Origin of the sequence: Paenibacillus vini, assembly GCF_018403325.1 — a bacterium.
Lineage (GTDB): Bacteria > Bacillota > Bacilli > Paenibacillales > Paenibacillaceae > Fontibacillus > Fontibacillus vini.
The window spans coordinates 57672-173014 of record NZ_BOSL01000003.1 but is presented as its reverse complement, the minus strand read 5'-3'; the positions used below and the strand labels follow the sequence as shown (position 1 = coordinate 173014).

Sequence of the window (115343 nt, the reverse complement as noted above, 5' to 3'; positions counted from 1 at the left end):
GGAAAGCCCCGTTCTCCAAAACCGGCTTGGTGACGACTTCACCGAGAAAAGCGAAAGACTTTGCCAGCAGCGACTCATCGCTCTGCACAAATGAATCGTTAATGGTATCCATTCTAAATTGCACGATTTGATAATTTCCACGTTTATACACATCAAAACCGAAGCCTGCGCCATAAAGACGCTCAAGCTGCTCCCGGAACTGAATCGTTTCCGGATAAGAGGCCGTGCCCCTTCTTAGGACAAAAGGGGTTAATGCCGTCGTTGTTACCGTCTTGCTGTCCAGCGGGATGCCCGCATACAGGGAAACGGCAAACGTCTTGAAGCGGGTCGTAGGCAGAACATGGATCCGAATATGACCCGCGCTGCCGCGTTCGAAAATCGTCTTGTTCAAGACCAAAACTCCTTTACGAGAGACTATTGGTGCGCGCTGCGATAACAAAATTCAGTTCCATTCTATACCAATTCAAAGGAAAGAAGCAACCTGGCGGATCAAGCGGCTGCTTCTTTTCCATGCGTAAAATTTACATGCAGAATATGTGTTTTCCTATCGTTTTAACTTGAGGCCGAGTCCAAATCCATTTGGAGGTCGCTGTTTCCGGATTAAAATAATACAGACATCCTCCGGTAGGATCCCATCCGTTTAAAGCCTGCTGTACCGCTTTTCGGGCATTCTCATTCGGTTCCAGCCAGATTTGTCCATCCGCTACCGCAGTAAACGCGCCAGGCTGAAAAATTACGCCGGAAGCCGTGTTCGGAAAACTCGGCGACTTCACCCGATTTAAAATGACGGCAGCTACAGCTACTTGACCTTCAAAGGGTTCGCCCCGGGATTCACCATAAACCGCGTTGGCCATGATTTTCAGATCATTCTCCGAGAGCCCCATACCGTTTGACGGAGACAAATCCGTGTTTTCGGCTTTAGGCTTCTCATTTTCGGTTTGTGCCGTTTCTTTGCCTGCTTGACCATTTGCCTGACCAGCTTGCCCTTGTCCTTGCCCCTGGCCCTGGTTGGCATACTCCATGCCGGGCTTCCAAGCTTTTGTCGCATTATATAGCTTCAACTTTGTTTTGGGACCGGCCAAGCCGTCAACCTTCATTCCGAATTCCGATTGGAACCATTTGAGCGATTCCTTTGTTTTTGGACCGAACTGGCTGTCCAGCTTACCATGATAAAACCCTAGAAACGCCAGGCGCCCCTGCAGCTCATAAACGTCTTTGCCAAACGCACCGTAGTCGATGACCTGTTCGCTAAAAACAGGAACGGCATGCTTGGGCGTCACTTGCTTCAGTTCTACATCGTTTGATTGACGCAGATAGCTGTATCCGTAAAAGATTCCGAACAAAAGCAGCACTAAACCTGCGGCAAACCATATCTTCATATTTTTCATAACGTTTAGCTCTACCTTTCTATTGTGGATTAACATAGTTGGATGACATTATTATGACAAGCCCAGACCCTTCCTATTCACCACACAGAATTGCCGGAATTGGCGAGCTGCTGCAGCCGGTTAAAATCCATGCAAAAAACCCCGCCGTTATAACGGCGGGGCTTGATATCCTGACTATTTCATTGTCGATCAGGACGAAATTTTACCGACTTTGTACTGATCCATACTCATCAATACTTCCCTCGGCTTGCTGCCTTCATAAGGCCCTACAATGCCTCTGGCCTCCATAGAATCGATTAAACGGGCCGCTCGGGTATACCCGACGCGCATCCGCCGCTGTAGCAGCGATACGGAAGCCTGTTTAGCCTCCAGCACGATTTGTACGGCTTGGTCGTACAATTCGTCCAGCACTTCCTCCTGTCCGGATGTGTCTTCCTCGATCTCCGGAACAAGGCTTTCATCATATTCGGCCTGTCCTTGTCCGCGTACATAGTTTACAATTGCTTCCACTTCCTGATCACTCATAAATGCACCCTGCACTCGGACCGGTTTGGAAGCGCCCATCGGCATGAACAACATATCGCCCCGTCCGAGCAGCTTCTCCGCGCCGGCCATATCGAGTATGGTACGGGAATCCACCTGTGAGGATACGCCGAAGGCGATCCGTGACGGAATGTTTGCCTTGATAACCCCGGTAATAACGTCGACGGACGGACGCTGGGTCGCGATGATCAGATGGATCCCTGCCGCCCGGGCCATCTGGGCCAGACGTGCGATCGCGTCCTCCACATCGTTTGCTGCGACCATCATCAGGTCGGCAAGCTCGTCCACGATAACGACGATATATGGCAGCACCGCGTCCGGATTCTCTTTCATCATTAAGTTGTAACCCTCAATATTGCGGGCACCGGACTTGGAGAACAGCTCATACCGTTTCTCCATTTCCACGACGATCTTCTTGAGGGCAAGTGAAGCCCGGCGCGGATCGGTCACCACAGGTGTCAGAAGATGCGGAATTCCGTTATATACGTTGAGTTCGACCATTTTGGGATCGACCATCATAAATTTAACTTCATCCGGCTTCGCCTTATACAAAATGCTCGTTATGATCCCGTTGATACATACGGACTTCCCGGAGCCCGTAGCACCTGCTACGAGCAGATGGGGCATTTTCGCCAGATTGCCGACGATCGTTTGTCCGGAAATATCGCGGCCAAATGCGATGGACAGCTTGGATTCCGCATCCACAAAGGTCGGCGTCTCCATCACTTCCCGCATGGTTACCAGCGATACCTCATTGTTCGGCACCTCAATGCCGATCGCCGATTTGCCCGGGATCGGCGCTTCCATCCGGATGTCTTTAGCTGCCAGCGCCAGGGCAATGTCATCGGTAAGGTTGACGATCCGGCTTACTTTGACCCCGATATCGGGCTGGATTTCATAGCGCGTCACTGCTGGTCCTCGTACGACTTCAAGCACGCGCGCACGAACGCCGAAGCTCTCCAGCGTAGCTTCCAGCTTGCGGGCTGTCTGCATATAATCAGCCTGATCGCCGGATTTCGCCCCGCCTCCAGGTTTGGATAACAGCCGGAATGACGGCAGCTTGTACGGCTTGGGAGCCGGTTTGGGCGGAGGGGCAATGATTATATCATCCGCCGCACCTTCTAGACTATCCGCTCCCGCTTCCGGGCCTGTCTCCTGCCCTTCGGCGGACAATAAGCCGTCCGCGGCTACCGGTTCAAGATCACCGGACAGAGCTTCCATCTCCGCAGCCGGATTACCTTCAAACACTGCATCTTGCAGTTCTTCCGATTCGGGTTCATCCAAACCGGGTTGGCCTTCGCGCTGAATATGATCAAAAAAGTCCCGGATAATCGGACCCGTTTCAACAGATGAACGTTCAACGGCCGCTCCTGGAATCGGACGATCATCATCCGCAGATTCATTCCCGGTAAAACCTCGATACTCCAGTTCATTCCAGTTAATATCTTGATTTTCAGCCGAATCCTCGTCCTCAAAAGCGGGATTTTGCTCAGTCTCATGAGCTTCGACCGGTTTCTCCTTGAAACCGAAGAGCTGAAAAAATACCGGCTTCTGTTTCTGCTTGGATGACGGAACCGGAGGCGACAATTCTTCCTCCTCTTCCTCCACTTCTTGCGGGACGGTGATGACTGGTTTCGATGTCTTCTTCGCTTTGTTCGTCACGGGCACAGGACGGAGCATGCGGATTTTTTTGCCGAGAAGCTCTCCGAAACCGCCCATTCTGGAACGAAGCAGCCGGACCATTTCCACATATGATAAACCGGTAACCAGCATAAAGCTGATTGCAAGCATGACGATCATAATCAGTTTTGCCCCTGCCATCCCGAATAGCGAATAGAGCAGCGCAAATTCCAGACCGCCTATGTACCCGCCGCTAATATTCAAGTTCAGCAAACTGAATCCGGAATCCGCCGATGCAGGATGAAACAAGGCCCCTTGAAGATCACGATGAATTTGGCCCATGATATTGCCGAAGGTTAATGAGACGACAGGAGACAATTTTTGCCCCATTGCCGAAATCGTACTCATCAATACAAAAGCGAGGACAGCAAGTAAAAATCCGCTGCGGCGCGTTGTCCACTTCGTTGGCCATTTCCGTCTGATCATCACAGCCAGTCCGACAAAAATGCCGATTAAAGGAATCACGAAATAAAACTTGCCAAGAATGAGCGCCGACATTTTCGAGAGCGTTCTGCCGACGGCTGCCTCCCCGGACAAGGCAATGATGGATAAAGTGATCAGGATGATCCCATAAATTTCATATTTGAGCATACTTCCAAGAGCTGCCTTTTTCTTCTTACGTTTGCGTGCCAAACAGGAACACCCCCCAGATGAATATTATACCATAATCACTGGAGGGTACCATACATATGTTCCCGCTATCTTAACGGAACGGGCAAAAAAGCAATTTGACTTCCCGGAGCGTAAGCCGGGTTTAAATAATCATCTAAACCGCATCGGAGAAGACGAACAATGGTGGCACGGTTTCCCGGCTCCATACGTACCTGCATCAATATTCCGCCAACCTCGATCTCATTGTACATATCGTTAATTTCCGGCTGTTCCCAATAAGCCTCTTCGGGTATGATCGTATAGTGGGTCATTGCGTAATCCCTCCTGCAGGCTGTACATTCCTCCGCGATTCGATCAGGGTATTCAATTTACTCAACCCTTCGCCGATACCGCCAATACCGTCAATCAATCCGTATTTGACCGCATCATTGCCGCCAACAGCCGTACCGATATCCCGATTTAATTCTCCCGTTTTGAACATCAGCTCTTTAAAGGTATCCTCAGGAATCCGTGAATGCGCAGTAACGAAGCGGACGACCCGCTCCTGCATCTTTTCGATGTATTCAAAGGTTTGCGGAACTCCGATGACAAGTCCGGTCATCCGGATCGGGTGAATTGTCATCGTCGCGCTTTCGGCAATAAAGGAAAAGTCCGAGGCTACGGCAATGGGCACACCGATGCTATGCCCTCCTCCAATGACAACCGTAACGGTCGGCTTGGACAATGAAGCTATCATTTCCGCGATGGCGAGGCCCGCTTCCACGTCCCCTCCCACCGTATTCAAAATAATCAGCAGACCTTCAATCCGCGGATTTTGCTCCGCGGCCACGAGTTGGGGAATCAAATGCTCGTATTTCGTCGTTTTATTTTGTGGAGGAAGCACGAGATGTCCTTCGATCTGACCAATGATCGTCAAACAGTACACATTTGATTCGCCAGGGGTAGGCACGGCGGTTTGTCCCAGCTGTTGAATGGCTTCAGTTACCGCCGCGGTCTTTTTTTCCGAATCCGGCTGTACCGGTGGCATTTCCGCCTCCTGGTTCGCCGCTGATCTTCCGGTTTCTTTGTTCATGTCGTCACGCTTCCTTCCAGCCCTCGGGCCTGTTGTCGTCGCTTGCGATCCATACATGAACTAGTATGCCGACCTTCTCCCGGTCTCTATTCCCGCCGAATTACTGTCAGCTTCAAGAGGTTGTTCAAAAAGTCATCATTCCATGACGAAGCAGATCAGGATCAAAATTCGACGTCGAATCTTGAATTCAGCCGGGCCTTCCGTTGCTCACGTACCTTATGTACGCTCCGCTACTCAGTCCCTATCTTCATCCAACCTTCTTGGTCCTGAAAACCCGACTTTTTGAACACGCACTTCAAACCAAAAAGTCCCTTACCATAAGCTTCTGAAACTCAACTCAAAAAGCCTCCTCTCCCGCAAGGAACCGTCCAATATTACCGGCAGGAGAAGAGGCGACTGTGTGCCTAGTTATAAATTTGTCATAGCCGCCAATCAAACTTCCATAATAATTGGAAGAATCATCGGTCTGCGGCGGGTCTGTTCATACAGGAATCGACCCAACGAATCCTTCACGCTTGTTTTGAGCGATGCCCATTCGTTTACGTTCTCGCTCATCAATTTCTCCAGCGTACTGGAGACGATCCGGTTTGCTTCATCAAGCAGACCTTCGGATTCACGAACATAGACAAAACCTCTGGAAATGATGTCCGGTCCCGATACGATCGTGCCATCCTGTTTGCTCAACGTTACGACAACTACGAGAATACCGTCCTGGGACAGCAGCTTGCGGTCGCGAAGAACGATGTTACCAACATCGCCTACGCCGAGGCCGTCGATCAGGACATTACCGGCCGGTACTTTACCGGCTTTGCGGGCAACCCCGCCTTGGATTTCAACGATATCCCCGATATCGACCAGGAAGATGTTCTCCGGTTCGACACCGACCGATTGCCCAAGCAGCGCATGCTTGCGAAGCATCCGGTACTCGCCGTGAATCGGAATGAAATATTTAGGACGCATCAGGTTAAGCATCAGCTTCAGCTCTTCCTGACTGCCATGTCCGGATACGTGTACTCCGGAATTGGAACCGCTGTATATAACTTCCGCTCCCAGGCGGAACAATTCATCAATAGTTCGTCCAACATACTTCTCATTGCCGGGTACCGGGGTAGCCGCAATGATAACCGTATCGCCAGGCAAAATATCCACTTTGCGGTGAGTCGAACGCGCCATACGCGTCAACGCCGACATCGGTTCTCCCTGACTGCCTGTACATAAAATAACGACCCGGTCCGCCGCCATTTTATTCACTTCTTCAGGTTCGATCAAAATGCCGTCCGGAACATTCAAATAACCGAGTTCCGAAGCGATCGATACTACGTTGACCATACTGCGGCCAATAATCGTTACTTTGCGTCCCGTCGAGAATGCAGCGTCGATGACTTGCTGAATCCGATGCACATTCGATGCAAAGGTCGCCACGACGACGCGCTGTTCCGCTTTACGGAAAATATCGTCAAGCACGATCCCTACGTTTTTCTCCGAAGGGGTAAATCCAGGTTTCTCGGCATTTGTACTATCCGACAGCAGGGCAAGTACGCCCTTCTTTCCGATTTCCCCCATTCGATGCAGGTCGGCAAATTGATCATTGACTGGAGTATGATCGAATTTGAAGTCGCCGGTGTGAACGACATTGCCTTCCGGCGTCTCGATGCACACTCCGACGGAATCGGGGATACTGTGGTTCGTTCTAAAGAAAGTGGCTTTCATCGACGATCCCAACTGAATCTCCGAGTCAGCATGGATCAATACCCGCTTCGTATCTCCGAGCAATCCGGCTTCCTTCAATTTGTTCTCGACAAGGCCCAGCGTCAGCTTTGTCCCGTAAACCGGAACATTCAAGTTTCTGAGCACATAAGGCAATCCGCCGATATGGTCTTCATGGCCGTGGGTCAATACGATACCCCTTACCTTGTCACGGTTCTCCGTCAGGTAAGTGATATCGGGAATAACGATGTCGATACCGAGCATGTCCTCTTCCGGAAATTTCAAGCCGGCATCGATAACGACGATGTCATTACCATACTGGACAACATACATGTTCTTCCCGATTTCAGCGACGCCGCCCAGGGCAAAGATCATCAATTTATCAGTATTCATTTTTTTAGACAAGTGAATCTAACCCTCCTATTATTTTGGACGTCATAATTTGTAAATGAAAATGCACCGATCAGTGCTTTTCTTATATTAATTGTTAATTAATAAATCACCGCACCCAGTCACTTGAAACCATTATACATGATTAATTTGGCAAAATACAAGTCAGCCGCCTGCCGCCTTCATAACGTTACCTTGCTCCATCGTAAAAAAACCGATGCCTCTAAGACGGCATCGGTTTATGGAAATGAAACATATTTTTGGCTGTTAGCCAAGAAGAGCGCGGATTCTGACCGCTTCGTCATCGTTTGGCGGAATCAGGGGAAGACGTACGGAACCAACAGATTGTCCCAATTCGTTAAGCGCATATTTTACGGCTACCGGACTTGGACATTCGAATAAGCCTTTGAATACCGGAAGCAACTTCTGATGTAACTTTGCCGCATTCTCTACATTCCCGGCGACAAACGACTCAATCATTTCTTTCATGGCTGGGCCGACAATATGGCCGGCTACGCTAACAACGCCGTAAGCGCCTACGGAAATGGCAGGCAATGCGGATGCGTCGTCACCGGAATAAACCTTGAAGCCTTCCGGGGCTTCTGCGGCAATTCCCGCCACCTGCTCCAACGGAGCGCATTCCTTCGTCGCAATGATATTCGGGATTTGCGCCAGACGAAGCGTTGTTTCTTTGCTAATGCTGATCACGGACCGGCTTGGTACGTTGTAGATCATGACCGGTAGCTTCGTTGAGGTCGCGATCGCCTCAAAATGACGGTACAGCCCTTCCTGATTCGGCTTGTTGTAATAAGGAGCCACAAGCAAGAGTGCATCTACCCCGGTAGCTTCGGCATCTTTCGATAACTGTATCGAATGAGCCGTATTATTACTACCCGTTCCTGCAATAATTTTACAGCGTCCGGCCGCATGTTTGACGGCAAAAGCGAACATTTCCAATTTTTCCTTATCGGATAAAGTGGGAGACTCCCCTGTTGTTCCGCAAATGACAAGACTGTCAGACTTTTGATTATCAATCAAATAATCCATAAGTCGTGCGGTTTGTTCCCAATCGATCTCATTCTTGTTATCGAAGGGAGTTACCATCGCTGTTATCAATCTTCCGAAATCCACGTTGTCTCCTCCTTAATATATATGACTAATTCCCTACGGAGCTTGCTACTTGCCAAGTTCGAATTTGGCATGCAGCGCACGTAGGGCTTGCACCATATCTTCTTTGTTCACTAGAACCCAAATCGTCGTATTGGAATCGGCCGATTGGAGGATCTGGATTTTCTGTTCGGTAAGCGCCTCTACGATCCGGGCCATGATTCCCGGTACACCGTTAATGCCTCCGCCGATGACCGATACCTTGGCGCAGCCGGATAAAATCTGAGGATGAAGTCCCAAATCGTCCAGAACCCGGCGAGCCTTAGCGGCCTCGCTGTCAAAAACGGTATAAACCGCCCCTGACGGGGTAACATTAATAAAATCGACGCTGATCGCATTCTCGGCCATCGCTTTAAACACCTGCAACTGCAGGTTGTCCGAACCGCTGCCGCCGGCTTCAACCTTGATCTGTGTCACGTTAGCCACATAGGCGATTCCGGTCACGAAACGGTCGACAATCCCGATTTGCACGTCTTTAAAACCTTCCGGATTGGCAACCAGGGTACCTTCGCTTTGAGAAAATGTGGAACGAACCCGAACCGGGATGCCGGCTTGCATGGCGATTTCTACGGCGCGGGGATGAATCACCTTCGCCCCCTGGTGGGCCATATTGCATATTTCAGCATAGCTGACATAATCAAGCTGCTTGGCGTCTTCTACAATTCTCGGATCGGCGGTGAGGATTCCGTCCACATCGGTGTAAATGTCCACCATTTCAGCATGCAGCGCCGCACCCAGCGCCGTTGCCGAAGTATCGCTTCCTCCCCGGCCGAGCGTAGTAAAGTCGCCGTTCTGGTTTTGCCCCTGGAAACCGGTAACCACGACCACATCATGGGTCTGCAGTTCTTCCAAGACCCTTGTAGGAACCATATCCAGAATTCTGGCATTGCCGAATTGACTGTCCGTCCGGAAACCAGCTTGTGCTCCGGTTAGCACGACGGAGCTGATGGATTGTTCTTGCAGCAAACTGCAAAGCATGGTTGCCGAAATAATTTCACCGCAGGAAAGCAGTAAATCCTGTTCGCGCGAAGGCAGCGAGCCTCCGCCTGAAGCTATCAAATCCAAAAGAGTATCCGTGGCGTAAGGATCCCCCTTACGGCCCATAGCTGAAACCACAACGATAAGCCGGTAACCGTTATCCAGTTCCCGGCGGATATGCGAGATGACATGTCCTCTGGCTTCCTTTGTCGAGAGTGACGTGCCACCAAACTTCTGCACCAAGATGCGCATGGGTATTCCTCCATTTTAAGTAAGCGGAGTAAAGCAGTTCTTCATTCCGTTGTTCTAATGTGTGTTCATTTGCAGATAATTCGAGACGATCCACAGGTTCAGTTTCAAGGAACCTGAATCGAATCGTCCCCGAATATCTTCTTTCTCGTTTCACGATCCATTTTTCATTTCTTTCAAAGTATATCCGTTATTTCGGAGTTTGTCGATTTGCAAAGTTTGAATGAGTTCAATCAGTCCCGAAATCGTTCAATGATCAGCGGCTGAAGCTGTTTCCCCTCGATTGCCGCATAGCAGGTTTCCGGCACAAGCTCCATTCGCGCTACGAGCGAATTTGGTTTGTTATCCGGGTTATCCTGTCCGAATGGAACGAAATATATATTTTTGGCAACGATCAATTTGGCGATGTTCGCCATATTGAAGCCCAATCCGTCGTTGGTCGAAACCGCAAGCACTACCGGGCGCCCGTTGCGAAGCGTCGCTTTGGCAGCCATCAGGACAGGACTGTCCGTAACCGCATTTGCCAGCTTGCTGGTCGTAGTCCCCGTACAAGGAGCGATGGCCAGCACATCAAGCAATTTGGTAGGTCCGAGCGGCTCCGCGTCGACAATTGAAGAAATGATATCATTCCCTGTTATATCTTTCAATTGCTTTTGCCAATGATCCGATTTACCGAATCGGGTATCCGTGCTCAGTACGGATTGCGAAATGATCGGCACCACTTTGGCGCCGTCATCGACAAATCGTTGGATCTGAGACATAACCTCAGCCAAGGTGCAATGCGATCCCGTCACAGCATAACCTACTGTTTTCCCCTGCCAATTCACTCTTCATCCCCCCGTAAATGAAACTCTTCCATAATCGACTGACTGAGCGTTTTCGCCATGATGATTCCAGCCGTTTTGGGAGCGACGATTCCGGGCAAACCGGGAGCAAGGAGCGCCTTGATTCCGCGCTTCTCGGCAAACCGGAAATCCGTTCCGCCGGGAGCCGAGGCAAGGTCGATAATAACTGCTTGACGGGGCAGTTTCGAGATGATTTGCGCTGTGACTATCATAGTCGGAATTGTGTTAAAAATCAAGTCAATCCCGACTCCGTAAGCGTTCAAATCCGTTGCCGCAAAAGGCTTCCAGCCCATTTGCACCGCCCTGGCCACATCGGCCTCCCTGCGTACTCCCACCTGTACATTCGCTCCCAAACCCTGCAGAGTTCTTGCCAGTGTAAAACCTGTTCGCCCTATTCCTAGAACCATGCAATTGGAGCCGTGGATGGTGATATCCGTGTTCTGGATCGCCATCATTACCGCTCCTTCGGCCGTCGGAATCGAGTTGTAGATCGCTACATCATCTCTTTCCAACAGTTCGATCAAGCGAAAACCGTATTCCGCTCCCATTCGCTTCAAGAAACTTTTGGCTATTCCCGTATAAACCAAAGTACCTTCCTTTATCGCTGAAAACAGTTCCTTCTTCAAGACCAGATTATCTTTGGAGAACGGTGCGGGTATCTCACCCTGATCGGAACATCCTACTACGGGAAGCACGATCACGTCCGCTTCCTGAAGCAGCTCCGGGGTCAGCGTTTCAAGAGTGACGCCGGCAAGCGGGGTGTCCAGGGTTTCAAAGCCAACCACCCGCACCGCAGCGTCCAACTCCACACATTTGTTAATCACTTCCACCTGGCGGGCGTCTCCGCCCAGAAAGACGATGGTTAGGCCAGTTAGCATCAACTTCGGCACTCCTTCCAGGCAATACAATATAGAGCATCTTATGCCGTGGCCTACAAAGTGGTGAAAACCGGGAGACGAATAATACCTTATTCCCGCGAAAAAAAATAAGGACCCCGTCACTGAGTGACGAGGTCCTTAACGGTTTTTGATTCATTTGGTTCCGGTGTGGCCGAATCCGCCGGCGCCGCGGACGGTCTCCGACAATTCGTCAACCCGGGACAAATTCACTTCCGGAACGATCTGGAAGACCATTTGGGCAATCCGCTCATTTCTCTTGATCGTGAACGGCTCCTGTCCGAGATTAATCAGAAGCACTTTAATTTCGCCTCTATAATCGGCATCGATCGTGCCTGGCGTGTTGAGGCAGGTAATGCCATGCTTGAACGCAAGCCCGCTCCGAGGGCGAATCTGAGCCTCCAGACCGCCGGGCATAGCGATGGCTATCCCGGTAGGCACTAGCTGACGCTCTCCCGGGTGCAGCACCAGTTCCTCGGTTACCGCAGCATACAAATCAAACCCTGAAGCCAGCTCCGACATTTTGCGCGGTAACTCAATGTCTTCATTTCCCGCAATTAATTGAATCTGAACATCATACGACAAGTTCATCTCTCCTTATTCCCGACAGCACACGATCCGAAGCACCTACCATAGCAAGCGCATACGGCTGGTTAAACATCGTTTTGAGCACCTCGTTCACATTATCCATAGTCACATCTTCAATGCGGGCAATCATTTCGTCAAGCGTATAATGGCGCCCCAGCATCAATTCATTTTTGCCAAGCCGGTTCATCCGGCTGCCCGTACTTTCCAGGCTAAGAATCAAGCTTCCTTTTAACTGCTCCTTGCCTTTACGGAGTTCACTCTCACTGATGCCCTTGACGGCTACCTCATGCAAGATCTCTTTTGTCAGGTCCAGCACCTCTTTAGTTTGTTTAGGTGCGGTCCCGGCATAAACGGTAAACAAACCGCTATCCGCATGGGAGCTATGGTAGGAATACACCGAATAGGCTAGGCCTCTCTTTTCGCGAATTTCCTGGAACAGTCTGGAGCTCATGCCGCCGCCCAAAGCATTGTTCAGCAGTACCATTGCGTATTGGTTTGGATCCCCGATCGGAAGCCCCGGGAAAGAGAGGCAAATATGGTTTTGTTCCGTCTTTTTGCGATGAAATTTGAGTCCGCCGAGAAAATCGGGAGCACTCAAAATATCGGCTATCCCCCGGTTTGCAAAATCCCCGAAATATTTCTCGAGCAGCTCAAGAATTGAATCATCGATATTACCCGCGACGGCGATTACCGTATTCTCGATCGTATATTTCTCGTTCATGTATTTGCGAAGATCCGCCGGACCCATGGCCTGCAACTTCTCTTCCGTACCAAGTATGGGCAGAGCAAGCGCATGGCTGCCATAAGCCGCTTCCGCGAGCAGGTCATGGACCATGTCGTCAGGGGTGTCCTCATACATTGAGATTTCTTCTACGATTACATTCTTCTCTTTGCGCAATTCTTCTTCATCGAACAAAGAACGGAAAAACATATCCGAGAGCACATCCACCGCGATCGGTAAATGCTCATCCAGTACTTTGGCGTAATAGCATGTATATTCCTTGGACGTAAAGGCGTTCACGTTACCGCCGATGGCATCGAATTCCTCGGCGATATCCTTGGCGCTGAACCGATCCGTACCCTTGAACAACATATGTTCGATAAAATGCGAAATACCGCCCATTTCAGGCGTTTCGTTACGGGAACCCGTCTTTACCCATATGCCGAACGACACCGAGCGGCAGGTCGGTATTTTCTCCATAACCACCCGAAGGCCGTTTTTTAGTTGCGTTTTATTCACGAATGGCCCTCCTAAAAGTTCTGCTTATGTTCTAGCTAGCTTTGACTGAATAAAATGCATAGCAGTAAAACTATCTTCGAAAGGAATCAAATGCAACAATATCCTATCAAAAAAACACCGAATCCTCAACTCCCCGGCAAAACCACCCGGTCACTTGACAGCGTTTCGTCTACAGTTCCTAACTGAAGTCCTTTTTTACGGATGACCTGAATCATCCCCTTAAGCGCATCTCGCGAGGAAGCTGTGGGATGCATAAGGATAAGCGAACCCGGCTCTACTTTGCTTGAGATTCGAGATATAATCGTTTCCGCTGGCGGCTTCCGCCAATCGATCGTATCTACAGTCCACAACACCGTTTTTAAACCTTGTTCGGCGGCCAGACGAACGGTCCGGTCATTAAAGTCTCCGGATGGAGGAGCGAACCAACGGTTGTCTACCCCAAGTTTCTCCTTGAGTACATCCTTCGTTTTAGAAATTTCAAGCCTGGCCCTGCTGTCGTCCAGTTGACTCATGTTAGGATGCGAATAAGCATGATTCTCAAGCTGATGGCCGCGTTTTTGAATCTCCAGCGCAATATCGGCATTCTTTTTCAACCAGCTTCCATCAAAAAAGAAAGTCGCCTTCACTTTGGCCTCATCTAACGTATCAAGCATCGGAACGATATATTCGTTGCCCCAAGCGACGTTGATCATAAAAGCGACCATCGGCTTGTTAGGGTTCCCCCGATAAATCGGGTGAGCTCCCAAATCATCGAGGTTAATCTTAGGCTTGATTTCCTTATACACATATTCAATTTCCGTACCTTCCGGCTTTAATCGCGCCTTTTGGTAAGTGCTCTCAATGTCAACTTCCAGACCGTTGTACCCGGGAATCGCCCGCCAAACCCGATCAACAACTGCATCCACCGGCTCAATCCTCCGCTTGGCTGCCTCTTCCTTGATCTTAGCCAGGAGTTCACCTTCTCCCCGACTGTCCGCGAATCTTCCGAAAGCGTCTTGGCCGCGATCCTGCCGGCCTCCGCCATCTACGAAAGCATGGATTCCGGTAAATTGCCCAAGCACAAAGACCAGAATCATGCAAAAAAATACCAAAGCGACCTTTTTCCGATTCATGACAGACTCATCCCTTCAGAGGGTTTTGTCCTCATCTTATGAGATTAAGCAGGCATTTATGCGGACAAGGGGAACTTCGACTCCCCATTTTAATAGAATCACATAACACACACGCTTCTGTAAGCAAAATACAAAGGAGTCAAAAATAAAAAAGAGCCAGAAATATTTCATTCTGCCTCTTTTTTGCGTTAGACCATGATGCAAGAAATCAGGATGGCGATTTCTCCGTTTCAGCGGTCAATACCGCTTTGCGGGAAAGATTAACCCGACCTTGCTGATCGATTTCAGTTACTTTTACAGTGACGGTATCCCCGATAGCTAACACATCTTCCACTTTAGCCACGCGCTCAGTAGAAATCTGGGAAATGTGTACGAGACCGTCTTTACCCGGCAGAATCTCTACGAAAGCGCCGAATTTCTCGATCCGTTTTACGGTACCCACATAGATTTCTCCAACAACGACTTCCTTCACGATGCCTTCGATAATCGAACGGGCCTTGTTGTTCATTTCTTCATTGGTAGAAGCGATGAATACTCGTCCATCTTGCTCGATATCGATTTTCACGCCGGTTTCTTCAATGATTTTATTGATGATTTTACCGCCGGCACCAATAACGTCGCGGATTTTGTCAGGGTTGATATTCATGATCATAATCTTAGGCGCATAAGGAGACAAATGTTCCTTCGGCTTTTGAATGCGATCCATCATCTTGGACAGGATGAACATGCGGCCTTCCCGAGCTTGAGACAAGGCATCGGTCAGAATCTGGCGGTCAATACCGTCGATTTTGATGTCCATTTGAATGGCAGTAACACCTTCCGATGTACCGGCCACTTTAAAGTCCATATCTCCGAGATGATCTTCCATTCCTTGAATGTCAGTAAGGATGGATACATGCTCGCCGTCCTTGATCAAGCCCATTGCCACACCGGCTACCGGCGCTTTGATCGGAACACCAGCATCCATCATTGCCAGCGTGCTGGCGCAAATGCTGGCTTGCGAAGTCGAACCGTTGGATTCCAACACCTCGGATACGAGACGAATCGTATACGGGAACTCGGATTCCGGAGGAATTACTTTGGACAACGCTCTTTCGCCGAGTGCGCCATGTCCGATTTCACGACGTCCAGGAGCGCGGAGCGGACGAGCTTCCCCTACGCTGAACGGAGGGAAATTATAATGGTGCATGAACCGTTTCGATTCTTCCAAATCGATGCCGTCCAGAATCTGCACATCGCCCAAAGCTCCTAACGTACAAATGCTGAGCGCTTGAGTTTGACCACGGGTAAACAGACCGGATCCATGCGTACGCGGCAACAGGTTAATGTCGCACTCGATCGGACGAATTTCATCCAGCTTCCGTCCGTCAGGACGAACTTTATCATGCGTAATCAGGCGGCGCACTTCTTCTTTGACGATGTCGTGCAGCACTTCCTTCACGTCGCCAAGAAGTTCAGGAGACTCTATGTACTTCTCCACAAAATGGGCTACCGTTTCATCGTTAATTACGTCGATCGCATCCTGGCGCTCATGCTTTTCAACGATTTTAACAGCTTCCACAAGTCGTGCTTCGGCAAACTCGCGAACCTCGCGGTTTACTTCTTCATTGACAGCGTGCAGCTTCACTTCCATCTTCTCTTTACCAGCTACGGCAACCAGTTCTTCAATAGAAGCTACGATGTTCTTGATCTCGTCATGGCCGAACATAATCGCTTCCAGCATAACTTCTTCCGGAACTTCGTTGGCTTCCGCTTCCACCATCATGATCGCGTCTTTAGTACCTGCAACCACGACATAAATGTCGCTGGCTTCCTGCTGGGCGATATTCGGGTTGATAACGAATTGTCCGTCCACACGACCGACAGCTACTCCGCCGATCGGGCCGTTAAAAGGTACGTCGGAAATGCTCAGCGCTGCGGAGGTACCAATCATAGCGGCGATTTCAGGCTCGCAGTCCTGATCCACGCTCATTACGAGATTGACGATTTGTACGTCATTGCGGAATCCTTCCGGGAACAATGGCCGGATCGGACGGTCGGTCAAGCGGCTGGCGAGAATCGCTTTTTCGCTCGGACGTCCTTCTCTTTTAATGAAGCCGCCGGGAATTTTACCTACGGCATACAACTTTTCTTCATAATTGACTGTAAGCGGGAAGAAATCAAGGTCTTTAGGTTCCGCCGAAGCCGTTACTGTACACAATACAGCGGTTTCTCCGTATCGTACCATTACTGCAGCGTTCGCCTGTTTAGCCAAACGTCCGGTTTCCAGTATAAGAGGTCTTCCCCCCAACTGCATTTTTACATGTTTTTCCATGAAATCCCTCCTTGTCACAATTAACAGTTCGGTACAAGTCTCATTATTTCCTGCTTTCATCACATTCATAAACATAGATTATCAAGCGGAAAGGTTTTAGCTAATTCTAAAGACTTGTCCCTCACAAAAATATCCTTCTACACACCAAGAAAACGCCTTGCGGCGTTCGTGAAAGTCCAGCCGTCCTGTGAATCGTGTATGTGTTCACCTTTATCGGCTGAAGCAAAAACAATTAGCTGGAAACATACCGTTAATTCAGCGCGTATCTTCAAATTCCCCCGATTAACTGGAAAACCTCCCGCTAATTACCTGCTTTATACGAATATCCGGAGTCTTTGGCGGAATTAGATGGAGGTTTTCCAGCTAACATTAGTAAGAAGCTTAATTCAAGGGACTGATCATCTAAGCTAACAAAAGCCCCGGCAGGAGCTTCCAAGATGATTTTACGACGCTGCAAAAACGTATTCATTTCCAGCTTTTTAAAAAGCAACCCAGCGGCACGCCGTCCGCTTTATCGGCGGAACCAGCGGCAACCGGGCTGCTTTGGTCAAACAAAAGCAAATTAACGACGCAATCCGAGCTTCTCAATCAAAGCGGAGTAACGTTTAACGTCTTTGTTCTTCAAGTAAGCCAACAGCTTGCGGCGTTGACCAACCATTTTCAGAAGACCGCGACGGGAATGATGGTCCTTCTTGTGCGTACGCAAGTGGTCCGTCAAATTCACGATGTTCTCCGTAAGGATAGCAATTTGCACCTCTGGGGATCCTGTGTCGGATTCATGAGTCTTGTGCTCTTCAATCAGTTGTTGTTTGCGCTCTTGAGTTAATGCCATCCTGTTCACCTCCTTATAATCAAATCGCCGTTAGCCTAGTAACCGGACGGTGAGACCGGTAACCAAGCCAAGGTTACCCGTGTCTATGCGGAAGTCCCGCATGAACAACGTAGATTAGTATAGCACAGATCAGTTATAAAAGTAAATGCCGCAAAGACAAGCCTAATCTGAGGAACTCAGTAATTGCTTCGCGGTTTCGGCATCCCTCGTAATTTGCGCAATTAATTCATCGATTCCGTTGAATTTACGCTCCTCACGAATAAAATCGATCACTTCCACCAGCAATGACTCCCCATAAAGCTGACCGTTAAAGTCGAATAAATGGACTTCGAGGGAAGGTCGGGAGACGTTGTCATGAAAAGTCGGCTTGACGCCAACATTCATGACGCCTGAGAGAGCAGTGCCGCCATAGTTTGCTCTAACGGCGTAAACCCCCTTGGCCGGCAGCACAAAGTGCTCATCCAGCTGCAGGTTTGCCGTCGGAAAACCCAGCTTCCGGCCGCGCTTCTCTCCGTGCATAACCGTTCCCTTCATCGCATAAGGACGACCCAACCAGCGTTCAACGAGCCGGACATTGCCTTCCTGCAAAGCTTTGCGGATGTCCGAGCTGCTGACCTTTTCACCTTCAATCAGGAACGGCGGTACGATGTTTAATTCCAGCGAATCTTCGCTCAGTTCTCTGAGCATGCTTGCATGCCCTTCCCCGCGGTACCCGAACCGGAAATCGAAGCCGACTACAGCGGTCTGGATCTGCAGCGGCAGGAGCATTCCGCAAACAAAATTGAGCGGGCTGACCCGCGAAAAGGCATCGTTGAACTCCACAACATATAAGTAATCCACGCCCATACCGCGAAGAATTCGTTCCTTCTCTTCCGGCGGGGTCAGGTAACCTTCATAGTCGCCCTTTTTCATGACTTCCTTCGGATGCGGATGAAAGGACATGACCGCAGACGGAAGACCGGCCTCCGCCGCAAGCCGAATCGCTGTTTCGATAACGCTGGCATGGCCCAAATGAAGTCCGTCGAACTGGCCGATCGCCAGTATTTGAGGTCTAGCCGTGTCGGCTATAGTCTCGGCTGTCAAAGGATAAGTTAAGTGTATCGTTTCCAAAATCGTCTCACCTGCAATTTACGCGGATTCGCTAGATTTAGATCATTATAAAATTATTGTCCGGGAAGAAAAACCTTTACCGGTGTCACGGCGCCGGTGGTCTCATCGGCACGATATATGCCTAAAAACTGCTGTTCAGGACTATATAACCGGATAGTATCGCCAGGAGTTGCTGACGGATGAACTACGGAATGGGACAAGCGCTGGCCTTGCAACGCGGCCTTTACCTTCTCCTCTTGCACCGTATGCGCGGGCAAATGATTCACCGCTTCATCTACCGGAATCAGTCCTGAAGCCAAAGTTCCATTCCCCACTTGCTCGGACAATTGCTCCAGGGTCAGACAACGGTCTTCCCGGATACCGGCCGACATGGTCCGTTTCAATTGTTCCATGACTGCGGGAACGCCCAAGGCTTTGCCAATATCAACGCATAATGTACGGATATAAGTTCCTTTGGAGCACAAGGTACGAAAAGAAATTCTAGGGTGTACTGGATCGGGTATAAACGAGAGCAGCTCCAACTCGTGAATCGTTACTTCACGAGGCTGGCGCTCCACGGTCTTACCTTCACGGGCCAGTTCGTATAAGCGCTTGCCGTCCTGTTTCAGGGCTGAGTACATCGGTGGAATTTGCGAGATAGTTCCTACAAACTTCGCTAACACTTCCCGAACCTCGGCTTCAGTTACGGAGACCTGCTCCATTCGCTCCAGAACGTTTCCCGTCATGTCTTCCGTATCCGTAGCCAGACCAAGAATTAGCGTAGCTTCATATTCCTTGGGCAGCTCCTGCAAATACTCGACCATACGGGTCGCCCGCCCCAGACACAGAGGAAGAACGCCGGTTACCGCAGGATCCAGAGTCCCGGTGTGCCCGATCCGTTTCATCTTAAGAATGCCGCGGCTTTTGGCCACGACATCATGCGATGTAAAGCCGGCAGGCTTTAGAATCGGCAGGATGCCTTCGTAAGAATTCATAGCTGCTTCTTCACCTGCTCAATCACGCGCGGTACGATGGTTTCCAAAGTTCCTTCGATGCGTGCGCCGGCTGCACGGACATGTCCACCGCCGCCAAAGCTTTGGGCTACGCTTGCCACGTCGACCTTTCCGGCTGAACGCATACTTACCTTCACTGCGTTTTCGTTGATTACTTTAAACAACAGGCCAACCTCAACGCCTTGAATGTTACGGGGGTAATTCACGATTCCTTCGAGGTCCTCATGGATTGCGCCCGTAATCTCCATATCGTTATCATCGACGGATACCCAGCTGATTTTACCATCTTCACTGATTTGCAGCCCGTTAAGGGCACGTGTCAGCAGCTTAAGCTGCGGCAGGGTCATCTGCTCCAATAGCAGTTCCGATAAGCCTGGCCCATCTACGCCATATTCTAGCAGTTTTGATGCGATCTCCATTACTTTGGGCGATGTACTCGAATAGCGGAATCCTCCGGTATCGGTTAAAAGCCCGGTGTAGATGGCAGTTGCCACGTTCTGATTCATCTCCAGATTCATAAACCGGATCAGATCATACAATATTTCAACCGTTGCCGCCGCATTTGGAACGATCAGATTAACAGTCCCGTATCCGTCATTGGTCGGATGGTGGTCAATATTGAGAATCTGGGCATCTTCGGAAAAATGGAGGCTGCTCTTGCCCGTCCGCTTGAAATCGGCGCAATCTACGCAAATCACATATTTATGGGACTCGGTCAGCGGAGCCTGCGACAGATCAACGATCTGTTCCGATTCGGATAAATACTCCATCCTTTTCGGAATTGGCCCTTCGTTGACCATAACGTAATTTTTACCCAGACATGAGAGAAGCCAGCCCACCACAAGGGTAGAACTGACTGCGTCTCCGTCCGGCTGTACATGCGACACTACTAGGAAATGATCATGCTCCGTCAAAAACTGCTGCGCTTGCCGGAACTCCCGTTCATTGGTCTGCATTGCCGTCTCCTTTAAAATCTAATTTTCATCTTCGTGCGAAATATCTCCAAGAAGCTTCTCGATTCGGCTGCCGTAGGCAATCGATTCGTCGATCTTGAAAATAAGCTCAGGCGTGTGTCTAAGGCGTATCCGTTTGCCGAGCTCAGTCCGCAAAAAGCCGCCTGCCTTTTCCAAACCTTTCAATGAAGCCTGCTTGGTCTCTTCATCCCCAAACACGCTCAGATATACTTTGGCTTGTGATAAGTCGCTCGTCACATCAACGCCGGTCACGGTGACAAATCCGATGCGGGGATCCTTGAGCCCGCTCTGGATCAGCACACTGAGTTCTTTTTTGATCTGTTCGCCTACGCGGCCGGTACGATTTTTGGCCATGTGTGACACCTCACCTTATTTCGGTTCGACGGTTTCCATAATGAACGCTTCGATAACGTCGCCTTCTTTGAGGTCGTTATAATTGTCAAGGGTAATACCGCATTCGTAACCTTGCGCAACTTCCTTCGCGTCATCCTTAAACCGTTTAAGCGAGTCGATTTTGCCTTCGAATACGACGATGCCGTCGCGGATCAGGCGGCATTCCGCAGCGCGCGAAATTTTGCCCAAAGTAACCATACAACCCGCAATCGTTCCGATTTTGCTGATTTTGAATGTGTTGCGGACTTCGGCGTGTCCGATGACCGTTTCTTTGTACACCGGATCCAGCATGCCCTTCATCGCCTGTTCGATTTCCTCAATCGCGTTATAAATAACGCGGTGCAGACGGATATCGACTTTTTCTTGGTCTGCCGTTGCTTTCGTCTGGCTGTCCGGACGGACGTTAAAGCCGATGACGATCGCATTAGAAGCTGCGGCAAGAATGATGTCGGATTCGGTAATGGCACCGGCACCGCTGTGAATAATTTTCACGCGGACGCCTTCCACTTCGATTTTCTCCAAAGAGCTCTTGAGCGCTTCGACCGAACCTTGTACGTCCGCTTTGATAATGACGTTCAGATCCTTGATCTCGCCCTCTTTAATGTGACGGAACAAGTCGTCAAGCGTTACGCGGGTATTGGCTCCAAGGTCGGATTGACGTTGGGTAATCGCCCGTTTGTCGGCGATGGAACGAGCTTTACGCTCATCCTCGAATACCATGAACGGATCGCCGGCATGCGGAACTTCATTCAGACCGGTGATTTCCACCGGCGTGGAAGGACCCGCTTCTTTGAGACGACGTCCCTTATCATTTACCATTGCCCGGACGCGGCCGAAACTATTCCCTGCCACAAATGCGTCGCCGACTTTCAGAGTGCCGTGCTGCACCAGGATACGGGCAACCGGACCCCGGCTCTTGTCGAGCTCGGCCTCAATGACGGCACCGCGAGCGCGTTTGTCAGGGTTTGCTTTATATTCATTGACCTCTGCAACCAGCAGAATCATTTCAAGCAGGTCTTCAAGGCCCATTCTTTGCTTGGCGGAAACGTTGACGAAGATCGTTTCTCCGCCCCATTCTTCCGGAACCAGACCATACTCGGTCAATTCTTGTTTCACTTTATCCGGATTAGCATCCGGCTTGTCAATCTTATTCACGGCTACGATAATCGGAAGGCCAGCCGCCTTGGCATGGTTCACCGCTTCAACCGTCTGCGGCATAACGCCGTCGTCCGCTGCCACTACAATAATCGTAATGTCGGTCAATTGGGCACCACGGGCACGCATTGCCGTAAACGCTTCGTGACCCGGGGTATCCAGGAACGTGATTTTCTTGCTATTGATTTCAACTTGATAAGCACCGATATGCTGGGTAATCCCGCCGGCTTCGCCGCCGGAAACGTTCGTCGAACGGATAGCATCGAGCAATGTTGTTTTACCATGGTCAACGTGACCCATGATCGTTACAACCGGTGGACGTTCCAACAGATCTGCTTCTTCATCCACTTCCTCGATCGTTTCGAAACGATCATCTTCAACCGGAATCTTCACTTCGACTTCTACGCCGAAATCGCCGGCAAGAAGCAGAATCGTATCGATATCAAGCTCTTGATTGATCGTAGCCATAACGCCGAGAGAGATCAGCTTCTTAATGACTTCGGAAGCATCCTTGTGAAGCAGCTTCGCTGTTTCGCCGACCGTCATCGTTCCGCGAACGATAATTTTCTTAGGCGTGTTGTCGATTTTCTCGCGCGGAGGCTGCTGGTTGTATCCGCCTCTTCCGCCGCGACCGCCTTTACCGCCACGATTGTTTTTGTATCCGCCCTGGCGATTATCGTCAAAGCCTTTGTTCGGTCTGTTGTTGTTATTATTATTTCCTTTTTTGAAACCCTGACCTTGGCCGCCTTGTCCGCCTTGGCTGCGGTTTCCGCCAAAGTTGCCTCCGCCGCTATTGTTGACTGAAGAAGCGTTGCGGTTTGGTTGCGGACTGCGCTGACCTGCATTCCCCGAACGAGGAGCATCACTGCGTGGCGCGCCTCCTTGGTTTTGCCCGCGGTTCGGTTGAGAACTGCGGTTGGAATTCTGTCCTGAGCCTTGACCTTGAGGTCTGGCTCCTTGGGACGAATGGTTGCCGCCGGATGGGCGGTTATTTCTTTCCTGAGTGGCTTGGGTGCTGCTCGTGGCAGCCGATGAGTTGTTGTTATTTGGTCTATTATTCATGCTTACCTGCTTTTCTTGTTGATTTTTGTTGTTACTTTGTCCTTGATTGCTTGGTCCTTGGTTGATGGTCGCCCGATTGCCTTGTCCTTGGTTCTCCTGGACATTTCGGCCTTGAACTCCACGCTGGCCGGTTCCTTCCCCGGCGGATGTTTTCGGTGTCTGACTTCCTCCTGCGGAAGCCTGGGCCGACGATTTAGCTGGAGCTTCAGCGCGTCCGGAACCTTCTCTCTTGGCAGCGGCGTTGCTCTTAATATCCTTAAAGAATTGTTCCACACGAGATACAGAGTCATTTTCCATAACGCTCATGTGGTTATTGACCGGAATATTAAGACGCTTAAGAATGGTAATGATTTCTTTACTGCTCATATTGAGCGATTTGGCATATTCGTACACCCTGAGTTTATCTTTGTTTTCTTGTTTACTCAATATACTCCACCTCCGACGTTTTCACGATTTCTTTGGTAATCATATCGGCAAACCCTTGGTCCGTCAGCGCAAGTACAACCCGTTCCGGTCTTCCAACGCTGGAACCGAGCCGTTCCCTGTCAAAACCGATCATCAAGGGGACTTCGTACGTTGCGCATTTGTCGCGGAATTTCTTCTGTGTATTGGGCGATGCGTCTCCGGCAACAATAACCAGCTTTGCCTCGGAGGAACGGATCATTTTCAGAACCAGTTCGTCTCCGGTAACCAGCTTCCCTGCCCGCGTAGCCAGGCCGAGGTGATTCAACGCCTTACTCATCGTCGCCTTCCTCCTCGGTCCGGTCCCGGGTGGAGATGAATTCATCCTCCACCGCCAGGAAATCGCGCGCCAACTGTTCATATACCTCCGCCCCTACAGGAGCCTTCAATGCACGGTCAAGCGCACGGTTCTTATGCGCAAGCTTGAAGCAAGATACTTGCCCGCAGAGATATGCGCCCCGTCCCGACTTCTTCCCGGTCAGGTCGATCGATACTTCCCCTTCCGGCGAACGGACGACGCGGATCAGGGACTTTTTGGGCATCATCTGTTGGCATGCCACACATTTGCGAAGCGGTATTTTTCTAGGTTTCATTTAAAAGACCCCCGTTTCTTGCTCCCAAGTCCATTTAGAGTTAGTCGACGGAAACGGAATCCTGCGGCATTTCATCCTGTTCGGTTCTTTCTCTTCCGAATTCCTCTTCCGCCTGGGTTTCGCTCTTGATGTCGATTTTCCAACCGGTCAGTTTCGCGGCCAGACGGGCGTTTTGTCCCTTGATCCCGATCGCCAGCGAGAGCTGGTAATCAGGCACGATGACGCGGGCCATTTTTTCCGACTCAAACACTTGAACTTCGAGAACCTTGGAAGGACTAAGCGCATTTGCCACATACTCCTCGACGCTTTCCGAATAACGGACGATGTCGATCTTTTCGCCGCGCAGCTCATTCACGATCGTTTGCACGCGAGTGCCTTTAGGCCCTACGCAGGAGCCGACCGGATCCACTTCGCTGTTGCGCGAATATACGGCGATTTTCGAACGAAAACCCGCTTCGCGGGCCACGGAACGAATCTCTACAACGCCATCGAAAATTTCAGGAACTTCCAGTTCAAACAACCGTTTCAATAAACCGGGATGAGTACGGGACAACAAAATTTGCGGACCCTTCGTCGTGTTCTCCACCTTGGTGATATATGCCTTGATCCGGTCGCCGTGCTTGAACTTCTCGTTCGGCATAAGCTCATTCAATGGAAGATGAGCCTCAACCTTGCCCAAATCGACGAAAATGTTGCGCATATCCTGGCGCTGAACGATCCCCGTAACGATATCCTCTTCCTTTTCCACAAACGCGTTATAGATCAACCCGCGCTCCGCTTCGCGGATGCGCTGCGTTACGACCTGCTTGGCAGTTTGGGCAGCGATACGCCCGAAATCACGCGGCGTCACTTCAATTTCCGCGATATCTTCCAGTTGGAAGCCCGGATTGATTTCGCGTGCCGCCGGCACCGAGATTTCCGTCCGCGGATCAAGCACTTCTTCCACCACGAGTTTACGGGCGAAGACTTTGATTGCACCGGTATGACGGTTCATATCCACGCGCACATTTTGCGCTGTATTGAAGTTGCGCTTGTAACTGGAGATCAGAGCAGCTTCAATCGCTTCGAACAGTATATCTTTGCTGATCCCTTTTTCCCTTTCCAACTCATTCAAGGCTTCGATAAAATCCATGCTCATTTGCCTCGAGTTCCCCCTTTCATAATCCCCTACGTTTCAATACCTTGTTTAGAAAATAATGGCCAACCTGGCGCTGGCAACTTTGCTGTATGGAATGGTATGGCTCTTTTTGCCGATTTCGACGACAAGCTCCTCATTTTCAAAAGAAAGAAGCCGGCCTTCGAATTCTTTCAAGCCGTCTACCGGTTCATATGTAGTCACAAATACATCTTTGCCGACGGCTTTTAATACATCCTCCGCCTTCTTCAACGGACGTTCCGCCCCGGGGGAGGACACATCCAGAAAATAAGCTGATGGAATCGGATCGTTCTCATCCAGCTTCTCGGTTAGAAATTCGCTGATCCGACCGCAGTCATCGATATCGATGCCGCCGTCTTTATCCACGAATACGCGCAGGAACCAATTGCTCCCTTCTTTGACGTACTCGACGTCGACCAGTTCAAAGCCGTTCTCATCCAAAAAAGGTTTGACCATCTCTTCCACGGCCGCTTTGATCTTCGGTGTGCTCAAGCGTACATTACCTCCATATGGTTCTTTCCTATATACCAAAGAGTAAAGAGTGGGTTTCCCCACTCTTTAAGCAACGGTTCTATCTTCATGATTACCAAAAAAATTATAACATAGTCCGGTAATAGTGACAAGTAAAACGCCTTTACGCCGGGCTAAAACAGCGATAGCTGGTTGCTTTCCGGCAGCCCCCGGAAACAGCCCATCGTACCGAGCAGTTCGACGACCGTTTTGCTCGCCTTGGACTTTTGCTGGAAATCCTCGATGGAGAGGAACTCCCCCTGCTCCTTCGCCGCCGCGATGTTACGGGCGGCGTTGTCGCCGATACCCGCCAGCGCGGAGAACGGCGGGATGAGCGCGTCGCCGTCGACGATAAATTTCGTCGCATCGGAACGGTACAGGTCGATTCCCTTGAAACGGAAGCCGCGCGATGTCATTTCAAGCGCCATCTCGAGAATCGGCAGCATATTCTTTTCCTTCGGCAGCGCCTGGAAGCCTTTTTGCTCGATCTCCTCGATCTTGCGGTATATCGCGTCATACCCCTGGCAGAACAGCTCGATATCGAAATCCTCGCCGCGGACCGAGAAGTAAGTCGCGTAATACTCGATCGGATGATACAGCTTGAAGAAAGCTGTCCGCACCGCAGAGATAACGTAAGCCGCGGCGTGCGCTTTCGGGAACATGTACTGGATCTTCAGGCAAGAGTCAATGTACCACTGAGGCACCTTGCACTTTTTCATCTCATCGATCCATTCCTGCGACAAGCCCTTCCCTTTACGAACACTCTCCGTAATTTTGAAAGCCAGTCCGGCATCCATGCCCGCCTTATAGATCAGGAACAGCATAATGTCATCCCGGCAACCGATCACGGTTTTGATGTTGCAGGTTCCGTTCTTGATCAGTTCCTGCGCATTTCCCAGCCATACGCCGGTACCGTGGGACAGACCTGATATTTGCAGCAAATCCGCAAACGAAGACGGCTGTGATTCCACAAGCATCTGGCGGACGAACTTGGTTCCCATTTCGGGAATTCCGTAAGTGGCAACCGGTGTCCGGATTTGCTGAGGCGAAACGCCGAGCGCTTCCGTCGAGTTGAACATGCTCATAACCTTCGGATCGTTCATCGGAATCGTCGTCGGATCGACGCCAGTCAAATCCTGAAGCATCCGCATCATTGTCGGGTCGTCATGGCCCAGAATATCGAGCTTGAGCAGATTCGCGTCAAACGCGTGATAATCGAAATGCGTGGTCATCCATTCCGAACTCGTGTCATCAGCCGGATACTGCACCGGCGTAATGTCTTCGACCTCGATATAATCCGGAACGACCACGATCCCGCCGGGATGCTGCCCCGTGCTGCGCTTCACGCCGGTACAGCCGGAGGCCAGCCGGTTGAGCTCGGCGCCGCGCCAGCTCTTGTGGTGTTCTTCTTCATATTTTTTTGCAAATCCGAATGCGGTTTTCTCGGCGACCGTACCGATCGTTCCGGCACGGAACACACTCTTTTCCCCGAATAACACCTTGGTATAATTATGCGCTTGAGGCTGGTATTCCCCGGAGAAGTTAAGATCGATATCGGGTACTTTGTCGCCTTTAAAGCCAAGGAATGTCTCGAAGGGGATATCCTGCCCTTCTCCCTTCAGCTTGTTTCCGCAGTTCGGACAATCCTTGTCCGGCAAATCGAATCCGCTCGGCACGCTGCCGTCAAGGAACCATTCATTATGCCGGCATTCGGGATTCAAACAAATATAATGGGCCGGAAGCGGATTTACTTCGGAAATGCCAAGGAATGTAGCGACAACCGACGAACCGACCGATCCCCGCGAGCCGACGAGGTAGCCGTCCTGGTTGGATTTTTTCACCAAGCGTTCGGAAATCAGATAGTTGGCCGAGAATCCGTATTTGATAATCGGTTCCAGCTCTTTCTCAAGACGTTTGACGACTACATCTGGCAAATCTTCCCCATAAATGGATCTTGCCGTCGCATAACAGGTATTACGGATTTCTTCATCCGCCCCATCGATAATCGGGGTATACAGCTTGTCCGGAAACAGTTCAAGATCCTCGAAGGAATCCGCCAGATCGGAGGTGTTTTTTACGACGACCTCATAGGCTTTCTCCTTGCCCAGGAACTCAAACTCCTTCAGCATTTCGTCCGTTGTGCGGAGATGAGCATCGGGTTTGCGGATATCTTTTAGCGGGCTGAAGCCGGTAATTCCGTGAATCGTAATATCCCGGTATAGCTTGTCGCGCGGATCCAGGTAGTGAACGTTCCCCGTAGCGACCACCGGTTTACCCAACTTAGCGCCGATTTCCACTACTTTACAAACGGCCGTCTGCAGCTCTTCTGCGCTCCCGACCAGCCCTTTATCTACTAGGTGCATATACATTGTCAGCGGCTGGATCTCCAGCACATCGTAAAACTCGGCGATTCCTTCGGCTTCCTCCACCGATTTGTTCAGCACCGCCTCGAAAAATTCGCCTTTCTCACATCCCGAAATGATGAGCAGGCCTTCGCGCATTTCCGCAAGCTTGGACTTCGGAATACAGGCGACCCGTTTAAAATATTGAGTATGAGACATCGACACCAATTTATATAAATTTTTCTTGCCGGTCATATTGAGGGCATAAATCCCGCAGTGGAACGGGCGGGCATTGGATAAATCCTTGCCGACCTTGTCGTTCAAGCGCTCCAGGGATGTGATCCCTTCGATTTTTGCGGCATCCTCAATGAGTCCGTTTAAAATCTGTCCCAGCGCCAACGTATCGTCGATCGCACGGTGATGGTTCTCCAGCGAAACTTTATATTTAGCCGCCAATGTGTTCAAGCGGTGATTTTTCATAGAAGGGAATAACATTCTGGCCATCTCCAGCGTATCCAACACCGGGTTGTCCATGACAGGCAGGCCGAGCTCCTTCAGTTTCGCGTTCACAAAGTCCACGTCAAACCGGGCATTGTGAGCCACGAGTACCGAATCTTTGGCAAACTCGATAAAATCCTTCAATACCGGTTCCACATCGGGAGCATCCTGAACCATCTCATCGTTGATGTTCGTCAATTGCTGAATATGATACGGAATACGCTCATGCGGATTGACGAAGGTGGCATACCGGTCAATTTCTTTGCCCTCGCTCATTTTGACGGCAGCGACTTCAATGATCTTGTTCTGAGTAACCGACAAACCGGTGGTCTCGATATCGAATACGATAAAGGTCGTCGTCTTTAAATCTTCGGGACGAGGATTAAGGACGACCGCCACATTGTCGTTGACAACGTTGGCTTCCACTCCATAGATCATTTTGATTCCATTCTTCTTCGCCGCTTTGGCCGCGTCCGGGTAACACTGAATTCCGCCGTGATCCGTAACGGCAATTGCTTTATGTCCCCACTTCGCCGCCGTTTTGACATATTCTCCAATTGGAGTAACGGCGTCCATCGTACTCATTGTTGTATGAAGATGGAATTCCACGCGCTTCTCCTCGGCATTATCTTTCCGGGACGGGGGCGCAGAAACTTCGCAAAGATCGGAAGGGATCATAACCAGCTCGGGAATTTGCATAAAGCGATCCATTTCAACTTTACCGCGGGCTCTCACCCATTTGCCGTTCGCCAACTGCCCCATGATCTTCAAATCATCCTTGGTCTTGGCAAACATTTTCATTTGCAGGGAATCGGTAAAATCGGTCAGGTAAAAAGTAAACAGCGTGTTCCCGTTGCGAAGCTCTTTACGGTCCAGGCCGAAGATTGTGCCTTGAATTGTAATCTTCTTCTCTTCATCCTGAATCTCCTGAAGCGGTACCGGTTGTTCTTTGATGTCGTAACCAATCTGCAACTTGATAACTTCTCCGTCCACTTCTTCTGCCGGAGCTTCCTCAGGTACATTCTCCATCAGCTGCTGGATCGCTTCGCGATTCTCCTCGACGATCCGCTGCTGGAATTCTTCAAACACTTCGTTGCTGTTCTCACCAGAAATCAGCTTAACCCGAAGACTTAAACCGAAGTGGGTTTCATAATATACCGTGATCGCACGATCAATCCCTTTTTTTCGGGCTAATTCCAATGTCATGGCATCCGTGAAAGCAACCGAAATCAGATCTCCCTCAACTTCGAGCGACGCCCGAGCCATCCAGCCGTTGACGGACGGTACCTCCCGCTGCACCCACTCCAGGAACAGTTTCCAATATTCCTGTACGATCTCGCTCTCGCTAATCTGGTTCTCGTAGCGGAATAAGAAAGAGATGTTCGCAATATGCTCCATCCGCTCTTTAATCCGTAAGTAAAAGGTGCGATAGATCTGGCCCGGAACAAGCGTGCTTTTGCAAAGCGTTATTTTCCATTCTTTATTGGAGCGGCTGACTTCCACTTGATCGATAAATCCATCGAGAAAATACGGATCAACCACGGTTGGCGGCATTTCCGCCTGCTTCATCAACAGTTCGAGACGCATTCTTTTTCCCTGAGTGTCGGACATGATTTCCCCTCCCATACGACACGCTTTTGTATTCCTCAAACAACAAGGCTCCCGGCGCGGGGGTCCGACAGGAATCGAACCTGTCGGCAGTTTCCTGCCGGAAGCCTTCTAAAATAAAGGTTTGTCGACTAATAGGCTCTGGCAAAAACAACCGTGTGCCGCGCTTCTTCCCCACACACCAGACAAGTCGTTTTGGTAACCTCCGGATCAAACGGAATGTTCCGGCTTGTAGCGCCCGTTTCTTCCTTCACATGACGCTCGCACGCTTCGGAGCCACACCAGCCGGCGAGTGTAAAGCCGCGCTTTTCTTCGATGCTTGCTTTCATTTCATCCAATGTATCTACGGAATAGAAGTGTTCCTCCCGGAACGCTTTGGCGCGTTCAAACATTTCCTGATGCACCTGATCCAGCATGGATTTCACTTCTTCCACCAGGTTCTCCTGGGATATTACCTTTTTCTCTCCGCTGATTCGGGATACAAGCACGCAAACCCCGTTCTCCATATCGCGTGGTCCGATTTCCAGACGAACCGGAACGCCGCGCATTTCGTATTCATTGAACTTCCAGCCCGGACGGACATCCGCACGGTCGTCAATCCCGACGCGAACGCCGGATTTTTTCAATTCGGCAAACAGTTCGTCTGCCCGGCCTACAACGGCATCCCGGGTTTTAGGAGGGCCGATCGGAATGATCATGACCTGCTTCGGTGCCACTTTAGGCGGCAAAGCCAGGCCGCGGTCATCGCCATGAACCATGATCAGCGAGCCGATCAACCGGGTGCTGACACCCCAAGATGTCGTATGCACATACTCGCGGACATTGTCGCGGTTTAAATATTGGATATCGAATGCGGTCGCAAAGTTCGTACCGAGATAATGCGAAGTTCCCGCTTGAACGGCACGACCGTCTTTCATCATCGCTTCGATCGAATACGTATCCACTGCGCCGGCGAATTTCTCCGAAGGCGTCTTCTGGCCAACAATTACCGGAATCGCTAAATAGTTCTCTACGAAATCGCGATAAATTTCCAGCATCCGCATCGTTTCTTCGCGGGCATCCTTTTCGTCCTCATGCGCGGTATGACCTTCCTGCCACAGGAATTCGCTCGTGCGCAGGAACGGCAATGTCCGTTTCTCCCAACGAACCACGTTGGCCCATTGGTTGATCAATACCGGCAAATCGCGATAAGACTGAATCCATTTCTCATACATATGCCCAATCATGGTTTCCGAAGTCGGACGGATCGCCAAACGTTCCTCCAGCTTTTCGCCAGCCGCTTCGGTTACCCAAGGAAGCTCCGGGTTGAAGCCCTCGACATGTTCTTTTTCCTTCTGGAAAAAGCTCTCGGGAATAAACAACGGGAAGTAGGCATTGCGGTGGCCCGTTTCTTTAAAACGGCGATCCAGCTCCGCCTGGATATGTTCCCAAATTTCATACCCGTCCGGTTTGAAAACGATGCATCCGCGTACAGGCGAATAGTCCATCAAATCCGCCTTCTTGATTACATCAATATACCAGCGTGAAAAATCTTCTCCTTGCGGAGTAATTTCCGTAACAAATTGTTTCTCCTCGTTAGCCATTAAACCCTAGTCCTCCCGTAATTAGCCTATCAATCGCAAAATATCATTATAAGTGACCGCAATCATCAGCAAGAACAGCATCGCAAACCCGATAAAATGCACAAGCCCCTCGCGGTTCGGATCCACCGGTTTGCCCCGCAAGGCTTCAACCCCCAGGAACACAAGCCGGCTTCCATCCAGCGCAGGAATCGGTAGCAAATTGAATATCCCCAGATACAGACTGAGAATAGCCGCCCAGTAAGTCAACTGTGAAATTCCTTGCTTCGCGATTTGCCCGGTAACTTCAAAAGTGCGCACCGGACCGCCTAAATCATCCATCGAGAATTTATTGATCAGCTGCTGAAAGCCGAGAAATATCGCTTTGGTCGTGTAAACCATATCTTTGCCTGCCACGGTGAACGTTTCTCCAAACGAAGCGCTCCGCGTAGGGAAATAAGTAACGATTGTGCTTCCGACCTTGCCGCCTTCTTCCTTATCCACTGAACGTGGGGTCAGCGTGATCGCCAGGGTCTGATCTCCCCGTTTAACCGTCCATTCCATCGGCTTGTCCTTGGATGCTTTGATCATGTCGATCAAACCGTTCGCATCGGTACCGACCGGCTTTCCGTTCACCGATTCGATAATATCACCCTGTTGAACGCCGGCCTCTTGAGCCGGCATGCCTTTCATTACTTCGCCGATTTGCAAATGACTAGGCTCCGCAAGCGGAATACCGGCCATCTGCGTATGGAGCGCGAAGAGCACGAAGGCGAGAATAAAGTTCATCAGCGGGCCTGCAAAAATAGACAGGGCACGCTGGCCCACCGTTTTGCTGCCATATTGGCGGTCCTTCGGTGCGATTTGGGTTTCTTTGCCCTTCGCCACCAGCATCGCTTGCGGATGCACGCGATAGTTTAACTCTTCTCCGTCGACATCCAGCTTGACGATGAGCCGGTCTTCCAGATCTACATCGCTCACTTCGCCGCGGATTACATTTTTCCGGCTATCGAGACGATCCAGATATATTTTTCGGACTTCTTCGCCATCCAGCCTTAACGCTACGGTTTGCCCGTTCGAAATCTGGACTAGCTCCGGATCTTCCCCGGCCATCCGGGCATACCCGCCGAAGGGCAGCAGCCGAAGGGTAAATTGCGTCTCATCCCTTTTGTAAGAGAACAGTTTGGGACCGAAGCCGATCGCAAACTCCCTTACGAGAATTCCGGCGCGCTTGGCAAAGAAATAATGTCCCCACTCATGCACCGTAACTATCACGAAGAACATGAGAACAGTCAAAAATATAATTTTAAGCAATTCCAATCGTAAGCATCCTCCTTTTGGCCACGGATCGTCCAACGTTCTTTTAGATTATCATTATTCTCCGATCAGGTACAAGAGAATACCGGGATGGAACTTTTCCGCTCCGAAAGAAAAAATACTCCTCGGGACTTACAAAGACCGCGCTGTTTCGCGGGCCCACCGGTCGGCTTCTTTGATAGCTTCCAGATCCGGTTCAGCCTGAACCTCATGTCTGGACAGAACACTTTCGATAATATGTTCAATTTGCAAAAAAGAGATCTCTCTGTTCAAAAACCGGGCTACGGCGACTTCATTAGCCGCATTGTATACGCTAGTTGCCGTTCCTCCTATTTTACCACATTCGAAGGCCAGTCTTAAACAAGGATAACGTACCATATCCATTTCGCGAAAATGAAGCTTGCCCACTTCGGCCAAGGACAGCCGTTTGGTGCTTGAAGTCCAACGCTCCGGATAGCTAAGCGCGTATTGGATCGGCACACGCATATCCGGCGTACCGAGCTGAGCGATCACGCTCCCGTCACGATACTCAACGAAAGAGTGGACGATGCTTTCCGGGTGCAGTAGAACGCCGATCTGTTCGAAGCTCATCCCGAACAACCAGCGGGCCTCAATCACTTCCAATCCTTTGTTGACCATCGTGGCCGAATCGATCGTTATTTTGGCACCCATGGACCAGTTCGGATGCTTAAGAGCATCCTCAACGGTGACATGTTGTAGCTGATCCCTGCTCAAATCCCGGAAGGAGCCTCCGGATGCCGTGAGCGTAATCCGCTCCACATCTTCCATCCGTTCACCATTAAGACATTGAAAAATCGCTGAATGTTCGCTGTCCACGGGCAACAGGGATACTCCCTTTTTCTTGGCCAATCCGGTTACGAGATGACCCGCAGTCACCAGCGTTTCTTTGTTAGCCAGTCCAATATGTTTGCCTTCGGAAATCGCAGCCAATGTAGCCGGCAACCCCGCGCTCCCTACAATCGCAGTAACGACCGTTTCCGCTTCGGTTCCGGCAGCTACCTCGATTAGTCCCTCTTCTCCGTAATACAACTCCACTCCCGACGGTATCAAGGGGCGGACCCGGTCCGCAATTTCTTTAGTCGAGACGGAAGCTTTTTTCGGACGGAACTTGTTTACCTGCTCCACGAAGAGATCGGCATTGGAACCTGCGGCCAGCCCTTCCACCTCAAACTGATCAGCATGCTGAGTTATGACATCGAGGGTCTGGGTACCGACGGAGCCGGTCGAGCCGATGATTGCTAGTTTTTTCATTACGCGCACCTCTCACCTCAATAATTTCAGAACACCGGAAGTAAAGATAATATATGTACAAACGGAAAAACGGCGATCCAACTATCGCAGCGATCCAGAATACCGCCATGACCGGGCAGCAAATTACCGGAATCCTTTATGCCGTACACCCGTTTGTAAGCCGATTGGATTAAGTCGCCCATCTGACCCACTACAGCAGCCGACACGCCAAGAATAAGCGCTCTTCCAATCGTGAGCAGGCCACCGGAAGCCAATGCAAAAATAACGGCGACGATAACCGCGCATATGATGCCTCCAATCGCGCCTTCCACAGTCTTATTAGGGCTGATTGCAGGCCACAACTTGTTCTTGCCGAATCTCCGGCCCACAAAATAAGCACCGGCATCGCTGCTCCAGATCGAAGCAAGCATCAGGAAGGTCCAAAACAGTCCATGCCCATCCGCAGTACTTCGCGTATCAGCAAGATAAGCAAAGCCCACGCCGACGTAAACCATGCCAAGAAACAGCAGTGCAACTTGTCCGATCGGAATCCCGTTTTTGGAAACAACGGTAACGACAAGAAACAGCAGCATCAGCAGCCAGAATACCGACAGTAAGTTCAGCGGCATGTCCAGTCCGAGCAGCTTCCACGGAAACACGACGTATAGTACGCCCAAATACCCGATCACAGCGGTGCCGCCAAAAGCCGGAGTCTTCGTCATACGCACGAATTCATAAAATCCGATCAAGGCCATGACCAAGACAAGCCCATGATACCAAATCCCTCCTGCCAGACAGAGCCCGAGGAATCCGCCTCCGGCTATAATTCCAGTTATCAACCGTTGTTTCAACTGTCTACACCTTCCATCCCGCTAGGATAATCCGCCATACCGCCGAGTTCGTCTTTGATACTCCGTTACCGCAGCAAACAATTGCTCGCGTCCGAATTCAGGCCAGTACAGATCCGTAAACCATAGTTCGCTATATGCCGTTTGCCATAACATAAAATTACTGAGCCGCAGCTCGCCGCCGGTCCGAATGAGCAAATCAGGGTCAGGCAATCCGCCGGTCAAGAGGCCGGAACCGATCATATCCTGAGTAATTTCCTCGGGCTGGATTTTGCCATCTTTCACATCGCGGGCAAGTTCTTTAACGCATTCCGTGATTTCCCGGTGGCTTCCATAGTTGAGCGCAAAATTCAAAATAAGTCCCGTATTGTTTTTGGTCCGCTCAATGGCTTCTTCCATGGCGGAAATCGTATGCTCCGGAAGTTCCTCGGTATGTCCCATCATCCGGACCTGAACGTTTTTCTGAATCAATTCCTCGAGTTCCAGTGCCAAAAATTCTTGGGGAAGCGACATCAAAAAGTCGACCTCATCCTTTGGCCGTTTCCAGTTCTCTGTCGAAAAGGCATAAAGCGTCAAGACGGAAATTCCAAGCTCATCCGCCGCAATCGTTGCCCGTTTAACAGCCTTCATTCCGTTCCGGTGACCGACGATACGCGGCAAGCCCAGCTTGCGCGCCCAACGGCCGTTGCCGTCCATAATAATAGCGACATGCTTAGGGATATTATCGCTGTCAGGCACAGATACAGACACAGAGCCATTCCCTTTTTTTCGCCAGAACCCAAAAACATTTTTCATTGCTCTTCCTCCAGCCGGTGATGAAAAAGAGACAAAACCCCACCGTAAAAGGAGGGGCCGCAATATGTCTCTTAAACTTCCATGATCTCTTTTTCTTTCGCAGCAAGCACTTTATCCACTTCCGCGATAAATTTATCGGTCGTTTTTTGGATATCTTCCTGATGTCTGCGCGATTCGTCTTCAGAGATGTCGGTTTTCTCCAACTTTTTGATATCATCGTTCGCATCGCGGCGAATGTTGCGGATCGCTACCTTCGCCTCTTCTCCGAACTTCTTCGTCATTTTCACAAGTTCCAAACGACGCTCTTCCGTCAAAGCCGGAATGGAGAGTCGGATCGACGTCCCGTCGTTGGCAGGTGTCAAGCCCAGGTCGGACTTTTGGATCGCCCGCTCGATATCGGCCAAGGACGATTTGTCCCAAGGCTGAATCATAAGGGTGCGGGTATCCGGTGTATTAATGTTGGCAAGCTGATTTACCGGAGTCGGTGAACCGTAGTAATCCACTTGAATCCGATCAAGCAGAGAAGGCGTGGCTCTTCCGGCCCGAAGCGTAGCAAGATCTCGTTTAAGTGCCTGGATCGCTTTATCCATGCGTTCTTCGGCATGAGTTTTGATACTTTGCGGCATTTAATCTACACTCCCTTTGACAATCGTCCCGATCTTCTCGCCCAGAACGACACGTTTGATATTCCCTTGTTCCGTAATGGCAAATACAATCAGCGGGATGTTATTGTCCATGCACAGCGACGATGCTGTCGAATCCATAACACCCAGGTTTTTGTTAAGCACTTCTAAGTAAGTAAGCATTTCGTATTTCTCTGCAGTCGGGTCGACAAAAGGATCCGCCGAATAAACCCCGTCTACTTTGTTCTTCGCCATCAAAATTACTTCTGCTTCGATTTCCGCTGCGCGCAGCGCGGCGGTCGTATCGGTAGAGAAGAACGGATTTCCCGTACCGGCGGCAAAGATCACGACTCTGCCCTTTTCCAAATGACGGATAGCCCGGCGGCGAATGTACGGCTCGGCGATTTGCTGCATTGCGATGGAGGTTTGCACCCGTGTAGGGACCTCGATTTGTTCGAGCGCGTCCTGCAAAGCCAGCGAATTCATAACCGTGGCCAGCATCCCCATATAGTCTGCAGTTGCGCGGTCAATCCCTTTGGCGCTGCCTGCAATGCCCCGCCAAATGTTACCGCCTCCGCATACGATGGCGACTTGAACTCCGAGCTCAACGACTTCTTTCACCTGCTGGGCGATCGACGAAATCGTCTCGGCATCGATACCGTACCCATTTTGCCCGGCCAGCGATTCACCGCTAACCTTCAAGACAACACGTTTAAAAACTGGCTGTTTCAATTGTATACCTCCACTATAGACCCCCTACTGAAATAAGCTATGCGGGTGTCAGGTTAAAAAAGAAGGAACACGGCGTGTTCCAACTTTTCAGACATTCAATTATATGATGGTTCTAACTTGTTAATCTTATTGTCTAACTTGAGCCATAACTTCTTCAACGAAGTTATCCACTTTTTTCTCCATACCTTCGCCCAGTTCATAACGAACGAAACGACGGATCGAGATGTTCTCGCCGATAGCGCTGATCTTCTCATTAACCAATGCGGAGATCGTTTTGTCAGGGTCTTTGACGAAGGATTGCTCAAGCAAGCAGAACTCTTCGTAGTACTTGCTGATACGGCCTTCAACCATTTTTTCAACGATTTTCTCAGGCTTGCCTTCGTTAAGCGCTTGAGCCTTCAAAATTTCCTTTTCTTTTTCCACTTCTTCTTGTGGAACTTCTTCACGACGTACATAACGTGGGCTCATAGCCGCGATATGCATTGCGATGTCACGAGCGAAATCTTTGAACTGATCTGTCTTCGCAACGAAGTCAGTTTCGCAGTTGATTTCAACCAGTACGCCGATCCGGCCGCCGGCATGGATGTAGGATTCTACAACGCCTTCCGTAGCGATACGTCCAGCTTTGTTCGCTGCAGCGGAAAGACCTTTTTCACGAAGAATCTCAATCGCTTTCGTCAAATCTCCGTTTGCTTCTTCAAGTGCTTTTTTGCAATCCAACATACCCGCACCTGTTTTTTCACGCAGTTCTTTTACAGATTTAGCATCAACAGCCATGTTTATATTACCTCCACAATAAGATTGGATAACTTTCACTTTAAAATATCTCTTAAAAAAAGGGTAGTGAGAGGTTTGACACCTACCAACCACCCTTTTTAATTTAATTCTATCGGTATTGTTTCAATATTAAGCCGTAGTTTGCTCGCCTTGGTTTGCTTCGATTACAGCGTCAGCCATTTTGCTGGTGAGCAGTTTAACCGCGCGGATCGCGTCATCGTTACCAGGAATCACGTAGTCGATTTCGTCCGGATCGCAGTTGGTATCAACGATACCTACGATTGGGATACCCAATTTGCGGGCTTCAGCAACCGCGATGCGTTCTTTGCGAGGATCGATGATGAACAGAGCGCTTGGCAAGCCCTTCATATTCTTGATTCCGCCCAGGAATTTCTCGAGACGATCTTTTTCTTTGCGAAGAATGATAACTTCTTTCTTAGGCAAGACAGCGAAAGTACCGTCTTCTTCCCAAGATTCCAATTGCTTCAAACGGTCGATCCGCTTTTGAATCGTTTGGAAGTTGGTCAGCGTACCGCCGAGCCAGCGTTGGTTAATGTAGAATTGACCAGCGCGTTCTGCTTCTTCCTTCACGGAGTCTTGAGCTTGTTTCTTCGTGCCTACGAAAAGAATGGTGCCATTCTCTTCAGCTACGCTTTTAACGAAGTTATAAGCTTCTTCAACTTTCTTGACCGTTTTTTGCAGGTCGATAATGTAAATTCCGTTTCTTTCAGTGAAGATATAACGATCCATTTTCGGGTTCCAACGACGAGTCTGGTGTCCGAAGTGAACGCCTGCTTCAAGCAGTTGTTTCATGGAGATTACTGCCATCTTCACGCACCTCCTAAGTTTGGTTTTTTGATGCTTCCTCCGCCGGCCTCATCTTCCGTCAAGACTCTCATTATGAGAGCACCCTTGATGAAATCGGTCAGCGTGCGTTATAACACCGTCAATTAATATACCATAAGTAAATACACGATGCAACCAAGTTTGCGGCTTGGACGCCAAAAAGCGAGAAGATCTCCAATTAAGAAACAAAAAAAGCCCCTATTCAGGAGCTCGCTGTATCCAAACTACAATATTTTCTCTTTATTTTACGGTACTTGAAATCTTCGAAATAATGGAGCCGAAATCTTCCCCTTGTTCAAAGGTAAAGGTACCGGTACGCACTTTGTAATTGATCTTCTTGTCTTTCGCAGCCTGCAAGAAGGCTTCCTTGTCGCTGATCACGCCTGCCTTGAGCAAACCCTCCGCCACGCCGGTCAGCGTGCTGCCGTGGGAGATCTTGTAGGTCACCGTGGCTTTGTCAGGCTCTTTGGGAGATGCCGGAGAGGTCGTTTCAGGGACGGAGACAGCGCCTTTTCCCCCCGGTAAATCAGGATCGTCAGGGGCGCCCGGTGTGTTCGGCGCATCGGGATTTGAAGGATCCACGGGATCTTCCGATTCGATTCCTTCATCCAATCCTGCTTGCTCTTGCTCAGCCTTCTCCTGCCACTCTTCCTCGGTCAATAGTTCCTGATCGGCCGAGACAACCTTCAAATTCAATGCGGCTGCCGCTTGCTCGATCTGTTCCTTTGTTTGCAGCTTACCGTTTGGTCCCTGGCCGATCATCATAATCTGCAACAGCAACGCGCCTACGATCAGACCGATGCCAAGACCTGTCATAAATTGACGATTGCGGATCATCGGGATTCCTCCCTCTTGGCAAGCTGAAGAATAAGCTGAACTTCCCCGCGTTGGAGACCTGTGCTTTTGGCGATCGTATCCACGGATTTCCCCTTTGCATACAAATCAAACAACTCCGGGTACCGGTCGCGAACGGACTCGGTCAACTCCGGCTCGAGCGTGTCCGGCTGGGAAGGTTCCGGTTGAGCGGTTGCGGGAATGATAGATTCAGCGAGCCCGGACACCTGGGAAGCGGCGACACCGGGAAGTCCTTCCGCAACATTATACGGTGCACCAGCAACTTCAGGCTTCCAGGTTGTCGAGTCAATATCCGAAGAAATCTTACCCTGAACAGCCGCCGTAACCTGCTCGTCCTGTTCCAATTGCTCCAGCCGGGAAGCATTAGACCTGGATGTAAACTCCACATCCGCCAAACGCTGGCGCAGCTCGGCAATCTGCTCTTGATGGGCCAACTGTTTTGAAGTGAAATCCTGCTTCATCTGAGCTACAAGGTCGATCAATTCCTCATTCTCTCTCTCGATCTCGGCCATATACTGCTCCAGCGTAGCTTCAAATCCGTCCGAAACTCCAGGCTTAGAGCTCGCAGCAGGACTTCGTCCCGGCAGAAGCAATGCATAGACAAGCGCCGCCGCCCCCAAAAGTACAATATAAAACCATGGATCTCCAAATGACAATGTAATCCTCACCTCTTGCTGTAAAAATGCGTGTTCAAAAAGTCAGGTTTTCAGGACCGAAGCGTATGCTTTCGAAGTGCGTTTTTGCAAAACGCTTTAGGTCGGATGAAGTTAGGGACTGAGTCGCGGAGCTAAACGTTTTCGTAGAAAACGACTTCGTAAGCATTTGCTCATGGGGTACGTGAGCAACGGAAGGCCCGGCTGAATTCAAGATTCGACGTCGAATCCGCTTCATGATCTACTTCGTCGTGGAAAGATGACTTTTTGAACAACCTCTAAAATAAATAGTCTAAAGGGACAAGTCGATATGTTTCCCCTTATACGGATGATCAGCCGGCTGTTGTTCCTTCTCCTGTGCCGCCTGTTTCTCTTCTGGTGAAGCTTGGCCCTGGCGTTGATTACCCGAGGAAGAACTGTCCTCCCGTTTTATTGTCCTGTTGTGCGCGCTTTCGTCAACATTCGAACTCCGGTGACGGTCGAGCTCGCGTTCCTTCATGTTCGCCGTGGATAATAAACTTTGATCGATCTGAGGTCTTTGCTGCGCTTCTTGCTGAATACGTCCAACTTCCTGGGTCCGGGGAACGGCGATTTGCAATTCAACAGCTTTCAAATCCATACGATCACCTCATCATTCAATCGACATAAGGTTCTATACGTAAGCCGACATAGTAATATCACCTTCGCTGAAATAAAAGGACATGCGTGAAATCGGTTCCTTAATGTATTTGGTATACCGGCCAATAACGATTTTTGAACCGCCGTATATCATTTTCAGGACATCCACCTGAGCTTTTCCGGTATCTTCCAAAGCCTTTTCAATATTAAGCATCCGGTCTTTCAGGTCGTTCATTTCCTGGATATGCAATTTTTTGGTCAATCCCAGTTTTGAGCGCATCTCTACCTTATCCGGAGTCAATTTGCCCAAAGAAGCGAGTTGGTCCAACAGAGTCAGGGCCTTTTCGGACTTGTCCAAGTTTGCCATAATTTCTTTGACTTGCTGACGTAGTTCCATCAGTTCATTGCGAAGCTCGGGCAGCACGCCGACCTCAATCGATGTCGTCGTCGACATCGGATTCCCGATAATTCGTGCAGTCACTTTTTCGCCGGCTTGAATGCTGCCGCCTACGATTAAGCCTTTGGTTCCGCTGCAAATGACGTCTTTTCCTGCACGGATATTGGAATGCATGATACTTTGGGTCACTACTACATTTTCACCCGCCAGCACGTTGCCGTCCTGGATGAAAGAACTCTTGATATTTTGTCCGGCTTTGACCAAGCCTTTGTTATAACCGATGATTCCGCCGGTAATCTCGATGGAACCTTCCGCATACAATTCGGCCCCTTCTACGCCGCCAACAACACGAATATCCCCGGCCGCACTGACTTTGAAACCGGTCAGAACATTGCCGCGGATGACGACGGTACCTACAAAATCAATATTTCCCGTACTGTAATCGACATCACCGTTAACCTCGTAGACAGGAAACACATTCAACTTTCCTTTGTCCGTCTGGGTAACCAACCCGTCGATGGCCGCGTACATAGCGGTTTGCTCGGGATTCAACACCACATTTTTGCCGACCTTGAATCTGGCGTCTTTTCCCGCTTTATTAGGAATGGCTTCACCGGTTACTGCCGTTCCGGGCCGACCGGGAAGCGGAGGAACTAATTCGGCGATTAACTGCCCTTTCCGGACATTATTAAGACGACTAACCTCTTTGTAATCCACTTTGCCGTCATCGGTTTCCAAAGGCTTAAATCTGACATCATCCATAGGAACCGCATAACGAATTGAACCATCTTCCCCTTGCTGAGGTTCTACGCCGATCGCAATCGGCGTTTTGCTGAAGAAGTATTCTCTCGGATTGATGGCAAACCGTTTCACGATATCTTCCTGAATTCCATATTTAATGCCCTGGGAATTCAGAAACTGATGGAGCGCATCCATAGTACAGGAGAAGTCCTCTTCTTTTTCCATAAATTGCAAGTAGGCTACTGTCTTGTCGTCATTTAAAGTGATACTCAGGATTTGCCCCAAATCATCCGTAAATTGCATGAGTCGTTCCTCCTTCCATCTACTTATAAGAAAATGAGCTCCTCTAATCCTCCCGCATAAGCAGGTCGCGGTGCTTTTCCAAACTGCCGCGCAGCCGCAGTATTGCCTTGGAATGCAATTGGGAGATCCGTGAAGGCGATAAAGACATCACTTCTGCGATTTCACTCAGAGATAAATCTTCATAATATAACAGAGACACGACCGTGCGTTCCTTCTCCGTCAATTTTTCAATCCCTTTGGCAAGTGATTCACGCAAATAAAACTCCTGCACTTTATAGTCGGGATTCTTTGCTTTATCGTCAACAAGCATGGACAGCCGTGTCTCCGATTCTTCTTCCCGGATCGGATCTTCCAGTGAGCAGAGCGTCATAACCGCAACTTCCTGGAGCATGTTCTGAAACTCCTTCTCGCTGATGTTCAAGTGCTCGCTCATTTCCATATCCGTGACAGTCCGAAGATACTGCTGTTCGAGCTGCTGGTATCCTTCTTCAATTTTTTTGGCTTTCTCTCTTACGGAACGGGGAACCCAGTCCCCCTGGCGCAGTCCGTCCAAGATCGCTCCTCTAACTCTCCACGAAGCATATGTTTCAAACTGTAGTCCGCGTTTATAATCGAATTTCTCGACAGCGTCAATCAGCCCCATAACTCCGTTGCTGGATAAATCATCTTTGGAAACATTCTTGGGCAGACCGACCGCCAGACGTCCCGAAACGTAGTCGACAATATGCAGATACTTCTCGATAAGTTGTTTCTTGGCCTCTAAATCACCGTGTTCCTTCCATCTTTCCCAAACATCGGCGTAATTCAGAGGGGATGTCTTCCGCTCGTTCAATTGCCTTCACCCTCCTTATTTTTCTGTCAGGTGACGAACGACCTTAGCCAGCTCTTCAGGATCTTTGTCGTCAAGTGTTTTAACTAATTTAGGCGGATGGAGTGGTGTAAACTCGTGAGCCTGTGATTGCGACTGGTTGTCCGGCGACTGCTTCAATAATTCGTTCAATTCCTCGCTTTGATCCGGCGTCGTAAAATCGAGGCTGTTTCCTTTGTCTAACTCTTGCACTTGCTCTTGTTCCTGCAGCGCTGCAGAAAGATCACTGGCATCCGAACGGACGTCCTGCTCCTTCAAAAAGGCGAAGACCCAGCTTCCCGCGAAACTCAGGAAAAACCAAGCTGCAAATCCGATAAGTCCCCGGATAAAACTGGTCATAAACAGATTATTCCCGGCCGAAACGGCAAAAGTAATTAAGAATCCGATAAATCCAATAAGAAGAAAGTACCTGAATTTTCCTGACATAGCTACAATTCCTTTATACCCATTTGTACACTGCGTATGAATAATATACCCGTTTCACAGTCGAGTTCGATCGTTCTTCCGTAATTTCCCCCCGTATCTTCGGCTAGGAGCGGAATGCCGAGCTGCGACAGCATCGCTTTGCAGGATTCCACATTTCTTGGACCGATCCGCATCGAGTCTCCGGTTCCGGCAAAGGTAAACATTTGCGATCCCCCTGCCATTTTGGCAACCAGTCGACTTTGCGAGGCGCCGAGCGCCTTTAGCTTGTTAACCAGCTCCGGGACTGCCGTGTCGGCATACTTGGCAATGTTCAACGCACCTTCCCGCGCGATTGAGGACGAAGGGAGCATGACATGAGCAAGGCCGGCCAGCTTGAGCAATGGATCAAATAATGTTACCCCTACACATGATCCAAGCCCCGTTGTGCGGATTAACCCCTGTCCGCGAATCACATTCAGGTCCGCCATGCCAACCTTAACGATATGCTGCTCATCAATCATGGCTCATTGGCACTCCCAAAGCAGCGAAAATTTTTGCAAAGGACTCGGGGTCTGGAATCAGGAAAAACTGTCCTTCCACTTCATGCTTGCCTTCGATGAAGGTCGTATCAATCAGCATGGCGGAATCGCCCATTTCTCCAAATTGCAGCAGCCCATAGCTTAGTATTGCTCCCGCCATATCCATCGCAAGCGCTGGAACGGTTGGGGTCATTGAAAGCGAGGTGAAATCGGCAAGGGAAGAAATATAGGACCCGGCCAATATATTTCCGATCTCCGAGATCGCAGACCATTCCATTTCGGAAAAGCTGTCCCCGCTTTCGACTTCGATGCCTGCAAGGCGATGCAAGAGCTTCTTGGCCGCCTCCGGGCTAAGAATAAAGAATAAATTGCCCGGCGTATCCCCTTCGACCCGGAAAAAGACGGCAAGCACGATTTTCTCGGCTCCGCCTACCCGCTCAGCAATCGCTTCGAACGGCAGCATCTGAACTTTAGGAACCGCCATGTCAATCGGCTTATCCAGCAGTCTGGAGAGTGCGGTGGCCGCGTTTCCAGCGCCGATATTGCCGACCTCCTTCAACACGTCCATTTTGAATTCCTCAAAGTCCTTAAACAGATCCACCGGTTATCCCTCTAAACTTTCCAATTGAATAATTTCACTGCGGTTCAGTACTTCTGATAAATTCAGCATTACAAGCAGACGTTCGTCGGAAAGACGCGCCACCCCTTGCAAATACTTCGCTTTGACGCCTCCGACCACATCGGGAGGAGAATCGATAGAGTCCGAATTCAAGTCGATAACATCATTCGCCGAATCGACGATAAACCCAACCTCCATCTCATTGGCCGCCACGATAATAATCCGTGTTTGATCGCTATGCTCCGCTTCCGGCAGGCCAAAACGTCCGCGTAAATCAATGACCGGAATAACGACGCCGCGCAGATTGATTACGCCTTTGACAAAAGAAAAAGTCTTGGGCACACGGGTAATCGGCATCATGCGTTCGATCGTTTGAACCTTGTCCACTTCGATGCCGTATTCTTCTTGCCCCAGTTTAAAAACGATGACTTTAATTTCCTCTCCCATGGGGATCCCTCCTTATTGGTCCCGGCTTAAGTTTGCGCAGCCGGGTTGAAAAGCAGCTTTATTTAATGAAAGCATTCGGATCTATAATCAAAGCGACTTGCCCATCCCCTAGAATGGTAGCACCGGCTACACCTTGAACAGGAGGCAGATACTTACCCAGGTTCTTGATTACAATTTCGTTCTGACCGATAAAGTCCTCAACCGTCAGAGCTGCAAGCCTGTCCCCCTTACGGACGACAACGATTTCCGTCTCTTCTTCGGACTTCTCATCGAAGTCCCGTACATCAAACAGCTCGGCTAATGACATTAACGGGATATGGGAATCACGGTACGGGATCATCGTGTAGCCGTGAACCTTACGAATTTGCTCCCGTCTGATAAGTCCCGTTTCCACGATGGAGGACAATGGAATCGCATATTTCTCAGATCCGACCTTGATCAACATCGCTGAAATGATCGACAGCGTCAATGGGAGCTGAACCGAAAACTTCGTGCCCTTTCCAAGCTTGGAATCTACCGAGACAACTCCGCTGAGCGACTCGATTTTTGTTTTAACTACATCAAGTCCTACGCCGCGGCCGGAGATATCGGAGATCACTTCTGCCGTACTGAAGCCCGGAGCAAACAATAACATAAATACCTGCTCATCGGTTAGGGTACTGGCTTCGCTCTCAGTAACAACGCCGTTCTTCAAAGCCTTCGCAAGCACTTTGTCGCGATCGATGCCGTGGCCGTCATCCTCGATTTCGATAAATACGTGGTTTCCGCTGTGGAACGCGCGCAATTCCACTGTTCCGGTTTCCGGTTTGCCCGCAGCAATCCGTTCTTCCAAAGGCTCTACGCCATGGTCCACGGCGTTCCGCAGCAGATGGACCAGAGGGTCCCCGATTTCATCGATCACGGTCCGGTCGAGTTCAGTTTCGGCCCCGACGATGATCAGATCGATTTTTTTGTCCAGCGATTTGGCCAAATCCCGAATCATCCGCGGGAAACGGTTGAATACGGAGTCGATTTGAACCATCCGCAGCTTCAGGACAATGTTTTGTAAATCGCTGCTGACCCGGCTCATATGCTCCACGGTTTCGGTCAGATCGGAGCGTTTCACTTCATAAGCCAGCTGTTCAAGGCGGGATCGGTCAATCAGAAGCTCACTGAACAAATTCATCAGTACATCCAGGCGATCGATATCGACCCGAATCGTTCTGGAAGGTGCTGCCGACACGGCGGAAGGACGGGCGCTCGTTTTGCCTTCTTCCGGCTTGGCTGCTTTACTGCCGGCAGCCGGCTTCTCCGCATTATTCGCAGTCGGCTCGGCAGCTTCTACAGCGACTGAAGCCTCTTTAATTCCTGAATCCAGCTGGCTCAGTGTCTCATGATCCAGCAGCGCTACCTGAGCCGAATCAATCTCGGACAGATTCATAATCATGCCTTGAAGTTCCGCAGCCTCTTTTTGAGTTATGTAATAGAGAGAGAAGCTCCGGTCGAACTGTTCCTGCTCGATTTCCTGGACAGACGGATGCGATTTCACAATTTCCCCGTACCGTTCCAACAGGTCGAACACCAGATAAGCACGAGCGGCTTTCAATTGGCAGTCTTCCCTTACGGCCACTTCGATGTACATTACTTTGTGTCCTTCGGTAATCGATTGCTCGAGGACCGAGTATTGGAATTCATCCAGCCGAATGGCCGCACCGCTTGCAGACGAAGCCTTATCAGCCGCTTTCGCGCCCGATTGTTGCCCGGAAGGCGCTATATCGCCGCGGACAATCGATTGCAAGGAGGCAACGATCGAACTTACATCCTCTTTGCCTTCCCCTCCCTGGGTAATATCTTGAACCATGGATTGCAGAGCATCAAGACTTTGGAACAAGGTATCAAAAATAAAATCCTGCATTTTAAGTTTATCGTTGCGCACCAGATCCAGCACATTTTCCATTTGATGCGTCAGGGAGGACAAGTCCTCGAAGCCCATTGTGGCAGCCATGCCCTTCAGTGTATGGGCGGAGCGGAAGATTACCTGTACGATCCCGAGATCATCAGGACGGTTCTCCAGTTCCAGCATATTTTCGTTTAATGACTGTAAGTGATCATTCGACTCATCGATAAACATGGATAAATATTGGTTCATGTCCATGGTGAGGCACCTCCTTCAAGAGATTCCGTTTATTTCACAACTTGTGCAAGCTTGAAACCAATTTCATGCAACGGCAGTACCTGACTGACGCAGCCCATTTCGATCGCCGAGCGGGGCATTCCGTACACAACGCAGGATTCCTCGCTTTCCGCGATCGTGGAAGTTACACCGGCTTCGTACAGCCGTTTCATGCTTCTGGCTCCATCGCTGCCCATACCGGTAAGGAGTACAATGTGCCGCTTAAGAGTTTGCAAGGGCAGAAGTGAATCATACATGACATCGACAGACGGCCTGTGCCCATTGCGGGGCTCTTGCCCCGTCAGAGACACCTTATAGCTTCCGTCCGAGGCCGGAACTACATTTAAATGATAGCCGCCGGGTGCAACATAAGCGGTACCCGCCTCAAGCCTCATTCCTTCTTCCGCTTCCACCACGTTTAATTCACTCAAACTGTTCAAGCGCTGGGCCAACGATTTGGTAAAATTCGGCGGCATATGCTGCACGATCACGATAGGAGCCGGGAAGTTGGCAGGAAGCTTTTCCAGCACAGCCTTTAACGCTTTGGGACCGCCGGTTGAAGTTCCGATCGCAACCAGGTCGGTGAATTCCGTGCGGGCCGCGGCTTCTTTTGCTCTTTCCCTCTCCCGCGCAGCCTGCTCTAATTCCGCAGCTTGCCTTGACGGCGGTTCGGCCGGACGACGTTGCCCTGGTTTCGCCGTTGCAAGCGTCTCCGCTTTGCTTCGGGTCTTAGGCGAAACCGCCTGGTGCAAATCTTCCTTGTCTACTTTGGCGTCGCTCTGGACGATGGCCGTCCTGCTCTCCGGCCTTGTAGCCGATGCAGCCGGAGCCGGTTTGGCGTCGGTTATAGGTTTCGCCAAAGGCTTGCGGGAAGCCGGAACTTCCTTCGCTTCCGAATTCCGCTTCGGTTGATCTGCCGAAATCCCCCGGTCCAACAAGGACTCCCTGGACTTTCCGGGTTTCCTTTGGGCCGGCGCCGTGCTTAGGCTTGTCAGATGCAAGGCCGAGAAGCCCAGTTCGACCGGAGGCAGCCGCTCCGGAGCTTTGGTCTCCAGCGCAGCCGCCCTAGCCGCCCTTCGCTCCTTAGCCAGCATCGCAACCCTGATTTGCTCCCTGAGCTCTCGTCCCACCTGTTCGATATCATGTGAGCTGGTGGATGCCGAAGGCTTGCGGATAAAATCAAACGCTCCGAGTTCTAGAGCCATAATCGTCTCCCGCATTCCCTGCTCATTGATGCCCGATAGCATAATCACCGGTAAAGGGTGCTGCTCCATAATGTGCTTTAGTGCCTCAAGCCCGTTCATCTCCGGCATTTCGACGTCCATGGTGACAAGGTCCGGCGAGAGCGACTCTATAAGATCAAGCGCTTCCCTTCCGTTCTTGGCGGTACCCTGCACTTGAAATGCCGGATCCTGTTCAATAAGATCGGAAACGATTTTCCGCATAAACGCCGAATCGTCAACTACCATCACCCGATAAGGCATATCTCGTTCCACTCCTGTCCTTTATACAGAATCATTTTGCGCGCTTAAGCCATTTATGCATAAATCCTTTGATTCCTGACAAAGTATCCTTTGACTTCAGTTGTGGAACATCCATATATTTCATTGCCAGGCTTCGAATGTCTCGTGCTGCCGGACAACCCGGGAAAGCGGCAGAAAACGGAATCTGTTTCTTCACCGCCTGCATGACGTGTGCGTCATCGCTCAAATACCCAAGAGTAGGAATATCCATATCCAGAAACTGCTTCGCGACTAGCGAAATTTTATCAGCAACCTGCTTGGCTTCGCTTTCACCCGCGACCCGGTTGATGACCAGCCGGAACGCTACATCCTTCTCCAGCCCGTGCACCACCTTGATGAGTGCGTAAGCATCGGTTATCGAGGTCGGCTCAGGGGTCGTTACAACCAAACACTCGTCGGCGGCAGTTATAAACTTCAAAGTTTCCTTGGAGAGTCCTGCCCCGGTATCAAAAAGGATGAAATCCATCTCTTCCGATATCTGCTCGATCTGAGAAGTAAAGTAGTTGAGATCCTGTTCCGACAAGGTAAACAAATCCGTCATGCCGGAACCTCCCGCAATAAAGGGAAGTCCGCCGGTTCCAAGCTCGATGATCTCCGTGATGTCCCGTTCGCCTTTCAATAAATGATAAAGACTGTATCTCGGGCGAACTCCCATCAAAACGTCGATATTGGCCATGCCGATATCAGCGTCAAAAATGAGGACTTTGCTTCCAAACGACTTTAAAGCGAGAGCGAAGTTGAGAGTAAAGTTGGATTTTCCGACCCCACCCTTTCCGCTGCTTACGGTAATAATACGGGCATTGCTCTTTTTACTTATTGACTGCGGGTCAAAACCGCTTCGGGAAGTTACCAGTTGTCGAAGAGCTTGCGCCTGGTCGCTCATGAGTTACGAGCTCCTGTAATCAAATCCAGCAGCAATTCAGAATCCGCCGTCAGCAAGTCGTCAGGGACATTTTGTCCGTTGGCAATATAGGAAACCCGCAGAGGGTAGTCGTGAATCAAGTTGTACAAAGGGCCCACGCTTTCCGTTTCATCCAGTTTGGTGAAAATCACTTTGTCCAGCCCGTACCGGCTGAAATGCTCCGTAATTTTCTTCATGTCTTGTGTCTTTGACGTCAGGCTTAGGACCAGATAAGTCTCGCTTTGCTCCGACGTGCTGAGCATGCTGTGCAGTTCGGCCACATGAATTTCGTTCAAATAATTCCGCCCTGCCGTGTCCATCAAGATCAAATCGCAATGGGAGAGCCTTTGCATCGCTCTCTGCACGTCGCCCGGTGATTGAACGACTTCAAGCGGCACATTTAAAATCGAAGAATACGTTCTGAGCTGCTCTATAGCCGATATCCTGTACGTATCAGCCGTTATAAAGCCTACCTTTTTGTGTGCCCGGAAAATTTGATCCGCAGCCAGCTTCGCAATCGTAGTCGTCTTTCCGACTCCGGTAGGTCCGGCAATGTAGACGATTTTGGTCTCGTCCTGAATACCTTCCCCGATACGACCTTGCAGGAAGGAAGCGGCCTCGGCTCTTACAGCAGCTTCCAGCACATCCGATGAAGCCGATTTGCCGGATTCGATCCATTCCCGATAAGCGGCATCAATCCACTTCTCAACCAGGTCCGCGGACAACTCCTGGCATTCCAGTCGGCTCTTAATCGCCGGCAGGGGTTCAGGAAGCTCTCTGCTTTCGTGCTGCTGTCTCGCCAATTGACCGATCCAGGTCTTCATCTCGCGAATCTCTTCGAGCAGCTTCTCTTCCTTCAAGCTAAGCACTTCTGCCGGCTTAGGGGCCGGCGATGCTGAAGGAGCAGGGGGCCTCTTCTCTTCCAAGGAGGCTTGTCGCAACGCTTCGTCCCATCTACTGGCAGCCGTCTCCTCCCTGGCGATGTCAGGCCTAGCGATCCCATCAGATGGCTGTTTTCGCACGGATGAGACTGTCGACATCGGCATGGACGCCGCGACCGGCAACTCCTCCCTTTCCTGCAGCCCGGGCATCATCGCGGGACGCGCCTGCTGAGCAGGTCGGGTAGGCTGAGCGGCCGGAGGCAACACTGTGTTGCCCGCTCCCGATGAAGAAGGAGACGTTAATTGGGAGGATTTACGGTAAACATCCGGAACCGCCTGCCTCGCCATCGGAGTCTGTGCAATGCGCGCCGTCTGCGGCTGCGGTTTGGAAGGAGATCCGTCGTTGCCTTCAGAAGCTGCGATGACCTCAATCTTTCTTTTGCCGAATAATCCCATAAATCCGCCGACCTTCATATCTTTGGTACTCAAGATGACGGCATCGGCTCCCAGTTCGGTGCGTATTTTGGACATGGCGTCCGGCATCGTGTCGACGATATAACGTTTTACTCTCATAAGTTCACCACTCCGACACTCTGAATTTCTACGTTAGGTTCAAGTTCACTATAGGACAGTACCGGAATATCCTGCATGCTTCTCTCAATAACCTGCCGCAAATACATCCGGATCGTTGGTGAAGTCAATACGATCGGCTGCTGACCGGTCTGAAGCAGGCGGTTAATCTGCTCCGATAGCTTTTGGAAAAGAGTCTGTGTCGACATCGGATCAAGCGCCAAATAGCTGCCTTGATCGGTCTGCTGCACACTTTCCGCAATCTTCTTCTCCAGCGTAGGCCCCACGGTGATTACCCTCATCGTTTCACCCTGCTGCGTATATTGCTGGGTGATTTGTCTGGATAGCGCCTGTCTGACATATTCCGTCAAAACCTCGGGGTCCTTCGTATAAGTCCCGTAATCAGCCAGGGTTTCAAATATCGTTACCATATCGCGAATCGAAATCTTCTCACGCAGCAACTTGGCCAGCACCTTCTGCACATCCCCGATGGAGAGCAAGGAAGGAATCAGTTCGTCGACAAGGACAGCGTAATTCTCTCTCAAATTGTCGACCAACGCCTTTGTCTCCTGTCTTCCCAGCAGCTCATGCGCGTGTTTCTTGATCAATTCGGTTAGATGCGTAGCAACAACGGACGGCGGATCGACCACGGTATAGCCGGACAACTCTGCCCGGTCCTTAGTGGATTCATCGATCCAAAGCGCAGGAAGCCCGAAAGCAGGCTCCTGAGTCTCAATGCCTGTAATCGAATCGTCATCCATCCCGGGACTCATTGCCAAATAGTGATTAAGTAGTAATTCACCACCGCCAACGACATTTCCTTTAATTTTGATGACATATTCATTCGGTTTTAGTTGAATATTGTCGCGAATGCGGATAACCGGTACGACAAGCCCCATTTCAAGCGCGCATTGGCGCCTGATCATAATAATCCGGTCGAGCAAATCTCCGCCCTGTCCCGTATCGGCCAGCGGGATCAACCCGTAACCGAATTCGAACTCGATCGGATCGACCTGCAGCAGGTTGATCACGCTCTCCGGACTTCGTACCTCTTCGATTTGCTGCTCCTCTTCCTGAATCTCCTGCTCAATTTGTCTTTTGTCGAGATTCTTCTGCATCCGCCTAGCGGCATATATCATCAATCCCGCAAAAGGAAGCGTGGTCCAAGGACCGATCGGCGTAAACAATCCGAGCAGCGCGATCGTACCGGCAACGATATAAAGAAGCTTGGGATACGTAAACAACTGGCCTGTGATGTCATCGGCCAGGTTTCCTTCAGAGGAAGCCCGCGTAACGATAAGACCGGCTGCCGTAGAAATAAGCAGTGCAGGAATCTGACTGACCAGACCGTCCCCGATCGTCAAGATCGAATAAGTCGAGAGAGCGTCCCCGAACGACATACCATGAATGGTCATCCCGATGATAAAGCCGCCGATCAGGTTGATAAGGAGGATGATGATACTCGCAATCGCATCGCCCTTGACGAATTTACTCGCCCCATCCATCGCGCCATAAAAATCGGCTTCGCGTTCAATCTTGCTCCGGCGCTCACGGGCTTGCTGTTCATTGATCAGCCCTGCGTTGAGGTCGGCGTCAATACTCATCTGCTTACCAGGCATCGCATCGAGAGTAAAGCGGGCCGCTACTTCGGCTACGCGCTCTGACCCTTTCGTAATTACGATAAACTGCACAACCACCAGAATCAGGAAGACTACGAAGCCGACAACAGGCTCCCCTCTTGAAATCCAGGACCCGAAGGTTGCTACGACATGGCCTGCTTCGGCCTGTCCTAGAATCAACTTCGTAGTCGATACGTTCAGCGCCAGCCTGAACAGGGTCGTAATAAGAAGCATCGCCGGGAAAATGGAGAACTGTAGCGCTTCCTTCGTGTTCATGGCTACGAGCAAAATCATTAATGCAATGGATATGTTAATGATGAGAAGAATATCCAGCAGCAAAGTCGGGATCGGAACGATCATGATTAGAACAATGCCGATAATGCCTACTAGGATGAATATATCTTTGAACTTCTTCACCGGTTCTTCCTCCGATCCCGAACTTATTTCACTTTGCCTTGCAGTTTATATACATATGCCAGTACTTCGGCAACGGCTTGAAAGAGATCGCCGGGAATCATATCCCCGATTTCCGCTCTCTGAAACAGCGCCCTTGCCAGCGGCTTATTTTCAATCGTAACAACACCATGCTCCTTGGCAACCTCCTTGATCCGGAGTGCGACAAAGTCCTGCCCTTTGGCCACGACCTGCGGAGCCTCCATTTGCGATCCGTCATATTTCAGCGCTACGGCAAAATGCGTCGGGTTGGTAATGATCACATCTGCCTTCGGCACTTCTTGCATCATCCGTTGCAGCGCCATGCGGCGCTGTCTTTCCCGGATTTTGCCTTTGATGAGCGGGTCGCCTTCCATTTTCTTGTACTCGTCTTTCACGTCCTGTTTGGACATTTTAAGGCTCTTCTCATGCTCATACTTTTGATACATATAATCCAGCACCGCCAAAACGAGCAAAGCGGCGGCGATTTTAATGCCGAGGTTCATTGTGAGCTCCGCTGTGAAGTGAAATGCCTGTTCCACCGGGATTCTCCCAAGGGTTGCGAGATGACTTCTTGCCCCCCATATCGTCGTATAAACCAGGTACCCGATGATCGTCAGCTTAAATATCGATTTAAAAAACTCCACAAGCGAGCGCATGGAAAATATTTTTTTGAACCCTTTGATCGGGTCAAGCTTGTTGAAATGCATCTTCAGCGGATCACCGGTAAGAAGGAATCCTACCTGGGCATAGTTGGCGATAACCCCCATCACAACGACAACCAAAAAGACCGGAGCAATCAGCAGAAGAATCTGAACCGCATAATCCCCTAGCATGATCATTACATTTTCCTTGGTCACATCCATCGTCAAGCGGTGGTAAAAAATATCCGTAAACAAAGCGACCAATCTTTCTTTGATATAGCCGCCAAAGGCCATAAGACACATAAAAGTAGATAATAGAATGATCGAGCCGGATATATCCTGGCTTTTCGCAACCTGGCCTTTCTTTCTTGCTTCCTGCCGCTTTTTGGGCGTCGCTTTCTCCGTCTTCTCCCCGGCAAACATCTGCAAATCCAGTTTATAACGATACCGGTACGTCATCAGCGATTCCCTCCCTATGTCGGCCGACTCCCCAGCGTTCCAAATAAATTGTGCAGCGCATTAAACATCACTTCAAACAAATGTTCAAACGCGTAGATGAAGCCCGGAATCAAAAGGAGCAGTACAACCAGTCCCACAATAATCTTCAGGGGAATCCCTATTACGAAAACGTTGAACTGAGGTGCCGTACGAGCCAGAAAGCCGAGAGCAACGTCCGTTAAAAACAAGGCAACCACCAGCGGCGCAGCCATTTGAAAAGCAAGCGTAAACGACTGACTGAAGGTGCTGACCAGAAACTCCGTAACGCCTCCACGATAAATCCTTTGAAAAACATCGTTTGATAACGGGATCCAGTTATAACTACGAATTACTGCGTCAAGCAAATAGTGGTGTCCGTTAATGCTTAAAAAGACCAGCGTGGCGATAATATACTTAAAGTTCCCTAGGACGGGAGCGGAAGCGCCTGTCATCGGATCAAGCACGTTCGCCATACCGAATCCGATCTGAATATCAATAAAAGATCCGGCAGTCAAAATGACCGAAAAGATCAGGTAGGCCACAAACCCCATCAGCAGGCCGATCAAGACCTCACGGATAATCATCAAGACGTATCCAAGATCTTGGGGTATCACCTGATTCGTTCCTTGAATCATCAAAATTAACAATGCGATCATAGCGGAGAGTCCAATTTTGAATGTGTTAGGAACTCCACGTGAAGAAAAAACCGGAGCGACAACAAAAAACGCCGTCATTCGACAAAAAATAAGCATAAAGACAGAAATTCCGTGCAGTATAATCTCCATAATTTCTTCGGCCTAACCGATATAACTAGATAGGTTGTTAAATATGCTGTAGGTAAAATCGACAAGCGTCGTTAATATCCACGGCCCAAACATCAGCAGTGCTAACAGTACGGCGACGATCTTGGGAACGAAGGCCAGCGTCTGCTCTTGAATTTGGGTGGTAGCTTGGAAAATACTCACGATCAAACCGACGACCAAACCGATAATCAGCATCGGGGCACTAACCTTCAATACGGTATAAACGGCTTGTCCGGCCAAACCGATAATAAAATCCGAACTCATAACCGTCTTCCCCCTCTTTACTAAAAATATGAATGACCTGCGCTAGACCGAAGCCATCCTTTTACATAACTATGGACTGAAACTCACCAGCAGTGACTTGACGATCAGATACCATCCGTCCACCAGGACGAACAACAATATCTTGAACGGTAAGGAAATCATGACCGGCGGCAGCATCATCATCCCCATGGCCATCAGAACGCTGGCCACGACGATATCGATAATCAAAAACGGTATAAATATCATGAAGCCCATCTGAAATGCGGTCTTTAGTTCACTGATTGCGAAAGCCGGAACCATAACTGTAATCGGAATGTCTTTATAGCTCTGCGGCTTCTCCGTTTTGGTATAACTCATGAATAATTGCAGGTCTTTGGGCCGCGTGTGCGAATACATAAATTTCTTCATCGGTTCTGATGCTTTGCTCAGCGCTTCCGTTTGAGTAATTTCCCCTTTGATATACGGCTGCAGTGCCACCTCATTAATCGTCGACAACGTCGGACTCATCACGAAAATCGTCAAAAAAAGAGCCAACCCGACAAGCACTTGATTGGGAGGCGATGTCGCAGTTCCGAGAGAGCTGCGGACAAATCCGAGCACAATCACGATCCGCGTAAAGCTTGTCATTAGAACGAGAATGGCTGGAGCTACACTCAAGACCGTAATCATCAGAATAAGGGACAGTGAGCTTGTCCCCGCACCCGAGCCCGTGTCCCCTCCGATTTGGATCCCTATATTTGGAATCGGATCGACCGGTTCGGCAGAAGCTATGGAAACCGCAAACAGACTCCATAAAGCGAAAAATAATGTCACGACTAGGACTTTGTTCTTCATGAATCCCTCAACCGATCTGTAGATTGTTCTTCCTGATCCTTTAAAAGTTCCTCCATTTGAGTCTTGCGGCTTGGCATTCTCTTTACCTGAGAGTGAAACACCTCATGAAAGGACTTCCCTTCCAGTTCCTCGACTTCTTGCGGAGGCTCTTTGCGGAATCGGGAGACGAGACCAGATATGGCCGAAGCGAACCCGGCGAACTCCGTCCCCTCCTCTTCAAAAGCCTGCTGCAATACAATCACTTCTTCCGGATCGGAAATCTTGTCGACCAAGGTGATATTCTCGCCTACACCGACAAGGTAAATGCTGCTACCGATCTCGATCACCTGGAGCGACTTGTTCGGCCCGAGGCCGACGGCTCCCATCGTACGGATCGAGCGGCTTTGGGATAAAAGCGAATTCTTTTTCCCGAGAAAACGAATTAACAGAATAATCAGAACGATGATTATTGCTAAAACGGCGATGACCGTTATCAAGTTACCCCAAAGATTGACATCTCCGCCCCCATATTCTTCGGGGGTGCCGGATTGTGATAGGTACATGGCTTATCGCCTACAATCCAAGCGTTTTGTTGATAGCTTCAATTACACGATCGGACTGGAACGGCTTAACGATGAAGTCCTTCGCACCGGCTTGAATCGCATCGATAACCATAGCCTGCTGTCCCATAGCCGAGCACATAATAACCTTGGCATTTGGATCCAACTTCTTAATTTCCTTCAATGCTGCGATTCCGTCCATTTCAGGCATCGTGATATCCATAGTGATGAGATCCGGATGCAATTCCTTAAATTTCTCGATCGCTTGCCCGCCATCCTGAGCTTCACCGACAACCTCGAACCCATTTTTCGTTAAAATATCGCGGATCATCATTCTCATAAAAGCTGCATCGTCTACGATTAGAATTCGGTTTGCCATTGATTTAAAATCCTCCCTAAACTTCTACTATTGTAATTTTTGAATGCGGTCCCACTGACTGACAATATCCGTGACGCGTACGCCAAAGTTCTCATCGATGACAACAACCTCGCCTTTTGCTATCAGCTTGTTGTTCACCAATATGTCCACCGGTTCACCGGCAAGCTTGTCCAGTTCGATAATCGAACCTTGGGACAGCTCCAGGATATCCTTAATCTGCTTTTGGGTCCTCCCTAATTCTACGGTGACTTTAAGGGGAATGTCCATCAATAAGTTTAAATTATTTGCGTCAGCTTGCCCGAATGAGGGATTTCCCAAATTCGCAAACTGGACAGGCTGTACGTTTACCCCTCGTCCGGTCATTCCGCCATAATGCTGAGGCTCGCTGTAAGGCCGTTCCTGAGGCGGATAATAGTATCCCGGAGGCGCTTGCATCGGCGCTCCCATCGGTGTTTGCATCGGCGGCTGCATAGCCTGTGGAGCATGTTGCTCGACCATAGGCGGCTGCTGATAAACAGGTGCGGGCGGTTCGTATGCAGGTGCAGGAGGCTCGGCGTAAGCCGGTGGTGCCGCTGCAGCAGCTACTTCCTGAACGGCAGGTTCCGAAGATGAACCGTTGATCAGGCTATCGACCATTTCTTTGGCGAATTTAACCGTCAACAGCTGCATGATCGTTGAATCGATCAAATCCCCGATCGTCAGGCGGAACGAAATTTTGATCAGAATTTCATCGGGCGGCAGGCTGGTTACTCCGCTTCCGTTAGTCATGTTCAAAATATCGATGCCCGGCGGGGAGATGTTCACGAACCGGTTAAAGATCGTTGACATCGATGTTGCGGAAGAACCCATCATCTGGTTCATCGCTTCCTGCACGGCACTGATATGAATTTCGTTCAGCTCTTCATCCGCAGGGTTGCCTTCGCCGCCCAGCATCAGATCGGCTATAACCTGTGCGTCCCTTGTCTTAATGACAAGCGAGTTGACTCCTTCGAAGCCGTCAACGTATTGAACGTGAATGGCGACATGAGGCTTGGGAAACTCGGATTCAAACTGCGAACGCGTAATAATGGATACTTTAGGCGTTGTAATATCAACCTTTTTGCTAAGCAGTGTCGACAGGGCCGTTGCTGCACTTCCGAAAGTGATGTTTCCGATTTCGCCGAGTGCGTCTTGTTCCAGCAGCGACAAATAATCGGAGACGGTTGGTTCAGGAGCCGAGTCCATGCTCGTTTGTTTCAGCAGGGCATCTATTTCTTCCTGGGACAAATAATCTTTACTCGTCAAGTTCCTCAACTCCTTCGCTAACAATTTCATCAATTTGAACGGCGACGCGATCCTTCAGCGTTCCCGGGCTTCCGATATATTTCAGCCGGTCGCCTACGCGGATGGATAGTCCCTCCTGAACCGGTTTGTTCAGGGAGATGACATCGCCCACGGATAACTCCAGAAATTCCTGGACCGTGATTTGGGATTCGCCGAGCTCCGCAACAATCGGCAGCTTGGCTTTATGCACCCGATGCCGAAGGGCGTCAACCTCTTCGGGAACCCGGGATTTTTTCTGGGATACAAACCAATGGTGAACCGACAGCTTGGGCATGATCGGTTCAATTACGACATGAGGGATACAAAGGTTGATCATCCCCGAAGTGTCCCCGATCTTCGTACTCAGCGAGATAAGCGCAATCGTTTCGTTCGGGGAAACGATTTGCATAAATTGAGGATTAGTTTCAAGCGCCTCCATCCGCGGATTGATATCAATCACGGTTTTCCAGGCTTCCTGAAGACTTTCGAAAGCCCTACTGAAGATGCGCTCCATAATAATCGTCTCGATCTCTGTCAAAGAACCGATTTTGGACGGTGAGGTCCCGATTCCTCCCAGCAGCCTGTCCAGCATGGCAAAAGCTACGTTGGGGTGAACCTCCAGCACCATTCTGCCTTCAAGCGGCTCCGCTTCGAAAATGTTTAGAATGGTCATCTTCGGAATGGAGCGGATGAACTCATCGTAAGGAAGCTGTTCAACCTGAACAACGTTGATCTGAACGAAAGTCCGCAGTTGGGCCGAAAAATAGGTTGTAAGAAATCTGGCGAAATTCTCATGAATCCGGGTCAAGCTGCGGATATGATCTTTGGAGAATCGAACCGCTCTTTTAAAGTCGTAAGCCCGGATCTTCTTTTGCGTTTCTTCCTTTTTCAGTTCCTCGGCATCCATTTCTCCAGAGGACAGCGCCGCAAGTAAGGCATCAATTTCATTTTGCGATAATACATCTACCAAACAATTCACCCCCTTGAAAGAAAGTCTACATCGATATGCTCTAGATAGTTGTCATAACAAAGTAAGTGATATCGATTTGAATCAGTTTCCCTTCCGGCAGTGTCTTGTTGATCAGATTCGTCAGCTTGGAACTTAAATTGTCCTTGCCTTTTGCCCCTGTCAAATCTTCCGGTTTGGTGTCGGCGAGCGTCTTAATAATAATTGGCTTAACTTTGAAGTCCTTGATTTTATCAAAAGCCTCTTTAGAAGCCCCATTATCGAGTTGGAAGGCAAAATTCATCACCACGACATAGTTCGGATCAGACAAATTGGTTTTGATGTCATCGATCGTCGAAGTTACTTTTACAATTTCATCCGCTGTCAAATGTCTCGGTACAGCCTCTTCATTTACAGCAGCTTTTGCTTCGCCGCCTGCTGGGCCTGACATTTGATTAATCAGCAGGAAGGCGGCCAATACGATCAATGTAATCGAAAGCAGAATCGTAATCAGCCATGGCGCCATCTTTTTCATGACAATTCCTCCGTTTGTTGCACTTTAATAGTTGCTGCGTGGATACCGATCTCGGTGTAGTACTCTTTAATCATCGCAAGCACTTCAACCGCCTTCTCCAACACAATAATACGTTTTCCTGTGATCAGGGTTACGTACGTATCGGGTGTTTCTTCCACGGTTTCGATCATCATCGCGTTAAGCCACATCTGAGAACCGTTCAGTCGTGTTACTGAAATCATGATTACCCTCCCAAGTAGAACGGGGGAAGAAAGGTGTTCCTCCCCCGCTATCCTTCATCTTAACGCTTCAGGTTGACAACTTCCTGCAGCACTTCATCCGATGTGGTAATAATGCGGGAGTTCGCCTGGAATCCGCGCTGGGCAACGATCATTTCGGTAAATTCCCCCGTCAGATCGACGTTGGACATTTCCAGCTGACCCGCAACGATAGCACCGGTTCCGTCTTCAGTGTTGTTCGCCGTTGTAGGAACGAGCTCGCCTTCCGCGTTCGCATTCAAAGTCATGCGATATAGATTGCCGCCGATTTTCTCCAGACCTTCCGGGTTCGAAACCTTAGCCACACCAATTTGAGCGCCTGGTTCGGTTTCTCCCGTGCTCAATTTCTGGACGATAGTTCCGTCCGCAGAGATCGAGAATGCCGTTACATCTTCCCCGATCGGCTCAAGCGGAGCGCCGCCTGCGTCGCAAACAAGCAGGCCATCCGAAGTTACCAGTTGTCGGGCAGCATCCAGGTGAAAGTCACCTGCACGGGTCAAGAACGGAACTTCCTGATCTGCCGAAAGCTTCACCAGGAAAAATCCGTCTCCGTCGATCCGAAGATCAAGCGGATTGTTCGTCGTCATCGCACTGCCGCCGGTGTGCACGGTATCGATCGAACCGATGGATACCCCTAGGCCGATCTGTTTCGCGTTGATACCGCCGCTTTCGCCTTCTGCAGGAGCAGTTACGCCCGAAACCGTTTGGCTCATGATATCCTTGAACATCACGCGTCCCGCTTTGAAGCCTACCGTGTTTACGTTGGCAATATTGTTGCCGATGACATCGAGTTTCGTTTGAAAGCCGCGCATACCGGAAACACCCGAATACATTGATCTTAACATTTCGAAAATTCCTCCCAGGATTAAAAGTTTTATCGATACTTTTGACCGCATCAGTCGATCAGCGGTCAATGATGGCTTTCCGAATCCGGGCCAGCCATATGAACTAAGAAATTATTACAGCGCTGTCTATTTGGGTGAAAACATTGTCTTTCATGCTGTTGCCGTCCATCGCCGTTACAACCGTTCGGTTGTTGACATTGACAATCAAGGCCATATCTTTCATCAGAATCAGTGAATCCTTTGCCCCCTTGGCGGCGGCGCTGTCGATGGCCGATTCTATCTGGCTCAATTGTTCGGGCTTCAGCTCAATGCCTCTTTGTTCAAGCCGTTTAACCGCATGATTGCTAAAATGTAAAAGCCGGTTTTGAAGCAAATCCTTAAACGCAGGTCCTTGCGCTTCCGCAGATTTGACCGTTCTGTTTTGGCTTAAGGCGTTAGGCTGAATTCGGCCGGGATATAAACTGCCTATCCGGATGGGATCGTTCATTGCGCACCCGCTCCTTCTCCAGTCGCGTCATTACCAGCGCCTGAATTGGAATGGCTTCCTTCTTCTTCTGAAGGCTCCTCCGGTACCGGTGCGTTCTCCACCTGCTGGATTTGGGAAAGCTCGACCTCTTTTCCGCCAACCTTCACATAATGAGTTCCGCTACGTACGATAATGGAATCAACCAGACCGCTTTCAATAGTTTGAATCACTTCGGTCTTTCCTGTATTCACATCGTAATTTCCCGTCTTGGTTTCGCCTACCCAACTAACCAATTTACCGATGAGTCCCGAACTGTTGCCAAGCGACTGACTCATGGCAGTGAGCTGATTAGAAATGTTGGTCAATTGTTCGACGGAAGTGAATTGTGCCATCTGGGCAATCATTTGAGAATTATCCATCGGCGACAACGGGTCTTGATATTGCATTTGGGCCATCATTAGCTTTAAAAAGTCGTCTTTGCCAAGTTGAGTATCCTTCTTGCTGGCCTTCGAAACATTCTCCGCAGCGTAATTCGGCCACATAACTCCGGTTGAAACGATGTCTGCCATCGCTTATCATCCTCCTTTCACTTAGGCTTTTGCTACAAACGAACTTCCGGCTTCTCTTTCTCTGATTTCGGAAATCCATTCATTCCATTCTTCGTTCAAATCCTGGATTCCGACCAGTTCCTCTTCAAGCATCATTTCCCGGCGCTTCCCGTTTTGCTGTTGATTCGTGCCGCTACCTTGTTGGCGGCCATCCTGATACATATGAGAGGATAGAGACGCGTTCTGTGTTACTTCGAGCTTACCGACCTGAAGACCCTGGGATTGTAAAGCCGTTCTCAGTTGCGCCAGCTGTGCTTCAAGCGATTCTTTAGCAAAAGCATGCTCGGTTACGAATTGAGCTACCATATGTCCGTTTTGCATCGTGATCTTCACATCTACCTGTCCCAAATGCTCCGGATAGAGAGATATTCTTGCTTCAGACAATCCCCCAGCCTTTACGATTTCCAGCTTACTGACCAGAAAGCGGCTCATTTCCTGTCCGAATTTCTCGACCGGTACTTGAGGAGCTTCAGGTTTTACGGCTGCTGCCGCGCTATCGCGAAGCGCAAGTTGACCTGCGGTCGTAATATTTCCGGAAGCCAGCGGCTGATCTCCGTCCGATGTCGCATGATCACCAAGCGTCGATTCCTCACTTGCTGCAATCACAGCTTGACTGGTTACGGATCCGGCTTTGACGGTTACGTCAAGATCAGCTTTCTGAGCGAGACTATTGGTTTGAGCATCATTAGCTTTGGAACTTACGGTTTGTCCATTCTGGCTTTGCATCGCGGAATGTTCCTTTAGTTCGGCTCCTGGCAGATTAAAAATCCCTCCTGCCTGTTTACCGCTTGCCAGCTTGGTGTCGCTGTTCAAACCTGCGTCAGCCATCAGACTTTGCAAGGATTCCATCAAAGCTTTGGCATGAAGCGAATCCACTGGTGTTGCCGTCATAGCCTTAGCACTTGAAGCTGTTGCAAGCTGTAGCAATGCATCTTGAACCGCAAAACGCACGGTTTGCGGATGCTCTGCCAATGTCGGAAGCAATGCTTCGGCGTCTCCGTTATCCGCGGACTGTCCCGGGTCATTATTCTGAAGGAATTGTTGAACATTCGTAATCCAGCCTTGCAGCACGGTCAACAGGTCCGGATTTTCCGCCAGCGCTTGATCCAACTGGTCCAGTTGCTCCAACAGCCCTTGAAGCAGCGCATCCAAGCCGCCTTCTTCGCCCTCCGGCATTAATCCTTCTCCCGTATCCGTCAGCCCTGCCAACATCGCCAGCTGCGAGGTAAGCTGTGTTTCCTGCGGCTGGGTACCGCCGCCCATCATCGAGAGCAAAGCTTGATCAAAAGAAACGGTTGCCCCTTGACCGGAAACATTTTTACCGCCTGATCCATACCACAATCCGCCTACCGCTGATCCTGCCGATACATTAGATAAAGTTTGGCTCATTTTCTTATTCACCTCCTTTCACGGAATGATCTGCTATTTGCTTATCAGTTGGTTCACGATTTTGACCGAGAGCTTTTCGTCTTCTTTGGTCATGGCGTCCAATATTTTAGAGCGTGTCGTGTCGTTTACGGCCTTTAAAATTTTCAAAGCCTTCTCGGGACTGATTTTGTATGTTTGAATAATCAGCTTGGATGCGGCGTCCGCGGACATCGATCCAAAGGTTTGGCTCAGCTGCGTTTCATCGAGCGCATTCCCCGACGATTGAGCCGGTGTTGCGTCGGCTGCTTCTTTCTTGAGCCTCGATTGCAGCGCGGCAATCGCCAGCTCTTCAGCCGGCTTCACGTCCTTCAGCATGATCGAGATGTCGGCCGCCTTTTGCGGATCCATCTTCTCCAAAATCGCTACCTTACTCTCATTGCTCATCACGCTAAACATCTGGAGCGTTTCATCGGTCGTCAGCTTGTCAAAGATCGCGGCCGCTTTACTCGGACTCATCTCGGAATAAATTTGCGCAAGCTTCTTAACCTCTTTTTGATAAGCAGCTTGTTCCTCAGCCGCTTTTTCTTCTTCCGCTTTCGTTTGAGCGGATTGGAGCTGAGTCTCCAGTTCCTTCACCTTACTGTCTTTCTCTGCAACCTGCCGGCCTGCCTCTTCCAATTCGGCTTCCTGCTTCGCCACTTGCTCCTTTAACTGGTTCAAAGTAGCTTTTGTGCTCTCTTCCTGTTTCTTCTGTTCGGCCTTTTTGTCCGCTTCCTTTTCTTTATCCGATTTACTCGATTCCGGGTCCGGAATGATTTTGTTAATAAACGGGATTTTGTCCCCGATTTCTAACATCGTGTTCTTGAAACTCGGACTAAAAAGCGTAAGAAGCACAGCCAGCAAAACGACAGTAAACAAAATTGGAGTCATAAAGAACAGAAACTTCGAAAAGCCTCCGCCGGATTCCTCCAGCTCCTCATCCAATTCCGTCCGTGCCATCTTCATCCCTCCTTCGCAAACCCATTCTTGGCCCTAACTCCTTTAACGGGCTCTCATGGCGAACCGGACCGTTGCCATCTCATCCAGTTCGTTTTGTTCCCGAAGAAGCATTTCCTGTTGAAATTTTTCTTTTGCCTTCTCTTTTGCTTTCATCCAAACTTTTTCGTCCAGCATTTTGCCGCTGAGCACCGTTTTTTTATGATCCACGTTGACTTCCGCTCGCTTCACATCTCCGATTTTGCGGTTAATGCAGTCTTCGAGATAATCCATATAACGTTGAAGCTCCTGCAGCTTGATCATGGATGCCTTATTCTCCATCTCGTTCTGAATTACGGAATGCGTCCGGGATCTTTCCTCCAGCAGCTGCTCCAATGAGCATTGTTCCGACTGAAGAATACCGACCGCAGCCGAGAGCATCCATTCTGCCTGGGTCTTCTCATTGGTCTTCAAGTCCACGACTTTCTGATAAACGTAACGGAATCTCATCCTTTAACCGTCATCTCCTCGCAAATTCGGAAATTAATTGTGCCTGCGCTTCGGGCAGTGTAACCTTCTCGTTCACTTTCTGTCTGGAAAAACCCCATATACTTTGGATATAGCCGATCGCTTCATCTATTTCCGCATTTGAACCCTGCTGATAAGCTCCAATATTGATAAGATCCTCGGAATCCTTATACACAGCCAGCAGACGCTTCAGATTCTCCGCGGCATCGTTTTGTTCATCCGACACGATGTCCTTCATCACCCGGCTGATGCTGGCGAGAATGTCGATGGCCGGGAAATGGCCTTTATTCGCAATGTTCCTGTTCAGCACAATATGGCCGTCCAATATTCCCCGCACCGCGTCGGCGATCGGTTCATTCATATCGTCCCCATCAACCAATACGGTGTAAAAAGCGGTTATCGAACCGGTTGGCCCGGTTCCCGCACGTTCCATCAATTTCGGAAGCGCCGCAAAAACGGAAGGGGTGTATCCCCGCATCGCCGGAGGCTCGCCGACTGCGAGACCGACTTCACGTAGCGCCATGGCGTAACGAGTGACCGAGTCCATCATGAGCATGACATTAAGCCCTCTGTCCCGGAAATACTCCGCAATGGAGGTAGCGATGAGCGCTCCCTTCATGCGGATCAACGCCGGCTGATCGGAGGTGGCCACGATAACAACGGAACGTTCCAATCCTTCGGGACCGAGATCGCGCTCAATGAAATCCAACACCTCGCGCCCCCGTTCCCCGACCAGAGCGATGACATTGACATCCGCCGCCGTATTCCGGGCGATCATCCCCATAAGGGTACTCTTCCCGACGCCCGAACCGGCAAAAATACCGACCCGCTGTCCTTTCCCGATGGTCAGCAGTCCGTCGATCGCTCTGACGCCGATGCTGATCGGTTCCGCTACGCGAGGACGGTTTAGCGGGTTCATCGGTTTGTTAAATGTCGAGTAATGCCCCATCCTCGACGGCAATACCGATCCGTCGAGCGGCTGACCCAATCCGTCCAGCACCTTGCCGAGCAATTCAGAGCCGACCTGTACGGTAAGCGGTTTGCCGGTTCCCACGACATCGCAGCCCGGACCGATCGAGGTCAGTTCGCCGAGCGGCATCAGCAGCACTTTATTGTCGCGAAAGCCAACGACTTCCGCTTGCAGTGGCTGTGATGATTTGCTCGGATAAATGTAGCAGACGTCGCCGATGCTCGCATCCGGCCCCTCGGATTCCACCATTAACCCAATGACCTGGGTCACTTTCCCGTTAATCCGGACGGGGTCCAATTGCCGAAGATGGTCGATATAACGCCCTGAATTAATGTTCGTCATTCGGCAATCCCCGTTCCTCGGCCTGGCGCGAAATGCGCAACAGCTCTTTTTTGATCTCCGTCAGTTGCGTATCGATTCTGGCATCCACGCTTCCGAAGGAAGATCGTATTACGCAGCCTCGATCCTGTACGGTCGGATCCGGCAAGATTTGCAATTCGGCTTGAGAGTCGATGACTAGACTCAGTTCTTCCCTTGCGGCTTGCACGAAGGCAAACTGGGAAGGCGCCACGCATAATGTCAAAATCCCCTGCTCCCGCTTGCGGGACAAGCTCTGCTTGATCAAATCCACCGTATAATCCGGTTCGAGATCTAATTGCTTGTCGATAATTTTCTCGGCAATCGCGCAGCTCAGTTCCACCAGGAACGGTTCCGCTTCCTGAATGATCCGTTCTTTCTCTAAATAAGCTTGTTCGAGAACAGAGCTCGCTTCCGCCATCATTTCCTCTATTTTTGCCTGCAGCGTTTCCTCTGCCTGCAGCTTACCTTCTTCATAGCCTTCATTGAACGCTTCGGATTTCACGGCTTCCACCAGATGCTCATCCTGTTCCCTGCGCTCATTCCACCACGCTTCGATTTGCTCTCTGGCCTCGGCCAACATTTGCTCGGCCTGTTCCGAAGCGGCTCTGACCTGACTTTCGGCAAATTCTTTGGCATCGGTCAGCATCTGTTGTCTTGCTTCTTCGGCAGCCTCGTCATGAGTGGACCGGATATCCTCCTGAACCTCTCCCGAAGCCGCCTCATCTGATCGCTGTTCCTCATAAGTCTCATACGTTTTGGCTAAGTTTAGCTGTTTAAGGATGTCTACCGGCACGTATTGGGATACTTTGATCAAATTAGACAATAATGTCATCTCCTCCGCCGCGGGCGATTATAATCTCTCCGGCATCTTCCAGTCTGCGGATGGTAGCTACGATACGGGTCTGAGCTTCTTCAACATCACGCAGCCGAACAGGACCCATAAATTCCATTTCTTCCTTGAATGTATCGGACATCCGCTTAGACATGTTGCGGAATACCGCTTCGCGGACTTCTTCACTCGCAACCTTAAGCGCAAGCTGCAAATCCGCATTTTCGATGTCGCGGATGATCCGTTGAATGGAACGGTTGTCGATGTTGACGATATCCTCGAAGACAAACATCCGTTTCTTGATCTCTTCCGCAAGCTCCGGATCCTGAATTTCCAAGGAGTCCAGAATCGTACGCTCCGTCCCCCGGTCGACACCGTTCAGGATTTGTACGATGGCCTCGATACCGCCGGCGCTTGTATAATCCTGAGTTACCGTTGCGGACAACTTCTGTTCCAGTACACGTTCCACTTGGGATACGACTTCCGGCGAGGTGCTGTCCATCACGGCGATTCTTCTCGCCACTTCCGCCTGCTTCTCCTGAGGCAGCGAGGAAAGAATGACCGCTGCCTGCTCGAACTGGAGGTAAGATAAGACGAGAGCGATCGTCTGAGCATTTTCGTTCTGAATGAAGTTCAAGATTTGGTTCGGATCCGCTTTGCGTGCAAAATCGAATGGGCGAACCTGCAAGGTTGCAGTCAAACGGTTGATAATGTCGATCGCCTTGGATTGGCCCAACGCTTTCTCCAAAATTTCCTTCGCGTACGTAATGCCGCCTTGCGTGATATATTCCTGAGCAAGACAGATCTGGTGAAATTCCGCCATGATCATGTCCTTCTCGGTGCTGTCTACCTTGCGCACATTGGCGATCTCAAGCGTAAGCTGCTCGATTTCCTCTTCGCGCAAATGTTTGAATATTTGAGCAGAAACTTCCGGACCAAGCGTAATCAGCAATATTGCCGCTTTTTGCCTTCCGCTTAATCCCTGGGAATTTAATTTTGACAATGCGTTCACCTCTATTCGTCAGCCAGCCAGGTGCGAAGCAAGTTGACGAATTCGTCCGGCTTCTTCTTGGCCAGCGTCTCCAGCTGTTTGCGCACTTGGTTCTCGTTTGTGACAGTTTCCAAGTTAATGGAAGGAAACTCCGGCGTAAGCGGCATCGGGATTTCTTCTTCCACCTCTTCTTTTTTGCCTTTCCGGCGGATTAACAAGAATACGATACCCGCAATTGCCAGCAATGCCGCGGCTCCGACGCCCCATACCAGCGGGCTGGAAAGGCTCAGACCGGAAGCTTTAGTATCCGGATTATGAAAAGCTTGAGAGAAAACAGAAACTTTCTTCTCTAAATCAGCGTCTGTATAAGTAGTACCGGAATCTGCAAGATACGATCCGACAATGTTGGTCAAAATGTTCTCGATCGCCGTTTGAGTCGCCGGGTCTAAAGTTTGTTGTCCATCTGGTGGTTCAACTGCTACGTTAATGGTTAAATCTTTTATAACGTAAGGACTGGCCACAATATCCTTGGTAATTCGGTTGACCTCGTAATTGATGGTGGATGATGATTCCTCCGAAGACGAACCTCCGCTTTGCGTATCCGTTCCAGGATAGTTGGATACATCCGTTTCCCCGGTACCCGCTACGCCGCTATCAGGACTTCCTTCTCCGGTATAGCTTTTCTGAATTTTTTGGGCACTGATCTCGATACCCTTCATATTCTCGGTATCAACGGGGGTTACCAAATTTTCCTTTTGGCTAATCTGGTCAAAGTTGAGTTTGGAAGTAACCAAGACCTCCACTTTGTCTTGTCCCATCAATTTAGCCAGGAACTGTCTGACGCTTTGTTTTACGTCGCTCTCGAACTTTTTCTGAAGAGCCATATTTTCTTGCACAGCCGTAGTCAGCGAGCCGATCTGACCGCCCTGCCCTGTAGGCAGCAGTACCGTGTCATCGCTGGAAGACAACGAAATGTTCTCAACCGGCAGATTCGGCACCGAAGTTTTGACGAGATTAAAATATCCATCAACCGCTTCCTGATTCGGACGATATCCCGGCTTGAATGTTACAACGACAGAAGCGGATGCTTTTTCTTGTTCATCAGGGCTGGCAAACACATTCTCTGTCGGTAAGTTAATCAATACCTTTGCGTCTTGAACCCCCTGCATCCTCTTCAAGAGCTGTTCGATCTCACCGTTCAACGCGCTTTTGTATTTCACTCCGAATTCATTGTCAGTCATCCCGATCAGAGACGAGCTTTCATTAAAAGCTTCCCAACCGATAGAACCGTTCTGGACGATTCCTTGCGAACCGACGTCCACTTTGACGCGGGATGCTTCTTTGCTGGGAACGGAAATGCTCGTTCCGTCCGCACCAAGCTTATAAGGAATTCCGCTCGATTCCAGGTGATTAATGATCCCTGCCGCATCCGTAGAGTCCAGACCCGTAAAGGCGACTTCATATTCCGTTTTGGAAAATTGGATCGTTAGAAGAATCACCGCTAACAGAATGATTGCTATCGTAGAAATAAGTAATGTTTTTTGTTTCTTGCTGAAATGGTTCCAGTACCCGGTCAATTTATCCCGATACTGGGCAATTCTTTCATTCACAACGTCACCTCATCCGAAGCATGCTAATTTTATTAAATTTGCGTACGCATTATCTCTTGATAAGCTTCTATCACTTTATTTCTTACTTGCGTAGTCAACTGCAAACTTAACATGGCTTGCTCCGAAGCGATCATTACTTGATCCGCGCTTACTTCACCAAGCAGAAATTTATTATTCATGGCTGCCACGTTCTTCTCTTGTGCAGCTACTCCGTCCAAAGCATTGCTCAAGTATGAGCTGAATTCCTTCATGGACTCCGCAGGGGTGGGAGCAACCGGTTTACTCGGTGCGACGACGCTGTCTACTGACTTTAAAGTATTAAAGTTCATTGCCTGAATCAAAGATCAACACTCCTAACTCCTTATGAATTTCTATTTCCCGATTTGAAGTGCTTTCGTCATCATAGCCTTCGTGGCATTCAATGCTGTGACGTTAGCTTCATACGAGCGGGAGGCGGAAATAACATCCACCATCTCTTTCAACGTGTCCACATTAGGCATATATACATATCCTTCGCTGTCCGCATCGGGATGACTCGGGTTGTATACCGGTTTGAACGGGGCCGCATCTTCCTTGATCTGCGTGATTTTAACCCCTTGACTGGAGGTGGTGGTTCCCATCGCGGAATTCAGAGCCTGTCCAAATTCTGTCTTCATCGGGGACATGACCACCATTTTGCGGCGGTACGGAACCGCCTTGCCGTCCACTACTTGAGCTCTAGTGGTTTCTGCGTTGGCGATATTGGAGGAGATGACATCCATCCGTAGGCGTTGAGCCGTCAATGCCGAAGCGCTGATACTGAAACTATTGCTGATTTTCAAAATCGATTATCTCCCTTCCAATGCAGTGCGCTTCATTTTAATTTGGTAGTTGACCTGTTCTATGTAGGCATTGTAGCGAAGCTGGTTTTCCGCCAATTGCGTCATTTCGCTTTCAATATCTACATTGTTCTCATTGTTGTTCATAGCGGTTGACCGATCCGTCAGCACTGCCGGTTCCTTTAAGCGGGACGATAGACCTATGTCGAAATGTTTTGCGTTTGTGCGCCGTCCTTCCAAAGTCGGAGTCGAATCGTTTATCTGGTCTTGCAAAAGGCTTTCAAAAGATACGCTAGATCGTTTGAAATAAGGGGTGTCCACATTAGCGATATTATTGGCAAGAACCCCCTGCCTAAGATTGGCTGCCTGTATTGCTGATTCCAGCCGCTGGAATCCGATACCATTCAATAATTGCATTTAGCTGCCCCCCTAAAAAACAAATCCAAAAATCCAAAATCACTAGAAATACGTATTCAACGACTCCCTAAACAATTCCTCTTTTTTCGACAATAATCTCATATTTCATGTCTTTCAAACGTCCTAATGTAGAATAAAAGTATAGAATGTCATATATCCTAAGTTTCATGGAGATTGGATTTTATTACAATAAGAAAAAAGCACTATCTTTGACGAAATTAGCGATATTTTTTGCACTTTTTGAAAATTTTTCAATTTTTTCGAGTTATCTCGACACAATTTCAAATTTTATAATTTCAATCGATTTAGTAGTAATAATGACAAAAGGCCGTAAAACCCAAATTACTTGGGTCTTACGGCCTTAAAAAAATCAAAGTGAACAGAATAACAGGTCCCGATTACAGAATATACTGGCTTAAATCTCTGTCCTTGGCAATGTCCCCAAGCTTCTCACGCACATATTCGGGGGTAATCGTCATTTTATCCAACGTTAGCTCCGGAGCTTCGAATGACAAATCCTCAAGTAGTTTTTCCAAAATCGTATGAAGCCTTCTCGCTCCGATGTTCTCCGTATTCGCATTAACGTTGGCCGCGATAGCTGCGATTTCCCGAATGGATTCGGGAGAGAATTCGATCTCAATCTCTTCCGTCCGCAGCAGCTCGATATATTGCTTGGTCAGGGCGTTTTTGGGCTCCGTCAAAATCGATACGAAATCCTCCAACGACAAACTGCCCAATTCCACCCGGATCGGGAAACGCCCCTGAAGCTCGGGGATAAGATCCGATGGTTTGGCGACATGAAAAGCGCCAGCGGCAATAAAGAGAATATAGTCCGTTTTGACCGGCCCGTATTTCGTCATTACCGTAGACCCTTCCACAATCGGCAATATGTCACGCTGCACCCCTTCACGGGATACATCCGGTCCGGAGCCTTGGCCTTTGCTTGCTACTTTGTCGATTTCATCAATGAAAATAATGCCGGACTGTTCGGCACGTTCCACCGCTTCCTGGGTAAGATCATCCTGGTCGATCAGCTTGGAAGCTTCTTCCTGGGTCAACACTTTCCGTGCTTCCTTGATGGACAGCTTTCTTTTCTTCGTTCGACGTGGAAGCAGGCTTCCGAACATCTCCTGCATATTCATCCCCATCTGATCGTTTCCTTGCCCGGCAAACATATCCATCATTGTCGGAGAGTTATCTTCAACCTCGACCTCGACGATATCATTCTCCAGTTGCCCGGCCAATAGCTTGAATCGGACCTGACGGCGGCGTTCCGTCAAATTGCTGTCTTCTTCAGGGGTATCTTGCGTTGTTTTATTATCGTTCGCATTCTGGTTTCCGAACAGCATTTCGAACGGATTGCGGGTGTTCTTGGATTTACTTTCCGATGGCACGAGAATTTGGACCAGCCGTTCATTCGCCAGTTCCTCCGCCTTATCCTTCACTTTCTCCGTCCGCTCCAGCTTGACGGTCCGAATAGCAATTTCGACGAGGTCCCGCACCATGGACTCCACGTCTCTCCCCACATAGCCGACTTCCGTAAACTTCGTTGCCTCCACCTTAATAAAAGGGGCGCCTACAAGCTTGGCCAGACGACGGGCAATTTCTGTTTTACCCACACCGGTGGGTCCGATCATCAGAATGTTCTTCGGTACGATTTCATCCTGGACATCTTCGCTGAGCAGGCTGCGGCGGTAGCGATTGCGGAGTGCCACTGCAACGGACTTCTTCGCCTGCTTCTGTCCCACGATATATTTATCCAGTTCAGCAACAATTTGTCTCGGCGTTAAATTCCCGTTTGACATAGGTTACGTCCCCCCGATCACAGTTCTTCGACAATAATGTTGCCGTTAGTATATACGCAAATCTCCGAAGCGACCTGGAGCGCTTCACGGGCTATATCCTTTGCTTCCAGCTGCGATGCATGGCGTTTGAGCGCCCGGGCAGCCGACAAGGCGAAGTTCCCCCCTGAGCCTATGGCCAGCACATCATCATCGGGCTCGATGATTTCTCCGCCGCCTGAGATCAGTAGCATGCCGGTCTTATCCATTACGATCAGGAGCGCCTCCAGCTTACGGAGCACGCGGTCCTGTCTCCACTCTTTAGCAAGCTCTACAGCGGCTCTCTGAAGATTTCCGTGATGCTCTTCCAGCTTGCCTTCGAATTTTTCAAACAACGTGATCGCATCCGCCACCGAGCCGGCAAAGCCGGCAAGTACTTGACCTCTATACAGCCGGCGGACCTTTTTCGCTGTCTGCTTCATGACGACGCTCTCGCCGAATGTAACCTGTCCATCTCCGGCGATCGCTCCCTTACCGTTCTGACGGACGGCGCAAATCGTGGTAGCATGAAAACTAGGAACCATGGATACCGCTTCCTTCCTTTACGTTTTTACTCAAGATCTGCCTTTACTAGGCTATGTTTCAACTTGGCTCTATAACCCCTTACCGTCTATAAAAGAACGCAAACTGTCCAGCGCGCGATGAGCAAGCGCCTCGTTTTTCTCAGCCTTTTTGCGGTACCGCTTATCCAGTTTCGGGAACAAACCGAAGTTGGCGTTCATCGGCTGAAAATGTTGGAAATCGGCGGTCGTGATATAGCGCGCCATGCTGCCGAGTGTCGTATCTTCCGGGAAAACGATGCCTTCTTGTTCTCTAAACGCATTGGCGGCGTTGATCCCGGCGATCAAGCCGGAAGCAGCAGACTCCACATAACCTTCCACGCCCGTCATTTGACCGGCGAAAAAGAGGGTCGGACGCTTTTTCAATTGATACGTCGGCTCCATCAGCTTCGGCGAGTTGATAAAGGTATTGCGGTGCATAACCCCATAACGGACAAATTCAGCATTCTCCAGACCGGGAATCATGGAAAATACCCGTTTCTGTTCCCCCCACTTCAAATGGGTCTGGAAGCCCACCAGATTGTAAAGTGTTCCGGCCGCATTGTCCTGACGCAATTGTACTACGGCGTGCGGCAATGTGCCCGTGTGGGGATTTACAAGGCCAACCGGCTTCATCGGGCCGAATAGCGCCGTTTGCTTGCCCCGGCGCATCATGATTTCGATCGGCATGCAGCCCTCGAAATAGACTTCTTTTTCAAATTCCTTCAGTTGTGCAACCTCGGCTGTGATCAACGCTTCGTAAAAAGCGTCGAATTCCTGCTCCGTCATCGGGCAATTGAGATAAGCGGCTTCTCCTTTATCGTAACGCGAAGCCAGATACACCTTATCCATATCGATCGAGTCCTTCTCCACGATCGGAGCGGCCGCATCATAGAAATAAAAGTAGTCTTCCCCGGTCAGGCTGCGGATCTGCTCGGATAGTGCCGGTGAAGTTAGCGGACCCGTCGCGATAATCACGATGCCTTCCTGCGGGATTTCAGTAATCTCTTCATTCACAACCTCCACGAGCGGATGCTCATGGAGCGTTCTGGTAATCTCGCCGGAAAAGCCGTCCCGGTCGACGGCTAGAGCTCCCCCCGCTGGCACGGCATTACGGTCTGCCGATCCCAGAACGAGCGAGTTCAGCATCCGCATTTCTTCTTTTAATACGCCTACCGCGTTAGTGAGGCCGTTCGCACGCAGCGAATTACTGCATACGAGCTCCGCAAATTTGTCAGTGTGATGCGCCGGCGTCTTCACCACCGGGCGCATTTCATATAAAGTCACGGGCACGCCCCGGCTCGCGAGCTGCCAGGCAGCTTCGCTGCCGGCAAGCCCTGCGCCGATGACGGTCACCCTATTTGTATCTGCCACGCTAAATCCCCCCAGATCATGCTGTTCTTTTTCTTATGCCTATTCTTCCGCCGCATCATCGTCCTGCTCTTCAATTTGCTCCACGAAATCACAAGAGGTACATTGAAGCTTGCCCCCTTGCTTGTTCCGCTTCTCCACCACCAGTGAGCCGCATTTCGGGCACGGTTTCGGTGAAGGCTTATCCCAGGAAACAAAATCGCATTCCGGATATTTGTCGCAGCCGTAGAACACTCTGCCTTTCTTGCTGCGGCGTTCGACGACGTGACCTTCCTTGCATTTCGGACAAGTTACTCCGATATCCTTGATGATCGGCTTTGTGTTGCGGCAGTCGGGAAATCCCGAGCAGGCCAGAAACTTACCGAATCGGCCAAGCTTATACACGAGCGGCTTACCGCATTTCTCGCAGATTTCATCCGAAACCTCATCTTCGATCTCGACTTCTTTCATTTCTTCCTCGGCCACACGCAACCGTTTTTCGAACGATTCATAAAACTCGCCGAGCACCCGTACCCAATCTTCGGAGCCCTCTTCGACATGGTCAAGGTCTTCTTCCATATTGGCGGTAAACTCCACGTTGAGTATTTCGGGGAAAAACTGCTCCGTTTGCTCGATTAAGAGTTCGCCTAATTCAGTTGGCACAAACTTCTTTTCTTCAATTGCAACATACCCGCGCTTTTGTATCGTCTCCAAGGTCGGTGCGTACGTACTCGGACGCCCGATGCCGAGTTCCTCCAGCGTCTTGACCAGACGCGCCTCGGTATAGCGCGGCGGCGGTTGGGTAAAGTGTTGTTTCGGCTCGATTTCTTCTAATATGAGCTGTTCTCCTTTATGAAGAGGAGGCAGAAATTTATTATCATCCGTCGTGCCGTCGTCATTGCCTTCTACATAAACCTTCATGAACCCGGGAAAACGGACTTTCGAACCGACAGCTCTGAAAATGGCATCTCCTGCGGCAATATCAACCGACATCGTGTCCAAGACTGCAGATGCCATTTGGCTGGCCATAAAACGCTCCCAAATCAATTTATACAACCTGAATTGATCCCTACTCGTAAACGCTTTGACCGACTCAGGGTCGCGCAACGCAGAGGTAGGACGGATCGCTTCATGCGCATCCTGGGCGCTGGCTGCCTTTTTGGAATATTGACGCGGGGATTCAGGAGCATAATCATCGCCGAACTTACCCGTTATATATTCTTTGGCTTCTTCCTGGGCTGAAGAGGCAATCCGCGTCGAATCTGTACGCATATAGGTAATCAAACCGACAGTGCCTTCTTTGCCCAGATCGACGCCTTCATAAAGCTGTTGGGCGACCGACATCGTTTTGGCGGCGCGGAAATTCAGCTTGCGCGCGGCTTCCTGCTGCAGGGAACTGGTCGTAAAAGGAGCGGCAGGATGTCTTAAACGTTCCTTCTCCTTCACTTCGGTGACACTGAACGCAGACTCCCCAATCGATTTCAAAACATCTTGAACCTGCTGTTCATTCTTTAGCTCCAGCTTTTCGCCATTAAATTTGTGAAATTTTGCTTCGAACGAAGTATCGTCCGTTTTAAGTTTTGTCGTAATGCTCCAGTATTCTTCCGGCACAAATTCGGAAATTTCGTTCTCACGGTCCAACACGATCTTTAACGCAACGGATTGAACACGCCCGAACGACATGCCTTTCTTGATTTTCTTCCAGAGAAGCGGACTAACTTTGTAACCGACCAGGCGATCCAAAATCCGTCGTGCCTGCTGGGCATTGACCAAATCCATGTTGATCTTGCGCGGGGTCTTAAAAGCATCCTTAACGGCCTGCTTCGTTATTTCATTGAACACGACTCGGCAGGTCTCCGTCTGGTCCACGTCCAGGACATGGGCCAAATGCCAGGCTATCGCTTCACCTTCGCGATCGGGGTCAGCCGCCAGATAGATTTTTTTGACTTTCTTACTGGCATCCTTCAATTCCTTTAAGACGGAACCTTTTCCTCTTATAGTTATATACTTTGGACTGAAGTCGTTCTCGACTTCAACCCCGATTTGGCTTTTGGGCAAATCACGCACATGACCCATTGAAGCTTTCACGATGTATTTGCTCCCTAAATATTTGCCAATCGTCTTCGCCTTGGCAGGCGACTCCACGATGACGAGTGAATCCGCCACAGGTTCATCCTCCTCTCAAACAGTCCGTTACTCTTATGCATCATTTAAAATCAGGGCTATCCTTTAGATAAAATAGTATATAGTCTTCGTTTCAAGCCACTCTCGGTTAGGAATGGACTATATAATCTTATAAACAGAACCGGGTAATTGAACTACCGCTTTTTTCATGATTAAAGATAACAGAACTGAATGTAAAAGTCCAAAATCCCACCCGGACTCGTTCATCAGCTCTTCAAAAGTGGAGTTCCCCTGCTCCAACATATGGTATATGCGCCGCTCGTCTATTGTCAACTCGTTTCTCGGCGGCTCCTGTGTGACTGAGGGCGAAGCGACTGAAAGCAGGTGCTCGTATTCTTCCAGAATATCACTTGGCTCCGTCACGATTTTGGCCCCTTGCTTGAGCAGTCCCAGCGTTCCTCGGCTTTTTGGCGAAGTTACGGGGCCTGGCACGGCAAAGACGTCGCGGCCTTCCTCGAGAGCCTGATCCGCCGTAATCAGCGAGCCGCTGCGCATATCCGCTTCCACTACTACTGTTCCCCGGGTCATTCCGGCAATGATGCGATTCCGCTGGGGGAACATGCCGGGGTGCCCCTTAGTGCCTATCGGATATTCGGATACAATTAATCCCTGCTCCACAATTCGCCTGTAGAGCGAGGCATGCTCACGGGGATAGATTTCATCGACGGCCGTCCCCAGAACCGCAATCGTAGCTCCCCCGGCTTGGAGCGCAGCCTCATGGCAAACGCCGTCTATGCCTCGTGCCAATCCGCTGACGATCGTGACTCCGCGAGAGCATAATGCTTCGGTTAGGATGATGCCGACTTTACGACCATAAGCTGTCGGCATGCGCGTCCCGATCATTGCAATGGAGAGGTCTGCCAGCAGTCTTTGGTTGCCGACCGTATACAGTACCCAAGGGGGTCTGCCCGTTTCCTTCATTAATATAGGATACGCATCGTCAAAAACGGTGACCGGAACAACCCCCTTCCGTTCCATCAGTTCCATCCGCTCTTGAATCCAGGATGCCTTAAAATGCCCGGCCATCTTTAGAGCCAGTTCCGCCTCCAGTCCGCATTCCATCCAATCGCCCGGAGAAAATTGTAATGCATGTTCCCAATCCGTTCTGTTGGTTACAATGTCGGAAATCCGTTTCCACCCCAATCCCGGACTTTCATGCAGCCCGATCAAAATGCTGTGTTTATCCATTTTCATCCCCCATTCACAAAAAAAAGCAACCTTCCGCCCATAGGGATCAGAAGGTTGCTTACCTTTACCTTATTATAACAGATTTACCTTAGTGTGTCGTGCAGCTATTCAGGATGCCCCGTTCTTCAAGCACGCTGACGAGCGTAGAGCCCATTTCGGACGGAGTCGGAGCTACACGGATGCCGCACTCCTCCAGCTTCGAGATCTTTTCTTTCGCGGTACCTTTACCGCCGGAAATAATCGCGCCAGCATGACCCATCCGTTTGCCCGGAGGAGCCGTTACACCGCCGATAAATCCTACGACAGGTTTTTTCATGTTATCACGGATCCATTCAGCAGCTTCTTCTTCCGCTGTGCCGCCGATTTCACCGATCATGATGACTGCATGCGTTTGTTCGTCTTCATTAAACATCCGCAAAATATCAATGAATTCCGATCCCTTCACCGGATCGCCGCCGATACCGACCGCGGAGGACTGTCCGATACCGCGAGTCGTCAGTTGATGAACCGCCTCATAGGTTAGCGTTCCGCTGCGTGAAACAACGCCGACATGGCCGGGAAGATGAATATACCCTGGCATAATACCGATCTTGCACTCGCCAGGCGTAATGACGCCCGGACAGTTTGGCCCGATCAGAATTGTATTTTTTCCTTCCATATAACGCTTCACCTTCACCATATCCAGCACCGGAATACCTTCCGTGATGCAAATAACCAGTTCCAGTTCAGCTTCAACCGCTTCAAGTATGGAATCCGCGGCAAACGCCGGCGGCACATAAATGACACTGGCGGTAGCGCCCGTAGCCGCTTTGGCTTCTCTTACCGTATTAAAGACGGGGAGACTAACGGTTTCCCCGTTTTCGAGCGAAATATCTACCGAGGTCCCGCCCTTGCCCGGAGAAGTTCCTCCGACCATTTGCGTCCCATAATCCAGCGCCCCTTTAGCGTGGAACAAGGCGGTTTTCCCTGTAATTCCCTGGGTAATGACTTTTGTATTTTTATCGACCAAAATACTCATACTTCGAGCCTCCCATCATGGATAAGGTGTTTAGTTACGATACGAGTGCAACGATTTTTTGGGCCCCATCGGCCATGGAATCCGCAGAAACGATAGCCAGTCCCGATTCGGCGAGAATCTTCTTGCCGAGCTCGACATTGGTTCCTTCCAGACGAACCACCAACGGACGGTCCAGGCCGACCTGCTTGGCCGCTTCAACAACCCCGGAAGCGATAACATCGCATTTCATGATGCCGCCGAAGATGTTAATGAATATTCCTCTCACCTTCGAATCCGACAAAATAATCTTGAAGGCTTCCGTAACCTTCTCGGCCGTTGCACCGCCGCCCACATCCAGGAAGTTGGCCGGGTCGCCGCCGTAATATTTAATAATGTCCATCGTAGCCATAGCCAAGCCCGCACCATTGACCATGCAGCCAATATTGCCGTCAAGGGCGATATAGCTAAGATCGAACTTGGATGCTTCGATTTCCTTCTCGTCTTCTTCCTCCAGATCGCGCAGAGCCAAAATATCCTTATGGCGGAACAACGCATTGGAATCGAAATTAAGCTTGGCGTCCAGCGCCATCACGTCGCCGTCTCCGGTAACTACGAGAGGATTGATCTCGGCGATAGAGCAATCCTTATCGACAAACGCTTCGTACAAGGCAAGCATGAATCCTGCAGCCTTATTCACCAGCTCTTTAGGAATGTTGATGGCAAAAGCCAGTCTCCGAGCCTGGTAAGGCTGGAGCCCAAGTGCCGGGTCAACGATTTCTTTGAATATTTTTTCAGGCGTATTCGCCGCTACTTCTTCAATTTCCGTTCCGCCTTCTTCCGAAGCCATCATAACGACGCTTCCCGTGCCCCGGTCGACCACGACGCCGACGTAATATTCCTTCTTAATGTCGCAGCCTTGTTCAATGAGCAGGCGTTTTACCTCTTTGCCCTCCGGCCCTGTCTGGTGCGTGACCAGTACTTTGCCAAGAATCTCCTGTGCATAGTTCCGTACTTCATCCAAATTTTTAGCAACTTTCACGCCGCCGGCTTTACCCCGGCCCCCTGCGTGAATCTGCGCCTTTACAACCACTACCTGGCTGCCTAGCGCCTCCGCCGCTTCTACGGCCTCATCAACCGTAAATGCCACCCGTCCTTCGGGAACAGCGACACCATACTGCTTCAGAACTTCTTTTCCTTGATATTCATGGATATTCATGCTTGGAATCCTCCTATCAACAGGCGGTATTAGAGGTATAGCTAAATGATTAAACCTAAATAATTGTACCATGTTTTTAAAACGCTTTCCTTAAAAAGTTCATGATTTATACACAACTTTTTTATATCGTTTTCATCTCATTTCGAGATCAATCACAAACTTGTAAGGTATTATTGTGTGAATTCTATCGAAAAAATAATATCAAATTGCGATCATTATCGATAAAATTCATCTTTTTTCACCATAATATCTTCTTGGATAAATGTGAACTTAGCACTTGCATTCTTGAAATCTTGAAAATCCCAATATAGAGCTATTGACTTTTTCAGGATAAAATTCTAATATACGGACCAAGAGTATATCGGAAAATATGGAAGCACCTTTTTTCCACTAGGACGGCCGCACGCATTGAACGGCCGATACAAACGGGAGAGAGGTGCTTTTATTATGTATGGCAAACTGTACAGCGCTTGTTTATATGGCATTGACGGAGTAATGATCGAAGTGGAGGTTGACCTGTCGAGCGGTATCCCCCAGACTCATGTCGTCGGTCTTCCGGATTCCGCGGTCCGTGAAGCCGTAGACCGCGTCCGGGCTGCGATCAAAAATTGCGGGTATACCTTCCCGCTCCAACGGGTCACTATTAATCTTGCTCCGGCCGACCTCAGGAAAGAAGGAACTGCTTTCGATCTGGCGATTGCACTAGGACTGTTGATCTCCAGCGGACAGGTCGCCCTGCCTGAAAACGAGCGTATCCTAATTATCGGCGAGCTATCGCTTGAAGGGGCGCTGAGACCCGTTCCCGGCGTTCTGCCCATGGTTGATTTGGCCAGGCGTCACGGCTTTCATTCCGTTCTCGTTCCGGAGGGCAATGTTCCGGAAGCGTTACTGCTGGACGGAATCACCGTATACGGACTTAGTCATTTAAACCAGCTGTCTCCCGAAGGAATGGGATCGCGAGGATCCCGGGGCACGGAGGATTCGCTGATACTTGAATCGCTGGCCCATTTGCAGCGGAGCCCACTTCCGCCTTCCTCAGAGCCCTCAACTAACGCTCATGGCTTATCCAAACCACCGGAAAATTACAGCGATGTGTTGGGTCAGCGGCACATTAAACGTGCGCTTACTATAGCGGCGGCAGGTATGCACAACATCATGCTTATCGGTCCTCCGGGTACCGGAAAAACCATGCTGATCCGCAGGCTGCCGACCATTCTTCCTCCGCTGACCTCCGGTGAATCCCTGGAGGTCACCAAAATTTACAGCTCCGCAAGCAAATTCAATCCATCGGAAACCGGTTTGATCACGGAACGGCCGTTTCGCGCTCCGCATCATACTATTTCTGGCGGAGGTATGGTCGGGGGCGGCAGCATTCCCAAACCTGGAGAAGTTAGCCTGGCCCACCGCGGCGTATTGTTTCTGGACGAGCTCCCCGAGTTTTCGCGTCAGGTGCTTGAAATGCTGCGCCAACCGCTGGAAGAACACCGGGTAACGATTAGCCGTTCCAGGGCTTCGTTTACTTTTCCGGCCCGTTTTTTGCTGGCAACTTCGTTAAATCCTTGTCCTTGTGGTTTTTCCGGAGCTGAGCCTCCACAGCCGGTGTGCACCTGCAACCCCTATCGCATCGCCCAGTATCGGGAAAAGCTCTCCGGACCGCTGCTTGACCGGATTGATATGCATGTGGAGGTGCCGCGGCCAACCAACTGGCAAAACGACGCTTCCCCGCTATCTTCGGAAGAAATGCGGTTCGAGGTGGAGAAAGCCGAGCAAATCCAGCTCCACAGATACCGCAACCAAGGAATTTCCCGCAACAGCGAGCTGTCCGGCAGCGCTCTGCGGCGTTACGCCAAACTGCATCCAGATGCAGGATTGTTGTTAAAATCCTCTTTCGACGCTCTTGGCCTAAGTATGCGGGCCCATGACCGCATTTTAAAATTATCCCGGACCATCGCCGACCTGGATGGCTGCTCCGAGATTTTGGCCGGTCATGTGGCTGAGGCGATCCAGTACCGGCATTTGGACAAGCGAAGTCAGGATACGATGTTTTAATGGCTCTCCTTATATGACTGAAAAACCCGCCAATGCTTGATGCATTGGGCGGGTTCTTTAGGTTTCAGTTATGGAATCGTCCTCTTATGTAGATTTATTGGTTTTGCCGGACCTATTCCCCTTTGTCCACTTTTAGGCGGACATTTTTCTATTTTGTCCTTCTGGAATGGACAACCCCCTAAGCACTCACAAATTATTCTTAAAATGCGGCGATTACATGATTCAAAGACTCTGCTTCTCCATCGGGCGTTAACACTATACCGATCATGTCAAAGCGAATAGGGGCATTGCTCTTCGAGTTATGGTGCAAATAAACAGCCGCCGTATCTCGAACTTGTTTGATTTTGCGCGGAGTAACCGATTCGGCAGGCGTACCGAAGCCGTTGGTACGACTGCTTCTGCTGCGCACCTCCACAATAACAAGAATATCACCCTGCCATGCAATGAGATCCAGTTCGCCGGTACGGCATCTCCAATTCCTTTCTTGAATGATGTAGCCTAATCCTGCCAGGTGTTCGGCCGCTAGCTGTTCAGCGCGCTGCCCGAGAGCTTTTCGACGATCTGCGGGACGTTTCGTAAATTCGCCTGTATTACCTGCACCAGATAAATTTGCTTTATGGGGATTATGGGAATTATGGGCTTTACGCTCACTCACGCTTCATCCCTCTTTCCGCAAGTTTATCGGAACGGTATATAAAGCTTAATATCTCGGCAACCAGGGTATATAGCTCCGGGGGAATCTGGCGGTCCAGATCCAATTTCGAAAGGACTTCGACAAGTGCGGCGTCTTCTTGGACCGGTATCGCATTTTCATGTGCCAATTCCAGAATTCTCTCCGCCAAAAGCCCGCTCCCTTTGGCAGTCACCACCGGCGCTTCATTTTGCATAGGATCATATTTTAAGGCTACCGCCTTTTTGTAACTGACAGATACTTCATTCTCTTTCTTGCTCATACCCGGTAATCCACCCCTTTATAGGGGCTTGGCGCATAGGACTGCGATTGCCCCAGCTCCTGGCCCGTACTCTCCCCTGCTTCCGCGGGAATCAGCGGCTCGGCTTTCAGGGATAACAGCCGGTATCCGGCAGACTCCAAGGCGCTTTCAATTTCCGGCTGTCTGGATTCCAAGAACACGCCCGTAGCTTCTTGCTCGCTGAAAATTTTCAACAGCACTTTTTTATCCGCAACTTGCACGTCGACCATGATCTGACCTAACGCTTTCATTTGCAGGTCAAACCAGAGGCGGCAGTTGGAGGCGTCCAATTCGCCTTTGCGACCGCGCCGGGACTCGATATGGACCGACGCGGTCTGCTCCCCGTCCGGACCGATAAACGGCAGGAACATCGTGACTTGCGCGAATGGCGTGGTCCGGTCCGTAGTCAACAGCAGCTGCTGGCCCGTCAGCTGCTGAACGATCTGCCGGGCCGCCTCCTGGAGCGGCGCAGGCAGATCATCCGCTGCGGCAACCTGCAGCAGCAGGCTCTTTAGCGTGTCGCGGGCGGAATTGCTTGCCGCGGCACCGGTTTCCGGCGCTGGGGCATCCGCCAGCGCCGCTGAAGACAAGGCTGCCTGCGCAGCGGCCTTGTCCCCTGCGACGGCGGGCCCTGCCGGCTGGCCGCCGTGTCCGCCTGGCGCTGCTGCGCCCGCAGCTTCGCCGCGTGGCAGCGGCTGCGTCACCGGCGCGGCTTCAGCAGCGACGCCGCCCGGCAATGCGCCGCCCGCCGCGGGCACGGGCGCGGCTGTGCCGGGCGCCTGCGCATGCTGCGCTGCCTGCGGCGCGCCGCCGCCGCTGGCGGCGGCCTGCTGCTGCGCCGTGCCTGCGGCAGGCGCAGGTTGCGCGGGTTCGCCGGAGGCGCCCGCGCGCAGCACTTGCTGCTCGTGCTCCGCACCGAGCAGCTTCAGCACGCGCCCCACCCACGGCTCAGCCGTGAGGGCGGGGCGTGCCTGTGGCGAAGGCCCTGCGGGCCCTTCGCCCGGCAATGCGGCTGCCGCCGGCTCAGCCGCGGCAGTTGCACCCTTTGCCAGCGCCTCCCGGCCGCTGGCGGCAAGCTGCCCGGCCGTTCCCGCACCGGCCGGCGCCGGCTCCCCATTTGCCGTGCCTTCCAGCAGCACAGCCCCTTTCAGCTCGGCAAGCACTTTTTGCAGCTTTATAAGCAATTGATCGCTCATCGACCCCGTTTGCTGAATTGCCGCTTGTCCAGCACCAGCCTGAGAAGTTGCCGTCGCATTTGCACCCGCCCCCGGTGATGGCACACCTTCCTGAATATCACTTAAGGAGGAGAGAGGCGCTCCTGCACCTGCTTTATTTAACATTGCCGATCTTTCGGCGCCTCCCAAAGCGACAGCCGCCCCTCCAGAAATCCCGGTTCCGCTTTGTCCAGCTGCATTCTCGCCATTCTGTGCCTTTCCTGCGGTAAGTACGGAATTTTCCGGCCCCTCCTGCATCTGAAGCCAGCTTCCCAATTGCTCCTCCAAAGCAGACACCAAACTATGCAACGGCGGACCAAATACCGCCTGATGTAATCCCTTAACGGTTTCACCCGTAAGCGGCAATCCCCGGTTCATTGCAATTCCTATCGCGTGGAACCATTCAGACGTTGGCAGCGAAGCCGGTCTCTGGGCATTTAAACTCAATAGCTGCTTAACATTCTCTTTGGTCAGAGGGATTCCGTTATTCTGCATCAATTGGAGCATTTCCCGGTTTCCGGGAGTATCGTCCATTCCCAAAGCTTCCAAAGCGCTTGCTAACGAAGCCGCAGATAAAGTTCCCGATGCCGGTAACTGAACCGGCTTAAGCTTCATTAAGCCGTCCTCGTTCTGAGGCTGAACCTGCAGCAAAGTCGTTTGGCCTTCTTGCAGCGGCGTTTCGAGAGCCGCATGCAGTTTGACGCCTTGAACTTGTATCACTGCCTCCTGACCGTCCTCCGATACGCTCAATACCGTGCCCCTGACCACCTGGCCCGGCTTCAATTCCAGCGTCTTCGGCGTCCCGGGTTTGGCATCTCCCAACACACTGCGTAGCAATGGTCCGATATTCATAATTTCTCTCCCATCCGCCCTTGATTCATATGGAAAACCCGCCTTGCTAGGCGGGTATTTTTAAAGAGGTTGTTCAAAAAGTCATCTTTCCACGACGAAGCAGATCATGAAGCGGATTCGACGTCGAATCTTGAATTCAGCATGGCCTTCCGTTGCTCACGTACCTCATGTACGCTCCGCTACTCAGTCCCTATCTTCATCCAACCTACTCGGTCATGAAAACCTGACTTTTTAAACTCGCACTTAAAATAGAGTTTGTTCCTCTACAAACAAATTGCGCATAAAGCTTTTACGATGCATGGGGGTAGGCCCTAACGCTTGGATTTGCTCGCGGTGCAGCTTCGTGGCATATCCTTTATGTATCCCAATCCCGTACTCCGGATAACGTGCATCCCATTCTCCCTGGCAAAGCCGATCCCGCGTAACTTTAGCGACAATCGAAGCAGCCGCAATGGACTGACTCGTAGCGTCGCCCTTGATCACCGAAAGCTGCGGAATTTGCGTATCCACCTTTTCCGCATCAATCAGCAAATAATCCGGCACAACGGCCAACTGCTCCACCGCCTGCTTCATAGCGAGACGCGTAGCCTGTTTGATGTTAATTCGATCTATTGTATCCGCATCGGAAAAGCCTATGCCCACCGCAACCGCGTGTTCCATTATAATGTCATATAAATGATCGCGCTTCTTTGCACTCAGTTTCTTGGAGTCATTTACATCCTCGAGTATTAATCCTTGCGGCAAAATAACGGCAGCAGCCACTACATCGCCAAACAGGCATCCTCGTCCCACTTCATCAATGCCCGCAATATGGGGATAGGACTGCCAGTACTCTTTTTCGTACATTAACAAATCACTCATAGTTCCTCCTTCAAATCCCGAACCTAAGTACAAGCTTACTTATCTTGGTCGTTTTTATCAAGTTCATCCGGGCCGCCAACCATCTGGTTTTGGTAATGATTTGGAAGCTATCTGAGATGATACATTACTATATATTATTAATATCGGTAAGCAGCCCCCATTTTGAGAGAAGCAAGCTGCAGAAATATCCATTTTCAGCGTAAAAAAGGCGTAAAACCCATATGGATTTTACGCCTGCTCGTTTTGAATCACTTGTCGTTCTTCCCATCAATTGGAAGACATGTCGTTCAAATCAATAAGGTGCTTCCAAAGTGTATCTGCCCAGTTTTCCGGCCCGAAGCTCGCGGAGCAGAATTCCCGAAGCTTTCTCGAGATCTACGCGTCCGCCACTGACGATACAGCCCCGCTTGCGTCCAATCGCCTCCATAACGGCTACGATCTCATCCGGATTCTCAAAATCCTGAGGCTGATCCTTCAAATCGAACCGTTCCTTGAACGGCTCCCAGTAATATTTCACCAAATATTTAACGCCAAAAAAGGCGATGTCTTCTACATTCAAAATTTCCTCGCGGATCGCGCCCGTAAGCGCCAGCCGGTAACCGACATTCTGATCTTCAAACTTCGGCCACAGAATTCCGGGAGTATCCAGCAGTTCCATCTCTGTTCCCACTTTAATCCACTGTTGACCTTTGGTTACACCGGGACGGTCGCCTGTAGCGGCTATGTTGCGTCCGGCCAAGCGGTTGATCAGCGTAGACTTTCCGACATTTGGAATCCCGACAATTAATGCACGAACCGCTCGGGGATTAATCCCTTTCGCCAGTTGTCTCTCTATCTTTTCCTTCATGAGTTCCTTGGCCATTTGCGGGATTTCCTTAATCCCTTGCCCACTTGATGCATCTGCTTGGATGGCCACATGACCTTCTTGCTTAAAATAATCAATCCACTGTCTTGTTACCGAAGGATCGGCAAGATCCGATTTATTCAGTACGATCAAGCGAGGTTTTCCTTGCAAAATTTCATCGATCATCGGATTTCTGCTGGATAAAGGAAGTCGTGCATCCACCAGCTCAATTACCACGTCAATCAGCTTCAGCTTTTCCTGAATCTGACGCCGCGCCTTGGTCATATGTCCGGGAAACCATTGAATTGTCATGCTCTTTCACCTCTAGCTCCCGATTAGGCACCCCAACCGGATGTCTTTTAATGTTTTATAAACTCAATATCTTTCAGAGGCCAAAAGACGAGATCGGCTCGCCCAATGATATCCCCGTAAGGCACATATCCGATTCTTCGGCTGTCCGTACTATTGGAACGATTGTCCCCGAGTACGAAAACAAATCCTTCCGGCACAGTACCTTCCGGCACTTGTTCATTCGGGAAATTGGCTTCAATATTGTATAGTTCATTATTGTTATGTTTCTCATTCAGAACGTCTTGAATATATGTTTCTTGAATCACTTGACCGTTGACTGTAACCGTATCCCCTTCAACTTTAACCTCATCCCCGGGAACCCCGATCACCCGCTTGATAAAATCACGTCCTTCGGAAGGCACATGGAATACGACGACTTCCCCATGCTTCGGACCACGAATATCATAGATAATCTTGTTCACGATAATTCTTTCTCCGGTATGGAAATTCGGCTGCATCGATGGACCGTCAACGATAAACGGTGCAAAGAAAAGCCAGCGAATCAGGAGGACCAGTACGACGGCGATGACAATAGCTTTCAACCACTCAAGCGCCTCGCTCTTTTCTTTCTTGGGCGGGTCCTGCGGGGAGTCCGACGGGACCGATTGCTCGGATTGAACTTGATGCTCCATGGATCCTGACCTCTCTTTGTTAAGGAATATGTAACGTATCACTGTTTTTAAAAATAGTAAAGGGGCTTGTTCAACCAAGCCCCCCCTGATCGTTAATGAATTAACGACGTACTTCTTTAATTCTCGCTGCTTTACCGCGAAGTTCACGAAGATAGTACAGCTTCGCACGACGCACTTTACCACGGCGAGCCACTTCGATTTTATCGAGTTTCGGGGAATGAAGCGGGAAAGTTCTTTCCACACCTACACCATTCGAAATTTTACGAACTGTAAAAGTTTCGCTGATTCCTCCGCCGCGACGCTTAATAACAACACCTTCAAACAACTGGATACGTTCACGAGTTCCCTCGATAACCTTTACGAACACTTTTAAAGTGTCACCAGGACGAAAGCTCGGAAGATCTTTGCGAAGTTGTTCTTGCGTAATCGCTTGAACGATATTCATCTATGACTCCCTCCTTCCACTCAGGTGTTCATGCCTCTTCCGGAAAAATCTCATGTTTTCCTTCATCATCCGCAGCGGACCACCGAATTCACAACAAAAGAAATCTTATCACATTTTTCAAAGCATAGCAAGGTATTTATGCGCTTCAGAGCTATGCAAAGTGAGATAAATTTCTTCATTTTAAGAAGGAAATGACCACTAACTTTTCATTCCACTAATAAAAATTATAGGGGGTTCATTATCAAGAGTAAAGGGTTCATAAGAAATTAAAAGATAGTGTTCAAGTTACCTATTATAAATATAAACGTATTAGCATTAATTTATTCATTATATTGCTGATTTAACCTGTATTCGTTGCCAAGCAAATACTGTCGTATCACTAACCAAAGTTGCTTTTAATTGTACGTATCCAAGAGCATCACCAGACACAACACATGATGTTCCCGTTTGACTTGTTATTTTTGCAAAGGTTGTTGCACCTGTCTGGCTATCGGCTGTAATTTTCCATGTTACTGGTTCGCTTACAACATCTGTACCTTGTTTAACAATCGCTTCATATGTTTTAGTTCGTCCTTTTGTGACTTCTCCCGGTTTACTACTGCTGGTAATCTCTAACGTATAGGAAACAGCCACATCTTTAACCGTCAATGTAATTGTTTCTTTAATCTGTTCTAACTGTGCATGATGCGCTGTAATCGTCACATTACCGGCTGTAAGCCCCGTTATAAGCCCGTTAGCATCAACCATAGCCACATCAGGGTTAGACGATACAAAGCGTACTGGTGCGTTGTTTGTGCTTGTCCAGGTCAATTGATATGTATTGCCAACGATCACATCAAAATTACTATTGTCGAACTTAACCTTAATATCTAATCCTCCAGCGATACCATTAATTAAATCGTCTGATGGAAGACTTGAATCCTTAGCACAAGTTAAAGCAACCATTCCAGGTTGGCTAAAATCATCTACCCCGGTCACTTTCCACGCCTGACCATTAAGCAAGAACCTAGCACCTAATTTAAGGTTAGAATCCATTGAGTAATTACTACAATTTACAATTATCTCCCCATCTGCTAGTGTAAGTACCTTCCCAGTAGTTATACCTAAATCTGTTGTATTAATATAGCAATCCAGAGTATAAAATAGACTCTCTGAATTAACTATGATTGTATGAGGAAGGAACCTCATGATTCCTTTGAACTTGTTGTAACGTTTTTCATTCACTTCTGATATGACTAGATACTTTTTACCGTTATAAACAACAATATCACCACGGCTAAATGGTGATAGGGAAGTGATTTTCTTATCATCATAGTTTTGTTCAAGGTTCGTATTCGTGATTAACGCCCTAACTTGGTTGTCACGAATCGTTACATCTGAACCCATTTGATCCAGCAAGAATTGAAAATCATCTGTTCCATTATCGAATAAATTAATCATCATATCACCCCTTAGCGATTGAACAACATAAAAGTGCTAGAACCAGTTTCAGATTGATTAATTGTCATGCTTCTTAGTTTGCGTTCAAGTTGATCTATGCGGTTCGTGATTGATTCTGCGAATGACGAAACAGTCATATCATCAATTTTCATGTTCTTGAAGTAATTCGGATTGTTTGCGATGGCTTCCAAGCAGGATAATGCAGTTTGAAGAATAGCCCTTTTGCTTTCATTCGATGAAGTATCATATGTAACGGTAGGGGATAGATTGGATTCCTCTAGGAAAATTGATAATTCGGAATCGGTGAAACCAGATTGTTGGATTTCTAATTTAAGGCGTTCAAGATTATTCATATTGATTGCTCCTTTTATTTTGATTTAAATGACGTTTCATTAGTGAGTTTTAATCTAAATCGTAAAATGCGATTGAGTTTTCATTTCTCAAAGGTTGAGCACCGTTGAGTTATTTCTAATCTGGAAATGAGTTTAGGAAAAAGAAAAAACCGCCTTGATTGGCGGTTAATTGAATTAATCTTGAATGGCTGTAACTACTCCATCTTCTAAATAGATATAACGATAATTAGAGTAAACCCATTGCTCATGAACTCCATACTTTGTAGTTGTTTTATTAATATCCTCTGGGCTTCCCCACTTAGATTTTCTAACCTCATCAGCAGACATTCCAATAGCTGGATTCCGTTTGGAATTCTCAATTCTTATGGCCCTGTCAAGTTCATTTTGATACGCTTCCGCTTCTTCCCATTTCTCTTTTGATTGAATACTAAGCTTCTTTTTCATGAATATATCAGAAAACCTACCATTATAATCCATAGGTATATTAACTAAATAGTACATCATCATTTCTTTATCATTTTCTTGAAGTGACAATTGTGATTGAGCAAAATAATAAATCATTCGACTTTCAGTATCCTCATCAATCTTCATAATGGTTGCAATAGCAATTTCTGAGTAATCATCGTAGTTACCACTTTTAATTTTCTTTTCAAATTCTTCATCAATTCTAATCTGTTCCTCTTTCCCTTTTTGCTTACTTTGTTCAGTTAATTTATCATAATGACCCAATCTTTCTTTATTAAAGGCATCCTTAAACTCTGTAATTTCAGCTTTAAAATTACCATTATACGCTTCAAGATTAATCATATTTAACTTTTTCAATATAGGCTCATACGATATTTTTCCAGTTGCCTTTTCAGTTATGTAATCAAATCTAGCATCCACGTATGAATATAATTCATTATAATTTTCAGCATTTTTATATTCTTCATTTTCGAGTGCCTCTTTAGCTTCTTCCCATTTTCCATTTGTAATTAGCGCAATTACTTCTGACGGAAGCTTCGTCTTTTCAGGAGTGGTTTGTTTTGCTACTTCAGTTTGAATCGAAACATCACTTACTTTAGTAACATTAATCTTATCACTCGCAACGTTTCCACATCCAGATAAAATGGCTAATGATGATAAAGTGAGAAATAAATACTTTTTCATTTTCACATTCCCTCACACCTAATATTTTCCACAATCATATCATTACCGACAATATAGGTACATAGGATTAGACAAAAAATTAGGATAGTGGTCAAGAGGAACTATTCTTTATTTAGTTTTTCATTTATAAACTGCCGAACAAAATCAATATTATCCTTATGTTGAACAGTAATTTCTGCCTCATCATTACTAATGATATTTCTGAATTTCATTGTAATGGGAGAATTACTACCATCCTGAGCAGAGAATATATAAGCCCAATCTTCTGATTTCATGTAACCCTGAATCAAAGTGAACTCCCTGTTACATGCTTCCAATTCCTCCTTGATTGCTTGATCTCGTTTTCGTTCTCCATTTTTACGCTGTTCTTCTTGCTTTGAGATAAAGAACATTTGCTGCTTATCAAAATTGTTATGATAACCGGATTTATTCCAGGCCATAGGAAAGCCCTCCTAATGAGTTATATATGTACCATTCGTCAGGAGGGTATATTTTCCTTTTTCTATTTTTTTCGTTCATGTGAAAAATGACATGCTACAGGCCCTCGTTTCAAATTTGGGGTATCGTCTTTTTGCACTCCAGCCCTGATCTACGCCATTCCATTATCAAAAAAGTGTAAGATAGTACAAATCAGCAGCAGAATAGGCCTAATTACCATTAATTAGTTGAAAATCAGACCACTATCTACATCAGAAAGGGTTCTATATGGTATACAAGGTATCTTATATAGCAGATAGGCCTAGGAATCGGGGAATTGGACGGAAGAGGATAGAAAGACAAGAAATCGCTAAAAAATCGAATGAAAAGGTTAAAAATTCGGCTACCTTTATACATATAATATAAATGGTTTAGTACCTGATACTAATTTATATAATAACAAGCGTGAAATTTTTGACTAATACTAACTATATAAAGTCCTTTGCATTCACGATTACTATAAATTATTCACTCAATCACATTATGATAATTGTTCAATCCTTTCCAACTCGCCCTGTACATCTGTTACATATGGATTATACTCTAATAATGTTTCTAGGCTTAGCCCTTTAATCTCATACAATACTTTTAAGTTATCTGTGATCTCTTTATCGTTGCTCGGTCTCGCATACTGGAACACAATTCCCAAAGTATCGAATTCATCATCTGTAAACTTTACACCGCTTGAAGCAAGCAATGTTCTGAACTTTTCAAACCTTTGTTCAATACCATGACGCAAGAACTTACTATTTAAAGCCCCTTTCAAATCGGCCAATTGGAACAATAGGCGTATTGAAACTTCACTCAAATTTGAGATATCCGTTTTACTCATGCTAATCGCTGGAACGTGGGCAATATCTAGCAAAGCACTGGTCAAAGTTTTATACAATGTTTCAAACGCTTGATAATCAAACTTATTTTGAGCAAAGAAGAAATCAGCGTTATCATCAAGAACAATTCCACCACCAATAATATCCTTTGGTATTCCATCACCTTTAAGTTGTTGCCCCTTAACTACAGGAATGCCTGAAATGTAGTGATAGTATGCATCAATGGCTTTACTTATTAGGTCCTCCATATTGTCGAGTAAAGGTAGAATATCATATAAGTCTGAACGCCCTAAATAACCGATTTCATCCTGATTATGATAAAGGATAGGCAAGCCTCCAGGATTGTTATGACTTGCTACTTGCCTTACTTCTCCGCCTTCATTCGTGTATTTATCAACGCTATCAGGCAAATAAACATTATAATAATCGATATTCTCCACACAATAATGTTCAATTAAAGAGGTATATTCCCCATGATTATCATATACTGGATGGCAATCTGCAGGATCTAGTACCTTTGATTTAATCTGTTTATCCTTGTCAATGTAAACATACTCAGCAACATACCCGTATTTGGTCATTTTATCTAATATATCATAATCAATCTGATTGTATTTACCTCGTTTATAAAGCCGTTTAATTGCATCGGTAACAACCTTATCTCCTGTCAATGTGATTGGTTTAGACATAACATAACCAACACCAAAATTAAGGATAGTCTTAGCATACTGCAGAACAATTTTTCTCGGTTCAAAGACTTGACCATTATAATTATAATTTGGCTTGTTCAGTATTCTATGTTTCCCGCTTATATACTCTTTGATATCTAAAATCTCATTTATTCGCTGCTTATTTCCAAACTTGTTGACTTCTTCAACAAACCAATATTCCTCGTACATTATGCCACCTCAACATAGTATTTATTAGCTTTTATTCCCTGCAATGCGTACATAAATGAATCGACTAAGTCATCATGATCGGATCGAGATTTATTTTCCGTTTTGTTTCCCTTTTCAATAAATGTTTGCATTTGTTTCAACGTCTCTTTGCAATTAATCTGTACTAATTGACATTCAAACATTTCTTTAGCATCCGTCACAGCCTTGTTTTTTGTAACTGAATTGCTGTTCCATCCAAGTTGAAGCCTCGATTTACCTTTGTCAAAATATCGCATTTTAAATAAATTGAGATATGGCTGTTCTCCTTCTCTTAATCGCTCTAATACACTAGTACCAAATCCATTGCGCTCGACAACGATAAACGAGTAATTAAAAAATAGTCCAATCTCTCGGACTATTTCAGCAAACTTATATACAGGTATATCATTCCGATAAAATGAAGCATATTGTTGACCATCCGCACCAAAAACAGACATTGTAGAATAGTCGTTCACACTACCTGACGCAACGTCAACACCTGCAAACATTCGCTGTTTCGGCTTCGGTAAATTATATATTTCTAACCCCTTGCCTATGTATTGTTTTAAAACATCTGGGAAATTATCATGCTTTAAAATTTCCTCTTTCGGCAGTGGAGGAAGTACATAATTTATAGCATCTGCAATTTTAGTTTGTTCGAATACTGACCTACCAGTATTAATGAATGCTTGTATATCTGTAGCTGGATACTCCTGATAAAATTGATTTTTATCCTTATCTTGTAATATGTATTCACGCCACATCAGCATATTAAGGGAACAACCCGATTCATATAATTGTTTCTGTTCCTTGCCTAAATCCTTTGCACTTAGTCGCTGTCCTTTGTTAGAGGATTTATACCATTTCACGGCTTCTTTGATATCATAGGCGAATTGTTTTTCATAAGCGGAGGAATAGAAGGGGAAGAAGAACGCTTTATATTTACTAATTCCTTTTGTTGCTCTATCATAAAGTAATTGAAAGTCATTAAATCCGTTTGCTGTAGATTCCAGTACTATTTTACTTCGCTCTGTCTTTTGAAGTGCCGGTTCTAATGACAACAATATTCCATTCAGATCATCATAAAAAGCAGCCTCCGACAATAAAACATACATAAGATTCATGCCTCTCCCCAGGTCTTTATTTCCTGTGGTTGTGCTGCGGATGGTACTACCGTTACTTAGTACCAGTTCATCACGGTTATCTCTAACAGTTGAGGGAAATATATTGTATTTATTCCTAGGTAGATGTTGATTCATTTTCTTTAACTTAGCGAACAAATCCTTTGCACTATCACCCTTGTATGAAACTATTAAATAGTTTGTATTCGGATTGGTTATCGCCATCCACAAACAATATGCAAGTGAAGCTGTCGTAAACCCTAGCTGCCTTGGCTTCAGTATCAGACTGTATTTATCTGCATTATCTATAAAATGCTGTTGTTGATCATTTAATACAAATGGTACAAGTTCCCCGTCATTATTAACAATTTTAACGAAATTCCGACAGAACAGAGGAAACGAATTAATTATCTTGTCTATCTTTTGCTTCTTTGTTAAAACCATTTACATTTTCCTTTCTTAGATTTCCAACTCATCTTCTTCATCGTCCTGTTGATTCAACCCTTTTATAGCTTCCTTCGCAAATCCTTTAATCTCTTTCCCTATTTGAAGAAGTAACTTAATACTTTTTTCGTCACCCTCTTTTGCCTTGACAGAAAGAGAGTCATATATTTCTTCTAAGTCGGTATCAAATCGAGTATTCAATAATATTGCAACCAGATTTCTATATTCCTCTGACTTTTCCCAAGCGATATATCCGTTCATGGTTTTACTTCCAACCATTTTTAAAAATTCCGATTCATTTTTCGGCTGTTTTGTTTGATCAAAATTCAATTTAAATTTCCATTGAAAATAGAGACGTTTCTTATCTGGAACGCCCCGTAATGCTTCATATATGTTCACTTTTCTTCCATCCTTTCAATACAAAAAGAGCGACCACTAGTCGCCCGATCCAACAAATGACTTTATATATAAACTTGCGTTAATTCTTCCCAATTGAGTGGATGATAATTCGATTGTATGCCAACCTGGTGTGGTTATCCATTGAGTTAGATCGATATTTGAATCAGCATAATACTGACTTCCTCTAATCACACCATCAACCGAAATTCTTACTCCAGATGCATACGTACTTTCATAAATTCCATAATCAATGCCGTGTGAATGGGGAGGGATTGAAACAGAATGACTATGAACGGGGATTGTTACTCTGTGATCATGTTCGGGCATTACAATGCTGTGACTATGTGATTGCAAGCTTATTGGATGCGAATGGTTTCCCGATGCTACCCATGTTCTGGGTACGCCGTCTATATCTTTAAAAACTGTCCCTGGCGGTATGCCGTGGTTATGCCCCCCTGTTCCTATATATGTTCCTTCGGTTTGCGTTGAACCGTTTATATTCTCTGGCCTTGTTGATGTCAAATTAATCGCTTCTCTAGTTGTTGTGGTTACTTCTCCTCCACCAGAGGAAGATGTGACCGTACTCCCTCCACCGGAAGCAATAGAACGACTATATGCCCTAAACCGTTCTACGCTAAAACTCAATTTAACCCGATCAATCCGCATCACATCATCATCAATATAAAATTTGAGTTTTAAAGGGTGCGTTGAATCCACATTGTCGGCTTCCTGTAAAGTGTCGGTTTGTAATAGTCCCTCTTCATCTAGCATTACCTTTCCATTTTTGCCTATCAAACTAACTTTAGACCCTTCAACGAATTCATAATTTCTTTCTGCCTGTTCAATCCCTTTATCAGACATTGTAATCAAAGTGACATTACCACCGACTTCAATAAAGGACTGTTCAAGCCTTTTATATACTTTTAGAACCTTGTCACTATATCCATCAACACTAGAAACCAAACCAAACTCTTTACTTCTCATTAGTTCCCTTGCTTCATTTTGTTTGATGCCCTGATACAACGTTTGACCATTTTTCAATCGTTGAGCGTTAGGAACAAAATTATTTTCAGGCGTAAAGACTGTAAAATATAATTCACCTGAAACATACTCAAACACAGTCAAGCAAATTGGAATCGCACTCTTTACCGCTCCAGATTTACATTCTTTAATCCACCTTTTAATCGGCTTCTCTTTTCTGTATGTATCGAACACATCACGGCAAACAGTAGTAATATATTCATGATTAATGTTCTCAGATTCTTTTAATTGACTAATTACGTCCAAATTATAGGAAGCAACTCCATGTATAAATATCACCTTACCATCAATTACAAACAGTTTTTGAACCGAATCCGACACATTGATATATGTACCGGATTCACCTTCGTAAACTCCTCTACCATCAGCAGCGATGATAAATTTATTATCGTAGTTGGTTGCTATACAAAGACTCACAGCACTACCTCGAAACTGGCAATGTCCTCGGCTTTAATGATTACCTCTGTTCCGTCATGATATTTAAACTCTAGATCTTCACCATCTAGGATACCTTTAACGGTTAGTTGAACCAATTCATCTGAGAATTTTAATCCTGTCGTTTTAGTTCCGTTTTTAAGTGTGAACACGATATTTTTCATTTTCTATTTCCCCTTTTTTAATTTTATCTATTGTCATGACTAGCTATGTAATTAACGTATTTGCTATATTGTTCTTCGGACAGATTCAAACGTCCATTCTCATGACCGCATATGTAGGACACTGATTTATTGATATGATTTGCAATTTCCGTCAAGGTAAGTTTTTTGGTGATTCTCTCCAATCTCCATTTAATCCGATCCTCATGCACTTCTGACCCTCCTTCACATTTGAAATAATCTCAATAAATAAGAGAGTGGGATAAACCCACCCTCACAAGGTTATGTATTAAGGTGTTACGAGTTGAGCAACCTTTTTCGGACTTGCTACATACAATGTAGCTTCAGCAACAACAAAGCCCTCTGTTGCGTCTCCTTGCTTTCCAAGCGGCTGGAACTGAGGCTGTCGCAGGAATTCAATTTTCAGATCATTCACATCAAACACTGTTAGTTTATTGTCACTTGCATATGGTGTAAGGATGAGATCAACGTTGCCGAATGAGGTCTGGATTCTATTGACCACGATCCCAAAGGTGTTTGTTTGGCTTACATAGTGATATGCATCCTTATAAAGTTTGTCCAATTCAGATTTGATCGGTGCATTTACAAGCCCAATGTACGAACCAGAGCCACTATTAGCCCATAATTTTTTGACTACCTCAATAATTGATTCCTCAATTGCTGGGCCAGTCACAACATTTGCCGAATCTACCCAATTTTCAATTCCTTGCATTCTTCGGATGTAGGGGGCTGTTGATCCATCATTTTTAGAACCTTCTGTCAATTTGCGCTCTAGATTCATTTTTAACTCTAGTAAACGGTCATTTGTTTCCTGCGCAAATTGATTGTTGATAGCATTACCCGACATTGCTTGAACAGTACCGCTGACAGATACGCCCTTTTGAAAAATTTCTGCATAGTTGGATAGTTGCGCTCTTTGAGATTGGTAAAACTGAATATCCTTGTTACCCTCTACTGCTCCGATGTCGTCTGTGCTATCCAAGGTAACCTCTCGCCATGTATGGGCAGGGGCATTAATTTTACCTACCTTACCCAAGCCCATCAGTAGCGAAGTTAGAGGTGTTTGTTGTACTCCTAATTTTGTGATCTCTTTATCAAGAGAAATCGACTCATCATGAAGATAATTTTTTGAATGAAACATTGATTAATCATCCTTTTTATGTATTTTAATTAACCAAACAATTTATTTAGTTTGGCTTGTAACATTCCTACCGTGTCTCCCTTTTGGGCAGCTTGTTCGTATTTACTTGTCTGTTTATGATTATCTGGTACATAGTTGTTACTTAGCTTTCTGGCTTCCAGCACTGCATTCAATTTTTCAATCTTCGCCTGGACTTCCCCATCATCTTGAACATCCAAAAAATCAACGAAATCTGATAAGTTCGCCTTCTCCAAACTAGAAACAAGTTTCTGATGTTGCAATTGTGCTTTTAACTGTTCGATCTCTTTTTGTTCGTTAGTCTTTTGTTTAGGGGCATACTGGAGCAACTCATCCCTTTCAGCAATTACAGGGGCTAATTGCTCGGCTTCCCAGGTTGCTTTTTTATCAGCAATAAGTTGATCAATATGTTGTTGCTGTTCTTCTGTGAACAATTCTAACACCTTCCTTTTAAGTTTAATTTTGTAATTCAAATATGAAATAAAAGAGAGAAAAAGAGACACCCCATGAAGAGGTGTCCGAGAGGATTGGAGAATACAAATCATGAAAAAAAACGCTAGATATAAGGAAATTACTCCCTATATTATATATTAATTCCAGTTTTTAAAAACCCGACATTTTCTGAAAGTATTCAGAAACTTTCTTGGAAATAGATGTTTTAAGTGTTCGGTTCATTTTCTCTGTATCCATTCGTAAGTATTCCGCATTCTTTTTGTCATCAGATCCGTTGTAAAGCCAAGCGTTTAAAATATCGTAATGGTTACGTCTTGCCAACTTCACTTTCTCAACATTCTCTTTAAACTCTTTCAATAATATGTAAAACTCGCTTCCAGGTTGGTTATGATATGTGAGCCATAATATGTAGTAATGATTAATTAGTGCTAATATATGTGCTTGGTTTGTAAAATCTATATGTTCAAAAATCTTCTGATTAGTCAGTTGGACTAAATTTGTTTCTACCTTCTTCTTTGTTGGTGATTGCCCAACCTCATATGCAGTTTGCTGCCTTAAAGCATCTTTTATATCTTTTGCCATTGTGTTAAGCTGCTTCTGTTTGTGGCTTCCTCTTGGCAATTTTTTTGCTTCCGCATACAATGCTTGCATATTGTCATATTGGGCTTTTTGTTCGTCCGTCATATCACAATAATCAACTTTTAACTGTTCATAATCTGACCACACAGGAGCAAGCGGATACTTTTTTAATGGTTTGTCTCTGATTTTGTAATTCCTCGCTAATTTTTCGGTTGCCTCATCCCTGATTTTTAGGTGATCGTCAACACAAAAATCATCATCTTCATCCTTGTAAGCCTTTTTAAGTATATCTTCAGTGCTCTGGTGTTTATCCTCAAAGTTCTGCTGTGCTTTTTCCTCCCTACTAACACCTGCAGCAATCACATAATCAACCAACAAATCAATAACCTTCATGTATTTGTCAGAGAAGTCTTTATATAAGTATCTTGATGTGTAATCAATTAAATAGTCCCCAACAACTGTGCAATCTTGCTCATTTATATCATCTGTATCACCATAGGCAAGTTTCAAATCGGCAAGCGATTGATCTAATACCAACTCAACCAAATCTAATCGGTCATCAACTGTTTGCAGTTCTTGATTAGCCTTTAACCTAAAATATTTCTTTAATACTCTTGTTATGTAATCTAATGATACTTTTAACTCTATCCAGTACAGCGGTTTACTTGTTTCTCGATGTTTACGTGGGTTGTTGTCTCTATACATCAAATAAGAATCAATACGCTGACGAACATAATCAGGAACAACAATCTCATCTATTGGAATCCATTGCTTCTCAACGTTTAAGTATGGCTCAAGTTTGCGTGAAGGTTTATGATTTGGGTTTGTAGCTTGAAAATGTTTAGCTTTACGGTTGTAGCGGTACTGTGTATTTGGCTTTGTCAATATAGTATTGCTCTCCTTTTAATTTATAATAGTGTGATTTTAATTTTTTCATCTTAATAATCCCCCTTCATAGGTTAATGTTGAAGATGAATCTTTAATGAAGTCAGCCGTTAGGCTGACTACGGAACAAAATAGCGTTAGCTTTTTGTGACGTGCCTTTAAAGGTTTTATCTTTTAGTTTTTAGGGGATGCTGTTTTGACCAACTCGGATATTTTCTCATACTTTTTTATCCCTGCTATCGCAGTGCTATAAAAGTAATCGAGAAACATCCGACCTGCCAGCACCATCCCCCTCTTTGCCTTACGGCAAATTCACCCCCTTCACTGGCGATTGGGATTCACGAAACGGATATTAAACTTGGCACTTTAAACTCCTATTAAGTATTTAGTATTATATTATAGGAATTAGAAGTGCCAACTTTGTATGGTTCAAAGTATTGATGGGTGTTCAATATCAATTAGTACATCAGCTAATTTAAACTGCTTTTCAAGATAATTATCATCTAAACGGTATGACTTTTTTTCATTGGGCAAGCCAAACCACTCATCATACACTTCTAATATCCGTGCTTTTCTTTTAACCGAATTTGTTTTAATTCTATCCTTAATCTGATTGTTCAATATCTTACCCTTTGTCTTTATTTCATCCTTACTCATCTTTTCAGAAACTTCTACTAATCTATCTTCATTTAGATGAATTCTATAAGCCTCGTATATGTAATCAATTCCTGCTATTCGATTAAGTATCTTATTAGTTCTATTTGTGAATGTTTCGGTAACTCCCTTTTTAAACACCTCAACTAATCCTGTATATCCCATTTCATTTAAAACATCTACTTGGACTTTTAAAATTAAATTGTACTCTTCATTTGTAGCTTCCCTAAGCTCGTTATTCTTGCATATCATTAATACTTTGCTCCAATAAATTGCCCTTGTATTTTGTAATTCATTCAATGCCTTCTCAACATTCCTCCCTAATAAATCATCAGTAGTATTATAGAAGTCATAAATATCAATTTCTTTTATGTTGATTTGTTTACTTAGCCCTTTGATATCCTTTTTACCTATTCGGTAGTTATCATTTATCATGTTCAAGGCAACCAGCAATCTATTTTTAGGAAGCAATACTCTATTGTCTCCAGAATATAATAGTAATTGGATGATCAATCCTTTTACATCTGCAATATAAGGAGTGATGTTATTGCCACCACGAGTAGGAAGAGGTTTAGGATTGTCAAATATCTCTGTTATGATAAAACTGTTTCCCTTTTTGTCGTAGTCAAAGTAACATTTCCACCTTTCAAGCTGCAAAACTTTGGATTTCCCATTCTTTACGTCTTCATTCAGTTTAGTACAAAGTTCCTTATAATTTTTAGCCACAAAGCCAACTGATAAATTTTCAATCTTCAAGCCTTTATTTATTCCTCTCTCATTTATTGTTTAGCAGGGCCAGTAAAGATCCTGCATGTTATGTTTTATGTTTTATTTTGCTTATGTACTGCCGTTTCTCTTAATGTAATAATTTTTGTAAATAAACAACGTTTGATCTATCTTTAGGGTAAGGTTTACCAATCAGCCCACAAATCAATTGCAGTAATGCCTTAATCATTTCAGTATCTTCATTTTTTGTTTTGAATCTATAGATATTCCCCACTTTGTTTACAATCTGCATGACATTATCCTTACTGCACTCTAATCTATCAAGCGCTTGCTTATACTTTCGATGTTCTTCTGGCTCATTGTTGTAAAATGCTTCAAAATCATTTGCTTCATCATTAATGTATTCCTTATAGTCAGCAAAGAATTTCGAAACATCTATTACACTGTCTGCTTCTTCTTGTTTCAGAAACTTATACAAATCAAATGTCAAATCATGCGATTGAATCCAGCACCAAAGAATCTCATAATATTGTTTTTGCTCCTCTTGGTTAAGCGTATTGAACTCAGTAATATCTTTATTCATAAAATAATAATTCCTCTCTTAATTTAATTTTGTGTTGAGCGTTGACAAAGTGGGACAAGCACATTATTATATATTTAGGCTATATGGTATATAAGAAACACGAAACATACCATATAGACAAGATAGCTCAATTGAATCACCCCCAAAAAAGTTAATACAAATCTAAAATACTACCTTTTGACTAAACAGTCAAGGGTTATATTAGTTTATAAAATGTTTGACCTTGTTTGACTTTCATTTTAACTCCTTTATTTTATTCCGTCAATAGGTATACACTAACCTTCTTTTAATCCTCCTCAACTGTGTTAGTTCCTTTCTGATCTCCAGCCTCCTCTCCAGTGTTGTTTGCCTATCTGATGCTTCTTTTACAAGTCTCTTCATTTTATCCTGAGCAGCAAAGATTATATCATCAACGACATTAAGCATAGATGAACACCTCCATATATCTCATTTTTGGTTGTTGCTGCTTCATAGTAAAGATATCAACAAAGTTTAATTTAGATTTATTAAATCGTTGCAGTTTACCCCAGTTGATCGGCTCCATGAACAGATGTTCCAGCGCTGCTCTTGTGTCCATTGCAAGTAGTTCATCAAGCGATTTACTTGGGTAATGGTAAGCTCCGATTTCCTCGGCCAAGTGAAGCATCTTAAACGGTTTCTTCGGATCTTTCCATAATTGACGGGCTTCAAATTCATGGATGAACTTGATGCAATCTTCTTCCGTTTTAATAAAGTGATTCAATTGTTCGATGATTACGATTGCTTTCGGGCTGATTTCACACCATTCTACAATTTTGTTGATAAGTTTAGTCATTTTGATTACCTCCAAATTTGATTTTTGCATAGGTAATTTAAGGAAGATATATACAACTCCCTAAAATTCTGATATGTTTTATATACGCCTATGCGTTTATCGGTTATAAATTCATATTAAACGCACAAGCGTATAATGTCAACATATTAATTCGGAGGTATTCATGAAAGTGATAATTACACTTAAAGAGGTAATGAAAGAAAAGGGAATTACTCAAATGGAACTATCAGATAAAGCAAACGTCAGACAAGCAGCCATCTCACAATTATGTAGAAATGCAAGGAATGAAATTAACTTAGAGATGATTGCCAAGATTGCCGATGCGTTAGAGATTAAAGATATAGGCAAGTTGCTTAAATTGGTTGAAGATTAAAGTAAATATATGCAAATACATAGAAACAAAAAAAGCCCACTCCGATAATGGAATGGGCTTGATTTATTATAGGGATGCTTGAAACTCGGAAATATTGATGCTTTCTTAAATATCCATGTGTTGAAGAGGATTATACTGATCATTCAATTTTCGTAACTCCGTACCAAACAAATTTACATACCGCTGTGTCATGGCAAGCTGCTTATGTCTAAGCATTTTCTGAAGGCTAAGCGCATCCCCGCCATTCATAAGGTAGTTTTTGGCAAAAGTATGACGGAATGTGTGAGGACTGCATCGTACGTCCTTAAAATTCATATCACGTTTTAAACGCTTGAATATTGTCTTTACTGTATCGACAGCTAACTTTTTATTTTCATCCGTTACAAACACATAATCAGAGGACTCCTTAAAGTGCTGCTCGCAGAATACTTTATATTCAGCTAATTCCTTGATCAGCTTATCAGTGACTGGAATAGAGGATTGCTCCCTCTTCTTACCATAAAGAACAAGTACCCCATTAACTAAGTCCACATCATTCCACCTAAGATTAACAGCCTCACCAAGTCTCGCTCCGCTTCCAAGGAAGAAAATTACCATACAGTAATTTCGGTAAGCTGAAAAGGAACTATATTTGTCCTTGCTTCTACGGTAGTAGTTAAGGATCTGTTTTATGTGATTTTCGTTAAATGTTTGAATTTGAATATCTTCTTTTGCAAACATAATCCCTCTAATTGGGTTCAGTTTTGCGGATTGAATTACTTCTTCCCTTTCCAAATAGTTAAAGAATACTTTCAAGGTGTGCAGCTTAGAATTAGTTGTTGTTGGGTTATTCCCTCTTTCCTCACGACAGTAAAGCAGGTAAGACCGAATTGTTCCAGTGCGTATATCCTCAACATTTACTAATTCATTATTAAATGCATACTCTTGAAACTCGTTGAGCGTCATAAGATAACCGCTAATTGTCTTTGGCGATAAGTTCCGATACTTCACATCATCATGGAAATCCTTGATAGCAAATTTGAGCAACAAAAAAACCACTCCCTCTTCAGATTGTAATGGTCTGAAAAGAGAGTGGTTCACGTTTCAATAAGCAAGTTCACATATGAACGCTACCTTATTCACTTCTTAAAAATGCCGAAATCCCATGATATGATTGGCATTGTCGTAAATTTAGATGGTAGTAGCTGTAACTACACTTCCACTCAGGTGTTCATGCCTCTTCCGGAAAAATCTCATGTTTTCCTTCATCATCCGCAGCGGACCACCGAATTCACAACAAAAGAAATCTTATCACATTTTTCAAAGCATAGCAAGGTATTTATGCGCTTCAGAGCAGGGGGATACTCCGGTTTGCGCTTATGATCAAATCGTCTTCCTTCATATAATATAACCTGGATTACCTAATTATTAAGCATCGAAGTAAAAAACGCGGTAATTTTTTGTTTTTTATAGAATACAAGAGGTATCTGCTGTTCCTCAAACGCACCCCGGTAGCGCGCGTACAGCCGCTATCCTCTCGCCGCGATCCATAATGTCCTCTGGAATCTAGCGTAACTTATCCTGTGTCTGTCGCGGAGTGACGCCCGAAGCGTTGTCGAGTGCGTTCCTTTTTCGCTGTATCTATTTTTACGTATCTGATGATGATCCGCCCCTTATCGTTCTGGTAGATATTTCCTACAACCAAACCATTATTGATTGTAAAATTGTCTCTATAGAAATTCAGGAAGGATGGATATTAATATGAGAAAAATTAAAATGACAATTAATTTCATTATTGTAGTTACGATACTTCTTTTGATTAATTTTAGTATAGAATTTTGGGACCCGCTCTTTTATAGTGTCTTATCGGAGTCTGAATACGAGAAACTGAGTATCGGGATGACCTACACTCAGGTTACGGATATAGTAGGCGGGGAGGGACACCGAACATACAGCGATCTAAGTGAAAACGGTGTAAGGGAAGTCTATTACTATACGGCCCCTAACAGCATAAATAATATGGGTCATGGTGATATCTATATCACGTTTTTTAACAAAAAGTTAATTTCCATAAAGCTAGAAGGCAGATTTTGATCACTCATCTGCAAGCTCCATGACTCTATAAACAGTGTTCCGCGTAGTTCCAATCAATCGTCACCCCCGCGCCAATAACGCCGCGCTCCCATACATACCTCCTCCGCAAATACTTCGTCAGGCATTCGTCATGACTGTATTCGTCCTTGCTGGTCCGCGCCGCCTCGTCACCTTCGTAGATATTTTCGCTGCATTCTGCACAATTTATGAGCGGTAGCGGCTCATCAGGAGGTCCCGGCGGTAAGAAGCGTTAATCCGGAGTCAGACCGTTGCTCGTTCGGTCCGACTCCGGATTATTTCCTTTGGTCTCAGCCTTCCCACGCTCACTCGGCGTCCAGATATAGTATAGCTTCTGGTTCATTTAGTTGCCCGCTTCGAATCCCTTGCGCCATTCCTCGTACGGATTCGCTGCCACATTACGCAGCCTTCCCTTTACTCATCGCAAGGTACATAATCTGGTCAATCAATGCGTAAAGGCCGAAGCCCTATGTAATTTAGTACGTAAAATCCGCAATTCCCACATCGACGACATGCATCAATCAGCACGTGAAGCTGCTGCCGAAACGACAAACAATAATCAATGCTCACTCACTAAAGAGCGCGAGCATATCCGTCGAGAGCCATCTCGGCCCCGTGCGTCAGATCACGCATGTTGATACGTATTGCAAAACGTCGTCATACTCGGTCTGCGGAACGCTCTACCGCTTCGAGGCATTACAGCACCCAGTCGTCCGGATCGTACTCGCTCATCGTTTGGCCAAACAATTGTCATAGTTCTCGCGTCTTGTTTCCCGGCGAAGACTCTCAGCAATTTGTGAGCATAGCGAATGAGTTCGTAGCCGAACACTGTTGCTATAATTGTTCAGATGATAATACGCTCCTCGAATAATTCCCAATTTGACAAACATACGGACAGCAATTTCGCAAATTGGGACATCGAAGCAAATAAAATAGCGCCCACACTCCGAAGATTTCCAAGAAATGAGCCGATGGGTTAGCTTTATGCGCTGCAGAAAATGCTGTGTTTACTCGCGAAAAGTTAGCACAGGGGTGCGCGCCTATACGCTATAATTACGTTGAAAACGATATTTTGAGACGCAAACCATTCGCTCGGGCTATCGTACAATGCCCGCAAATCCGCATAATCAAGCTATTATACCGGCGACTTATTGCGTCTTTGGATCGGGGTATGGCGCAGTCAGGTAGCGCGCGCCCTTGGGGTGGGTGAGGCCTTAGGTTCGAATCCCGCTACTCCGACCATACTTAATACCGCTCTCTCCCAATTTTATGGGAAGGAAGTGGTTTTTTTGTTTTTCGCCCATTAAAAAAGATGACTTCTGATACATCCAGAAATCATCTTATCGCTTAAACCATGGATTGAAAGTAAATTCAGAATTGAACATATAGCCTGGAGCCGGTTATTACTCGTAAGGTAATACCTCGCTTAACAATTCCTGCTCCGTTTCAAGTGGATCAATTAAAAATCCCATCATGATGATAACCTCCTTTTTGAGAGAGAGCGCTAGTGACGGCCAGCATAAAACTCTAAAATATCATCAACCGTTAGCATACGTTCCTCGTCCCGCTGTATATCTTCTTGCTGATGCTGAACTTGCATCTCTGATGTCTCTTGTTGTTGTTCCATATTCATTCTTACCTCCTGCACGAATCAACAAATCACTGATCTTGCTATCTATTTATTACCCCGATCTTCAGGAAATGCACCTGCTTCTTAAAAAAAATCTGTTGATTCGTCTAATTTATTTGTGCCTCTTCCCCAGACAGCCTCTTCGCTAAATAAGTCCGATTGTATAAAATACGCGGATCCTCCGGACGAAATGCAGCTGCCTTTTCATTATGGAATTGAGCTAGCTCATAATTACCAATCCGATCGTAACAAACGCATAACTGTAAATGAGGTAACCAAGTGTAGACAGCCTGGTTGCTGAGAACCCAGCGCGAATTAATGTCGGTGTCACAAGTAGCTTGGGTATACCAGTAAATAGCCGTCTCCAAATTCTGATTTTGTAAAAAATAAAAGCCCAGTCTGCAGCAGAACTCCGCTCTAGGTTTTCCATAGTGGAAGGAGCGAAGTACTGCCTCCAGTTCTTTTTCCTGATCACCCTGCATGTGATAACAATCCGCCATTCTCCCGCAGGCGGAATAACAATCCTCTACCCACCCTTGCCCACTATCCAAAAATTTCTCGTAATAGTGAATAGCCCGCTCAGTCTGGCTATGATCCTTAAGTTCATTGGCAAAATAAAAAATATCTCTCGGGGAAAATGTTTCACCTTTTTCAAGCCTGTTCTCGTAGATCTTAAGATTCCTGTCACTATCATGCCGGACGCTCCGATGAGTTACAGCAATATCGCTATGAATTGCTTTTCCATAAACCTCAAGATATTCATGAACCGCACCGATCCAACGAAAATGATTTTCCCTTTTGACAAGTCGGTTTCTCCTTAATTTGCTCGTTACATTTCCAAATTCGTCAAAAGCCAGATGATATTCCATAGAAACCGTGTCGATGTCTGGCTCTAATGCATTTTTTAATTCCATCAGTTTTATCTGATCCGGCTCCTCGAGCACATCATCCGCATCCAGCCAAAAAATATAGCTCTGAGTCGCTAAACCGAAAGTGTAATTTCTAGCAGCCGCAAAATCTTCTATCCATTCGAAGTCATAGACACAATCTGTATAACGCCGGGCTATCTCTTTTGTCCGATCCGTGGACCCCGTATCAACGATGATGATCTCATCCATAATTTCCGCTACCGAATCTAGACACCGATCTAAAGTATCTTCTTCATTCTTGACAATCATACATAAGCTGAAAGTAACCAGCATCCCCACCTCGCTACAAAATTAAGGATTTATGATTGCCGCTGTTAGAGTAATACCACCTATCGCATTAGCCGTCCCTGTTATAGTCAAAGCATTCAAACTATAAGTTACATTCCCCGTACCGGGGCTCAAATCGACATGATCAATAGGTGTCGTTATGAAAAATCCATTACCTGCCGCATGATGATTGGTACTATAAATAACAGTCGCCCCCCGCAGAATTTGAAACTGCGTAACAATAGTCCCGGCTGTGGACTGCCAACCAATAACCCCGGTCAACCAGACCCGGCTTGCGGCAGGAACACTGGTCATCGTAACCGTTTTTAATGTCGTCGCTGCGGCAGCAATAGGAATAGTCGAGCTTCCTGAGGTATTAGGAGAGTTCTCCGATACCTGAAATTGCCCAAAACTCCCTGTGGTGCCTGTCGTTCCCGTTGCCCCTGTCGCCCCTGTTGCTCCGGTGGCTCCTGTTGCACCAGTGGCACCTGTTACTCCTGTAGCTCCTGTCGCACCAGTGGCACCTGTTACTCCTGTTGCTCCTGTCGCTCCTGTTGCTCCTGTTGCACCTGTTGCTCCTGTTGCTCCAGTTCCTCCTGTTGCTCCTGTTACTCCCGTTGCTCCTGTTGCTCCTGTAGCTCCTGTTACTCCCGTTGCTCCTGTTGCTCCAGTGGCTCCTGTAGCTCCCGCTGCTCCTGTTGCTCCTGTAGCTCCTGTTACTCCCGTTGCTCCTGTTGCTCCAGTGGCTCCTGTAGCTCCTGTTACTCCCGTTGCTCCTGTTGCTCCTGTGGCTCCTGTTGCCCCGGTTACTCCCGTTGCTCCCGTTGCTCCTGTCGCACCTGTTACTCCTGTAGCTCCAGTTCCTCCTGTTGCTCCGGTCTCTCCCGTTGCACCAGTCCCTCCCGTCGCTCCTGTTGCTCCCGTTGCTCCTGTCGCACCTGTTACTCCCGTTGCCCCTGTTGCTCCTGTTGCACCCGATGCTCCTGTTGCTCCCGTCTCACCCGTTGCTCCTGTTGCTCCTGTGGCTCCAATTTCTCCCGTTGCTCCCGTCGCTCCAGTTCCTCCTGTTGCTCCTGTTGCTCCTGTGGCTCCAATTTCTCCCGTTGCTCCCGTCGCTCCAGTTCCTCCTGTTGCTCCTGTTGCTCCTGTTGCTCCTGTCGCTCCTGTTGCTCCCGTTGCTCCAGTTCCTCCTGTTGCTCCTGTTGCTCCTGTCGCTCCTGTTGCTCCCGTTGCTCCAGTTCCTCCTGTTGCTCCTGTTGCTCCTGTTGCTCCTGTTGCTCCTGTCGCTCCTGTTGCTCCCGTTGCTCCAGTTCCTCCTGTTGCTCCTGTTGCTCCCGTTGCTCCTGTCGCTCCAGTTGCTCCCGTTGCTCCAGTTGCTCCAGTTGCTCCCGTTGCACCTGTTGCCCCTGTAGCTCCTGTCGCACCAGTCTCTCCCGTTGCTCCCGTTGCCCCAGTTGCTCCTGTTGCTCCCGTCTCACCCGTTGCTCCTGTTGCTCCTGTTGCACCCGATGCTCCTGTCGCACCAGTCTCTCCCATTGCTCCCGTTGCCCCAGTTGCTCCCGTCTCACCCGTTGCTCCTGTTACTCCTGTTGCACCTGTTGCTCCTGTTGCACCTGTTGCTCCTGTTGCACCCGATGCTCCTGTTGCTCCCGTCTCACCCGTTGCTCCTGTTGCTCCTGTTGCCCCAATTTCTCCCGTTGCTCCTGTCTCTCCTGTAGCACCTGTAGCACCTGTTACTCCTGTCTCTCCCGTTGCTCCTGTCGCACCCGTCGCACCTGTTACGCCCGTTACTCCAGTGGTACCTGTTGCTCCTGTTGCTCCCGTTGCCCCTGCAGCTCCTGTCGCACCAGTCTCTCCTGTTGCACCCGTTGCTCCTGTCGCACCAGTCTCTCCGGTAGCCCCGGTGGTCCCGGTGGCCCCTGTGGCTCCAGTTCCTCCTGTTGCCCCAGTTTCTCCTGTCGCTCCTGTTGCTCCCGTTGCTCCTGTTGCTCCCGTTGCTCCTGTTGCTCCTGTTGCTCCTGTTGCTCCTGTTGCTCCTGTTGCTCCCGTTGCCCCTGCAGCTCCTGTCGCACCAGTCTCTCCTGTTGCACCGGTCTCTCCTGTTGCACCCGTTGCTCCTGTCGCACCAGTCTCTCCGGTAGCCCCGGTGGTCCCGGTGGCCCCTGTGGCTCCAGTTCCTCCTGTTGCCCCAGTTTCTCCTGTCGCTCCCGTTGCTCCTGTTGCTCCGGTTGCTCCAGTTGTTCCTGTTGCTCCGGTTGCTCCGGTTGCTCCAGTTGTTCCAGTTTCCCCTGTCGCACCCGTTACCCCCGTTGCTCCGGTGGCTCCTATCGTACCTGTCTCACCCGTTGCTCCTGTCTCACCCGTCGCACCTGTTACGCCCGTTACTCCAGTGGTACCTGTTGCTCCTGTGGTTCCTGTTGCTCCTGTCTCTCCGGTAGCTCCGGTAGCCCCGGTAGCCCCTGTTACTCCTGTCGCTCCAGTCTCTCCTGTTGCACCAGTTCCTCCCGTTGCTCCGGTGGCTCCTGTCGCACCTGTTACTCCCGTTGCACCAGTTTCTCCTGTTGCTCCAGTCTCTCCCATCGCTCCTGTTGTTCCCGTTGCTCCCGTTGCTCCAGTTTCACCCGTCGCTCCCGTTGCCCCTGTTGCTCCTGTTGCTCCTGTTGCTCCTGTTACTCCTGTCGCCCCTGTTGCTCCTGTAGCCCCAGTTGCTCCTGTTACTCCCGTTGCACCTGTTGCTCCTGTGGCTCCTGTTGCTCCTGTTGCCCCAATTTCTCCCGTCGCTCCTGTCTCTCCTGTAGCGCCTGTAGCACCTGTTATTCCTGTCTCTCCCGTTGCTCCTGTTGCACCCGTTGCTCCGGTGGCTCCTGTCGTACCTGTCTCACCCGTTGCTCCTGTCTCACCCGTCGCACCTGTTACGCCCGTTACTCCAGTGGTACCTGTTGCTCCTGTTACTCCTGTTACTCCTGTCTCTCCCGTTGCTCCTGTCGCACCCGTTACCCCCGTTGCTCCGGTGGCTCCTGTCGTACCTGTCTCACCCGTTGCTCCTGTCTCACCCGTCGCACCTGTTACGCCCGTTACTCCAGTGGTACCTGTTGCTCCTGTTGCTCCTGTTGCTCCTGTTGCTCCTGTTGCTCCTGTTGCTCCTGTTGCTCCTGTTGCTCCTGTCTCTCCGGTAGCTCCGGTAGCCCCTGTTACTCCTGTCGCTCCAGTCTCTCCTGTTGCACCAGTTCCTCCCGTTGCTCCGGTGGCACCTGTTACTCCAGTTACTCCTGTCGCTCCTGTTGCCCCCGTCTCACCCGTTGCCCCGGTTACTCCCGTTGCTCCTGTTACTCCCGTTGCACCTGTGGCACCTGTTGCCCCAGTCTCTCCGGTAGCCCCGGTGGCCCCAGTTTCTCCCGTCGCTCCTGTTATTCCCGTTGCTCCCGTCGTTCCTGTTTCCCCGGTCGCCCCAGTCTCTCCTGTGGCACCTGTTGCTCCTGTTACTCCTGTTGCTCCTGTTGCCCCATCCCCACCCGTTACACCCGTTACTCCCGTCTCACCTGTCGCCCCAATTGCCCCCGTCTCACCCGTTGCTCCTGTCGCACCTGTTACGCCCGTTACTCCAGTGGCACCTGTTGCTCCTGTGGCTCCTGTTGCACCAGTTCCTCCCGTTGCTCCGGTGGCTCCTGTCGCACCTGTTACTCCCGTTGCACCAGTTTCTCCTGTAGCTCCCGTTACTCCCGTCTCACCTGTCGCACCAGTCTCTCCTGTCGCACCAGTCTCTCCTGTCGCCCCAGTTGCTCCAGTTCCTCCTGTCGCACCAGTCTCCCCAATTGCCCCCGTCTCACCCGTTGCTCCTGTTGCACCTGTAGCGCCTGTCTCCCCAGTGGCACCTGTCTCTCCCGTTGATCCTGTTGTTCCCGTCGCTCCCGTTGCCCCTGTTACACCGGTCGCCCCAGTCTCGCCTGTAGCTCCTGCTGCCCCATCCTCACCCGTTGCACCCTTTACTCCCGCCTCACCTGTCGCCCCGGTCTCTCCCGTTGCCCCAGTTGCTCCGGTTGCCCCTGTCGCACCAGTCTCCCCAATTGCCCCCGTCTCACCCATTGCTCCTGTTGCTCCTGTTGCTCCCGTCGCCCCAGTTCCTCCCGTTACGCCTGTTGCTCCTGTCTCACCCATCGCTCCAGTTGTTCCTGTTGCTCCTGTTTCTCCCCTAGCCCCAATCTCTCCCGTCGCACCTGTTGCCCCTGTTGCACCCGTTTCTCCCGTTGCGCCAGTTGCTCCCGTCGCCCCGGTCGCGCCAGTCTCTCCCGTTGCACCTGTCTCTCCGGTAGCTCCGGTAGCACCGGTGGCCCCTGTAGCTCTTGTTGCTCCTATTACACCCGATACCCCTGCTGCTCCTACATCTTCTCTTTCTCCTATTGCTTCCGGTGTACCCACATTTTCCACAATGTCTACTGCGTCTAGGGCACCATATAGCAGATTCGCAGCTTGAGTCGGGCTCCATTCCTGAGCATTTTGTAAATCGGCTAATCTTTGCTGGCTCGCCAAATCGGCGGTCGACAAGGCAAGCTGAACGTTTGCGGCTTCAGTAAAAGAAAGACCTGACGAGGCAATGGAAACCGAAATTCCTTCCACCAAAGCTTCAATGGCCTGGCTCACTGCTTGAAAAGATATAGGGTCTTCGCTCAGAAGCTGATTCAAATTTTGTATCTCATTTTGAAACTCATTTTGAAACTCAATATCCGGACTCGATACTCCTTCCGAATTAGAAAACTGAGATGCAATTGCATTTAAAACTTCTTTTAATCGTTTCTGATTAGCCGGATCGGGATTCACTGCCGTATTTATCATATAGGAAGGTAAATTATCGAATAAATTCACTAGAACGGCCGGGTTTGGTTTCGAAGTGGTGAGTTTGGGAGCAGCGGGGTCTGGGGGTTCTGCGACTGGCAGGATTACCTGATGTGCTGTATTATTTTCAGCCGGTGAGGGTTGTATTCCCGCCATGGTATCGGATCCGTTGTCATATGCCCTTTCCATAAACATACGGAGCTCATTAGACAAACTTCTGGCCTGCCTGCTCCTGCCGCTTAATCTTTCGACAAACGGATATATCGTGGTGATGAATCTTTGTAATCGAATATGAAACTCGGGAATAGAAAAGCGGGTTTGAACAGCCAATAACTGCCTTGCATCATTAAAAATCAATCGTTTCTCTTTAGATGTAAAAGGCATCAGCATAAGCAAGCCGTGAAGCCTCCGCATCCGGCGAAAAACAACTTGAGTCTGTTCCAAATGTATATTAGGCCAAAGCGGCCGAATCTCTGCTACAAACCGGGATACCCAACGGGTAAAAATAAAACTCAACCTTCGACGGCCCCTTAGTCTATATCTCCTCCTGATCCTGACCGACCGCCTTCGCCCTCCAGTAGGCATTCACTTCACCTCAACCATTTCATTTGAAATAGGGCTTTATCTTTTTCACGACAGACCGTTAAATCATACTAATGCCAACATATTCTTCTACTCCTCCTAACGTGAAACTTTCAGCGCAAAAATCTCGTTTCATGCAGCCATTAACCATCTTTCAAAGCAATAAAATACCTTGCCGGATCGAAGAAAGTCTCCCTCTCCACAACGTCCGACGGATTGTATCCAAACATATCAATCTCATAGGCGGACCGCCCAACATTCCATTTTTCACGGAAACGCTCTGCATTTTGAAGCGATAAAGTCCGATAATCTTGCGACAATTCCTTGAACGTCCCATGACCTTCATGATGGACATAGACATCCTCCGCTGCCCAAAGTCGATACCCGCCGATACGGGCCCGGATACAGAAATCGTCATCTTCATAATTGCCAGGAAAAAAGCGCTCATCAAATCCGCCGATCCGCTTCACCACATCCGATGAGATTAACATGCAAAATCCGGTTAATTTATGACCATAAAAGCCTTTCCCCGCATATTGTATTCCCCTTCGTTCCGCATACTCATCAAGTTCCTCCAGACCATCAGGTCCCCCGTCCGAAACCCGCTGAATTGGAGCGACGTGGTATGACATAGGTCCGGCTACCCCGATGTTCGGATCACGCTCAATACAGGCCAACAGCTTACCAAGCCAATGCGGGGTAACGACCGTATCATTGTTTAACAGCAGGATGTAATCCCCGCTAACTTCGCGCAATCCCTGATTGATCCCCCCGGCAAATCCCCGGTTTATTTTATTGCGGATAACCTTTCCAAAATTTAAAGACCTCAAATAATCTGGAGTCCCGTCATAGGAATCGTTATCAACAAACACAAATTCAAAAGGTTCTGGTGTGTGCTTCAAGACGCTTTCTATGCAACGCTTTGTCAAATCCAGCCGATTCTTGGTCAAAATTAGGATGGA

At 48.2% G+C, this 115343-nt stretch carries 109 protein-coding genes and 1 tRNA gene (2 of these 110 cut by a window edge); 4 read left to right on the top strand and 106 right to left on the bottom strand.

Annotation, left to right across the window (positions count from 1 at the left end):
- From yfmF to sucC, 78 genes are all read right to left on the bottom strand, one after another.
- Positions 1-391 carry the 5' end (the start) of an EF-P 5-aminopentanol modification-associated protein YfmF gene (gene yfmF, locus KJS57_RS06570; protein WP_213654157.1) on the bottom strand. The gene continues 890 nt to the left of window position 1, outside the view, so the window shows 391 of its 1281 coding nt (coding positions 1-391); it begins with the start codon at positions 389-391; its stop codon lies beyond the left edge, outside the window.
- 130 nt (positions 392-521) lie between these two features.
- Entirely contained in the window at positions 522-1388 is an 867-nt protein-coding gene (gene sleB / locus KJS57_RS06565) for a spore cortex-lytic enzyme (RefSeq protein WP_213654156.1), read from the bottom strand.
- Between the two features lie 189 nt (positions 1389-1577).
- Complete coding sequence (locus KJS57_RS06560; RefSeq protein ID WP_244861425.1) at positions 1578-4244, bottom strand: FtsK/SpoIIIE family DNA translocase; 2667 nt, start codon at positions 4242-4244, stop codon at positions 1578-1580.
- 65 nt (positions 4245-4309) lie between these two features.
- Positions 4310-4534, bottom strand: coding sequence for a YlzJ-like family protein (locus KJS57_RS06555; protein ID WP_211021408.1), 225 nt, complete (start codon positions 4532-4534; stop codon positions 4310-4312).
- Positions 4531-5295 (bottom strand): ClpP family protease, encoded by a 765-nt coding sequence (locus KJS57_RS06550; RefSeq protein WP_373316805.1) that lies wholly within the window; start codon positions 5293-5295, stop codon positions 4531-4533. Before KJS57_RS06550 ends, KJS57_RS06555 begins: the two co-directional genes overlap by 4 nt.
- 432 nt (positions 5296-5727) lie before the next feature.
- A complete protein-coding gene (locus KJS57_RS06545; RefSeq protein WP_211021407.1) occupies positions 5728-7407 on the bottom strand; it encodes a ribonuclease J in 1680 nt (559 codons plus the stop codon).
- A 252-nt stretch (positions 7408-7659) separates the two neighbouring features.
- Entirely contained in the window at positions 7660-8523 is an 864-nt protein-coding gene (gene dapA, locus KJS57_RS06540) for a 4-hydroxy-tetrahydrodipicolinate synthase (protein ID WP_213654155.1), read from the bottom strand.
- 45 nt (positions 8524-8568) lie between these two features.
- Positions 8569-9789, bottom strand: coding sequence for an aspartate kinase (gene dapG, locus KJS57_RS06535; protein ID WP_211021405.1), 1221 nt, complete (start codon positions 9787-9789; stop codon positions 8569-8571).
- A gap of 230 nt (positions 9790-10019) precedes the next feature.
- Entirely contained in the window at positions 10020-10613 is a 594-nt protein-coding gene (locus KJS57_RS06530; protein ID WP_211021404.1) for a dipicolinate synthase subunit B, read from the bottom strand.
- The gene (gene dpsA, locus KJS57_RS06525; protein ID WP_211021522.1) at positions 10610-11509 is read right to left on the bottom strand and encodes a dipicolinate synthase subunit DpsA; all 900 of its coding nucleotides are present in this window, start codon (positions 11507-11509) and stop codon (positions 10610-10612) included. Before dpsA ends, KJS57_RS06530 begins: the two co-directional genes overlap by 4 nt.
- Before the next feature lie 153 nt (positions 11510-11662).
- Positions 11663-12118: a dUTP diphosphatase gene (gene dut / locus KJS57_RS06520; RefSeq protein ID WP_211021403.1), complete on the bottom strand. Its 456-nt coding sequence runs from the start codon at positions 12116-12118 to the stop codon at positions 11663-11665.
- The gene (locus KJS57_RS06515; protein ID WP_213654154.1) at positions 12102-13355 is read right to left on the bottom strand and encodes a M16 family metallopeptidase; all 1254 of its coding nucleotides are present in this window, start codon (positions 13353-13355) and stop codon (positions 12102-12104) included. Before KJS57_RS06515 ends, dut begins: the two co-directional genes overlap by 17 nt.
- Before the next feature lie 125 nt (positions 13356-13480).
- Entirely contained in the window at positions 13481-14467 is a 987-nt protein-coding gene (locus KJS57_RS06510; protein ID WP_211021401.1) for a polysaccharide deacetylase family protein, read from the bottom strand.
- 208 nt (positions 14468-14675) lie between these two features.
- A complete protein-coding gene (pnp, locus tag KJS57_RS06505) occupies positions 14676-16781 on the bottom strand; it encodes a polyribonucleotide nucleotidyltransferase (protein ID WP_211021400.1) in 2106 nt (701 codons plus the stop codon).
- 562 nt (positions 16782-17343) lie between these two features.
- Entirely contained in the window at positions 17344-17613 is a 270-nt protein-coding gene (gene rpsO / locus KJS57_RS06500; RefSeq protein WP_076168040.1) for a 30S ribosomal protein S15, read from the bottom strand.
- 162 nt (positions 17614-17775) lie between these two features.
- Complete coding sequence (locus tag KJS57_RS06495) at positions 17776-18723, bottom strand: bifunctional riboflavin kinase/FAD synthetase (protein ID WP_213654153.1); 948 nt, start codon at positions 18721-18723, stop codon at positions 17776-17778.
- Positions 18724-18776: 53 nt separating this feature from the next.
- The gene (truB, locus tag KJS57_RS06490) at positions 18777-19697 is read right to left on the bottom strand and encodes a tRNA pseudouridine(55) synthase TruB (protein WP_213654152.1); all 921 of its coding nucleotides are present in this window, start codon (positions 19695-19697) and stop codon (positions 18777-18779) included.
- The gene (locus KJS57_RS06485) at positions 19694-20671 is read right to left on the bottom strand and encodes a DHH family phosphoesterase (protein WP_211021396.1); all 978 of its coding nucleotides are present in this window, start codon (positions 20669-20671) and stop codon (positions 19694-19696) included. The genes truB and KJS57_RS06485 overlap by 4 nt, the downstream gene beginning before the upstream one ends.
- A gap of 18 nt (positions 20672-20689) precedes the next feature.
- Positions 20690-21043, bottom strand: a complete 354-nt coding sequence (gene rbfA, locus KJS57_RS06480; RefSeq protein WP_211021395.1) for a 30S ribosome-binding factor RbfA — start codon at positions 21041-21043, stop codon at positions 20690-20692.
- Between the two features lie 15 nt (positions 21044-21058).
- Positions 21059-23725 (bottom strand): translation initiation factor IF-2, encoded by a 2667-nt coding sequence (gene infB, locus KJS57_RS06475; RefSeq protein WP_213654151.1) that lies wholly within the window; start codon positions 23723-23725, stop codon positions 21059-21061.
- Complete coding sequence (locus KJS57_RS06470) at positions 23718-24041, bottom strand: L7Ae/L30e/S12e/Gadd45 family ribosomal protein (RefSeq protein WP_211021394.1); 324 nt, start codon at positions 24039-24041, stop codon at positions 23718-23720. Before KJS57_RS06470 ends, infB begins: the two co-directional genes overlap by 8 nt.
- Entirely contained in the window at positions 24034-24354 is a 321-nt protein-coding gene (gene rnpM / locus KJS57_RS06465; RefSeq protein WP_211021393.1) for an RNase P modulator RnpM, read from the bottom strand. The genes KJS57_RS06470 and rnpM overlap by 8 nt, the downstream gene beginning before the upstream one ends.
- 40 nt (positions 24355-24394) lie before the next feature.
- Positions 24395-25492, bottom strand: coding sequence for a transcription termination factor NusA (nusA, locus tag KJS57_RS06460; RefSeq protein WP_211021392.1), 1098 nt, complete (start codon positions 25490-25492; stop codon positions 24395-24397).
- Positions 25493-25540: 48 nt separating this feature from the next.
- Positions 25541-26002, bottom strand: a complete 462-nt coding sequence (rimP, locus tag KJS57_RS06455; protein WP_211021391.1) for a ribosome maturation factor RimP — start codon at positions 26000-26002, stop codon at positions 25541-25543.
- A gap of 152 nt (positions 26003-26154) precedes the next feature.
- Positions 26155-30471 (bottom strand): PolC-type DNA polymerase III, encoded by a 4317-nt coding sequence (locus KJS57_RS06450; RefSeq protein WP_213654150.1) that lies wholly within the window; start codon positions 30469-30471, stop codon positions 26155-26157.
- A 128-nt stretch (positions 30472-30599) separates the two neighbouring features.
- On the bottom strand, positions 30600-32051 hold the full coding sequence (gene proS, locus KJS57_RS06445; RefSeq protein WP_211021389.1) for a proline--tRNA ligase: 1452 nt from the start codon (positions 32049-32051) through the stop codon (positions 30600-30602).
- A 21-nt stretch (positions 32052-32072) separates the two neighbouring features.
- Complete coding sequence (gene rseP / locus KJS57_RS06440; RefSeq protein WP_213654149.1) at positions 32073-33347, bottom strand: RIP metalloprotease RseP; 1275 nt, start codon at positions 33345-33347, stop codon at positions 32073-32075.
- Positions 33348-33476: 129 nt separating this feature from the next.
- The gene (locus tag KJS57_RS06435) at positions 33477-34616 is read right to left on the bottom strand and encodes a 1-deoxy-D-xylulose-5-phosphate reductoisomerase (RefSeq protein WP_213654148.1); all 1140 of its coding nucleotides are present in this window, start codon (positions 34614-34616) and stop codon (positions 33477-33479) included.
- 26 nt (positions 34617-34642) lie between these two features.
- A complete protein-coding gene (locus KJS57_RS06430) occupies positions 34643-35446 on the bottom strand; it encodes a phosphatidate cytidylyltransferase (RefSeq protein ID WP_211021386.1) in 804 nt (267 codons plus the stop codon).
- 21 nt (positions 35447-35467) lie between these two features.
- Positions 35468-36238, bottom strand: coding sequence for an undecaprenyl pyrophosphate synthase (gene uppS, locus KJS57_RS06425; RefSeq protein WP_211021385.1), 771 nt, complete (start codon positions 36236-36238; stop codon positions 35468-35470).
- 71 nt (positions 36239-36309) lie between these two features.
- Entirely contained in the window at positions 36310-36864 is a 555-nt protein-coding gene (gene frr / locus KJS57_RS06420; RefSeq protein ID WP_211021384.1) for a ribosome recycling factor, read from the bottom strand.
- Entirely contained in the window at positions 36865-37593 is a 729-nt protein-coding gene (gene pyrH, locus KJS57_RS06415) for a UMP kinase (protein ID WP_213654147.1), read from the bottom strand. It abuts the gene before it with no gap.
- 126 nt (positions 37594-37719) lie between these two features.
- A complete protein-coding gene (tsf, locus tag KJS57_RS06410) occupies positions 37720-38370 on the bottom strand; it encodes a translation elongation factor Ts (protein WP_211021382.1) in 651 nt (216 codons plus the stop codon).
- A 129-nt stretch (positions 38371-38499) separates the two neighbouring features.
- Positions 38500-39198, bottom strand: coding sequence for a 30S ribosomal protein S2 (gene rpsB / locus KJS57_RS06405; RefSeq protein ID WP_211021381.1), 699 nt, complete (start codon positions 39196-39198; stop codon positions 38500-38502).
- A gap of 258 nt (positions 39199-39456) precedes the next feature.
- A complete protein-coding gene (locus KJS57_RS06400; RefSeq protein WP_213654146.1) occupies positions 39457-40053 on the bottom strand; it encodes a hypothetical protein in 597 nt (198 codons plus the stop codon).
- Entirely contained in the window at positions 40050-40727 is a 678-nt protein-coding gene (locus KJS57_RS06395; RefSeq protein WP_213654145.1) for a hypothetical protein, read from the bottom strand. The genes KJS57_RS06400 and KJS57_RS06395 overlap by 4 nt, the downstream gene beginning before the upstream one ends.
- A gap of 289 nt (positions 40728-41016) precedes the next feature.
- Entirely contained in the window at positions 41017-41343 is a 327-nt protein-coding gene (locus KJS57_RS06390; RefSeq protein WP_211021378.1) for a hypothetical protein, read from the bottom strand.
- Between the two features lie 33 nt (positions 41344-41376).
- Complete coding sequence (locus KJS57_RS06385) at positions 41377-42783, bottom strand: flagellar assembly protein A (protein WP_213654144.1); 1407 nt, start codon at positions 42781-42783, stop codon at positions 41377-41379.
- A gap of 43 nt (positions 42784-42826) precedes the next feature.
- Positions 42827-43615, bottom strand: a complete 789-nt coding sequence (locus tag KJS57_RS06380) for a FliA/WhiG family RNA polymerase sigma factor (protein ID WP_211021376.1) — start codon at positions 43613-43615, stop codon at positions 42827-42829.
- Between the two features lie 15 nt (positions 43616-43630).
- Positions 43631-44077, bottom strand: coding sequence for a hypothetical protein (locus tag KJS57_RS06375; RefSeq protein WP_213654143.1), 447 nt, complete (start codon positions 44075-44077; stop codon positions 43631-43633).
- Positions 44078-44079: 2 nt separating this feature from the next.
- Positions 44080-44577 carry a chemotaxis protein CheD gene (locus KJS57_RS06370; protein WP_211021374.1) on the bottom strand — a complete coding sequence of 166 codons (498 nt, stop codon included), beginning with the start codon at positions 44575-44577 and terminating at the stop codon, positions 44080-44082.
- Positions 44570-45196: a chemotaxis protein CheC gene (locus tag KJS57_RS06365; RefSeq protein ID WP_211021373.1), complete on the bottom strand. Its 627-nt coding sequence runs from the start codon at positions 45194-45196 to the stop codon at positions 44570-44572. Before KJS57_RS06365 ends, KJS57_RS06370 begins: the two co-directional genes overlap by 8 nt.
- Before the next feature lie 3 nt (positions 45197-45199).
- The gene (locus KJS57_RS06360; protein ID WP_211021372.1) at positions 45200-45661 is read right to left on the bottom strand and encodes a chemotaxis protein CheW; all 462 of its coding nucleotides are present in this window, start codon (positions 45659-45661) and stop codon (positions 45200-45202) included.
- Positions 45662-45719: 58 nt separating this feature from the next.
- A complete protein-coding gene (locus KJS57_RS06355; protein ID WP_211021371.1) occupies positions 45720-47795 on the bottom strand; it encodes a chemotaxis protein CheA in 2076 nt (691 codons plus the stop codon).
- Between the two features lie 29 nt (positions 47796-47824).
- The gene (cheB, locus tag KJS57_RS06350; RefSeq protein ID WP_211021370.1) at positions 47825-49297 is read right to left on the bottom strand and encodes a chemotaxis-specific protein-glutamate methyltransferase CheB; all 1473 of its coding nucleotides are present in this window, start codon (positions 49295-49297) and stop codon (positions 47825-47827) included.
- A gap of 31 nt (positions 49298-49328) precedes the next feature.
- Entirely contained in the window at positions 49329-50219 is an 891-nt protein-coding gene (locus KJS57_RS06345; RefSeq protein WP_211021369.1) for a MinD/ParA family protein, read from the bottom strand.
- Positions 50216-51691 carry a flagellar biosynthesis GTPase FlhF gene (flhF, locus tag KJS57_RS06340; RefSeq protein ID WP_211021368.1) on the bottom strand — a complete coding sequence of 492 codons (1476 nt, stop codon included), beginning with the start codon at positions 51689-51691 and terminating at the stop codon, positions 50216-50218. Before flhF ends, KJS57_RS06345 begins: the two co-directional genes overlap by 4 nt.
- The gene (gene flhA / locus KJS57_RS06335) at positions 51688-53724 is read right to left on the bottom strand and encodes a flagellar biosynthesis protein FlhA (protein WP_211021367.1); all 2037 of its coding nucleotides are present in this window, start codon (positions 53722-53724) and stop codon (positions 51688-51690) included. The genes flhF and flhA overlap by 4 nt, the downstream gene beginning before the upstream one ends.
- A 23-nt stretch (positions 53725-53747) precedes the next feature.
- Positions 53748-54842, bottom strand: a complete 1095-nt coding sequence (gene flhB / locus KJS57_RS06330) for a flagellar biosynthesis protein FlhB (protein ID WP_213654142.1) — start codon at positions 54840-54842, stop codon at positions 53748-53750.
- A 14-nt stretch (positions 54843-54856) separates the two neighbouring features.
- Positions 54857-55645: a flagellar biosynthetic protein FliR gene (gene fliR / locus KJS57_RS06325; RefSeq protein ID WP_211021365.1), complete on the bottom strand. Its 789-nt coding sequence runs from the start codon at positions 55643-55645 to the stop codon at positions 54857-54859.
- A gap of 12 nt (positions 55646-55657) precedes the next feature.
- Entirely contained in the window at positions 55658-55927 is a 270-nt protein-coding gene (fliQ, locus tag KJS57_RS06320) for a flagellar biosynthesis protein FliQ (RefSeq protein ID WP_211021364.1), read from the bottom strand.
- Positions 55928-55996: 69 nt separating this feature from the next.
- Positions 55997-56761 carry a flagellar type III secretion system pore protein FliP gene (gene fliP / locus KJS57_RS06315; protein WP_211021363.1) on the bottom strand — a complete coding sequence of 255 codons (765 nt, stop codon included), beginning with the start codon at positions 56759-56761 and terminating at the stop codon, positions 55997-55999.
- The gene (locus KJS57_RS06310; protein ID WP_213654141.1) at positions 56758-57303 is read right to left on the bottom strand and encodes a flagellar biosynthetic protein FliO; all 546 of its coding nucleotides are present in this window, start codon (positions 57301-57303) and stop codon (positions 56758-56760) included. The genes fliP and KJS57_RS06310 overlap by 4 nt, the downstream gene beginning before the upstream one ends.
- 10 nt (positions 57304-57313) lie before the next feature.
- A complete protein-coding gene (locus tag KJS57_RS06305) occupies positions 57314-57679 on the bottom strand; it encodes a response regulator (protein ID WP_211021361.1) in 366 nt (121 codons plus the stop codon).
- Between the two features lie 27 nt (positions 57680-57706).
- On the bottom strand, positions 57707-58963 hold the full coding sequence (gene fliY, locus KJS57_RS06300) for a flagellar motor switch phosphatase FliY (protein WP_213654140.1): 1257 nt from the start codon (positions 58961-58963) through the stop codon (positions 57707-57709).
- Positions 58953-59951 (bottom strand): flagellar motor switch protein FliM, encoded by a 999-nt coding sequence (gene fliM / locus KJS57_RS06295; RefSeq protein WP_211021359.1) that lies wholly within the window; start codon positions 59949-59951, stop codon positions 58953-58955. The genes fliY and fliM overlap by 11 nt, the downstream gene beginning before the upstream one ends.
- Positions 59952-59991: 40 nt before the next feature.
- Entirely contained in the window at positions 59992-60462 is a 471-nt protein-coding gene (locus KJS57_RS06290; protein ID WP_213654139.1) for a flagellar basal body-associated FliL family protein, read from the bottom strand.
- Positions 60459-60683, bottom strand: a complete 225-nt coding sequence (locus tag KJS57_RS06285; RefSeq protein ID WP_211021357.1) for a flagellar FlbD family protein — start codon at positions 60681-60683, stop codon at positions 60459-60461. Before KJS57_RS06285 ends, KJS57_RS06290 begins: the two co-directional genes overlap by 4 nt.
- A gap of 59 nt (positions 60684-60742) precedes the next feature.
- Positions 60743-61564, bottom strand: coding sequence for a flagellar basal body rod protein FlgG (flgG, locus tag KJS57_RS06280; protein ID WP_213654138.1), 822 nt, complete (start codon positions 61562-61564; stop codon positions 60743-60745).
- Positions 61565-61667: 103 nt separating this feature from the next.
- Positions 61668-62051 carry a TIGR02530 family flagellar biosynthesis protein gene (locus KJS57_RS06275; RefSeq protein WP_213654137.1) on the bottom strand — a complete coding sequence of 128 codons (384 nt, stop codon included), beginning with the start codon at positions 62049-62051 and terminating at the stop codon, positions 61668-61670.
- The gene (locus KJS57_RS06270) at positions 62048-62599 is read right to left on the bottom strand and encodes a flagellar hook capping FlgD N-terminal domain-containing protein (protein ID WP_213654136.1); all 552 of its coding nucleotides are present in this window, start codon (positions 62597-62599) and stop codon (positions 62048-62050) included. The genes KJS57_RS06275 and KJS57_RS06270 overlap by 4 nt, the downstream gene beginning before the upstream one ends.
- A gap of 21 nt (positions 62600-62620) precedes the next feature.
- The gene (locus KJS57_RS06265) at positions 62621-64027 is read right to left on the bottom strand and encodes a flagellar hook-length control protein FliK (protein WP_213654135.1); all 1407 of its coding nucleotides are present in this window, start codon (positions 64025-64027) and stop codon (positions 62621-62623) included.
- A 33-nt stretch (positions 64028-64060) separates the two neighbouring features.
- Positions 64061-65005: a MotE family protein gene (locus KJS57_RS06260; protein WP_213654134.1), complete on the bottom strand. Its 945-nt coding sequence runs from the start codon at positions 65003-65005 to the stop codon at positions 64061-64063.
- 42 nt (positions 65006-65047) lie between these two features.
- Positions 65048-65491, bottom strand: a complete 444-nt coding sequence (gene fliJ / locus KJS57_RS06255) for a flagellar export protein FliJ (RefSeq protein WP_211021351.1) — start codon at positions 65489-65491, stop codon at positions 65048-65050.
- A 10-nt stretch (positions 65492-65501) separates the two neighbouring features.
- Positions 65502-66821: a flagellar protein export ATPase FliI gene (fliI, locus tag KJS57_RS06250; protein ID WP_211021350.1), complete on the bottom strand. Its 1320-nt coding sequence runs from the start codon at positions 66819-66821 to the stop codon at positions 65502-65504.
- Complete coding sequence (locus KJS57_RS06245; protein ID WP_211021349.1) at positions 66808-67662, bottom strand: FliH/SctL family protein; 855 nt, start codon at positions 67660-67662, stop codon at positions 66808-66810. The genes fliI and KJS57_RS06245 overlap by 14 nt, the downstream gene beginning before the upstream one ends.
- A complete protein-coding gene (fliG, locus tag KJS57_RS06240) occupies positions 67655-68671 on the bottom strand; it encodes a flagellar motor switch protein FliG (protein WP_211021348.1) in 1017 nt (338 codons plus the stop codon). The genes KJS57_RS06245 and fliG overlap by 8 nt, the downstream gene beginning before the upstream one ends.
- 11 nt (positions 68672-68682) lie before the next feature.
- Positions 68683-70269, bottom strand: coding sequence for a flagellar basal-body MS-ring/collar protein FliF (gene fliF / locus KJS57_RS06235; RefSeq protein WP_213654133.1), 1587 nt, complete (start codon positions 70267-70269; stop codon positions 68683-68685).
- A 32-nt stretch (positions 70270-70301) separates the two neighbouring features.
- Complete coding sequence (gene fliE, locus KJS57_RS06230) at positions 70302-70598, bottom strand: flagellar hook-basal body complex protein FliE (RefSeq protein ID WP_211021521.1); 297 nt, start codon at positions 70596-70598, stop codon at positions 70302-70304.
- Positions 70599-70640: 42 nt separating this feature from the next.
- Complete coding sequence (gene flgC / locus KJS57_RS06225; protein ID WP_213654132.1) at positions 70641-71090, bottom strand: flagellar basal body rod protein FlgC; 450 nt, start codon at positions 71088-71090, stop codon at positions 70641-70643.
- Positions 71091-71096: 6 nt separating this feature from the next.
- A complete protein-coding gene (gene flgB, locus KJS57_RS06220; protein WP_213654131.1) occupies positions 71097-71504 on the bottom strand; it encodes a flagellar basal body rod protein FlgB in 408 nt (135 codons plus the stop codon).
- 398 nt (positions 71505-71902) lie between these two features.
- Entirely contained in the window at positions 71903-73309 is a 1407-nt protein-coding gene (gene hslU, locus KJS57_RS06215) for an ATP-dependent protease ATPase subunit HslU (RefSeq protein ID WP_213654130.1), read from the bottom strand.
- A 17-nt stretch (positions 73310-73326) separates the two neighbouring features.
- Positions 73327-73869, bottom strand: coding sequence for an ATP-dependent protease subunit HslV (gene hslV, locus KJS57_RS06210; protein WP_211021343.1), 543 nt, complete (start codon positions 73867-73869; stop codon positions 73327-73329).
- 69 nt (positions 73870-73938) lie between these two features.
- Entirely contained in the window at positions 73939-75258 is a 1320-nt protein-coding gene (gene trmFO / locus KJS57_RS06205; RefSeq protein ID WP_213654129.1) for a methylenetetrahydrofolate--tRNA-(uracil(54)-C(5))-methyltransferase (FADH(2)-oxidizing) TrmFO, read from the bottom strand.
- 39 nt (positions 75259-75297) lie between these two features.
- Positions 75298-77400 (bottom strand): type I DNA topoisomerase, encoded by a 2103-nt coding sequence (topA, locus tag KJS57_RS06200; protein ID WP_213654128.1) that lies wholly within the window; start codon positions 77398-77400, stop codon positions 75298-75300.
- A 117-nt stretch (positions 77401-77517) separates the two neighbouring features.
- Positions 77518-78606 carry a DNA-processing protein DprA gene (gene dprA / locus KJS57_RS06195; RefSeq protein ID WP_213654127.1) on the bottom strand — a complete coding sequence of 363 codons (1089 nt, stop codon included), beginning with the start codon at positions 78604-78606 and terminating at the stop codon, positions 77518-77520.
- 88 nt (positions 78607-78694) lie between these two features.
- Positions 78695-79624, bottom strand: coding sequence for a succinate--CoA ligase subunit alpha (sucD, locus tag KJS57_RS06190; RefSeq protein ID WP_213654126.1), 930 nt, complete (start codon positions 79622-79624; stop codon positions 78695-78697).
- 34 nt (positions 79625-79658) lie between these two features.
- The gene (sucC, locus tag KJS57_RS06185; protein ID WP_213654125.1) at positions 79659-80819 is read right to left on the bottom strand and encodes an ADP-forming succinate--CoA ligase subunit beta; all 1161 of its coding nucleotides are present in this window, start codon (positions 80817-80819) and stop codon (positions 79659-79661) included.
- A gap of 447 nt (positions 80820-81266) precedes the next feature.
- Between sucC and KJS57_RS06180 the strand changes: the two genes are divergently transcribed.
- Positions 81267-82868 carry a YifB family Mg chelatase-like AAA ATPase gene (locus tag KJS57_RS06180; protein WP_213654124.1) on the top strand — a complete coding sequence of 534 codons (1602 nt, stop codon included), beginning with the start codon at positions 81267-81269 and terminating at the stop codon, positions 82866-82868.
- Between the two features lie 199 nt (positions 82869-83067).
- Here the strand turns inward: KJS57_RS06180 and KJS57_RS06175 are convergent, their stop codons facing one another.
- The 23 genes from KJS57_RS06175 to KJS57_RS06065 form a co-directional block, all read right to left on the bottom strand.
- Entirely contained in the window at positions 83068-83523 is a 456-nt protein-coding gene (locus KJS57_RS06175; protein WP_213654123.1) for a YraN family protein, read from the bottom strand.
- The gene (locus tag KJS57_RS06170; RefSeq protein ID WP_211021335.1) at positions 83516-83821 is read right to left on the bottom strand and encodes an EscU/YscU/HrcU family type III secretion system export apparatus switch protein; all 306 of its coding nucleotides are present in this window, start codon (positions 83819-83821) and stop codon (positions 83516-83518) included. The genes KJS57_RS06175 and KJS57_RS06170 overlap by 8 nt, the downstream gene beginning before the upstream one ends.
- Positions 83818-85905: a TP0910 N-terminal domain-containing protein gene (locus tag KJS57_RS06165; protein WP_213654122.1), complete on the bottom strand. Its 2088-nt coding sequence runs from the start codon at positions 85903-85905 to the stop codon at positions 83818-83820. The genes KJS57_RS06170 and KJS57_RS06165 overlap by 4 nt, the downstream gene beginning before the upstream one ends.
- A 243-nt stretch (positions 85906-86148) precedes the next feature.
- Positions 86149-86766 carry a ribonuclease HII gene (rnhB, locus tag KJS57_RS06160; protein ID WP_213654121.1) on the bottom strand — a complete coding sequence of 206 codons (618 nt, stop codon included), beginning with the start codon at positions 86764-86766 and terminating at the stop codon, positions 86149-86151.
- 292 nt (positions 86767-87058) lie between these two features.
- The gene (gene ylqF / locus KJS57_RS06155) at positions 87059-87922 is read right to left on the bottom strand and encodes a ribosome biogenesis GTPase YlqF (RefSeq protein ID WP_211021332.1); all 864 of its coding nucleotides are present in this window, start codon (positions 87920-87922) and stop codon (positions 87059-87061) included.
- Positions 87923-87969: 47 nt separating this feature from the next.
- The gene (gene lepB, locus KJS57_RS06150) at positions 87970-88593 is read right to left on the bottom strand and encodes a signal peptidase I (protein ID WP_213654120.1); all 624 of its coding nucleotides are present in this window, start codon (positions 88591-88593) and stop codon (positions 87970-87972) included.
- 100 nt (positions 88594-88693) lie between these two features.
- Positions 88694-89038, bottom strand: coding sequence for a 50S ribosomal protein L19 (gene rplS / locus KJS57_RS06145; protein WP_211021330.1), 345 nt, complete (start codon positions 89036-89038; stop codon positions 88694-88696).
- Between the two features lie 327 nt (positions 89039-89365).
- Positions 89366-90478 carry an Ig-like domain-containing protein gene (locus tag KJS57_RS06140; RefSeq protein WP_213654119.1) on the bottom strand — a complete coding sequence of 371 codons (1113 nt, stop codon included), beginning with the start codon at positions 90476-90478 and terminating at the stop codon, positions 89366-89368.
- 11 nt (positions 90479-90489) lie between these two features.
- Positions 90490-90831, bottom strand: a complete 342-nt coding sequence (locus tag KJS57_RS06135; protein ID WP_213654118.1) for a hypothetical protein — start codon at positions 90829-90831, stop codon at positions 90490-90492.
- Positions 90832-91005: 174 nt separating this feature from the next.
- The gene (locus KJS57_RS06130; protein WP_213654117.1) at positions 91006-91986 is read right to left on the bottom strand and encodes a hypothetical protein; all 981 of its coding nucleotides are present in this window, start codon (positions 91984-91986) and stop codon (positions 91006-91008) included.
- A gap of 95 nt (positions 91987-92081) precedes the next feature.
- The gene (locus KJS57_RS06125) at positions 92082-92420 is read right to left on the bottom strand and encodes a hypothetical protein (protein WP_213654116.1); all 339 of its coding nucleotides are present in this window, start codon (positions 92418-92420) and stop codon (positions 92082-92084) included.
- A 518-nt stretch (positions 92421-92938) separates the two neighbouring features.
- The gene (locus tag KJS57_RS06120) at positions 92939-94186 is read right to left on the bottom strand and encodes a phage portal protein (RefSeq protein WP_213654115.1); all 1248 of its coding nucleotides are present in this window, start codon (positions 94184-94186) and stop codon (positions 92939-92941) included.
- Positions 94186-95769, bottom strand: coding sequence for a phage terminase large subunit family protein (locus KJS57_RS06115; RefSeq protein ID WP_244861423.1), 1584 nt, complete (start codon positions 95767-95769; stop codon positions 94186-94188). Before KJS57_RS06115 ends, KJS57_RS06120 begins: the two co-directional genes overlap by 1 nt.
- Positions 95770-95784: 15 nt before the next feature.
- Positions 95785-96168, bottom strand: coding sequence for a hypothetical protein (locus KJS57_RS06110; protein ID WP_213654114.1), 384 nt, complete (start codon positions 96166-96168; stop codon positions 95785-95787).
- A 36-nt stretch (positions 96169-96204) separates the two neighbouring features.
- Positions 96205-97626, bottom strand: a complete 1422-nt coding sequence (locus tag KJS57_RS06105; RefSeq protein WP_213654113.1) for a hypothetical protein — start codon at positions 97624-97626, stop codon at positions 96205-96207.
- A complete protein-coding gene (locus KJS57_RS06100; RefSeq protein WP_213654112.1) occupies positions 97623-97808 on the bottom strand; it encodes a hypothetical protein in 186 nt (61 codons plus the stop codon). The genes KJS57_RS06105 and KJS57_RS06100 overlap by 4 nt, the downstream gene beginning before the upstream one ends.
- A 286-nt stretch (positions 97809-98094) precedes the next feature.
- Positions 98095-98967, bottom strand: coding sequence for an SU10 major capsid protein (locus tag KJS57_RS06095; protein WP_213654111.1), 873 nt, complete (start codon positions 98965-98967; stop codon positions 98095-98097).
- A 29-nt stretch (positions 98968-98996) separates the two neighbouring features.
- Entirely contained in the window at positions 98997-99419 is a 423-nt protein-coding gene (locus tag KJS57_RS06090) for a hypothetical protein (RefSeq protein ID WP_213654110.1), read from the bottom strand.
- Between the two features lie 169 nt (positions 99420-99588).
- Entirely contained in the window at positions 99589-100902 is a 1314-nt protein-coding gene (locus KJS57_RS06085; protein WP_213654109.1) for a hypothetical protein, read from the bottom strand.
- 429 nt (positions 100903-101331) lie between these two features.
- Entirely contained in the window at positions 101332-102312 is a 981-nt protein-coding gene (locus KJS57_RS06080; protein ID WP_213654108.1) for a hypothetical protein, read from the bottom strand.
- A gap of 100 nt (positions 102313-102412) precedes the next feature.
- Complete coding sequence (locus KJS57_RS06075; RefSeq protein ID WP_213654107.1) at positions 102413-102865, bottom strand: hypothetical protein; 453 nt, start codon at positions 102863-102865, stop codon at positions 102413-102415.
- Positions 102866-103126: 261 nt separating this feature from the next.
- On the bottom strand, positions 103127-103291 hold the full coding sequence (locus tag KJS57_RS06070) for a hypothetical protein (RefSeq protein WP_213654106.1): 165 nt from the start codon (positions 103289-103291) through the stop codon (positions 103127-103129).
- Complete coding sequence (locus KJS57_RS06065; RefSeq protein ID WP_213654105.1) at positions 103284-103679, bottom strand: hypothetical protein; 396 nt, start codon at positions 103677-103679, stop codon at positions 103284-103286. The genes KJS57_RS06070 and KJS57_RS06065 overlap by 8 nt, the downstream gene beginning before the upstream one ends.
- 163 nt (positions 103680-103842) lie before the next feature.
- Between KJS57_RS06065 and KJS57_RS06060 the strand changes: the two genes are divergently transcribed.
- Positions 103843-104052: a helix-turn-helix domain-containing protein gene (locus tag KJS57_RS06060; RefSeq protein ID WP_213654104.1), complete on the top strand. Its 210-nt coding sequence runs from the start codon at positions 103843-103845 to the stop codon at positions 104050-104052.
- Positions 104053-104157: 105 nt separating this feature from the next.
- On the opposite strand, the gene KJS57_RS06055 is transcribed toward KJS57_RS06060, so the two are convergent.
- Positions 104158-105090, bottom strand: coding sequence for a tyrosine-type recombinase/integrase (locus KJS57_RS06055; protein ID WP_244861422.1), 933 nt, complete (start codon positions 105088-105090; stop codon positions 104158-104160).
- A gap of 690 nt (positions 105091-105780) precedes the next feature.
- Here KJS57_RS06055 and KJS57_RS26850 point away from each other — a divergent pair.
- Both KJS57_RS26850 and KJS57_RS06050 read left to right on the top strand, forming a co-directional pair.
- Complete coding sequence (locus KJS57_RS26850; protein ID WP_505870500.1) at positions 105781-106125, top strand: hypothetical protein; 345 nt, start codon at positions 105781-105783, stop codon at positions 106123-106125.
- A gap of 1183 nt (positions 106126-107308) precedes the next feature.
- Positions 107309-107385 (top strand) — tRNA-Pro (locus KJS57_RS06050).
- Positions 107386-107647: 262 nt separating this feature from the next.
- Here KJS57_RS06050 and KJS57_RS26605 read toward each other — a convergent pair.
- The 4 genes from KJS57_RS26605 to KJS57_RS06035 all read right to left on the bottom strand — a co-directional run.
- Entirely contained in the window at positions 107648-107770 is a 123-nt protein-coding gene (locus KJS57_RS26605; protein ID WP_280520362.1) for a hypothetical protein, read from the bottom strand.
- Between the two features lie 110 nt (positions 107771-107880).
- Positions 107881-108972, bottom strand: a complete 1092-nt coding sequence (locus tag KJS57_RS06045) for a tetratricopeptide repeat-containing glycosyltransferase family 2 protein (RefSeq protein WP_213654280.1) — start codon at positions 108970-108972, stop codon at positions 107881-107883.
- Positions 108973-108993: 21 nt separating this feature from the next.
- Positions 108994-113649 carry a hypothetical protein gene (locus tag KJS57_RS06040; RefSeq protein ID WP_213654102.1) on the bottom strand — a complete coding sequence of 1552 codons (4656 nt, stop codon included), beginning with the start codon at positions 113647-113649 and terminating at the stop codon, positions 108994-108996.
- An 875-nt stretch (positions 113650-114524) separates the two neighbouring features.
- Positions 114525-115343, bottom strand: the 3' portion of a protein-coding gene (locus tag KJS57_RS06035) for a glycosyltransferase family 2 protein (protein ID WP_244861421.1). 12 nt of this gene lie beyond the right edge of the window; 819 of the gene's 831 nt are visible here — the last part of the coding sequence; the start codon falls outside the window, past its right edge; the stop codon is at positions 114525-114527.

What these genes read in the sequence shown, in the direction of transcription:
- sleB (WP_213654156.1), bottom strand. Translation starts at nt 1,388, where the DNA reads ATGAAAAATATGAAGATATGGTTTGCCGCAGGTTTAGTGCTGCTTTTG.
- KJS57_RS06555 (WP_211021408.1), bottom strand. Translation starts at nt 4,534, where the DNA reads ATGACCCACTATACGATCATACCCGAAGAGGCTTATTGGGAACAGCCG.
- KJS57_RS06550 (WP_373316805.1), bottom strand. Translation starts at nt 5,295, where the DNA reads ATGAACAAAGAAACCGGAAGATCAGCGGCGAACCAGGAGGCGGAAATG.
- dapG (WP_211021405.1), bottom strand. Translation starts at nt 9,789, where the DNA reads ATGCGCATCTTGGTGCAGAAGTTTGGTGGCACGTCACTCTCGACAAAG.
- dpsA (WP_211021522.1), bottom strand. Translation starts at nt 11,509, where the DNA reads ATGCTAACTGGCCTAACCATCGTCTTTCTGGGCGGAGACGCCCGCCAG.
- dut (WP_211021403.1), bottom strand. Translation starts at nt 12,118, where the DNA reads ATGAACTTGTCGTATGATGTTCAGATTCAATTAATTGCGGGAAATGAA.
- KJS57_RS06510 (WP_211021401.1), bottom strand. Translation starts at nt 14,467, where the DNA reads ATGAATCGGAAAAAGGTCGCTTTGGTATTTTTTTGCATGATTCTGGTC.
- pnp (WP_211021400.1), bottom strand. Translation starts at nt 16,781, where the DNA reads ATGGAAAAACATGTAAAAATGCAGTTGGGGGGAAGACCTCTTATACTG.
- rpsO (WP_076168040.1), bottom strand. Translation starts at nt 17,613, where the DNA reads ATGGCATTAACTCAAGAGCGCAAACAACAACTGATTGAAGAGCACAAG.
- truB (WP_213654152.1), bottom strand. Translation starts at nt 19,697, where the DNA reads ATGAATTCTTACGAAGGCATCCTGCCGATTCTAAAGCCTGCCGGCTTT.
- KJS57_RS06485 (WP_211021396.1), bottom strand. Translation starts at nt 20,671, where the DNA reads ATGCAGACCAATGAACGGGAGTTCCGGCAAGCGCAGCAGTTTTTGACG.
- rbfA (WP_211021395.1), bottom strand. Translation starts at nt 21,043, where the DNA reads ATGGCCAAAAATCGTACCGGCCGCGTAGGCGAACAGATCAAAAAAGAA.
- KJS57_RS06470 (WP_211021394.1), bottom strand. Translation starts at nt 24,041, where the DNA reads ATGAGTAAGGCGTTGAATCACCTCGGCCTGGCTACGCGGGCAGGGAAG.
- rnpM (WP_211021393.1), bottom strand. Translation starts at nt 24,354, where the DNA reads ATGAAACCTAGAAAAATACCGCTTCGCAAATGTGTGGCATGCCAACAG.
- nusA (WP_211021392.1), bottom strand. Translation starts at nt 25,492, where the DNA reads ATGAGCATGGATTTTATCGAAGCCTTGAATGAGTTGGAAAGGGAAAAA.
- KJS57_RS06450 (WP_213654150.1), bottom strand. Translation starts at nt 30,471, where the DNA reads ATGTCCGACACTCAGGGAAAAAGAATGCGTCTCGAACTGTTGATGAAG.
- proS (WP_211021389.1), bottom strand. Translation starts at nt 32,051, where the DNA reads ATGGCTAACGAGGAGAAACAATTTGTTACGGAAATTACTCCGCAAGGA.
- KJS57_RS06435 (WP_213654148.1), bottom strand. Translation starts at nt 34,616, where the DNA reads ATGAAAAAACTAGCAATCATCGGCTCGACCGGCTCCGTCGGTACCCAG.
- uppS (WP_211021385.1), bottom strand. Translation starts at nt 36,238, where the DNA reads ATGAAAAATGTTTTTGGGTTCTGGCGAAAAAAAGGGAATGGCTCTGTG.
- frr (WP_211021384.1), bottom strand. Translation starts at nt 36,864, where the DNA reads ATGCCGCAAAGTATCAAAACTCATGCCGAAGAACGCATGGATAAAGCG.
- tsf (WP_211021382.1), bottom strand. Translation starts at nt 38,370, where the DNA reads ATGGCTGTTGATGCTAAATCTGTAAAAGAACTGCGTGAAAAAACAGGT.
- rpsB (WP_211021381.1), bottom strand. Translation starts at nt 39,198, where the DNA reads ATGGCAGTAATCTCCATGAAACAACTGCTTGAAGCAGGCGTTCACTTC.
- KJS57_RS06400 (WP_213654146.1), bottom strand. Translation starts at nt 40,053, where the DNA reads ATGATCCGCAATCGTCAATTTATGACAGGTCTTGGCATCGGTCTGATC.
- KJS57_RS06390 (WP_211021378.1), bottom strand. Translation starts at nt 41,343, where the DNA reads ATGGATTTGAAAGCTGTTGAATTGCAAATCGCCGTTCCCCGGACCCAG.
- KJS57_RS06385 (WP_213654144.1), bottom strand. Translation starts at nt 42,783, where the DNA reads ATGCAATTTACGGATGATTTGGGGCAAATCCTGAGTATCACTTTAAAT.
- KJS57_RS06375 (WP_213654143.1), bottom strand. Translation starts at nt 44,077, where the DNA reads ATGTCAGGAAAATTCAGGTACTTTCTTCTTATTGGATTTATCGGATTC.
- KJS57_RS06370 (WP_211021374.1), bottom strand. Translation starts at nt 44,577, where the DNA reads ATGATTGATGAGCAGCATATCGTTAAGGTTGGCATGGCGGACCTGAAT.
- KJS57_RS06360 (WP_211021372.1), bottom strand. Translation starts at nt 45,661, where the DNA reads ATGGGAGAGGAAATTAAAGTCATCGTTTTTAAACTGGGGCAAGAAGAA.
- KJS57_RS06355 (WP_211021371.1), bottom strand. Translation starts at nt 47,795, where the DNA reads ATGGACATGAACCAATATTTATCCATGTTTATCGATGAGTCGAATGAT.
- cheB (WP_211021370.1), bottom strand. Translation starts at nt 49,297, where the DNA reads ATGCCTTATCGGGTGATGGTAGTTGACGATTCGGCGTTTATGCGGAAA.
- KJS57_RS06345 (WP_211021369.1), bottom strand. Translation starts at nt 50,219, where the DNA reads ATGAGCGACCAGGCGCAAGCTCTTCGACAACTGGTAACTTCCCGAAGC.
- flhF (WP_211021368.1), bottom strand. Translation starts at nt 51,691, where the DNA reads ATGAGAGTAAAACGTTATATCGTCGACACGATGCCGGACGCCATGTCC.
- flhB (WP_213654142.1), bottom strand. Translation starts at nt 54,842, where the DNA reads ATGACGTACCGGTATCGTTATAAACTGGATTTGCAGATGTTTGCCGGG.
- fliR (WP_211021365.1), bottom strand. Translation starts at nt 55,645, where the DNA reads ATGGAGATTATACTGCACGGAATTTCTGTCTTTATGCTTATTTTTTGT.
- fliQ (WP_211021364.1), bottom strand. Translation starts at nt 55,927, where the DNA reads ATGAGTTCGGATTTTATTATCGGTTTGGCCGGACAAGCCGTTTATACC.
- fliP (WP_211021363.1), bottom strand. Translation starts at nt 56,761, where the DNA reads ATGAAGAACAAAGTCCTAGTCGTGACATTATTTTTCGCTTTATGGAGT.
- KJS57_RS06310 (WP_213654141.1), bottom strand. Translation starts at nt 57,303, where the DNA reads ATGTACCTATCACAATCCGGCACCCCCGAAGAATATGGGGGCGGAGAT.
- KJS57_RS06305 (WP_211021361.1), bottom strand. Translation starts at nt 57,679, where the DNA reads ATGGCAAACCGAATTCTAATCGTAGACGATGCAGCTTTTATGAGAATG.
- KJS57_RS06290 (WP_213654139.1), bottom strand. Translation starts at nt 60,462, where the DNA reads ATGAAAAAGATGGCGCCATGGCTGATTACGATTCTGCTTTCGATTACA.
- KJS57_RS06285 (WP_211021357.1), bottom strand. Translation starts at nt 60,683, where the DNA reads ATGATTTCAGTAACACGACTGAACGGTTCTCAGATGTGGCTTAACGCG.
- flgG (WP_213654138.1), bottom strand. Translation starts at nt 61,564, where the DNA reads ATGTTAAGATCAATGTATTCGGGTGTTTCCGGTATGCGCGGCTTTCAA.
- KJS57_RS06275 (WP_213654137.1), bottom strand. Translation starts at nt 62,051, where the DNA reads ATGAACGATCCCATCCGGATAGGCAGTTTATATCCCGGCCGAATTCAG.
- KJS57_RS06270 (WP_213654136.1), bottom strand. Translation starts at nt 62,599, where the DNA reads ATGGCAGACATCGTTTCAACCGGAGTTATGTGGCCGAATTACGCTGCG.
- KJS57_RS06265 (WP_213654135.1), bottom strand. Translation starts at nt 64,027, where the DNA reads ATGAGCCAAACTTTATCTAATGTATCGGCAGGATCAGCGGTAGGCGGA.
- KJS57_RS06260 (WP_213654134.1), bottom strand. Translation starts at nt 65,005, where the DNA reads ATGGCACGGACGGAATTGGATGAGGAGCTGGAGGAATCCGGCGGAGGC.
- fliJ (WP_211021351.1), bottom strand. Translation starts at nt 65,491, where the DNA reads ATGAGATTCCGTTACGTTTATCAGAAAGTCGTGGACTTGAAGACCAAT.
- fliI (WP_211021350.1), bottom strand. Translation starts at nt 66,821, where the DNA reads ATGACGAACATTAATTCAGGGCGTTATATCGACCATCTTCGGCAATTG.
- fliE (WP_211021521.1), bottom strand. Translation starts at nt 70,598, where the DNA reads ATGAACTTTAATACTTTAAAGTCAGTAGACAGCGTCGTCGCACCGAGT.
- flgB (WP_213654131.1), bottom strand. Translation starts at nt 71,504, where the DNA reads ATGCAATTATTGAATGGTATCGGATTCCAGCGGCTGGAATCAGCAATA.
- hslU (WP_213654130.1), bottom strand. Translation starts at nt 73,309, where the DNA reads ATGTCAAACGGGAATTTAACGCCGAGACAAATTGTTGCTGAACTGGAT.
- hslV (WP_211021343.1), bottom strand. Translation starts at nt 73,869, where the DNA reads ATGGTTCCTAGTTTTCATGCTACCACGATTTGCGCCGTCCGTCAGAAC.
- dprA (WP_213654127.1), bottom strand. Translation starts at nt 78,606, where the DNA reads ATGGATAAACACAGCATTTTGATCGGGCTGCATGAAAGTCCGGGATTG.
- sucD (WP_213654126.1), bottom strand. Translation starts at nt 79,624, where the DNA reads ATGAGTATTTTGGTCGATAAAAATACAAAAGTCATTACCCAGGGAATT.
- sucC (WP_213654125.1), bottom strand. Translation starts at nt 80,819, where the DNA reads ATGAATATCCATGAATATCAAGGAAAAGAAGTTCTGAAGCAGTATGGT.
- KJS57_RS06180 (WP_213654124.1), top strand. Translation starts at nt 81,267, where the DNA reads ATGTATGGCAAACTGTACAGCGCTTGTTTATATGGCATTGACGGAGTA.
- KJS57_RS06170 (WP_211021335.1), bottom strand. Translation starts at nt 83,821, where the DNA reads ATGAGCAAGAAAGAGAATGAAGTATCTGTCAGTTACAAAAAGGCGGTA.
- KJS57_RS06165 (WP_213654122.1), bottom strand. Translation starts at nt 85,905, where the DNA reads ATGAATATCGGACCATTGCTACGCAGTGTGTTGGGAGATGCCAAACCC.
- rnhB (WP_213654121.1), bottom strand. Translation starts at nt 86,766, where the DNA reads ATGAGTGATTTGTTAATGTACGAAAAAGAGTACTGGCAGTCCTATCCC.
- ylqF (WP_211021332.1), bottom strand. Translation starts at nt 87,922, where the DNA reads ATGACAATTCAATGGTTTCCCGGACATATGACCAAGGCGCGGCGTCAG.
- lepB (WP_213654120.1), bottom strand. Translation starts at nt 88,593, where the DNA reads ATGGAGCATCAAGTTCAATCCGAGCAATCGGTCCCGTCGGACTCCCCG.
- rplS (WP_211021330.1), bottom strand. Translation starts at nt 89,038, where the DNA reads ATGAATATCGTTCAAGCGATTACGCAAGAACAACTTCGCAAAGATCTT.
- KJS57_RS06140 (WP_213654119.1), bottom strand. Translation starts at nt 90,478, where the DNA reads ATGATTAATTTATTCGATAATGGAACAGATGATTTTCAATTCTTGCTG.
- KJS57_RS06135 (WP_213654118.1), bottom strand. Translation starts at nt 90,831, where the DNA reads ATGAATAATCTTGAACGCCTTAAATTAGAAATCCAACAATCTGGTTTC.
- KJS57_RS06125 (WP_213654116.1), bottom strand. Translation starts at nt 92,420, where the DNA reads ATGGCCTGGAATAAATCCGGTTATCATAACAATTTTGATAAGCAGCAA.
- KJS57_RS06120 (WP_213654115.1), bottom strand. Translation starts at nt 94,186, where the DNA reads ATGTACGAGGAATATTGGTTTGTTGAAGAAGTCAACAAGTTTGGAAAT.
- KJS57_RS06115 (WP_244861423.1), bottom strand. Translation starts at nt 95,769, where the DNA reads ATGGTTTTAACAAAGAAGCAAAAGATAGACAAGATAATTAATTCGTTT.
- KJS57_RS06100 (WP_213654112.1), bottom strand. Translation starts at nt 97,808, where the DNA reads ATGAAAAATATCGTGTTCACACTTAAAAACGGAACTAAAACGACAGGA.
- KJS57_RS06095 (WP_213654111.1), bottom strand. Translation starts at nt 98,967, where the DNA reads ATGTTTCATTCAAAAAATTATCTTCATGATGAGTCGATTTCTCTTGAT.
- KJS57_RS06075 (WP_213654107.1), bottom strand. Translation starts at nt 102,865, where the DNA reads ATGAATAAAGATATTACTGAGTTCAATACGCTTAACCAAGAGGAGCAA.
- KJS57_RS06070 (WP_213654106.1), bottom strand. Translation starts at nt 103,291, where the DNA reads ATGCTTAATGTCGTTGATGATATAATCTTTGCTGCTCAGGATAAAATG.
- KJS57_RS06065 (WP_213654105.1), bottom strand. Translation starts at nt 103,679, where the DNA reads ATGACTAAACTTATCAACAAAATTGTAGAATGGTGTGAAATCAGCCCG.
- KJS57_RS06060 (WP_213654104.1), top strand. Translation starts at nt 103,843, where the DNA reads ATGAAAGTGATAATTACACTTAAAGAGGTAATGAAAGAAAAGGGAATT.
- KJS57_RS26850 (WP_505870500.1), top strand. Translation starts at nt 105,781, where the DNA reads ATGGATATTAATATGAGAAAAATTAAAATGACAATTAATTTCATTATT.
- KJS57_RS26605 (WP_280520362.1), bottom strand. Translation starts at nt 107,770, where the DNA reads ATGGAACAACAACAAGAGACATCAGAGATGCAAGTTCAGCATCAGCAA.